A 113,389-nucleotide genomic window follows, 5' to 3' on the forward strand; every position below is an offset into this window, starting at 1 on the left:
GGACCGGCTGCGCGAGTGGTCGTCCGGCTCCGGTGTCCGTCTCGTGCGCGAGCACGCCGGCGCCGGCGCCCGTGTGCAGGACCCGGCCGCCGAGGGTCTCACCGAGGCGGTGCTGGGGCTGCGCCGCGGCTCCGGGGCGACCGCGGCGACCAGCGCCTTCCGCAACGAGCCCGACACCGACCCGGCACTGCCGGGCAACCGCCGCTGGGCCCGGCTGATCACCGACCGCATCGCGCGATCGACCATCGGCACCCTCGCGGCCGACCGCGCCCGGATCACCGACGCGGCGGAGCTGCAGGAGCTGCTGCGCCGGGTCGCGCTCCGGGCGGAGCGCTGGGGCGAGCGCCTCGGCTACGACCGCGCCGCGATCCTCGACCGCGCGGGGCTCGCCCTTGCGGCCAACCGCGACCGGTTGATCGAGGTGATGGCCTCCGAGACCGGCAAGACGGTCGCCGAGGCCGACCCCGAGGTGTCCGAGGCGATCGACTTCGCGCACTACTACGCCACCCGCGCCCGCGAGCTGGACGCCGTCGGCGGCGCCACCTTCGTGCCCGAGCGGGTCACCGTGGTCGCGCCGCCGTGGAACTTCCCGGTCGCGATCCCGGCCGGGTCGATCCTCGCGGCGCTCGCCGCGGGCTCCGGCGTCGTCGTCAAGCCGGCCCCGCAGGCCCGGCGCTCGGCCGCGGTGCTCGTGGAGGCGCTCTGGGACGCCGGGATCCCGCAGGACCTCGTCGCGCTCGTCGACCTCGACGAGGAGACGCTCGGCCGCGCCCTGATCACCGACCCGCTGGTCGACCGGGTGCTGCTCACCGGCTCCTACGAGACCGCGAAGCTCTTCCGCTCCTGGCGCCCCGACCTGCCGCTGCTCGCCGAGACCAGCGGCAAGAACGCGATCGTCGTCACTCCGCACGCGGACTACGACCTCGCCGTCGCCGACATCGTGCGGAGCGCCTTCGGGCACGCCGGGCAGAAGTGCTCGGCCGCCTCGCTCGTGATCCTCGTCGGCTCGGTCGCCCGCTCGAAGCGGTTCCGCGCGCAGCTGGTCGACGCCGTGACCTCCCTCCGGGTCGGCTGGCCGAGCGACCCGGCCGCCGCGATGGGGCCGCTGATCGAGAAGCCGACCGGCAAGCTCGCGCACGCGCTGACGACGCTCGGTGCGGGGGAGTCCTGGCTCGTCGAGCCGAAGCGCCTCGACGACACCGGCCGGCTGTGGTCGCCGGGCGTGCGCGAGGGCGTGACCGAGGACAGCTACGCCCACCTGACCGAGTTCTTCGGCCCGGTGCTCGGCATCATGCACGCGGCGACCCTCGAGGACGCGATCCGCCTGCAGAACGCCACGGACTACGGCCTCACCGCCGGGCTGCACTCGCTGCACTCGGACGAGCTCGCGCTCTGGCTCGACTCGGTCGAGGCCGGCAACCTCTACGTGAACCGCGGCATCACCGGGGCGATCGTCCGCCGCCAGCCGTTCGGCGGCTGGAAGCGCTCCTCGGTCGGCGGCGGCGCGAAGGCCGGCGGCCCGAACCACCTGATCGGGCTCGGCTCGTGGAAGCCCTCGCCGGCCCGCCCGTCGACGACCCTGCACCTCCGGGGCCTCGACGACCGCGCCCGGCAGTTCATCGAGGCCGCGCAGTCCTCGCTGCAGTTCGAGCAGTTCGACCTGCTGCGCCGCTCCGCGCTCTCGGACCAGCTGGCCTGGGCGACCGAGTTCGGCGTCGTCACCGACATCTCGAAGGTCGGCGTGGAGCGCAACCTGTTCCGCTACCTCCGGGTGCCGGTCGCCGTGCGGCTGGCCGACGGCGGCGACCTCGGCGAGCTCCTCCGCGTCATCGCCGCCGCGCTGCTCGTGCGAGCGCGCCTGGACGTGTCGACGTCGATCCCGCTGCCGCCCAAGGTCGCCGGGATGCTCGCCGGCGACGAGCTGCTCGAGATGGCGGGCCTGGCCCCGAAGGTGGTCGTCGAGTCGGACGCGCAGTGGCTCGCCCGCGCCGCGGCCGGCCGGATCACCGCGTCGCGGATCCGGATCGTCGGCGACATCGTCTCGGACCGGGTCGACGAGTTCGGCGGACCCCAGGGCGGCACCGCGCCGTCGCTCGGCCCGGACTCCTCGATCGAGGCGCTGCAGAGCGTCCGCGACTCCACCCGCTCCTTCACCGACGTGGTCAGCGGGATGACCCGCGGCAGCACCGGCAAGCCCGTCCCGCTCGTGCGCGCGGACGGCTCGCGGGTGCCGCTGTCGACGGCGCTCGCCGAGGCGCTCGGCGGCTCGCCCGACGTCGCCATCTACGCCGACCCCGTCACTCCGGCCGGCCGCGTGGAGCTGCTGCCCTTCCTCCGGGAGCAGTCGATCTCGATCACCAACCACCGCTTCGGGGCGCCGATCGACCTGTCCGACGACGTCGTCTGAGTTGTTTTCCGAGCCGCCCCCTGTGCGGCTCGGCGCGGTCGGCTCGTGGGGTGGGCGCGTTTCGCGGAGCGGGGTGCGTTCGGCTTCGTGGATTCGCTGGCACGCGAATCCGCGGATCACCTTGAGAGTGGGCGCCGATCTCGGAGGCGGGACGTCGCACAGTCCTTCTCGCTTGCTTACTTGTCGCGGCAACAAAGCGGTAGGGTGGGGGGATGGATGACGGGGGAGCGGCGGGTGCCGACGGCACGCGCTGGCTCACGCAGGAGCAGCTGGCGGCGTGGCTGCGGTTCGTCGCGGTGGTCGAGCTGCTGCCCGGCGCGCTCGACACCCAGCTGCAGCGCGACGCGGGGCTGACGCACTTCGAGTACATGACCCTCGCGATGCTGTCGGAGGCGCCCGAGCGGGCCCTGCGGATGACGACGCTCGCGGCCCGCACGAACGCCACCCTCCCGCGGCTCTCGCACGTCGTCACCCGGCTCGTCGCCCGCGGCTACCTGGAGCGCCGGCCGTGCCCGACCGACGGGCGCGCGACCAACGCGGTGCTCACGGATGCCGGGCTGCAGAAGATCGTCGACACCGCCCCGGGTCACGTCGCGACGGTGCTCGCCGACGTCATCGACCCGCTCGACGCCGAGCAGATCCCGCAGCTCGCCGACATCATGACCCGGATGCTCACCCGCCTCGATCCAGAGGGCCGGATGACCGTCGACGCCGTGCGCTCGGCCCTCGGCGATCCCGGCCGGTAGGACGGCGAGGACCCGGCCGACCGCGACTGCTGAGCCCGCGGCGGGCGAGGGCGTCTGGCGAGTGGAACGGCCGCGTGCCATCCTCGTCCCGTGCGCTACACGACGACGCTCTTCCAGACGGGCACCAACACCGGCATCGAGGTGCCGCACGAGGTGCTCGACGCCCTCGGCGGCGGCAAGCGGCCCGCGGTGAGCGTCGTCGTCAACGGCTACGCCTTCCAGGGCACGGTCGGCGCGATGGGCGGCCGTGCGCTGATCTCCTTCTCGTCGGAGAAGCGCGCCGCGTCGGGTCTGGCCGGCGGGGACGCGATCGAGGTCGACCTCGAGCTCGACTCCGCCCCGCGCACGGTCGCCGTGCCGGAGGACCTCGCCGCCGCGCTGAACGCGTCCGGGGCCACCGCCGCCTTCGACGCCCTCTCGCCTAGTGCGCGGAAGGCCCACGTCACCGCCGTCGAGGGTGCCAAGGCCGCCGAGACTCGCGCCCGCCGCGTCACCGCGGTCGTCGCGAAGCTCGGCGCCTGACGCGCACCATTGCTGGTCGAGTAGCCCCGGAGGGGCGTATCGAGACCCGCCGTCCTCAGCAGGGCGGGTCTGCAGACTCGACTTCTGACGCCGGTGGATCTCGATACGCCCGCTGCGCGGGCTACTCGATCAGCATGAGGCGGAGGGGTGGGGCGTCCGCCCCCGGAGTAGTCACAGCGGCTGACGCGCGGTGCGTCACGCGGTCGGTAGGCTGCCGATCGGCGCGCCACGGGGGAGCGCCGCAGGGCGCACGGGCGCCGGAGTCGGGGGACAGACATGGGTGCGGTTCGGCGATGGGTGTTCCCGATCCTCTGGCTGGTGGTCATCGGGGCCGTCGCGGTCGCGCTGGTCAAGATCGCGTTCTTCCCGGACGGGTCCGCCGAGGCCGATCCCACCGTCCCCACCGGTGAGCTGACCGAGCCGACCGTCGTCGTCGGCCGCGGCACCGTCACCAACGACCTCACGCTCCAGGGCACCGTCGCCGCCGACCCGGCCGTGCCGGTCAAGGCGACCGCCGTCGGCACCGTCGACGACGTCTACATCACCCAGGGCGCCACCGTCGCCTCGGGCGACCTGATCTACGACATCCGCGTCGAGACCGTGCGCGATCCCGTCGAGACCACCGGCGCGGACGGCCTGGTCACCGTCACCCAGCCGCCGCCCTCCGTCCGCTTCGAGCGCGTCTACGCGCCGGCCGCCGGCGTGCTCAGCGCCCTCGGCGTCATCCACGACCAGGCCGTCGCGGTCGGCGAGGTCACCGGCCAGGTCGCCCCGCCGACCTACGCCGTCACCGGCTCGATCGACGCCGAGCAGCTCTACCGGATCCAGAACCGGCCGACCGAGGCGCAGATCGCCGTCACCGGCGGGCCGGCCGCCTTCACCTGCACCGGGCTCACCATCACCACCCCGCTCGCCGGCGAGGGCGAGACGCCCGCGGGTGAGACCGGCGGCACGGGCGCGACCGGCGGCTCCGGCACCAGCTTCCGCTGCCAGGTCCCCGGCGAGGTGACCGTGTTCCCCGGCCTCGCCGCCACCGTCACCCTCGCGGGCGGCCTCGCCGAGAACGTGCTCGTCGTGCCGACCACCGCCGTCGAGGGCACCGCCGAGTCGGGCGTCGTCTACCGCCTCGCCGAGGACGGCTCGACCGAGGAGGTCCCGGTCACCCTCGGCCTCACCGACGGGATCAGCATCGAGGTCACCGGCGGCGTGGACGAGGGCGCCGAGATCCTGCAGTTCGTGCCGGGGGCCGCCGCCGGCGAGGGCGAGCAGCTCGAGGGGAACTGCATGCAGAACGCCGACGGCTCGGTGTACTGCTCGTGACGGACGGGCTCGTGACCGACGGCAAGCGCACGATCCTGCGGCTCGAGGGGATCCGCAAGGTCGTCCCCCTGCCCGACGCGCCCCCGCTGACGATCCTCGACGGCGTCGACCTGGAGGTCGGCGAGGGCGACCACGTCTCGGTCGTCGGCCGCAGCGGCTCCGGCAAGTCGACGCTCCTGAACATCCTCGGCCTGATCGACGAGCCGACCGAGGGGCGGATGCTGCTCGAGGGCGAGCCCACCGAGACGCTCTCCTCGCGGGCCCGCGCACGGATCCGCGGCGGCAGCATCGGCTTCATCTTCCAGCAGTTCAATCTGCTCGAGGGCCGCACCGCCCGCGAGAACGTGATGACGCCGCTGCTCTACGCGACCGGCACCGAGTTCTGGCGGCGGGCGTCGCTGGCCGCCGAGATGCTGGAGCGGGTCGGGCTGGGGCACCGGGTCGACTCGATGCCCGGCCGGATGTCCGGCGGCGAGCAGCAGCGGATCGCCATCGCGCGGGCGCTGGTGCGCCGTCCGCGGCTGATCCTCGCGGACGAGCCGACCGGCGCGCTCGACACCGACACCGGCGAGAGCGTGATGAGCCTGCTCGACGAGATCGCCCAGGAGTCCGGCTCGGCCCTGGTCACCATCACCCACGACCCGGCCATCGCGGCGCGCGCCGAGCGGCACTACCGGCTCGACCACGGCAGGCTCAGTGCCTCGACGTCCGCGACCGGCGCCCCCGCGACGAGCTCGGGGCGGCACTGATGGGCGGCCTCACCGGCGTCGTCGGCGCGATCGTCGAGGCGTGGACCGAGCTGCGGATCCACCGCGGCCGCGTGCTGCTCTCGCTGATCGGCGTGGCGGTGGCCGTCGCGGCGCTCACCGGTGTCGTCGCCGCGGGCGGGATCGCCCGGCAGGCGAACATCGAGGTCTCGGAGCGCAGCGGCGGCCGGCCCGCGAGCCTGTACATCAGCGCCTACACGACCGGCCCCGAGGGCGTCGTCGACCCGGTCGTGATGCAGAACGCCTGGGAGAAGGTGCTCGAGCGCTACCGCATCGACTACGCGAGCCGCACGACCTACGGCGGCACCCGCGTCCAGTTCACCGATGGGGCGGTCGACGTCGGGATCACCGCGGTCGACCAGCCCTACGCGGAGATGCACCGGGTGGAGCTGACGAGCGGCAGCTGGTTCGTCGAGGGCGACGAGCGGCGGCTCGCTCCCGCGCTGGTCATCAACGAGGTCTTCTGGGACCGCCTCGGGCGCCCGGACCTGCGGACGCACCCGACCGCGACCCTCCTCGGCGGGGAGCACGACACGACCGCGGTCGTGATCGGGGTGACGCCCTCGAACCAGTACGACACCTCTCCGAGCGCGATGATGCTCGTCGACGCCTACTCGGCCGTCGCGCCCGAGGCGGACCCCGCGTTCGGCGGGCCGCAGCTGCCGAACTACGAGATGTGGGTGCCGCTCGAGATCGCGGACCCGCTGATCGAGGCCGTCAAGCGCGACGTCACCGCGGCGCTCGGCCCGGGCTTCGAGGCGGACGTCTACCGGCAGGACTACCTCAGCTACGACTCCGACCCGTTCGCGGTGCTCACCTGGGTGATCGGCGGTGTCGCCGGCCTCGTGCTGGCGCTCGGCGCGCTCGGGCTGCTCAACATCGCGCTCGTCACCGTGCGGCAGCGGATCCGCGAGATCGGCATCCGGCGCAGCTTCGGCGCCTCCTCGGGGCGGATCTTCTTCTCGATCATGATGGAGAGCGTCGTCGCGACGGTCGTCGCGGGCGTGGTCGGCGTGACGATCGCGGTGATCCTGGTGACGAATCCGTGGACGGTGGCGCTCGTCAAGGAGAACGGGATCAGCGACATCCCGCCGTTCCCGGTCGAGGCGGCGCTGCTGGGGCTCGGGGCGGCGACGCTCGTGGGCGCGCTGGCCGGGCTCGTGCCCGCGATCGTGGCGGTCCGGGTGAAGGTGATCGACGCGATCCGGTACTGAGCGCCGGAGGCGCGTGCCGGCTCAGGGCAGGGTGAGCACCAGCTCGTCGCCGTCGCGCTCGACGCCCGCGTCGGCGTAGTGCGGGATCCGCGGGAGCCCGCGGGTGGTCTCGGACTCGTGCGCGCCGACGACGACGACGCGCATGCCGGCGGCGAGTCCCGCGAGGATCCCGGCCTCGGCGTCCTCGAAGACGACCGCGTCGGCCGGGTCGACCCCGAGGAGTCCGGCGGCGGCGAGGTAGCCGTCGGGGGCGGGCTTGCCGTGCACGACGTCGTCGGCGGTGACGACGGCCGCGGGGGAGGGCACGCCGGCGGCGGCGAGGCGACCGGCGGCCAGCGCGGGGCTCGCCGAGGTGACCAGCGCGACGCGGTCGCGGGGGAGCGCGGCGAGGAAGGCGACGGCGCCGGGGATCTCGACCGTGCCCTCGGTGTGCTCGAGCTCGTAGGCGTTCAGCTCGTCGACGATCCCCGCGACGTCGCTGCCCGCGGGGGCGAAGCGGCGGACGCTGTCCTCCGCGCGGACCCCGTGCACGGCGCCCAGGACGACGGCGGGGTCGAGGGCGAAGCGCTCGGCGAAGGAGCGCCAGATCGTCTCCACGATCGCGGTGGAGTCGACGAGGGTGCCGTCCATGTCGAAGAGCAGGGCGCGGGCGCGGAGGAGGTGCGGCATCCGTCCATCCTGGCGGAGGCGGGCGCACGGCGTCCGCTCAGGCGCGGCAGAGGTCGTGGCAAGGCCGCGCCCAGGTGCGACCGGGGATCGCGGCGATACGCTCGTCTCCGATGGCGGGCAGAGCGCCCGAAGGGGAGCGGAGGACGCGATGACGGACGACCAGGGCGGCAACGAGCACGGCGACGACCGGAACGGCGAGCAGGAGCGGGGCGCTGCCTCGGCCTCCGGACCGCGCGCCGGCTGGTACCCGGATCCCGCGGGCTCGCCGCGCCAGCGCTGGTGGGACGGCCAGGGCTGGACCGACTCGCTGCGCGACGCTCCCGCCGCGGCTCCCGCCGCCCCGACCCCTCCCGCCGCGCAGAGCGCCCCGCAGCCTCCGGCGGCGCCGCAGCCGCCGATCGTGCCGCCCGTCTCCGGCCCCGCCTACGGCGAGACCTCGAGCGGCCAGGCCACGAGCTACGGTCAGTCGGCGTCCGGTCAGTCCGCGCCCGAGCGCGAGATCCCGCAGCAGCCGCGGTACGGCGAGCAGACGCCGCAGCAGCCGTACGCTCAGCAGCAGCCGTACAGCCAGCAGCCCCAGTACGGCCAGCAGCCGCCGCAGGAGTACAGCCAGCAGTACCCGCAGCAGTACGGCCAGCAGCCCGGCCAGCAGCCGGCCTACGCCGGCCGCCCCGCGCCGCAGCCGCGCGACCCGAGCATCGTCACCAGCACCCCGTGGATCTGGGTCGTCGTGCTCCTGCCGCTGCTGTCGGCGCTGTCGATCTTCCTGCTCTCCCCGGGGGCCATCGCCGACTCGGCGGTCTCGTCGACCTACGGTCCGCGCGCCTCGATGGGGATGTCGACCGCCTACCTCGTCGGGCTCGGGGCCGTCCAGGTCGTCGGCTTCCTGATCTACGCGGCCGAGGTCGTCTTCGCGTTCCTCGACTACCGGCAGCTGAAGAAGGCCGGTGTGCAGCGCCCGTTCCACTGGGCCTGGGCGTTCCTCGCCGCTCCCTACGTCTACGTGATCGGGCGCAGCGTCGTCGTGAAGCGCGTGACCGGCGGCGGCCTGCTCCCGCTGTGGATCTTCCTCGGCGTGGTGGCGGTCTCCTTCATCATCGCGATCGGCTGGACCGCGGCGCTGTTCTCGGAGATGATGCAGACGTTCCCGAGCTCGGGACTCTGATCCTTCGCGGGACTCTCGCCCGCTGAGATCCGCGAGACCGGGGGAGGCCCACTGTGATCAACGGCGACGTGTCGTTCTGGTGGGCCTCCCTCGGTCGTTCCACGCCCCGGGCCGCGCTGCCCGGTCCGCTCGACGTCGACGTCTGCATCGTCGGCGCCGGCTACACCGGTCTGTGGACGGCGTACTCGCTCGCGAAGGCCGACCCGTCGCTGCGGATCGCGATCCTCGAGCAGCGCTTCGCCGGCTTCGGCGCCTCGGGCCGCAACGGCGGCTGGCTGACCAACGAGATCACCGGCGGCGTCGCCTCGTACGCCCGGACGCACGGGAGCGAGGTGGTCGACCGCTTCCAGCTCGCGATGAACGAGACGGTCGACGAGGTGATCGCGGCCGCGGCCGCCGAGGGGATCGACGCCGACATCGTCAAGGGCGGCGAGTTCCAGGTGGCGCGCGGCGAGGCGCAGCGGGCCCGGCTCCTGGCCACCGCGGCGGCGGCCCGCGCCCGCGCCCACACCGATGTCGAGCTGCTCGACGCGCGGGAGACGACCGCGCGGATCGCGGTCAGCGGTGCGTCGGCCGGCCTCTGGCACCCGCACTGCGCGCGGCTGCACCCCGCGAAGCTCGCGGCCGGGCTCGCCCGCACGGTCGAGGCGCTCGGCGTGCGGATCTTCGAGGACACCCGGGTGGAGGAGATCCGGCCCGGCGCGGCCGTCACACCCCGCGGGGTCGTCCGCGCGCCGATCGTCCTGCGCGCGACCGAGGGCTTCACCGCCGGGCTCTCCGGGCACCACCGCGAGTGGCTGCCGATGAACTCGTCGCTGATCGCGACCGAGCCGCTCGCGCCCGAGGTCTGGGACGAGATCGGCTGGGCCGGTCGCGAGACCCTCGGCGATGCGGCGCACGCCTACCTGTACGCGCAGCGGACGGCCGACGACCGCATCGCGATCGGCGGGCGGGGCGTGCCCTACCGCTTCGGCTCCCGGATCGACCGGGACGGGGCGACCGATCCGCGCACGGTCGGCCGGCTGCGCGAGATCCTCGAGCGGTTCTTCCCGGTGCTGCGCGGCGTCGGCATCGAGCACGTCTGGTCGGGCGTGCTCGGCGTGCCCCGCGACTGGCACGCGACCGTCGGGCTCGATCGCGCCACCGGCCTCGGCTGGGCGGGCGGCTTCGTCGGCACCGGCGTCACGGCGACCAATCTCGCCGGGCGCACGCTCCGCGACCTCGTGCTCGGCGAGAGCACGCCGCTCACCGCGCTGCCGTGGGTGGGCCACCGGGTGCGGCCGTGGGAGCCGGAGCCGCTGCGCTGGCTCGCGGTCACGTCGCTCTACCGCGCCTACGGCCTGGCCGACGCGGCGGAGGCGAGGGGTCGAGCGACGACGTCACCGCTCGCGACGCTCGCCGACGTGGTCGCGGGCCGCTCGCACTGAGGCGGGAGCGCTCCCGCTACGCCTCGCCGCGCTGGATCAGGCGGGAGAGCACGATCGCGGAGCGGGTGTGGTCGACGTTCGGCGCGATGCGCACCTTCTCGAGCGCGAGCTCGAGGCTCGGGATGTCGCGCGAGCGGATGTGCACGATCGCGTCGGCCGAGCCGGTGACCGTGCCGGCATCGACGACCTCGGGGACGGCCGAGAGGATGCGGCGCAGCTCGTCGGGGGCGACGGTGCCGCGGCAGAACAGCTCGACGTAGGCCTCGGTGGCCATGCCGTCGACGGCGGGGTCGACCTTGATCGTGAAGCCGCGGATGACACCGTCGGCCACCAGCCGGTCGACGCGGCGCTTCACGGCGGACGCGGACAGCCCCACGACACCGCCGATGTCGCCGTAGCCCGCGCGGGCGTTCTGGCGCAGCAGATCGAGGATCTTCCGATCGATGTTGTCCATGCGTCGAGCCTAGGGGCGGGGTCGGAGCCTGGCCGGGCACCCGCGGGATCACGGCGGGTCCGCGCTTGATGACGGCGGGTCTCGATACGCGCTGCGCGCTGCTCGACCGGCAGGAGGCGCGGGGGAGGGAAGGGTAGCCTTGCCTTCTGTCGAGCGAGGAGAGGGAGGCGCCGCATGCCCGCCTTCCTCGACGAGCTGGGGTTCGTGGAGCTGCTCGCGGCGCTGTTCGTCATCGTGCTGGTGCGGGCGCAGGCGACGTACTGGGTCGCGCGGGCGGTCGTCACCGGGGCGGCCTCGCGGCGGTGGGGGCGGTGGCTGGAGTCGCCGGCGCTGAAGCGCGCGTCGGCACTGCTCGGTCGCTACGGCGCTCCCGCGGTCACCGTGAGCTTCCTCACCGTCGGACTCCAGACGATGATCAACGCGGCGGCCGGGGCGGCCCGGATGCGCTTCGGCGTCTACCTCCTCGCGATGCTGCCGGGCTGCGCGGCCTGGGCGCTGATCTACGCGACGGTCGGCTTCGCCGTGCTCTGGGCGGTGATCGGCGCCGCGGCCGGCTCGCCGCTGGGCGTCGCGGTCCTCGTCGCGCTCGCGGCCGCGGTCGTGACGGCGGTCGTGCTTCTCCGCCGGCGCGGCATCGCCCGCTGACAGCCCCGCGAAAGCACCCCGGCATGGCACTGGCGGAAACACCTCGCTCGGCTATATAGTTGCACTCGGTCAATAGTTGACCGCCGTCAACTAGTACCGCCGCACCGTCACCGGTGTCGCACCGTGAACAAGGAGCCGTATGTCCCGCGCAGAGCGCACGCGCACTCGAGAAGAGCGCACCACCCCCACCGGCCCCGACGGGGCCATGTCGCACCGCCAGGTGCTCGAATCCCTCAGCGGACTGCTGCTGGGCATGTTCGTCTCGATCCTCGCGGGCACGGTCGTGTCGACCTCGCTGCCGCTGATCATCTCCGACCTCAAGGGCGACCAGAACGCCTACACCTGGGTCGTCACCGCGACGCTGCTCGCGACCACCGTCTCCACCCCGCTCTGGGGCAAGTTCGCCGACCTCTTCAACCGCAAGCTGCTGATCCAGCTCGCGCTCGCGATCTTCGTGATCGGCTCGGCCGCGGCCGGGTTCTCGCAGGACACGAACATGCTGATCGTGTTCCGCGTCTTCCAGGGCCTCGGCGCCGGCGGACTCGCGGCGCTGAGCCAGATCATCATGGCCGACATCATCAGCCCCCGGGAGCGCGGCAAGTACGCCGGCCTCTTCGGCGGCGTGATGGCCATCGGCACCGTCGGCGGACCGCTGCTCGGCGGCGTCGTCACCGACGCGTTCGGCTGGCGCTGGAACTTCTTCATCGCGCTGCCCGTCGCGATCGTCGCGATCATCCTGCTCCAGGTGACGCTGCGCCTCCCCGCGCACCCCAAGCGCACGGTCAAGATCGACTACCTCGGCGCGGTCCTCATCGCCGGCGGCGTCTCGCTGCTGCTGATCTGGGTCTCGCTGGCCGGCAAGAACTTCGAGTGGGCCTCGTGGGAGACCGCGGTCATGGTCGGCGGCTCCGTCGTGCTGCTGGTCGCCGCGGTGATCACCGAGCTCACCGTCGCCGAGCCGATCATCCCGATGGGGATGTTCAAGAACCGCACCTTCAGCCTCGCCGTCGTGGCGAGCATCTCGGTCGGCGTCTCGATGTTCGGTGTCGCGGTCTTCCTCGCGCAGTACATGCAGCTCTCGCGCGGCGCCACGCCGACCCAGTCGGGTCTGCTGACGATCCCGATGATGGCCGGACTGCTGATCGCGTCCACCATCTTCGGCGGGATCATCTCGCGCACCGGCAAGTGGAAGGCGATCATGGTGACCGGCGGCGTGCTCGCGGTCGTCGGCACCTTCCTCCTCAGCACCCTGCGCTACGACACGAACCTCGTGCTGGTGGGCGTCTTCATGGCGATCCTCGGCGCGGGCCTGGGCATGCTGATGCAGAACCTGGTGCTCGTCGTGCAGAACTCGATCGACATCAAGAACCTCGGCGTCGCGACCAGTGCGGTCACCTTCTTCCGCAGCCTCGGCGGCACCGTGGGCGTCTCGGTTCTGGGCTCGATGCTCGGCACGGTGATCGCCGATCACATCAAGACCGGCATCGCCGGCCTCGCGCCGGCCGACCAGGCGATCGCCGCCCAGGCGCTCGGCAGCGGCACGATCCCGCAGGTCAACACGCTCCCGGACGCCGTGCGCGTCGTGGTCGAGAGCGCCTACGGCATCGGCGTCGGCGACGTCTTCCTCTACAGCATCCCGCTCGCGGTCATCACGCTGATCGCGGTCCTGCTGCTGCCGAACGCGCCGCTCGGCACGATGAACGCCGTGCAGCGCAAGACGGAGCCCTCGGGCGTCGTCGCCGGCGCGGAGGACGCGCTGATCGCGGCCTCCGACGGCCAGGCGGGCCTGCGCCCGGTCGGGCAGAGCGTCCGGAGCGACAGCGCGGTGCACGCGGAGGAGCGCACCCACGTCGACCGCGTCGTTGTCGACCGCGCTCACGACGACAGCGCGCACGGCCGCCACGCGGCTCCCGTCGCCCACGCCCGGCACGCCGCGACCACCACCGGCGCGATCGACGTGGCCGAGCGCCCCTGATGACCGCCGCACCGGCCGTCCCGACCGCCGCCCCGGCGAGCGCGCTGCTCCAGGTCGAGGAGCAGATCACCGCGCTCGCCGTGCAGGTCCGGACGGCCGTGCGCGACGCGGCGGCGAGCATCGACCCCGGGCTGCCGCCGTTCGGGCTGCGGCTGCTCCGGATGCTGGAGCGCTGCGGTCCCGTGCACTCGAGCGTCGCGGCGGAGCGCCTCGGCGTCGACCGCAGCGTGATCAGCCGGCAGATCCGCCAGCTCTGCGCGCTGGAGCTGGTCGGGACCGCCCCCGACCCGGCCGACGGCCGCGCCCGCTTCCTCACGCTGACCGAGCACGGCCGCGAGCGGATGGGCGACCTGGGCGGTCAGCAGCGCCAGCGGATGCAGGAGGCGCTGAGCAGCTGGCCCGAGGCCGATCTGCTCGCCTTCGCCGGCTACCTCGAGCGGCTCACGACCGCGGACTGACGCCGGCGGGCGAACCGACCAGGGTCGCCACGTGCACGACGAAGGCGCGGCGGCGCTCGCGACTCCCGCCGTCGCCCCCGCGCTGCGCGAACGGCGTCAGGTGCCAGATCTCGCAGAGCCCGAGCAGGGCGATGAAGAGGTCCTCCGCCGACCAGCTCGCGTCGACGATCCCCGCCTGCTGCCACTCGAGCACGCGGGCCTCCGGCGCGGGACGGCTGCCGAGGCGCTCGCCCGCCTCCTCCCAGACGCCGCCGCCCTCGAGCCGCGCCCAGGTGAGCAGGCGGAGGAACTCGGGGCGGTCCCAGACGTGGTCGAACATCCGGCCGGCCAGGTCCGGCAGGTCGGCGGCCTCGGCGAGCAGCGTCGCGTCGAGCGCCTCCAGGGCGCCGACCACGGTCGCGACGAACAGGCCGCGCTTGCCGCCGTAGTAGGCGTAGAGCCGCTCCTTGTTCAGGCCGGCCGCGGCGGCGACCCGGTCGACGCGGGCGCCGGCGAAGCCGTGCTCGGCGAACTCGGCCGTCGCGGCGCGGAGGATGCGCTCGCGGGCGGGGACCGCCGCGTCGTGCTCGATCTTCTTCTCGCTCACGCTTACACCTCCGGGCGCTCGAACTGTACACTCGTCGATGCCCAACCAACCAGTTGGGGTGGTTCAGCCCCAGAGACGCGGCTCGGATCCGGACCCGCCGGTCCCGCTCCCTCCGCTTCGAAAGGCTCCGCAATGCCCGCGCCCTCCTCCTCCCGCCGCTGGTGGGTCCTCGTGATCCTCGCGATGACCCAGCTCGTCGTCGTCCTCGACGGCACGATCGTCACCATCGCCCTCCCCGCCGCGCAGGCCGACCTCGGCCTCACCGACGTCGAGCGCCAGTGGGTCGTCACCGCCTACGCGCTCGCCTTCGGCGCGCTCCTCCTGCTCGGCGGCCGCATCGCCGACTACACCGGCCGCAAGCGCACCTACCTCATCGGCATGGTCGGCTTCGGCGCGGCCTCGGCCTGGGGCGGCGTCGCCTCCACCGGCACCGAGCTGATTGCCGCCCGCGGTCTGCAGGGCGCCTTCGCCGCGCTGCTCGCCCCGGCCGCCCTCGCGCTGCTCACCGTCTCCTTCCCCGGCGGGCGCGAGCGCAACACCGCCTTCGCCGTCTTCGGCGCGGTCGCCGGAGCGGGCGCCGCGGTCGGCCTCGTCCTCGGCGGTCTGCTCACCGAGTTCGCCGACTGGCGCTGGTGCCTCCTGGTCAACGTCCCCGTCGTGCTGATCGGCGTCGTCGCCGGCGCCCTGCTGGTGACCGAGAGCCGTGCCGAGGGCCGCAACCGCTTCGACATCGCCGGCACGATCACCGTCGCGCTCGGCCTCGCGAGCCTCGTCTACGGCTTCACGCTCGCCGAGCAGGGCTGGCTCCGCGTCGACACCCTCGGCTTCCTGCTCGCCGGTGTCCTGCTGCTCGCGGTCTTCGTCCGCATCCAGGCCCGCTCCGACCACCCCCTGCTGCCGCTGCGCATCGTCACCGACCGCATCCGCGGCGGCGCGTTCCTGATCCAGGCGATCGTCGGCAGCGTCATGATCGGCTCGACCCTCTACCTGACGCTGCACCTGCAGCTCGTGCTCGGCCTCGCGCCGCTCGAGGCCGGCCTCGCCAACCTGCCGATGACCGTCACGATCATGATCGTCGCGGGCATCGCCACCAAGCTGCTGCCGACCGTCGGCCCGCGCCTGCTGATGATCGTCGGCCCGCTGATCGCTGCCGCCGGCCTGCTCTACCTCAGCCGCATCACCGCGGACGGCTCCTACCTCGTGCAGGTGCTGCCCGGCCTGATCCTGCTCGGCGTCGGCATGGCGATGATCTTCGTGCCCGTGCAGAACGTGGCGCTGACCGGGATCGCCGGCCACGACGCCGGTGCCGCCGGCGCGACCGCCAACGCCGCGATGCAGATCGGCGGCTCGATCGGCCTCTCCGTCTTCACCACCATCTACGCCGGAGTCGCGGGGGAGCAGTCCTCGCCGGTCGCCTTCGTCGACGGCTACTCCGCGGTGTTCATCGCGGCGGCCGTCGGCCTGGTGCTCGCCGCGGTCATCGCGTTCACGATGATCCGGATCAAGAGGGAGCAGTTCCTCGCGCAGGCTCCGCGGGAGGCCGTCGCGCACCTCGGCTGACCCCCCCCGGCCGAGCCGCTCGGCTGATTAGGCTGGAGAGGACATGCGCGCCCTCACCGACCAGCAGATCCGCGACTCCTTCGTGAACGCCTCACGCAAGGAGGTCGCGGATCTCTCGCTCCCCGCCGGCTTCGACGACCTCGACTGGGAGTCGTTCGACCATCTCGGCTGGCGCGACAGGAAGATCGGCCGCCGCGCCTACGTCGTCGTGCCGCTCGAGGACCGGCTGGTGGGCGTCCTGCTCCGCCAGGCCGACGCGAACCCGCGCTCGCGGGCGCAGTGCTCCTGGTGCCGAGACATCCGGCTGCCCAACGACGTGGTCTTCTTCGGCGCGAAGAAGGCCGGCCCGGCCGGGCGCGCGGGCGACTCCCTCGGCACGCTGGTCTGCGCGGACTTCCAGTGCTCGGCGAACGTCCGCACCCGGCCCTCGGTCGCCTACGTCGGCTTCGACGTCGAGGCGGCGAAGGCCGAGCGGATCGCGACGCTGCGCGTGAAGACGACCGGCTTCGTCCGCGAGGTGCTCGGCGAGGGCTGAGCCGCCGCCGTCTCGGTGCCGCCGTCTCAGCGCCGGGTCGACGCGCGGACGTGCATCCGCTCGCCCTGGCGCCCGAACAGGCTGAGGAACTCGACCTGCTGCTCGTCGGCCCGGCCGAACCAGTGCGGCACCCGGGTGTCGAACTCGGCCGCCTCGCCCGCCGGCAGGACGATGTCGTGCTCGCCGAGGCGCAGTCGGAGCCGGCCGCTCAGCACGTAGAGCCACTCGAAGCCCTCGTGGGTGCGCTGCTGCTCCGGCGCGGGGATCGGACCGGCGGGGATCGTCGTCTTGAAGGCCTGCAGGGCGCCCGCGTCGCGGCTGAGCGGCTGGATCCGCATCCCGTGCCGGGTGAACGGCCGGCCGTGCACGCGCGGGTCCTCAGGTGCGGCGCCGACCAGCTCGTCGAGCGGAGTGCCGAGCGCGCGGGCGATCGGGAGCAGCAGCTCGAGCGTCGCGCGCCGGCCGCCGCTCTCCAGACGCGAGAGCGTGCTCGCCGAGATGCCGGTCTCGGCGGCGAGCGAGGCGATCGTGCGGTCGCGGCGCAGGCGGAGGCGCTTCAGGCGGGGTCCGACGGCGGCGACGATCTCGTCGTCGGAGGGAGTGTCGTGCTCGGAGTGCTCGGGCATGCGCCGATCCTGGCACGCGGGCCGCGCGGTCGTGCCGGAACGGCACGGATCCTCGACGGACCGCGGCCGCCACCGGATGCTCGGGACATGACCGCTTCAGACCTCCCCGACGTCCTCATCGCCGGCGCCTCCTTCGCCGGACTCGCCGCCGCCGCCGCCCTCGGCCGCAGCCTCCGCGACGTGCTCGTCGTCGACGGCGGGCCGCCCCGCAACGCGCCCTCACCCGGCGCCCACAACGTGCTCACCCGCGACGGCACCGCGCCCGTCGAGCTCGCCCGCCTCGCCCGGATCGAGGCCGAGGGCTACGGAGTGCGCGTCGTCCCGGGGCGGATCGTGTCGGCCTCGACCGCCGACGGCGGCGTCACCGCGACCCTCGCCGACGGCACCGTGCTCCGCGCCCGCCGCCTGCTGCTCGCCAGCGGCTCCACCGACCGGCTGCCCGGGATCCCGGGGCTCGCCGAGCGCTGGGGCCGCGACGTGCAACACTGCCCCTACTGCCACGGCTTCGAGGTGCGCGGGCGCCGGATCGCCGTGCTCGGCAGCGGCTTCTCGGGCCACCAGGCGCAGATGTTCCGCCAGCTCAGCGACCGGGTGTCGATCCTCACGAACGGCGTCTTCGCGCCGGGAGCGGAGGAGGCCGAGGGACTCGCCGCCCGCGGCATCGAGCTGATCGACGGGGCCGTCACCGAGGTCCTCGTCGAGGACGACCGCCTGGTCGGCGTCGTCGTCGACGGCCGCCGACTCGAGCTCGACGCGCTCGTCGTCGGCCCGCGGGTCGAGGGCAACCTGCCGGACGGCCTCGGCCTCGAGCTCGTCGACCACCCCTCCGGCGCCGCCCGGCACCTCACCGTCGACCCGATGGGCCGCACCACCGCGCCGCGGGTCTTCGCCGCCGGCTCGCTGGTGGAGCCGATGTCGCAGGTGATGGCGGCGGCCGCCGACGGCCTGCGCGTCGCCGCCGCGATCAACTTCGACCTGATCGAGGAGGAGATCGCCGCCGCGGTCCGCGCCACGAGGGGCTGACCGGCGCTCGGGGTCGTCGGCCGGTGAATACTGGACCGATGACCCCGCCGCGCCCCCTCGAGCAGTCCTCCAAGCTCCGCAACGTCCTCTACGAGATCCGCGGCAAGGCGCTCGTGGAGGCGTCGCGGCTGGAGAGCGAGGGGCACCGGATCCTCAAGCTGAACACCGGCAACCCGGCCGGCTTCGACTTCGAGGCGCCGCACCAGATCGTCCGCGACATGATCGCCGCGATGCCCAGCGCGCACGGCTACAGCGACAGCCGCGGGATCCTCTCGGCCCGCCTCGCGGTGACCTACCGCTACGAGGAGGTCCCCGGCTTCCCGCCGGTGGACCCGGAGTGGGTGTTCCTCGGCAACGGGGTGTCCGAGCTGATCACGATGACGCTGCAGGCGCTGCTCGACGACGGCGACGAGGTGCTCATCCCGGCGCCCGACTACCCGCTCTGGACGGCGATGACGAGCCTCGCCGGCGGCACCGCGGTGCACTACCGCTGCGCGGAGGACGACGGCTGGCAGCCCGACCTCGAGGACATCCGCTCGAAGATCACCGCGCGCACGAAGGCGATCGTCGTGATCAACCCGAACAACCCCACCGGCGCCGTCTACACCCGCGAGGTGCTCGAGGGGATCGTCGCGCTCGCCGAGGAGCACTCGCTGCTGCTGCTCGCCGACGAGATCTACGACCGGATCCTCTACGACGACGCCCAGCACATCCCGCTGGCGTCGCTCGCGCCGGACCAGCTCTGCCTCACCTTCAACGGCCTGTCGAAGACCTACCGCGTCGCCGGCTACCGCTCCGGCTGGCTCGCCATCACCGGGCCGCGCGAGCACGCGGCGGGGTTCCTCGAGGGGATCACCCTGCTCGCCTCGACCCGGCTCTGCCCCAATGTGCCGGGGCAGTACGCGGTGCAGGCGGCGCTCTCGGGCGTGCAGTCGATCGAGGCGCTGATCGCGCCGGGCGGGCGGCTGCGGCGCCAGCGCGACGCCGCGTCGAAGGGGCTGCAGGCGATCCCCGGCGTCTCCTGCGAGCTGCCGATGGGCGCGCTCTACGCGTTCCCGCGGCTCGACCCCGAGGTGCACGAGATCCGCGACGACGGGCGGCTCGTCTACGACCTGCTGCTCGCCGAGCACATCCTGCTGGTGCCCGGCACCGGCTTCAACTGGCCGACGCCCGACCACCTGCGGATCGTGACGCTGCCGGAGGAGCGGGTGATCTCCGAGGCGATCGAGCGGCTGGGGAACTTCCTGTCGTCGTACACGCAGTAGCCGCTCAGACCCTGCGGTACTCCAGCTCCGGCCGTCCCGGCGAGCCGTAGCGCGGGGCGCGCTCGGCGACTCCCGAGTCGGCGAGGTGCTCGAGGTAGCGCCGCGCGGTGACCCGCGAGACGTCGAGCCGGGCCGCGAGCTCGCCCGCGGAGAGGCCGACCGGGCCCAGCAGCGCGGTCACCGCGTCGAGCGTCTCGGCGGAGAGGCCCTTCGCCAGGCCCGGCGCGTTGGACGTCCGCAGTGCGGCGAAGGCGCCGTCGACCTCGTGCTGGCTCGCGACGTCGGCGCCGTGCATCCGCTCGCGGTACTGGCGGTAGCTGGCGAGCTTCGCCGCGAAGACGCTGAAGACGAACGGCTTGATCAGGTACTGCACGATCCCGGCGGCGACGGAGGCGCGCACCACGGCCGCGTCGCGCACGGCGGTGATCGCGATCACGTCGACGTCCAGGCCGGCGGTCCGCACGGCGCGGCAGAGGTCGAGCCCGCCCATGTCGGGCAGGTTCATGTCGAGCAGGATCAGCGCGATCGCGGGATCGGCGCGCAGGGCCCGGATCGCCTCCGCCCCGCTGCCGGCGACGGCGGCGACCTCGAAGCCCTCGACGCGGCGGACGTAGTCGGCGTGCGCGCTCGCGGTCAGCGGCTCGTCCTCGACGACGAGGACGCGGATCGGCGCGGTGCTCATCGCGTCGCCCCGGCCGGGTCCCGCAGCGGCAGCTGCACCGTGAACACCGCGCCGACGTGGCGCGTCACCTCGATGCTCCCGCCGAGCCGCTGCACCACCTGCTGCACCAGCGCGAGACCGATGCCGCGGCCGAACGCGTCGGACTCCTTCGTCGAGTAGCCGCGGGCGAAGACGTCGGCCGCCTCGGCGACGCCGGGTCCGCTGTCGGAGACCTGCAGCACCAGCTCGGCGCCCTCGGCTCCCGACGCCTCGGCCAGGCCGAGGTAGACCTCGACCCACGGCTCGCGGTCGGCGGCGGAGGAGGCGGCCGCGTCGAGCGCGTTGTCGATCAGGTTGCCGAGCACGGTCACCAGGTCGCCGGGCTCGAAGCCCTGCGCGCCCGGCTCGAGGTGCGTCTCGAGGTGCAGCTCGACCCCGCGCTCGCGGGCCTGGGCGGCCTTGCCGAGCAGCAGCGCGGCGATCACCGGCTCCTGCACCGAGCCGAGCACCCGGTCCGCGAGCCGCTGGCTGAGGTTCAGCTCGCCGGCCGCGAAGGCGAGTGCCTCCTCCGGCCGGCCGAGCTCGATCAGCGAGGCGATGGTGTGCAGGCGGTTGGAGAACTCGTGGGTCTGCGAGCGCAGCGCGTCCGAGAGGGTGCGCATCGATTCCAGCTCGCCGGACACCCGCTGCAGCTCGGTGCGGTCGCGGAGCGTCGTGACGGTGCCGAGCGGCCGGGCACCGGGGGAGGCGGCCGGTCGCTCGTTGACCACGAGGATCCGCTCGTGCGCGACGACCAGGCGGTCGGCGACCGGCTCGTCGGCGAGCAGCACCGCGCGCAGGGCGTCGGGGAGGTCGAGCTCGGCCACGGGCACGGGGATCGACACGCCCTCGAGCCCGAGCAGCTCGAGCGCGTGGTCGTTCGCGAGCACCAGCCGCCCGCGGTCGTCGACGAGGAGCAGCCCCTCGCGCACCGAGTGCAGCACCGACTCGTAGTAGGCGAAGACCTGGCTCATCTGCTCGGGCCCCCGGCCGCCCGTGACCCGGCGGAGGTAGCGGGCGAGCAGCCAGGAGCCGACGCCGCCGAGCGCCACCGCGCCGAGCACGCCTCCCGCGACTACCTGGAGCCGGGGGAGGAAGGAGGCGTCGACGCGGCTCAGGGTCACGCCGGCCGAGACCAGCGCGACGACGGTGCCGTCGGCGCTCTCGATCGGGGCGACGGCGCGCACCGAGGGGCCGAGGGTGCCGGTGTAGGTCTCGGTGAAGGTCCGGCCCTCGAGCGCCGGGGCGATGGTGCCGATGAACGGCAGGCCGATCTGCGCGCGGTCGCGGTGGGTGTACCGGGTGCGGTCGGGGTTCATGATCGTGAGGAAGTCGACGCCGGTGTCGGCCATGATCTCCTCCGCGTAGGGCTGGAGCGAGGCGGACGGGTCCGCGCCCTGCGCCGCGTCGAGGACGAACGGGTTGTCGGCGACCGTGCGCGCGACCACGAGGCTCCGCTGGGCCGCGTCGTCGCCGGCGCGCCCGCGGGCGTCGAAGGCGAGGACCAGCACCGCGATCGCGCCGATCACGAGGATGCAGATCAGCTGCACGGCGAACAGCCGCGCGGCGATGCTGCCGCGGGGGCTCGCTCCGGGCATCCGACCTCCTCGTCCGCGACCTGGACCTCGATGTCCGTGAACAGCTCGATGTCCGTGAACAGTATGAACGCAACATCGGACGGGCGACCCGCGGGGGCGAGCATCGTCTCACCCCCTCCCAGCTCGATGAAGAGACAGGACACGCTCATGGCGAAGACGCCCGGCAGCCCCGCCGACCGGCCCCGCACCGACAGGCTCAGCCCCGCGGCCACCCCCGCGAAGACCCGCCGGCGGATCGACCGCAACCACTGGCTCTACATCGCCGTGATCATCGCGGTCGTCGCCGGCGTGATCGTCGGCCTGGTCGCCCCCGCGTTCGCCGCGACGCTCGAGCCCGTCGGCAAGGCGTTCGTGGGACTGATCAAGATGATGATCGCGCCGATCATCTTCTGCACGATCGTGATCGGCATCGGCTCGATCGCCAAGGCTGCGACGGTCGGCAAGGTCGGCGGTCTCGCCCTCGGCTACTTCATCGTGATGTCGACCTTCGCGCTGGCCATCGGCCTGGTCGTCGGCAACATCCTGCACCCGGGTGAGGGCCTCGACATCTCGAGCGCCACCTACGACACCACCGACCTCAAGGCGGAGTCGACCAGCGACTTCATCCTCGGGATCATCCCGGTCTCGCTGTTCTCCTCGCTCGTGGACGGCAGCATCCTGCAGACGCTCTTCGTCGCCCTCCTGGTCGGCTTCGCGCTGCAGAAGATGGGCGCCAAGGGCCAGCCGATCCTCGGCGCGATCAAGCAGCTCCAGGTGCTGGTCTTCCGCATCCTCTCGATGGTGCTCTGGGTCGCGCCGATCGGCGCGTTCGGCGCGATCGCCGCGGTGGTCGGCAAGACCGGCTGGGGCGCGGTCGTCGCCCTCGCCACCCTGATGATCGGCTTCTACCTCACCTGCGCGATCTTCGTGGTCGTCATCCTCGGCCTGCTGCTGCGCCTGGTCACCGGCGTCAGCATCTTCTCGCTGATGAAGTACCTGGCCCGCGAGTACCTGCTCATCGTCGGCACCTCCTCCTCCGAGGCCGCTCTGCCCCGCCTGATCGCCAAGATGGAGCACCTGGGCGTCTCCAAGCCCGTCGTCGGCATCACCGTCCCGACCGGCTACTCCTTCAACCTCGACGGCACCGCGATCTACCTCACGATGGCCTCGCTCTTCATCGCCTCGGCGACCGGCGCCCCGATGTCGATCCCGGAGCAGATCGGGCTCCTGCTCTTCATGATGGTCGCCTCCAAGGGCGCCGCGGGCGTCACCGGCGCCGGCCTCGCCACGCTGGCCGGCGGTCTGCAGTCGTTCCGCCCCGACCTGGTCAACGGCGTCGGCGTCATCGTCGGCATCGACCGCTTCATGTCGGAGGCCCGCGCGGTCACCAACTTCACCGGCAACGCGGTCGCCACCCTGCTCGTCGGCACCTGGACCAAGCAGATCGACATGGTGCAGGTCCGCGAGGTGCTCGGCGGCCGCGCCCCCTTCGACGAGGCCACCCTCGGCGCGGACGAGCACGAGGCCCCCGCCTCGGGCACCTCGATCACCGAGGGCATCGCCTCCATCCAGGACTCGGACGAGGCCGAGCGCACCCGCGCGGAGCTGAGCGCGAAGCGCTAGGAGGAGCGCTGGGCGGCCACATGCTGGTCGAGTAGCCCCGCAGGGGCGTATCGAGACCCACCGTCTGCACCACGGTGGATCTCGATACGCCCGCTGCGCGGGCTACTCGATCAGCATGAAGGGAGCCCGCTGTGCGGGCTCCTCAGCATGAAGGGGGCTGCTCCCTCAGCGGAGGTCTGCCGTCTCATGCTGGTCGAGTAGCCGCGGAGCGGCGTATCGAGACCCACCGTTCTCAGCAGGGCGGTCTGCAGACTCGTCCTGCTGGCGGTGGTGGATCTCGATACGCCCGCTTCGCGGGCTACTCGATCAGCATGAAGGGGCCCGCTTTGCGGGCTACTCGATCAGCATGGTGTGCCGTCAGTGGCGGCGGACGCCCAGCAGTGGCAGGGTCACCGCGCAGAGGGGGCCGATCAGCAGGGCGAAGGCGAGGGTGCCGAGGCCGACGTCGCCGCCGAGGGCCCAGCCGATCAGGAGCACGGTGAGCTCGACGCCGCCGCGGGCCGCCCAGATCGGCAGCCCGAGGCGGTTGTGGAGGCCGGTCATCAGGCCGTCGCGCGGGCCGGCGCCGAGGCGGGCGCCGATGTAGATCCCGCTCGCGACGGCCAGCAGCACCAGGCCGCCGGCGAACAGCAGCGCCTTCCCCCACCACTCGGCGGGCACGGCGAGCAGCTCGATCCCGACGCCGATCGTCGTGCCGACCACCAGCACGTTCAGCACGGTGCCGAGGCCGGGTCGCTGCCGCAGCGGGATCCAGAGCAGCAGGACGAGCAGTCCGATCACGTTGGTGAGCAGTCCGATCCCCAGTCCGGTCTGGCGGGCGACGCCGAGGGCGAAGACGGTCCACGGGTCCACGCCGATCGACGCGCGGATCATCATCGCGTCGGCGAAGCCGTAGAGCACGAGCCCGACCAGCAGCCGCGGCACGGGTCGCAGCCGCCATTGGCTCACCGGGGGAGCGGGGACGGCGAGGGGCGCGGTGATAGTCATGCCGAGAATCCCATCGCAGGAGTGGCCTTCTCCGCGCGGTCCAATCCGGCTATCTTGGACGCATGGCTGATGTCCACTTCGGCGTTCGCGCCCTGCAGACCCTCCTCGGCGACTGGCGCGAGCAGCGCGGCACCCGCCCCGCGTACCTCGCCCTCGCCGACCGCATCCGCCTGCTCAGCATCGACGGCCGCATCCCGACGGACAGCCGGCTGCCTGCCGAGCGCGAGCTGTCGGCGCGGCTCGGTGTGAGCCGCACCACCGTGGCCGCCGCCTACCGCGAGCTGCGCGACAGCGGCTACCTCGTCAGCGTCCGCGGCTCCGGCAGCGCGACCCGCCTCCCCGGCGCCGCGGTGCACGCCGTGCCGACCCTCGCGCCCGACTTCGTCGACTTCACCAAGGCGGCGCTGCCCGCCGTGCCCGAGCTCGCCGAGGCCTACGCCCGCGCCGCGCGCCTCGCGCCGGAGTACTTCGAGGACGGCTCCTACGACACCGTCGGCCTGCCGCTGCTGCGCCGCGCGATCGCCGAGCGCTACACCCGCCGCGGGCTGCGTACCGAGCCCGGCCAGATCATGGTGACCATCGGCGCGCAGCACGCGATCGCGCTCGTCGCCCGCACCCTGCTCGCCCGCGGCGACCGCGCCCTGATCGAGGCGCCGACCTACCCGCACGCCTACGAGGCGCTCCGGCTCGCCGGCGCCCGCCTGGTGCCGGTCAACGTGGACGGCGCCGACGGCTGGGACGGCGAGGGCCTGATCGCGGCGATCCGCGGCACCAGCCCGACGCTCGCCTATCTGATGCCCGACTTCCACAACCCGACCGGCCGCTCGATGGCCGTGGATCTGCGCGAGCGTGCGATCGCGGCCGCCGCGCGCCAGGGCACGCTGATCATCGCCGACGAGACCACCGCCGAGCTCGACATCGACAGGCGGATGTCGCCGCTGCCCTTCGCCTCCTACGGGCCCGAGGGCACGGTGATCTCGATCGGCTCGGTCGGCAAGACGCTCTGGGGCGGCATCCGGATCGGCTGGATCCGCGCCGAGCGGAGCGTCATCCGGAAGCTCGTCGCCGCGCGATCGGCGGGCGACCTCGGCAGTCCGATCGTCGAGCAGCTCCTGGTCGCCGACATGCTCGGCCGGATGGACGGCGTGCTGGAGCTGCGCCGCGAGCAGCTGCGCGCCGGCCGCGACCACCTCGAGGCGGCGCTCGCCCGCGCGATCCCGGAGTGGAGCGTGCCGCGGGTCTCCGGCGGCCTCTCCACCTGGGTCGGCCTCGGCCGCCCGGCCAGCTCGCAGCTCGCTCTCGCCGCCCGCACCTCGGGCCTGCTGATCACGGCCGGCCCGCGCTTCGGGATCGACGGCGCCTTCGAGCGCTTCCTGCGCGTCCCGATCGGCTACTCGCCGGAGATCACCGACCGGGCCGTGGACGCGCTCGCCGTCGCGTGGAGCCAGGTGGCGCGCCACCCGGCGGCCGACACCGGCTACCTGGCCGACGTCGTCTGATCCTCCAGGTCCTCCCGGAGGGGGACGAATACTCAGCCAGCTGATGGAAGACTCACGGCGTGCATCTCCTCGCGGTCCTCAGCATGAAGAACCGGGCGCTCATCGCGCTCGTCACGGTCGTCATCGCCGTCTTCGGCGGCGTCGCCCTCACCGGGCTGAAGCAGGAGCTCGCGCCGTCGATCTCCTTCCCGCAGCTGGCGGTGATCTCGAGCTACCCGGGTGCCGCTCCGGAGGTGGTCAACGACGACGTCTCGACGCCGATCGAGACCGCCATCCAGGGGGTGCCGGGGCTCGAGACGACCAGCGCGACCTCGTCCACGAACTCGTCGCTGATCTCCGCCTCCTTCGCCTACGGCACCGACCTGGCGACCGCCGAGCAGAAGATCCTGCAGGCGATCAACCGGATCAAGAGCACGCTGCCCGACGGCGTCGACCCGCAGGTGGTGACCGGCTCGTTCGACGACCTGCCGGTGCTGCAGCTCGCCGTCTCCAGCGACGGTGACGCGAAGGCGCTCGCCGACCGCCTGCGCACGAGCGTCATCCCGGATCTGGAGAAGGTCGACGGCGTCCGCGAGATCGCCCTGGTCGGCGAGAGCGCGCAGCGCGTCACGATCACCCCGGACGACGCGGCGCTCGACGCCGCCGGTCTCTCGACCGCCGACATCCGCACCGCGCTGCAGCAGAACGGCGTGCTGGTCGCGGGCGGCGAGATCACCCAGGACGGCAGCACCTTCTCGGTGCAGTCCGGCGTCAAGCTCGACTCGACCGACGCGATCGCGGCGCTGCCGCTGATCCGGTCCGCCGGAGCCTCTGCGGCCGCCGGCATCCAGGTCGGCGGTGCCCTCGCGCCCACGCCCGCCCCCACCCTCGGATCCGTCGCCACTGTCGCCGTCACCGACGCCCCGATCACCTCGATCTCGCGGGTGAACGGCCAGCCGGCGCTGACCCTCTCGATCACCAAGCTCCCCGCGGCGAACACGGTCGAGGTCTCCACCGGCGTCACGGCGCTGCTGCCGGATCTCGAGGCGTCGCTCGGCGAGAACGCGACCTTCACCTCGGTCTTCGACCAGGCCCCCTACATCCAGGACTCGATCGAGTCGCTCGCGCAGGAAGGGGCGCTCGGCCTCGTCTTCGCGGTGCTCGTGATCCTGCTGTTCCTGCTCTCGGTGCGCTCGACGCTGGTCACCGCGATCTCGATCCCGACCTCGGTCCTGATCACCTTCATCGGCCTGCAGACCGCGGGCTACACGCTGAACATCCTCACCCTGGGCGCCCTGACGATCGCGATCGGCCGCGTGGTGGACGACTCCATCGTCGTGATCGAGAACATCAAGCGGCACCTCGACGCGGGGGAGGATCGCGCGGCCACCATCGCGGTCGCGGTGCGCGAGGTCGCGGGCGCGATCACCGCCTCCACGATCACCACGGTCGCGGTGTTCCTGCCGATCTCGTTCGTCGGCGGCACGACCGGCGAGCTGTTCCGGCCGTTCGCGCTGACGGTGTCGATCGCGCTGCTGGCGTCGCTGCTCGTCGCGCTGACGATCGTGCCGGTGCTGGCGTACTGGTTCCTCCGGCCCTCCAAGCGCCCCGGTGTCCGCGAGGCGGCGCAGGCGGCGCTCGCCGAGGAGCGCGGCGCAGCCGGCGAGACCGTGGTCCCGGCTCCCGAGGCCGAGCCCGAGCACGCCCGCCACAGCGCCCGTGCGACTCCCCGCCGCGCGGCCGGCCTGCAGCGGGTCTACGGCCCGGTGATCGCCTGGACCCTCCAGCACTCCGTCGCGACCGTCCTGCTCGCGCTCCTCGTGCTCGTCGGCACCGGCGCGCTCTACCCACTGATGAAGACCAACTTCCTCGGGGCGAGCGGTCAGAACACCTTCACCGTCACCCAGACCGTGCCCGACGGGCAGAGCCTGGACGCCCAGGACGCGACCGCGCAGCAGGCCAGCGCGGCGATCCTCGAGGTCGGCGGCGTGCAGACCGTGCAGCTCTCGATCGGCTCGGCGGGCGGCGGGCTGCAGAGCGCGTTCGGCGGCGGAGGCGGCGGCACCTCGATCCGCTACTCCGTCACCACCGACGAGTCGGCAGACCAGGAGACCGTGCAGGCCGACGTCCGCACGGCGCTCGGCTCGGTCGCCTCGGCCGACGACATCAGCGTCGCCGCGTCCTCCGGCTTCGGCGCCTCCTCGAACATCGAGGTGGACCTCTCCACCGCCTCGCAGAGCGACCTGCAGAGCGCGAACGACGCGCTGCTCACGGCGCTGCGCGGCACCGACGGCATCAGCCAGGCCGAGAGCAACCTCTCCTCCTCGCTGCCCTACATCGCCGTGCGGGTCGACCGCGCGGCGGCCGCCGACGCCGGGCTCACCGAGGTCGCGGTCGGCACGCTCGTCAGCCAGGCGCTGCAGCCGACGCAGACGGGCAGTGTCGTGATCGACGACCGCACCCTCTCCGTCTACCTCGCCGACGCGCAGCCGCCGGCCACCCTCGACGAGCTGTCGGCCCTCGAGATCCCGACGCGCACCGGCACGGTGCCGCTCTCCTCGCTCGCCGTCGTCGAGCGGACCGACGGGCCCGCGAGCATCACCACCGAGCGCGGACAGCGGACCGCCACCATCACGGTGACGCCGGAGGGCGACGATCTCGCCTCGGCGAACGTCGCGGTGCAGAGCGCGATCGACGACACCGAGCTGCCGGCCGGCGTCTCCGCCTCGCTCGGCGGCGTCACGGCCGATCAGAGCGACGCGTTCTCGCAGCTCGGGATCGCGCTGCTGGTGGCGATCCTGATCGTCTACGTCGTGATGGTCGCCACGTTCCGCTCGCTCCTGCAGCCGCTGCTGCTGCTGGTGTCGGTGCCGTTCGCGGCGACCGGCGCGATCCTGCTGCAGGTGCTCACCGGCGTCCCGCTGGGCGTGCCCTCGCTGATCGGCGTGCTGATGCTGATCGGCATCGTGGTCACCAACGCGATCGTGCTGATCGATCTGGTGAACCAGTACCGGGAGCGGGGGATGCCCGTGCGCGAGGCGCTGCTGCACGGCACCGAGCGGCGGCTCCGGCCGATCCTGATGACGGCGCTCGCGACGATCTTCGCGCTGCTGCCGATGGCGCTCGGCATCACCGGCCACGGCGGCTTCATCTCGCAGCCGCTCGCGATCGTCGTGATCGGCGGCCTGGTGTCCTCGACCGTGCTCACCCTGGTCGTGCTGCCGGTCGTCTACAACCTGGTCGAGGGGTATCGTGAGCGGCGGCGTGCCGCCCGCGCCGGAGAGGCGTCGGCATGAGCGACACAGGATTCAGCACCCCGGCAGTGGAGACCACGGCAGCGGAGGTCGTCGCCGCGGCCCCCGAGACGATCGGCTCCCGCTGGACGAGCGGCCCCGACCGCGCCGCCCGCGCGATCGCCGAGGTCGGCCCCGAGCGCTTCGTCGCCGCGGACTACCGCCCGGGGACCATCCGGCACATCGTCCTGTTCCGCTTCCGGCCGACGGCGCTCGTCGCCGAGGTGGACGGCGTGATCGCGTCCTTCCTCGCGCTCGGCGAGGAGTGCCTCCGCGACGGCCGCCCGTACATCGTCTCGATCGAGAACGGCCCGCAGCTCAGCACCGAGGGTGCGGGCGAGGGCTTCGACCGCGCGTTCCTGCTGACCTTCGCGTCGGAGGGCGACCTGAACTACTACATCGGTCGCCCCGCGGTCGACGGCCCCGGCCTGTTCGATCCGGCGCACGACGCCTTCAAGGGCCTGGTCGGCCCGCTGCTCGACACGGCCGGGGTGGTCGCCTTCGACTTCCGTCCCGAGCCGTTCGACGCCGGCGCGCTCGCGGGCTAGGGCTCGGGAGCCGGACGACGTGGCGACCCCCGACTTCATCCTCCGCCTGCGCGAGCGGGTGGGCACCGAGCTGCTCTGGCTGACCGGTGTCACGGCGGTGATCGTCCGCGAGGAGCCGGTCCGCCAGGTCCTCCTGGTCCGCCGCGCGGACACCGGCGCCTGGACCGCGGTCACCGGCGTGATCGACCCGGGCGAGACGGTCGCCGGCACTGCCCGCCGCGAGGCGCTGGAGGAGGCGGGCGTCGAGATCGAGGTCGAGCGCGTCGTCTGGCTGCACACCCTGCCGCCGATGGAGTACCCGAACGGCGACCGGGCGCAGTACCTCGACCACGTGCTGCGCGCCCGCTACCTCTCGGGCGAGGCGCACGTCGCCGACGACGAGTCGAGCGAGGTCGGCTGGTTCGCGCCGGACGCGCTGCCGCCGATGAGCGCCGATCACCGCGAGCGGATCAGCCGCGCGCTGTCCGACGAGACGGCCTGCGCCTTCGACTGAGCGCCGGCGCCTTCGACTGAGGGCCAGCGCCTTCTCAGACCTGCTCCGAGACGAGCACGGCGCTCGTCCCCGGCTCGAGGGCGTCGAAGACGTGCGGCTCGTCGCCCGGGTAGGACAGGCAGTCGCCGGGCGCGAGCTCGACCGGGGCGTCGGCCGGACCGGCCAGGGCGCGTCCGGTGGAGAGGATCAGGTGCTCGACGGTGCCGCGGGCGTGCGGCTCCGAGTTCCGTGCGGCTCCGGGCTCGGCGGTGAGGCGGTAGACGTCGCGGCGGGCTCCCGGCGGGCAGACGCTGAGCAGGGTGGCGGCGTAGTCGGCGGTCGCCGAGGTGACGCGCGGCCCCTCCCCGGCGCGGATCAGCTGCACGGACCGCCGCGGCGGCTCGACCAGATGCGAGAACGGCACCCCGAGCGCGCCGCCGAGCGCCCAGAGCGTCTCGAGGCTCGGGTTGCCCTCGCCGGCCTCGAGCTGCGAGAGCGTCGACTTCGCGATCCCGGCGCGGCGGGCGATCTCGGAGATGCTCAGGCCGAGGCGCCCGCGCTCGCGGCGGAGTGCGGAGGCGACCAGGTCGCGGGGTGAGACGGCGTCGGTCATCGCACCGAGCGCGCGAAGCAGACGCCCGAGTCGTCGCCCACGTGCGCGCCGAAGCCGTCGATCTCGGTGAAGCCGAGCGCGCGGGCGGCGGCGAGGGCCGCCTCCGCCTCGACCGGTACGCGGAAGCGGAGCGTGCGGATGCGCTGCACGCTCGCGTAGGAGAGCGCGGCGGCGACGAGCCGGCGGGCGACTCCGCTCCGGCGCGACTCCGGTGCGACCTCGAGGGCGAGCAGCTCGGCGAAGTCGTCGGGACCGGGCGTCAGCGCCAGCACGCCGATCGGCTGCTGCGTGGCGCCGTCGCGGGCGACGAGGAGCCGGGCATGCGGCGGAAGGTCGGCCGTGAGCAGCGAGGCGAGTGCCTCCGTCCCCGGCCGCTCCAGCCGGACGACGACCCCGGCGGTCACGACGCGGGCGCCGCGGCCGGCTCGGTCTGCGCGGCGGGCTCGAGCGAGAGCGTCTGCTCGGCCGGCGCGTCGAGCTGCTCGTGCAGGAAGTCGACGACGGTGCGGCGGAGCGAGTCGTCGAGCATCGCGATCGAGTGCCGGGTGCCGGGCACGAGGACGAAGTCGACGCTCGCCCCGGCCGCGTCGAGCGCCTCGGCGAAGTCCTGCGACTGGCTGAGCGCCACGCGCTCGCCGGCCGAGTGGGCGATGAGGAAGGGCGGCTCGGTGCCGTCGACGTGCGCGATCGGCGAGGCCTGGCCCGCGACGGCGCAGTCCTCGAGGTCGGCGCAGTCGAGGTAGCCGCGGACGGCCGCGCCGACTCCGACGATCGGGTCGTCGTCCGCCAGGCCCGCCGCCGTGAGATCCGCGGGGCCGCTGAGGTCGACGACCGCGGCGAGGCGCGAGGTGCCGGCGTCGTCGGCCGTCAGCGCGTCGTCGGTGCCGAGCAGCGAGACGAGGTTGCCGCCGGCCGAGCCGCCGAACGCGGCGACCCGGGACGGATCGATCCCGAAGCGCTCGGTCTGCGCCGGCTCGAGGATCCAGTCGAGGGCGGCCGAGACGTCCTCGATCTGCGCGGGGAAGACGTCGGCCGGGGCGAGGCGGTAGTTCACCGAGACGGCGACGAAGCCCTCGGACGCGAGCCACTGGCAGAGCGGGCGCCAGTTCGGGTCGGACTTGTCGCCGCGGGTCCAGCTGCCGCCGTGCACGACGAGCACCGCGGGGAGGGCGGCGCCGGCGGCCGCGTCGACGGGCGAGCAGACGTCGAGCGCCTGGCCCGTCGCCTGGTCGTAGACGAGGTCGGCGGTGACGGGCACGTCGTCGTAGGCGGTGACCGCGGCGACGCCGGCCGCCTGAGCGATCGGCCGCGAGACGGGGGCGGTCGAGCAGCCGGCGAGGCCGACCGCGAGCAGCGTCAGGATCGCCGACGAGAGGGCGATCGGTCGCGTGGGTCGGCTGGGCTCGCGCATGGGTGAGGCGAGCATAAGGGAGAAGGCGGCGCCCGCCTAGAGCGACCCCGCGATCAGGGGGTGGACAGCGGGACCGGCGGCCGTTCGTCGCTCTCCCGCCGCTCCTCGGCGACCTCTCCGGGCGCCTCCGCCTGCAGCCGCACGAGCACCACGCCGACCAGGATCAGCGCCCCGCCGCCGAACTGGATCGGCGCCGGCAGCTCGCCGAGCAGGGCCCAGGCGGCGACGATCGAGAACAGCACCTCGGTCAGGCCGACGAAGGAGGCGATCCGGGTGCCGAGCCGCGAGCCGCCTTCGATCCCGAGCAGGTAGGCGAGCACCGTGGACATGCCGAGGATGACCGCGGCGGGCAGGAACCAGGGCACGTCGTTCCCGACGAAGACGACGTCGCCGAAGGTCGCCCGCAGCGGGACGAGCCCGGTGACGCCGAGGATCAGCAGGAGCCCGGCGCCGACCGTCATCGCCCCGGCGGTGAGCGCGATCGGCGGCAGCTCGGGGTCGATCCGGCCGGCGATCACGTAGTAGACGCAGAGCCCGAGCGAGGCGGTCAGCGCCCAGGCGACGCCGACGAGCTCGGGCGTGGACTCGCCCGAGAGGTCGAGCACCAGTACCAGGCCCGCCAGTGCCAGCGCCGAGCCGGCGAGCGTGAAGCGGCCGGGGTGCCGGCGGGTGCGCGCCCAGGCGAAGAGGACGAGGAACACCGGAGCGAGGTACTCGATCAGGAGCGCGACGCCGACCGACATGTGCTCGATCGCGCTGTAGAAGCAGAGCTGCGCGGCGATCACGGCGAAGACGCCGTAGAGGCCGACCGTGCCGAGGTTGCGGCGCAGCACGTGCCAGCGGCCGCGCAGCGACAGCGCGGCCGGGATCGCGAGGATCAGCGCCGCACCGCCGGCCCGCCAGAGCACGGCGGCGGAGGGACTCCAGCCCGCCTCGAGCAGCGGCTTCACGAAGGGCCCGCCCAGGCCGAACGCGGCGGCGGCGGCGAGGGCCAGGAGCAGGCCGGAGCCGAGCTGCCGCGGTGGCGCAGTGGGAGTCACGTCAGCCTCTTTCAGGAGTCAAAGTCGTTATGCTCGTGACAGTACTGAGCGAACGTGTCAGGAGTCAACATGGTCTTCGCCTATGACGTGGAAGCGGCCCTCACCTCGACGGCGGTCCTGGTCAACACCCTCCCCGAGCTGTCGCAGTCCGGCGAGGACGAGATGGCGTCGATCGAGCAGCTCGACGAGTTCCTGCTGGAGAACCGCTACACCGGCAGCCGCGACGGCTCGACCGCCGAGCTGGAGGCGGTGCGCTCGGTGCGTGCGCCGCTCCGCTCGCTCTGGCGCAGCCGCGCCGAGGAGGACCTGGTCGCCGTCGTCAACGGGATGCTCGAGGACGGCCGCGCGCTGCCGCAGCTGGTGCGGCACGGCATCTTCGGCTGGCACCTGCACGCGACCCGCGACGAGAGCCCGCTGGCCACCCGCATCGTGGTGGAGGCGGCGATGGGCTTCGTCGACGTGATCCGCGGCGACGAGCGCGACCGGATCCGGATCTGCGCGGCGGACGACTGCGAGGCGGTGCTCGTCGACTTCTCCCGCAACCGCTCGAAGCGCTACTGCGACACCGGCAACTGCGGCAACCGCGCGAACGTCGCGGCGTACCGGGCGCGGCGCGCGTCGAGCTGAGGGGGCGGGCTGCCGGTGCCCTAGCCAGCGCCCGGGGTCGCGTGTAAACTCCCTGGGTCGGCTCTTGACTCCGTGCGTCGCCGCGCGGATGGGTTTGTCAGTCAAGCGGGCCGGATCTCCGACAGTCGTCGCGAGATGAATCACATGTGTGAATCGGCCCCGGTCAGCGTCTCAGAGCAGCGACTCACCCGGGTTCCCGCAGCGCCCTGTCCGTTCGCACCCCACGAGGGTGATCGATCGGCGTGTGCCTGCTCGCGCAAGACCTGAACCCAGGAAGCAGCCATGCCCAAGAACAAGAAGCCCGCCGGCGGACGCCCCGCCAAGAACTTCGAGCCCAACCGCTTCGGCGCCTCGAGCGGCAAGTCCCAGCTCGGCGGTCGCCCGCGCTTCGCCGCGCCGAAGTCCGGCTCCCGCAGCGAGGGCCACCGCGGCTACCGCCCCGTCGACGAGAACGCGCCCAAGAAGGCGCGCTGGAACGCCGAGGAGCGCGCCGCCAAGCTGACGGAGCGGGGAGAGAACCGTGGAGAGTCCCGCAGCTACGACCGCGACGACCGCCCCGCCCGCTCGTTCGACCGGACCGACCGCCCCGCGCGCTCGAACGACCGCGACGACCGTCCGGCGCGTTTTTACGACCGCAGCGACCGTCCCGCGCGCAGCTTCGACCGCGACGCGCGTCCGGCCCGCTCCTACGACCGGACCGACCGTCCGGCCCGCTCGAACGACCGCGACGACCGTCCGGCCCGCTCGTACGACCGCTCCGACCGCCCTGCGCGCAGCTTCGACCGCACGGACCGCCCGGCGCGCTCCTTCGATCGCGATGCCCGTCCGGCCCGCTCGAACGACCGCGACGACCGTCCGGCGCGTTCCTACGACCGCAGCGACCGTCCCGCCCGCACCTTCGACCGCACGGACCGCCCCGCGCGCTCCTTCGACCGCGACGCCCGCCCGGCCCGCACGAACGACCGCGACGCCCGCCCGGCCCGCTCGTTCGACCGCACTGACCGCGCCGACCGCCCCGCCCGCAGCTCCGACCGGACCGAGCGCCCGGCGCGGGGCTTCGACCGCGGCACCGAGCGCCCCGCCCGCGGCGGCTACGACCGCACCGACCGTGGCCCGCGCCGCGACTCCGGCTCGGACTTCTACCCCAAGCGCGACGGCCGCGCCTCGCACCAGGCCGACGACGTCGTGCTCGAGCGCCTCGAGGCGACCGCGACGCTCGCCGTCGATGTCGAGGGCGTCAGCTTCGGCGACCTCGGTCTCGGCGCGAACATCGTCCGCCAGCTGACCCAGATGGGTGCGGCCTCGCCGTTCCCGATCCAGGCCGCGACGATCCCCGAGGTCCTCGCCGGCAAGGACGTCCTCGGGCGCGGCAAGACGGGCTCCGGCAAGACGATCGCGTTCGGCGCCCCCGTCGTCGAGCGCCTGATGGAGAACGACGGAGCCAAGGGCCGCAAGCCCGGCCGCGCCCCGCGTGCCCTCATCCTGGCGCCGACCCGCGAGCTGGCGATGCAGATCGACCGCACCATCCAGCCGATCGCGCGCTCCGTGGGCCTGTTCACCGCGACGATCTTCGGCGGCGTGCCGCAGTACAAGCAGGTCGGCGCCCTCCAGCGCGGCGTGGACATCATCATCGCCACGCCGGGCCGCCTCGAGGACCTGATCGAGCAGGGTCGCCTCGACCTCTCGACCATCACGGTGACCGTCCTCGACGAGGCCGACCACATGTGCGACCTGGGCTTCCTCGAGCCGGTGCAGCGCATCCTCCGCCAGACCAAGCGCGGCGGCCAGCGCCTGCTCTTCTCGGCCACCCTGGACAAGGGCGTCGCGACGCTCGTCGACGAGTTCCTCGTCGAGCCGAGCGTGCACGAGGTCGCGGGCGAGGACCAGGCGTCCTCGAGCATCGACCACCGCGTCCTGCTGATCGAGCACCGCGACAAGGGCGCGATCATCGAGGAGCTCGCGGCGCGCGCCGGCAAGACGCTGATCTTCGCCCGCACCCGCGCGTTCGCGGAGCAGCTCGCCGAGCAGCTCGAGCACGCCGACATCCCGGCGACCAGCCTGCACGGCGACCTCAACCAGTCGCGCCGCACGCGCAACCTCGCGCTGCTGACCAGCGGCCGGGTCGACGTCCTCGTCGCGACCGACGTCGCCGCGCGCGGCATCCACGTCGACGACATCGACCTGGTGATCCAGGCCGACGCCCCCGACGAGTACAAGACCTACCTGCACCGCTCCGGCCGCACCGGCCGCGCGGGCAAGAAGGGCACGGTCGTCACGCTGATCACGCGCAACCGCCGTCACCGCATGGAGGAGCTGCTCGAGCGCGCCGAGATCCGCGCCGACATGATCCAGGCGTACCCGGGCGACCGGGTGCTGGCCGAGATCAGCGCCGGCGAGTAGTCGCCGTCTCCCTGCTCGCGCAGGAACGCCGAAGGGCGGACACCCGGTGGGTGCCCGCCCTTCGGCGTTTCAGGGGTGCGATCCGAGGATCGCGCCGACTCAGGAGGCCGGGGGGGTCAGAACGGTGTCGATGAGGTACACGGTCGCGTTAGCGGTCTGGACGCCGCCGCAGATGACCTTGGAGTCGTTGACCATGATGTCGTCGCCGGAACCGGTGACGGTGACGTCGCCGCCCTGGACGGTGGCGTGCGTGCCGTCGATGTCGTCAGGGGCGATCTGGCCGGGGACGACGTGGTAGGTCAGGATCGAGGAGAGCGTGGCCGCTCCCTCGGGGGTCTTCAGCGTCTCGAGCGTCGCGGCGTCGAGCTTGGCGAACGCGTCGTCGACGGGGGCGAAGACGGTGAACTCGGCGCTGTTCAGCGTGTCGACGAGGTTGACGTCGGGGTTGAGCTGACCCGAGACCGCAGCGGTCAGGGTGGTGAGCAGCGGGTTGTTCGACGCGGCGGTGGCCACCGGGTCGAGGGCCATTCCGCCGACCGAGCCGGCGCCGTCCGGGACCTGCTCGGCGTACGCGGCGCAGCCGGAGCCGACGAGGTTGGCGGCCGGGTCCATGGTCGCCATGGGGGTGGCGGACTCGGTCATCATCGGGGTCGACATCTCGGAAGCGGTGTCGCTGGCGGCGTCGGTGGTGCCGGCGCCGGACGAGCAGGCGGTGAGGCCGAGGGCGGCGGTGCCGAGCAGGGCGAACGCGGCGAGGGTGGTGCGCTTGGTGGATCGCATGGGGATGCTCCTTCGTGATACGGCCCCCACGGGATGCGGAGGACCTGGCTGTGTGTGGACCGTTTCGCGGCCGTTGAACAGTCTTCGGAGCCCTCCCCGAGGGGGTTTGGAATCGATCGGAGCAATCGGGTCACGGGTTCATAACGGCGGAGGCAGGGCGATTACCCTGGATGTCGGTCCGCGCACGCTGTGCGGCACGAGAGACCAGCGACACGAGAGACCAGGAGTCGAGCAGGTGCAGACGCGCAGGGCACGAACGGCACGCGGAGTCGTCGCCGCCGTCGCCGCGACTGCGACCGCCGCCGCCTCGCACACCCTCGCCGGCGCCGAGGCCCCCGCTCCGGCGATCCTCGCGCTCGCCACCGCCTTCGCGGCCGTCGTCTGCGTCCTGCTCGCCGGTCGCACGCTCTCGCTCGCGCGCCTCGCGGTCGCGGTGCTGCTCAGCCAGCTGGCCTACCACTCCCTCTTCCTGGTGACCGGCGGTGGCGGCGACGTCAGCGTCGTGGGCGCCACCGCCGGCGGCCACTTCCACGGCGGCGGCACCGTCGAGCTGATCGCGGGGGCGTCGGGTCACGCCGCGCACACCCCGCTGATGCTCCTCTCGCACCTGGTGGCCGCCGTCGTCACCGTCGCGGCGCTCCGCCACGGCGAGCGCGTCTTCTGGACCCTCGGCACCGCCGTGCTGCGCGTCGTCGTGCGCCTGGTCGCGCGAGCGTCCGCCCTGCTGGCGCCGCTCGGCGCCTCGGTGGCCGTCCTCGGCGCCGTCGAGCCGAGCGCGCCCCGCGCCCTCGACGCGGTCCTGCGGGTCCTGCGGCACCGCGGCCCGCCCGCGCGCGCCCTGCTCGCCGTCTGACGTCCTGCCCTCTCGAGTGGGCCGTGTCCGCCGGTGAGCCCGCGCGCACCGCGATCCCGCGCTGCGCCCTCACCCTTCTCGGTGCCGCCCTCTCGCGGCTGCGCCGACTCCCGCTAGGACTCCTCACGATCATGACCACCACCCGCACCTCCTCCTCCTCTGCCTCCGCCTTCTCCTCCCGCGTCCGCCTCGTCGGCGGCGGTGCTCTCGTCGCCGCGGGCTCCGTCGCCCTCGCGCTGGCCGCTCCGACGGCTGCCAGCGCGCACGTCACCGCCGCGGCGTCGAGCACGGCCGCCGGCTCGTACACGGTCGTCACCTTCTCGCTCGCCCACGGCTGCGAGGGCTCGCCGACGACCGGGCTCAGCATCACCATCCCCGAGGGGATCAACTCGGTCAGCCCGACCGTGAACCCCAACTGGGACGTCGTGAAGAACGAGGTCGAGATCGCCGACCCGGTGACCGACTCGCACGGCAACACCGCGACCCAGCGCGTCTCCGACGTCGTCTACACCGCGAAGACCGCCCTCGCCGACGGCTACCGCGACACCGTCTCGCTGCAGCTGCAGCTGCCGGAGGACGCGGCCGGCTCGACCCTCGAGTTCCCGGTGCTGCAGACCTGCGAGACCGGCTCGACCGCCTGGGACCAGCCCACCGTCGAGGGCGAGGACGAGCCGGAGCTGCCCGCGCCGACCGTCGCCGTGACCGCGGCGATGGAGGGCTCCGGCCACCACGACGCCGGGGCCGCTGACGACGACGGCGACGGTGACGACGCGGTCGCGACGACCGCCTCCGCCACCACGGCCGCCGGCCAGAGCGACGACGTGCTCGCGCGCGTCCTCGGCGTCGGCGGACTCGTCCTGGGTGCCGTCGGCGTCGCCTTCGGTCTCGCCTCGCGTCGCCGCAGCCCGAAGGCGTCCGCGTGACGCTCGATCACCGGAAGGGCGGACGCCTCGTCCTCGCCGCCGCCGCGATCGGGCTGATCGGCTCGGTCACGGTGGCGGTGCCCGCCAGCGCGCACAACTACCTCGTCTCGACGACACCCGCCGTCGACTCGACGGTGACCGAGCAGCCCGGCACCCTCGCTCTGACGACCAACGACGACCTGCTGGTCCTCGGCAACGACGGCGCAGCGGCGGCCCTGCGCGTCGTCGGGCCGGACGGCCTCTACTACGGCGACGGCTGCGTCAGTGTCGTCGGACCGGAGGCCTCGATGCCGCTCGAGCTGGGCGCGGCCGGTGCCTACGAGGTGACCTGGCAGGTCGTCTCCACCGACGGGCACCCCGTCTCCGGGCAGTACGGCTTCGACTGGCAGCCGGGGGCGGACGTCGCCCTCGCCGAGGGATCGGAGTCGGTCCCCGACTGCAACGGCACCGTCGCGGTGTCCGACGCCTCGGCGCCGTCCGCGGACGAGGCGGAGGCGGCGACGGGGTCGGACCCGGCGCTGCTGGGTGACGTGCTGTGGATCGGCGGCGCGCTCGTGGCCGTCGTCGCGGCGATCGGCATCACGCTGCTCGTGCTGCGGAGGCGTCCGCAGAGCTGACCGCGGGGCGGGCCTCCTGCCCTCCTCCCGGGGTCAGCGCAGGAGGCTCGCCAGCGGTCCGCCCTCCAGGTCCGCGAGGATCGCCGCGGCGTCCTCGTAGACCGCGACGGCCCCGGCCTCGCGCAGCTCGTGCTCGCCGGTGCCGCCGGACTGCACCGCGACCGTCGCGAGGCCGGCCCGCTCGGCGGCGAGGACGTCCCAGGTCGCGTCGCCGATCATGATCGCGCGGTCGGTCGAGACGCCGGCGCGCTCGAGCGCGATGCTGATCACATCGGGCGACGGCTTCGCGGTCTCGACGTCCTCGCCGCTCGTCACCGCGTGCACCGCGTCGCCGAGGTCGAGGACGTCGAGCAGGATCTCCAGCTCGTTCTGCGGCGCGGACGTCGCCAGCACGATGCGGACGCCCCGCCCGGCGAGCGCCCGGATCAGCTCGCGCGCTCCGGGCAGGAGCGCGATCCGGGTGGACGCCTCGGCGTAGTTCTTCGCGTGCAGGCCCTTCACCAGGGTGCGCGCGTCGTCGTCGACGTCGTCCTCGAGGAGCAGGTCGAGCAGCTCCGACGAGTCGGCGCCGATCGCCCGCTGGATCCGCCAGGTCGCGACGTCGAGGTCCGCCTGCCAGAACGCGCGCGACCAGGCCTCCACGTGCAGGAAGTTGGTGTCGGCGAGCGTGCCGTCGATGTCGAAGAGCACGGCGGTCGGTGTCGTGGGCATGTGGTTCGTCCTCTGCTGGTCGTGGTAGCCGAGTGCGGGAGCCGGTTCTCACCAGGCCGAAGTGGGAACCCTACGCCTGCGCGCGGGCATCAGCAGGACCCCTTGACTCGTGATCGGCGGGTCCTGACGGACGACGCCGCGGGCGACCTCGTCGGCGAGGACCTCGAGCCGGGCGGCGCCCTCGAGATCGCCGGGCAGGATCACGCGGTCGTAGCCCAGGTTCACGACGAGGTGCTCGGGTCCGAGTGCCCAGTGCAGTTCGCCGGCGCCCGCGGTGTGCGGGACGATGCTCGCCTTCCTGCCGCGGTCGGCGGACCGGATGCCGATCCGGCCGCGCCACGCGTCGTGGAGGCGGACGAGCAGCGCGTGCAGAGCGGCGACGACCTCCGGGTCCGGCGTCCGAGTGTCGGGGGTGGACTCCGGCGGCTCCCACGGCGGCGGGAGCTCGGCGTCCGCGTCGATCTCGAGGGCGACGCGGAGGGTCGCGCCGCCGGTGGAGCGGTCCCAGGACGCGGGTCGCTGCAGCCTCCGTCGGGAGGGGTCGGGGACGAGGACACCACCCTCGCCGATCGCCGGGATTCTGCCGAGCACCGTCTCGCCGACGATCCCGCGCACGACTCCGGACACCGTGAGTGCGTCGGGCAGGGCCTGGTGGTGCTCCTCCGCGTAGCGGGCCGGACCCGTCGGTCGAGCCGGGTAGCTCAGAAGCGACCACGTGACCCGGTCCCCGACCGCGAAGGGCGCGCCGCAGCAGTCCATCTCCCAGCCCACTCGGACGACTTCGATCAGGCGCGGCGAAGCATCGATCATCCCTGGCTCCCGCTCCCGTTCTCTCGCTGAACACGATCCCTCTCCGATCCTCGCACCGCCACCTCGTGACCTCAGAACGGCGGTGGCTCGTCCTTCACGGCGCCCGGTTCCCTGCCCGGTTCCCTGCCCGGTGCCGCGCGGCCTCTCGGCGGCCCGGTGCGCGCCGGGCGGGTGACGTGCCGCCTGCCGGTCGGGCTCGTCCAGTGCAGGACTCCGGCGGGCCGGTGCTCGACCTGCCAGGTGCTGGTGTGCCGGAGCCGGTGGTGGTGGCGGCAGAGGTGGGCGAGGTTGTCGGCGTCGGTGCGGCCGCCGTGCTGCCACTCGACGCCGTGGTCGACGTCACCCGCGGAGGCCGCGCGGGTGCAGCCGGGGAAGCGGCAGGTCTCGTCGCGGTGCAGCAGGTGGCGCCGCAGATCGGCGGGCACCCGGTACGACGTCCGGCCCACGGAGAGCACGGCGCCGGTCTCCGGATGGGTGAGGATCCGCGTGAAGGAGGGCGCATCGGCGGCGAGCCGGCGCGCGGTCTCGGGGTCGATCGGCCCGTAGCCGTCGAGGGTGCCGGGCTCGTCGGAGCGGCCGAGGAGCGTGAGAACGGGGACGGTGACCGTGACCCGCGGCCGGATCCCGACGGGGACGGCGGTGCCGGTCGAGCGCCGCTCCACGCCGTCGGTCTCGCCGTCGATCAGGAGCGCCGCTCCGACGTCGGCCCGCAGCTGCCCGATCGTCCGCTTCTCGCCGGGCAGCTCGCGCAGGGAGTGCGCCGCGCGGTCGATGCGGTCGAAGGCGCCCTGCGCCTGGGGAGCGGGAAGGTGCAGGAGCAGGGTGGCCATGCCGTCGCTCCCGCCGTCGAGCCAGACCGCGCGCCGCGCGGCGCAGCGGCGGTGGCGCTCGGTCGTCGACTCGGGATGCAGTCGCTCCCGCAGGGCCCGGAGGCGGCGCTGCAGCTGCGGGGGAGTGCGGTCGGCCGCGACCACGGCGGCCTCCTCGTCGAGGCGCCCGCGCACCTCGGGCGGCAGCTCGGCGGCCGCGCGGAGGATCACCCGCGCGTGCTCGGGTGAGATCCGCCCCTCACGGAGCGCGGCGAGGGTCTGCGGGAGCTCGTTGACGAGCAGCCGGCTCTCCTCGATCAGCTCGGAGACGTGCGCTTCCGACATCCGCAGCGCGGTGGCGAGCTCGGCGACGAGCGCCCGCTGCGCCGCCTCCCGCCGCTCCGCGCGGCTGCGCACCAGCGGATCGACCAGCACGTCGTACGAGGCCTCCGCCGCGAGCCGGGCGCGCTCGACCAGCTCGGCACGCTGCGCCTCCGCTCGCGCCCGGAGCGGATCGGCCGCGCACACCGCATCGACCGCCGAGGCGAGCGCGGCATTGGCGCCCGCGCGCCCTTCGCGGGATCGCTCCCCGTCCTCGTTCTGAACCATACGAGAATGGTTCCAGAGACCACTGACGCGCGGTCGCCTCCTCCGACGGATCGTGAGAGAACTCGCCGAAGTCGTCCCTGTGGAGGAGCCATCACCTCAGCTCTGGCGGACCGTGGGTGTCACACCCGCCGCGGCACCGTGAACACCGTCTCCACGCCCGGGGAGTACAGCACCGAGTCCGGAGCCCGCGTCGCCAGCCCCGGGAAGCCCGCGACCTCGAGCAGCCCGTCGTCGAGCGCGAGCAGCTCCGCGCGCTGCAGCGGCCACGGCCGGTGCAGGTTGCGGCCGTACCAGGTGGAGCCCAGGTGTCGCTCGTGGTAGGCCCAGCGCGAGGTCAGGAAGCCGGCGAGCGGGTCCTCGGAGGCGTCGGTGCCCGGGGTCGGCCGCACCACGATCCGCGAGCGCGCAGCGGGATCGCCGATCCGCTCGGTCGTGTAGATGACCGCGCCGTGGCGGTGCTCGATCCCCATCCGCGCCCAGCGGTAGGGCAGTCCGAAGACGGCCTGCGCCGTGAGCACCGGGAGCAGGTGCGAGGCCTCGAGTGAGACGAACACGACTCCGCGTCGCCCGTACCGGTCGATCGAGTAGAGCCGCACGTTCACCTCGGGGAAGGTCCCCAGCCACGGCACGCGCGGCCCGCCGAGGAACGCCGTCCGCGACAGCCGGAACGGGATGAGGCCCACCCAGGAGGCGCCGTCGTGCTCGTCCGGGCGCACGCCGGGCGGCAGGTGCGGGGCGACCAGCGCCGGGTCGACCCGCCAGTGCAGGAAGGCGGCCTCGGTCCAGCGCTGGCGGAGGATGCGCGGCCCGCCGAGCGCGGGCGCGGAGCGGGTCACGGATTCGACGGAGGTCACGCCGCCATCGTGCTCCCCGCTGCTGCGAACCGGCCTGTGCAGCGCAGTATCGGCGCGCCCCGCGGCATCCGCGGCGCTATTCACCGCCCGGAGCCGGCTCCCGCGAGCTCCACCAGCGCCGAGACGGCGACCCGCACCGGCGCCGACGACGCCACCGACCCGCGCACCGCCGCGTGGATCGACCGCAGCGGGCGCGGCCGCACCAGCGGCACCGCCACGAGCCCGGCCGGCAGGGGCTGGGCGGCCAGCGCCGGCAGCACCGTCAGTCCCATCCCCGCGGCGACGAACGCCACCGCCGTCACGTGATCGTTCGCCTGCACGTGGAAGCGCGGCGTGAACCCCGCCGCCGCGCAGGCGTCCACGAGGGTCCGGCGGCACCAGCCGGTCGGCAGGTCGTTGTCGATCCAGCGGTCGCCCGCGATCTCGGCCAGCTCGATCTCGGCGCGCCCGGCGAGCGGGTGCGACCGGTCCAGCACGGCGAGGTACGGATCGTCGATCAGATGGTGCGCCGTGAAGCCGGGTGAGTCCGCCGTCCCACCCGGCTCCGCGACCAGCAGCTGCACGTCCGGCCGCGCCGCCGGGTCCTCCGCCACCTCCTCGCCCAGGCGCAGATCGAGTGCCAGCTGCGGGAAGCCGGCGATCAGCCGCCGCGCGACCTCGGGCATCCACGCGCTGCCGACGGAGGCGAAGTAGGTCATCGAGAGCCGCCCGGCCCGCCCCGCGCGCAGGTCGGCGACGACCGCCTCCGCCTCGCCGAGCCGCTCCAGCACCCGGTCGGCCTGCTCGGCGAGGGTGCGGCCCGCGGCGGTCGGCCGGACCCCGCGCCCGACCCGCTCGAGCAGGGTCAGCCCGGTCTCGCGCTGCAGCGCGGCGAGGTGCTGGCTGATCGCCGAGGGCGTGTAGCCGAGCGACGACGCGGCTCCGACGATCGAGCCGGCCGCGACGACGGCGCGGAGGACGCGGAGGCGCTGGACGTCGAGCATGCGCCGACCCTAGCGATCATGAAGCCGCACTGCACGATCCGGTAGAACCGTGGACTGGTGCTGACGCCCGCCGCCCCGCCACGATGAGTCCATGACCAGCACCGCGCCCTCCCGCACCACCGCCGCCCCGAGCCGCCGCGACGCGGTCCTGCTCTGGTCGGCGATCGCGGTGACGGTGCTGCTCTGGGCCTCGGCCTTCGTCGGTATCCGCTTCGCCGCGGACGACTTCGGCCCGGGCGCCCTCACCCTGGGCCGCATCGTGGTCGGCTCGATCGCCCTGACGGTCGTGCGCCTGGTGATCACGGCGCGCCGCCGCGGTGATCGTCCGGAGCGCAGCCGGGTGCCGCGCGGCCGGATCCTCCTGCTCGTGCTCGTCTGGGGCGTCGCCTGGTTCGGCGTCTACAACCTCGCGCTCAACGCGGCCGAGCGGCACGTCGACGCCGGCACCGCGGCGCTCCTGGTCAACATCGCGCCGATGATCACCGCGGTCCTCGCGGGCCTCCTCCTCGGCGAGGGCTTCCCGCGGCGGCTGCTCGGCGGCATGGCGGTGGCGCTCGCCGGAGTCGCGGTCATCGCCTTCTCGACCTCCTCGGGGCAGTTCGACGTGATCGGCGTCGTCCTCGGCCTCGCCGCCGCGGTCCTCTACGGCAGCGCCGCGACGCTGCAGAAGCGGCTGCTCGGGCACGTCGACGCGATGACGATGACCTGGATCGGCTGCCTGGCGGCGACCGTCGCCTGCCTGCCGTTCGCCCCGGAGCTGGTCGCCTCGCTGCAGGCCGCGCCCACCTCCTCGATCGCCGCCGTCGTCTACCTCGGCGTCTTCCCGACGGCCGTCGCCTTCACCACCTGGGGCTACGTCCTCTCCCGCTCCAGTGCCGGCCGCACGGCCGCCACCACCTACGCGGTCCCGGCCGTCGTGGTGCTGCTGTCCTGGCTCCTGCTCGCCGAGACCCCGCCGGCCGCCGCGCTGATCGGTGGCGCGATCGCGCTGGCCGGAGTCGCGGTCGCCACGCTCCGGCGGCGGCCCGCGGGAGTCTGAGGGAGCGCTCACTCCCCGGCGATATGCTGGGGCCACGTTCGTCCAGTCGGCGCCGAGCGCCGGTCACGGTGCGCGCCCGTTACGGTGAGGATCCCCCGATGACCGAGGCCCTGCAGCCGCCCCAGAACGCCCTCTCGCTCACGCCGCCCGAGCCCGTCGCCGCCGTCGCGACCACCTCGGCGCCGTCGATCGCGCCGAAGGTGCCCGAGCAGGCGCTGCCAGGGCTCGAGGCGAAGGTCGACGGCTACCTCGCGTCGCTGATGTCCGCGGAGGCGCGCAGCCCCGAGTTCGCGGCGAAGGCCAACGACATCCGCACGATGGGCGACGCCGACATCCGCTCGGCGGCCGACTCCTCGAACCGGCTGCTGAAGACGCCCGTCCGGGCGCTGCAGGAGGGCGGGCTCTCCGAGGGCTCGACCATCGGCAAGACGCTGCTGGAGCTGCGCCGCACGGTCGAGGACCTCGACCCCTCCGAGGACAACATCCAGAAGAAGATCCTCGGCTTCATCCCGTTCGGCAACAAGATCACGGACTACTTCCGCCGCTACGAGAGCGCGCAGTCGCACCTCAACGCGATCATCCAGGCGCTCTACGACGGCCAGGACGAGCTGCGGAAGGACAATGCGGCGCTGAACCTGGAGAAGCAGAACCTCTGGGACACGATGACGCGCCTCAACGAGTACATCTACGTCGCCGAGCGCCTCGACGTGAAGCTGTCGGCGAAGATCGCCGAGCTCGACGCGACCGACCCGGACCGCGCCCGCGCGCTGCGCGAGGACGTCCTCTTCTACGCGCGGCAGAAGCACCAGGACCTGCTGACCCAGCTGGCCGTCTCGATCCAGGGCTACCTGGCGATCGACGTCGTGATCAAGAACAACGTCGAGCTGATCAAGGGCGTCGACCGCGCCACCACGACGACCGTGTCGGCGCTGCGCACGGCGGTCATCGTCGCGCAGGCGCTCGCCAACCAGCGCCTCGTGCTCGACCAGATCACCGCGCTCAACACGACGACCTCGAACATGATCGAGGCCACCTCGCGGATGCTCGCCGAGCAGTCCGCGAGCATCCAGTCGCAGGCGGCGTCGGCGACGGTCGGGCTCCCGCAGCTGCAGGCCGCGTTCGCGAACATCTACCAGACCATGGACTCGATCTCGGACTTCAAGATCAAGGCGCTCGACAGCATGGCGCAGACCGTCGGCGTGCTGCAGGTCGAGACCGCGAAGGCCGGCGAGTACGTCGAGCGGGCCCGCCGCAGCAACTCCGACATCGACGCGGCCTCCTCGCTCGATCTCGGCCGCTAGCCGATGGGCTGGCTCTCCCGCCTGTTCGGCGGCACCGACTCGGTGCCGGAGGAGACCGCGCCCGCACTCCCGCGCGTGCCGTCCAGCGACGACATCCTCGCGGCGCTCGACCGGGTCGCGGCGGAGACCGCGGGCAAGGTCCCGGCGATCGTCGCGGCCCGCATCCGCCGGGTCGACGAGACCGTGCGCGAGATGGTGCCGCGCCTGGACCGCCTCGGCGGGATGAGCCGGCAGGGCCACACCGTCGTCGCGACGGCCACCAGCTACCTGCCCGAGGCGGTCGAGGGCTACCTGCGCCTGCCGCGCGACTTCGCCGACCGCCGCGCCGTCTACAAGGGGAAGACCTCGCTGATGATCCTCTGCGACCAGCTCGACCTGCTCGGGGGCACCCTCGACCGGATCTCCGACGCCGTCTCGCGGCAGGACGCCTCGGCGCTGATCGCGCACGGGCAGTTCCTCGCCGAGAAGTTCACGGAGTCGTCGCTGTCGAGCGGGCTCGACGCGCCGGCCGCTCCGACGACGCCCACCGCCCCCGGCTCGCTGACCCCGCCGAGCGCCTCGTGACCGCGCTGTCGGCGTCGCTCGACGCGCTCGTCCTGGTCGGAGCCGCGGCCGGGCTCGACGGCGCCGCCGTGCGCGCCGAGGGCGCCCGGCTCGCGGCGGCGGTCGCGGAGTCGATCACCGGGGCGGGGCAGGACTGGCTCGCCGAGACCGGGACGACCGGCGGCCTCGAGGCGTTCTTCACCGCGGCGTCGAGCGCCCGGCGCTGGCGCAGCTCGCCGACCGATCTGCTCGCCGGGCTGGTCGCGGCGCACTCGGAGCAGGCGGGCGCGTACGCGCGGGCGCTGACCGAGGTCGTGTCCGCGGCGAGCTCGCTCGGGCAGCCGGGGATCGGCGGGATCGCGGCGGCGTCGGCGACGGCGGCGGCGCAGCTGGGGGCTGTGCAGGCTCCTTCGCCTTCCGTGCCCACCGCACCGCGCGACCTTCCCGCCGGAGTTCCCGGGGTCGACGAGATCCTCGCGCGGCTGCGGCGGACCGAGCACGACGGGCCGCAGGACGAGCCGGGACCGGTCGCCGCCGCGCCGCCCGCCTCTCCCGCGCCGGAACCCGAGCCCGAGCCGCTCGAGCCGCCCGAGGCGATCGAGGACCTGCTCGCCGAGCTCGACGCGCTGATCGGCCTCGACCGGGTGAAGAGCGAGATCAAGCGGCAGACCCAGCTGCTCCGGATCGACACCCTGCGCCAGGCCGCGGGACTGACCACGCCGACGCTCACCCGGCACCTCGTCTTCACCGGCAACCCCGGCACCGGCAAGACCACCGTCGCCCGGCTCGTCTCGCGGATCTACCGCTCGCTCGGCATCCTCTCGAAGGGCGTGCTCGTCGAGGTCGACCGCTCGGAGCTGGTCGCCGGCTACCTCGGCCAGACCTCGATGAAGACCGCCGAGGTGATCGCCTCGGCCCGCGGCGGCGTGCTCTTCATCGACGAGGCCTACGCGCTCGCGCTCGACCAGTACGGGGCGGAGGCGGTGACCACCCTGGTCAAGGACATGGAGGACCACCGCGGCGACCTGGTCGTCATCGTGGCGGGCTACTCCGGGCCGATGCAGGGCTTCCTCGACACCAACCCCGGGCTCGCGAGCCGCTTCTCCACCACCATCGACTTCACGGACTACAGCGACGAGGAGCTCTCCGCGATCTTCGCGCGCCTCGCCGCCGCCGCCGACTTCACTCCCACGGAGGAGGCGGTCGCCGCCTTCGCCGACGTCGCCGCCGCGCAGGAGCGCACCGAGGCGTTCGGCAACGGGCGCTGGGTGCGCAACGTGCTCGACGCGGCCATCGCGCGCCACGCCTGGCGCCTGCGCGACACCGAGGAGCCGACGCTCGACGAGCTGCGGACCCTGGAGGCGGAGGACGTCGTGGAGGCGGAGCTGCCGGAGGCGGAGTCCGAGACCGACGTATCGACCGGGGAGAGCTCATGAGCATCGCTACCGCCGCACCGCCGGCTCCGCCCGCACCCGCGCAGGCTGCGCCTGCCGCTCGGCGGCCGAACCTGCTCTCCCGCGCGACCTCGACCACCCCGCGCACCCTCAGGCTGCTGCTCGTGCTCACCGCGCTCGCCGCCGTGCTGTTCGGCGTCTTCGCCCAGCAGGCCGCGTCGCTGCAGGCGCGCGCCGCCGAGGAGGCGCGCCAGCAGGCGGCGCAGCTCGTCGGCGTGCAGGACGTGCGGAACCTGCTCGTCGACGCCAACGCGATCGCCGCGAACACCTTCCTGGTCGGCGGTCTCGAGCCCGCGGAGCAGCGGCAGACGTACGTCGACAACCTCGCGGGCGCGTCCTCGCGGATCGCCGAGCTCGCCGCGACGCAGCCCGACGACGCCGCGACCCTCGCGAAGGTCGCCACCAAGCTGACCACCTACAGCGGACTGATCGAGCAAGCGCGCGCCAACAACCGTCAGGGCTTCCCGGTCGGCTCGGCGTACCTCGACCAGGCCTCGGCGCAGCTGACCGATTCCGAGAAGGGGATCCTCACCGATCTCAACGGGCTCGTCACCCGCGGGGCCGACCGCGTCGCCGCCGCCTACGACACCGTGCGCTTCAGCGTGCTGCTGCTGATCGGCTCGCTCGCGATGCTGCTCCTGCTGATCGCGGCGCAGGTCTGGCTGGCGCGGCGGACGCACCGCTACCTCAACCGCCCGCTCGCCACCGCCACCGGGCTGCTGCTGCTGGTCGGGATCGGCGGCGCGCTCCTGCTCGGCTCGATCGCGGGGCGTGCGGCGGCGGTCCGCGCCGAGCCGTACCAGGCGACCCTCGTCGTCTCGCAGGCGCTCACCGCGGCGAGCGACGCGAAGTCGCTGGAGAGCTTCACGCTGATCAAGCGCGGCTCGGGAGCGGCCCTCGAGGCGGAGTTCCAGGCGGCGGCGAAGGACGCGGGGGACCGGCTGCAGGCCGGGGTCGACGACGGCATCGTCGACGGGGCGCTGCTGACGGAGCTGAACGCGTGGCTGGACCTGCATGCGGCGATCCGCGATCAGGACGACGGCGGGAACTGGGACGACGCGGTGGACCTCGCCACCGCCACCGGGGACGGCACCGCCAACGGCGCGTTCACCGCCTTCGCGAACGATGCGCGCACGGCGATCGTCGACGACACGAACGCGACCCGCACCGAGCTCGACGACGGGAGCGCGACCGCCTCGATCGCCTCCTGGATCCTGCTCGCCGCCGGCCTGGTGGGCGCCCTGCTCGCCTGGCGCGGCGTCGCGCAGCGACTGGAGGAGTACCGATGACCCGCCTCAGCATCCTGCGCACGGGCGCCGTCGCGCTCCTGCTCGGCACCGTGCTCGCCGTCTCCGGCTGCACCAGCGGCGCGAGCGACCTCGGCACCATCACCGAGGCGACCACGCCGACCCCCACGGCGTCCGCGCCGTCGACCGCCGCTCCGGCCACGGCCGAGTGCTCGCCCTCGGCGGTAACCTCCTACGCGCCGACCGGCGTCACCGACAGCCCCCGGCTCGCCCAGATCCGCGACTACGGGAAGCTCCGCGTCGGCGTGTCGGCCGACACCCTGCTGATGTCCTCCCGCAACCCGCTGACCGGCACGATCGAGGGCTTCGACATCGACATCGCCCGCGAGATCGCCGGCGCGATCCTCGGGAACCCCGACGAGATCGAGTTCGTCGTGATCACCTCGGCCCAGCGCCTGCCCGCCCTCAGCGGCGACGCCGCGACGCCGCAGGTCGACCTGGTCGCCCGCACGCTGACGATGACCTGCGACCGCTGGAGCAGCATCGCCTTCTCCTCCGAGTACTACGCCGCGGGGCTGAAGGTGCTCGTCTCCGAGAGCAACGAGGCCGACGGCATCGACGAGCTGGCCGGCGCGAGGGTCTGCGCACCGCGGAGCACCACCACGCTCAGCCGGCTCGAGAGCGACTACCCCGACGTCGAGGCGGTCGCCGCCGACACGCACACCCAGTGCCTCGCGCAGTTCCAGGAGGGCTCCGTCGACGCGATCGCCGGCGACGACACGATCCTCGCCGGCTTCGTCGCGCAGGACCCGTACGCCAAGGTCATCGGCGACCAGCTCAGCTCCGAGCCCTACGGCCTCGGGATGCCCGCCGGTGACACCGACTACGTGCGCTTCGTCAACGCGGCGCTCGAGAGCATCCGCGCCGACGGCCGCTGGCAGAGCATCTACCAGCGCTGGCTCGGCGACCTCGGCACGGCGACGCCGCCCGCCGCCGTGTACGGGCGCTGATGGTGGCAGTGACGGGAGCGCAGGCGGGCGTCTCGGAGGGGACGCCCGTCGCTCCGGGGCGCCTGGGCGAGGCGATCCCGCAGCGGGCGCTCTTCGACTACCTCGCGCAGATCGGCCGCTGGCTGGAGCGGACGACCCGCGAGCTCTCGCGGCTCGACGCCGCGGCGCTCGCCTCGCCGCAGGCCGACAGCTACACCGCCGACGTCGTGCTCGCGCAGTCGCTGCGCGAGTCCGTCACCCGTCGGCTGGCCGAGCTCGAGGTCGTCTGGGACTCCGGCCGGGTGGACACCGTGGCCCGCGAGCGGATGTCGCAGCTGATCTGGGGGCGGCTGGACTCCTCCGGCTCGGGCGGCAGCGCCGCCGTCTCGCTGGTCGAGGCCGTGCGGCTCTGCGACGCCGTCATCGGCCAGCTGAAGTCGCGCCTCGAGCTCGACCCGAGCGGCACCGACGTTGCCGGCCGGATCGTCGGGGTGCGCGCCGAGATCGAGCGCTGCCGCGACCTCACCCGCGATGCGCGCGGCACCGTCGACCAGGCCGCCGCCCAGCGCGTCGCCGTGCTCCGCTCGCGGCTCGACGCCCTCGCCGAGAAGGCCGGCCGCGGCGCCGACGTCTCCGGGCCGCTCGGCCAGCTCGAGAGCGACTCCGCCCGGCTCGAGCGCGACCTGATCATCGCCGCCTCCGAGCGCCGCGGCCTCGAGCACGACCGGGTCCGCGCCCGCGAGCTGGCCGCTGCGGCGGAGCTGCGCGAGGCGCCACTGCGCGAGCTGGTCGCCCGCTGCCGCCGCGAGATCGCGGATCCGCCCCGCCTCGCGGTGCCCGACGTCTCGCGTCTCGGCGAGCCGCCGACCGGTCGGGAGGCGCTCGACGCGCACCTCGCCCGCCTCACCGCCGTCGGCCGGGCGTTCGACGCCGTCGAGGCCGCGTACACCTCGCCGCTGCGCGAGCGGGCCGCACTCGGCTTCCGGCTGCGGGCCCTGCGCGAGCGCGCCGCCGCCAACGGCCGGGCCGCCTCCGCCGTCGGCGTCGCAGCCGACGCCGAGGTCCGCGCCGCGCTCGACGCGGTGCCCTGCTCGGTGCCGCTCGCCCGCCACCTGGTGGAGCAGTACGACGTGGTCACCCGCGACCTGCCCACCGCCCCGTCTCCCTCGCACCACCGGAAGGCCAGCTCATGAACGGCGACCCCTGCATCTCGACCCCGGGCTGCACCGGCGTGATCGAGGACGGCTACTGCAACGTGTGCGGGCTGCCGGCGGAGGCGCCGGCGGCTACGGCCTCCGCTCCCACCGCGCGCCGCCCCGCTCCCGCGGCCGGCCCCGCGCCCGCCACCGCCTCCGCCGCCTTCGGCACAGGCTTCGCCGAGGGCGCGCCGAACGCGCAGGTCCCCGTCGGCTCCAGCACCGAGGAGGCGGCGACCGCCCGCAGCGGCCGCACCTCCTCCGCCCGCCTCGCGACCGCCGCGCTCGGCTCGGCCCGCACCGCGCAGACCGGCTCGAAGACCACCCGCCGCGTCGGCACCACCTCCACCCGCCTGCGCGGACCGCGGCTCGGCGCCGGACTGACGACCGTCCCCTCCCGCCCCGCCGCCGACCCGATGGCCGCGCTGATGAAGGAGGCGGTGCTCCCCGAGCGCAAGCGCTTCTGCTCCAACTGCGGCACCGCGGTCGGCCGCGGCCGCGACGGCAAGCCCGGCCGCACCGAGGGCTTCTGCCCCAACTGCCGCACCCCGTTCAGCTTCACGCCGCAGCTCGCGAAGGGCGACGTCGTCGGCGGGCAGTACGAGGTGGTCGGCTGCCTCGCCTACGGCGGACTCGGCTGGATCTACCTCGCCCGCGACCGCAACGTCTCCGGTCGCTGGGTCGTGCTCAAGGGCCTGCTGAACTCCGGCGACCCGGACGCCTACGCCGCGGCGGTGACGGAGCGGCAGTACCTCGCCGAGGTCGAGCACCCGCTGATCGTCGAGATCTACAACTTCGTCCTGCACGAGGGCGCCGGCTACATCGTGATGGAGTACGTCGGCGGTCCGAGCCTCAAGCAGATCCTTCAGGAGCGCCGCGACGCGAACGGCGGCTCCGCGGATCCGCTGCCCGTCGACCAGGCGCTCGCCTTCGTCCTCGAGGTGATGCCCGCCTTCGCCTACCTGCACGACCACGGGCTGCTCTACTGCGACTTCAAGCCGGACAACATGATCCAGGTCGGCGACCAGGTCAAGCTGATCGACCTCGGCGGGGTGCGCCGGGCCGACGACGAGGAGTCGGCGATCTACGGCACCGTCGGGTACCAGGCGCCCGAGGTGCCCGAGCTGGGGCCGTCGATCGCCTCCGACGTCTACACGATCGGGCGGACGATCGCCTCGCTCGTCCTCGACTTCCGCGGCAACCAGACCACCTACGTCGCCTCGTTGCCGCCGGTGTCCGAGACGCCGCTGTTCCAGAAGTACGACTCGTTCTACCGCCTGGTCGCGAAGGCCTGCGCGCCCGACCCTCAGGACCGCTTCGCCACCGTCGACGAGATGCGCGGGCAGCTGCTCGGCGTGCTGCGCGAGGTCGTCGCGACCGACCGCGGACCGGGTCACCCCGCACTGCACTCGACCGAGTCGGCGCTCTTCGAGGCGCCCGTCGCCGACGTGGTCGACCGTCCGCTGCCCTGGGACGCGCTGCCCGGGCTGAAGACCGACGAGTCCGACCCGGCGCGCGCCTGGCTCGCGGGTGTCAACGTCGCCGACCCGATCGTGCGGCTGCGCGCCCTCGCGCTCGCGCCGACCGTCACCGTCGAGGTGCGGCTCGCCCGCGCCCGCGCGGCGATCGAGGCCGAGCGCTGGGAGGACGTCGCCCGCGCGACCGGCGAGATCCTCACCGAGGACCCCTGGGAGTGGCGCGCGGTCTGGATGAGCGGGCTGGCCCAGCTCGCCCGCCACGACGACATCGGCGCCCGCGCCTCGTTCAACACCGTCTACGGCCAGGTGCCGGGCGAGCTCGCGCCGAAGCTCGCGCTCGCCGCGGCCTGCGAGTCGAGCGGCGAGCCCGAGGTGGCGGAGTCGCTCTACGTGATCTGCGCCCGCGCCGACGCCAACTACACCGCGCCGGCCGCCTTCGGTCTCGCCCGAGTCCGGCAGCACCGGGCCGACCTGGACGGCGCGCTCGACGCGCTCGACATCGTCACGCCGACCCGCTCCTCCTACGTCGACGCCCGCCGCCGCCGCGCCGAGCTGCTGGCCGGCTCCGGGCGCGGACTTCCGTCGCTCTCCGCCGCGCTCGCCAGTGTCGACACGGTGGCGATCGACTCGCGGACCCGGCTCGAGCTGACGACGGGGGTGCTGGAGTCGGCGCTCGAGCTGGTTCGCCGCGACGGGCCCGCCGAAGGCGCGACGATCGGCGGGATCGACGCCACCGAGCCCGCCCTCCGGGACGGCCTCGAGACCTCCTACCGCTCGCTCGCGGCCGCCACCCGCGAGAAGGAGGAGCGCCTGCGCCTCGTCGACCGGGCGAACGCCGTGCGCCGCTGGACGCTGACGTGAGCGGGGAGAGCGCCGTGAGCGGGGAGAGTTCCGTGAGCCCCGCGCTGTCGACGCCCTGCCCGAACTGCGGCGAGCCGGTCTCGACCGGCGACGCCTTCTGCGAGGCCTGCGGGACGACGCTGATCGTCCCGGCCGCCGCGGCCGCCCCGCCCGCCGCCGGCTCGGAGGGCCCGACCGCCTGCCTGCACTGCGGGGGAGCGATCGCCGACGACGGCTACTGCGAGCAGTGCGGTCAGCGCGCGCCGACCGAGCGCGAGCACTGGGCGGAGGCGCCGCACCCGCTGGTCGGCGGGGTCTGCGACCGCGGGATCCGGCACGCGGCCAACGAGGACGCGATGGCGCTCGGCGCGACCGCCGGCGAGGACGGCGGCCTGCGGACCGCCCTGCTGGTGGTCTGCGACGGCGTCTCCTCGACCCCCGACTCCGACACCGCCTCCCTCGCCGCGGCCCGAGCCGCGCTGAGCGCCCTGCGCAGCGAGGTCGGCGGCGAGGTGCACGGCGCCGAGCGCTGGGGCGCGCTGCTGCAGATGGCGGTCGCGCGCGCCTCCGGAGCGATCGACGCCGCGGTGCCCGAGAAGCGCGACAACCCGCCCTCCTGCACCTTCACCGCCGCGATCCTCGACGGCGCGCTGCTGGTCACCGGCAACGTCGGCGACAGCCGCAGCTACTGGATCCCCGACGCGGGCCCCGCCCGGCAGCTCACGGTCGACGACTCCTGGGCGCAGGAGCAGATCGCCTCGGGCGTGCCCCGCGCCGAGGCCGAGTCCGCGCCCGACGCGCACGCCATCACCAAGTGGCTGGGCGCCGACGCGCACGACGAGTCGCCCACCCTCGCCTCGACCGTGCTCGACGAGCCCGGCTGGGTGCTCGTCTGCTCCGACGGCCTCTGGAACTACGCCTCGCCCGCGGACGACCTCGCGGCCGTGCTGCACGACGCCGTCGCCCGCGTCGGCGACGACCCCGTCGCGCTGGCGGAGGCGCTCGTCGCCTGGGCGAACGAGCGCGGCGGCCAGGACAACATCACGGCGGCCCTGGCGCGCTTCGCCCCGGCGGCGGAGGCCGCGCCGCCTCCCGAGTAGGCCGCGCCGGCGGCGCCCCATGCTGATCGAGGAGGCCGCGCCTGCGGCGCCCCATGTTGATCGAGGAGGCCGCGCCTGCGGCGCCTCATGTTGATCGAGTAGGCCGCGGAGCGGCCGTATCGAGATCCACCACCCTGCAGTAACCCATGTCTCGATACGCCGCTGCGCGGCTACTCGACCAGCATGTGCGCGCTCCCTGTTGATCGAGGAAGCTGCGCTGCCCCCTTCCATGCTGATCGAGTAGGCCGCGCAGCGGCCGTATCGAGATCCGCCACCCTGCAGAGGGCCGGGTCCCGATACGCCGCTGCGCGGCTACTCGACCAGCATGTGCGCGCTCCCTGTTGATCGAGGAAGCTGCGCCGCCCCCATTCATGCTGATCGAGTAGGCCGCGCAGCGGCCGTATCGAGATCCCCCCGCCGTGCCGCTCCGTCCATCCGCGGCACCGGTGCCTGGACACATCCGCTCCCCGCGTCCGCGCCGTCGCCGCCTACCCTCGTCCCCATGAGCATCGCCGAGTCGCCCGCCACCTCGCTGTCCACCGTCGGCCACTGGATCGACGGCGCAGCCTCGCCCTCGTCGTCCGGCCGCACCGCGCCGGTCTACGACCCGGCGCTCGGCGTCGCGACCAAGGAGGTCGCGCTGGCCGACGCCGCCGAGATCGATGCGGCCGTCGCCTCCGCCAAGGCCGCGTTCCCCGCTTGGCGCGACACCTCGCTCGCCAAGCGCCAGCAGATCGTGTTCAAGTTCCGCGAGCTGCTCGAGGCGAAGAAGGGCGAGCTGGCCGAGATCATCACCTCCGAGCACGGCAAGGTCCTCTCCGACGCGATGGGCGAGATCACCCGCGGCCAGGAGGTCGTCGAGTTCGCGACCGGCCTCGCGCACCACCTCAAGGGCGAGTACTCGGAGCAGGTGTCGACCGGCGTCGACGTCTACTCCGTGAAGCAGCCGCTCGGCGTCGTGGGCATCATCAGCCCCTTCAACTTCCCCGCGATGGTGCCGATGTGGTTCTTCCCCATCGCGATCGCCGCCGGCAACACGGTGGTCGTGAAGCCGTCCGAGAAGGACCCGTCGTCGGCGATCTGGCTCGGTGCCCTCTGGAAGGAGGCCGGTCTCCCCGACGGCGTCTTCACCGTCCTGAACGGCGACAAGGTCGCGGTCGACGGCCTCCTCGAACACCCCGACGTCAAGTCGATCTCCTTCGTCGGCTCCACCCCGATCGCCCAGTACGTCTACGAGACCGGCACCCGCCACGGCAAGCGCGTCCAGGCGCTCGGCGGCGCGAAGAACCACATGCTGGTGCTCCCCGACGCCGACCTCGACCTCGTCGCCGACTCCGCCATCAACGCGGGCTTCGGCTCCGCGGGCGAGCGCTGCATGGCCATCTCGGTCGTCGTCGCGGTCGAGCCGGTCGCGGACGAGCTGATCGCGAAGATCCAGGAGCGCGCCGCGACCCTGCGCATCGGCGACGGCCGCCGCGGCTGCGACATGGGACCGCTGGTCACCGAGGCGCACCGCGACAAGGTCGCCTCCTACATCGCGATCGCGGAGGAGGACGGCGCGAAGGTCGTCGTCGACGGCCGCGGCATCGAGGTCGACGGCGACGAGAACGGCTTCTGGCTCGGCCCGACGCTGCTGGACGACGTCCCGATCACCTCGAAGGCCTACACCGAGGAGATCTTCGGACCGGTCCTCTCCATCGTCCGGGTGCAGTCCTACGAGGAGGGCGTCGCCCTGATCAACAACGGCGCCTTCGGCAACGGCACGGCGATCTTCACCAACGACGGCGGAGCGGCCCGCCGCTTCCAGAACGAGGTCGAGGTCGGGATGATCGGCATCAACGTGCCGATCCCCGTGCCCGTCGCGACGTTCTCCTTCGGCGGCTGGAAGTCCTCGCTGTTCGGCGACACCAAGGCCCACGGCGCGGAGGGCGTCCGCTTCTTCACGCAGCAGAAGGCGATCACGTCGCGCTGGCTGGACCCCTCGCACGGCGGCATCAACCTCGGCTTCCCCCAGAACTGAGCCGGGCCGCGAGATGCCACTTATGAGCGACTTCTACGGCGTGTCCTGCTCATAAGTGGCATCTCGCGGGGCCACGGCACACCGACCATCGCAAGGTCGAGCGCAACCGGCGAATCGCGTGTCAGCGATTCGTCGTGGGCGGACGTGCGTCGCTCTGTGGGGCGTCCCCCTCTCGCTCGGCCGACCGCGGCCGATCGACGACGGAGGAGGAGACCGGCGCCGAGAAGCACAGCGCCAGCCACAGCTCCGTGCGCGCGTCCACGTCGTCCAGGTCGACACCCAGCGCCCGCTCGACCGCCGTGACGCGGTTCCGCAGCGTGTGCCGGTGCACGCCGAGCTCTCGGGCGGCCGGCTCCCACGCGCCGTTGCAGCGGAGCCAGACGCGGGCGCTCTCGAGCAGCACGCCGCCCTCGGGCGTGAGCAGCGGCGCGAGCAGCCGTCGGGCGAGCGGCTCGGCGCCGGCCGCGGTGAGCAGGCCGCGCATCCCCTGCGCCGTCACGTCCTCGAAGCGGAGCAGCGGATGCTCCGCCGTCGCCCGGTCGGCCGCGCGCCGCGCCTCCACCAGCCCCCGGTCCAGCTCGGCCCAGGCGACCGGCGCCGAGGACCCCGCCTGCGCACCGTGCCGCTCCAGCACTCCCGCGATCAGCTCCAGGTCCTCGGCACCCGTGATCACCACGAGCGCCCCGTCGCGCTCGGCGAAGAACAGCCGCGCCCCGTCCTCCTCCGCGAAGACCTCCAGCTCGTCGAGCAGCGAGTCGCCGCGCACCGGCTCGCTCAGCACGCTCACGCGGACCGGCTCGGCGGGCAGCGTGCCCCACAGCTGTCGCGCGGTGCGGGACGCGACGTCGAAGGCCCCGGCGACGAGCAGCTCGAGCAGACCCGAGCGCAGCTGCCGCCGCGAGGTGTCGAGGGCGCGCCGCTGCTCGAGCGCGATGCTCGCGAGCCCGATGACGCTCGCCACCAGGTCGTTGCCGGCCGGATCCAGGGGAGTGCCGGTGCCGACCGCGAGCACCCCGCGCAGGTGGTCGCGCTGCCCGAGCGTCTGCAGGGTGACGCCGCCGCCGTCGTCGAGCCGGAGCCCCGCGCGGCTGCCCCGGGCGAGCGCCTGGCGCACGGCCGCCGCGACCGAGCGCTCCGCCGCCTCCGGCACGTCGAGCCGGGTCGGCAGGTGCACCCGCTGGCCGACCGCGTCGTAGAGCGCGACCCAGCAGTCCAGCTGGCGCTCCAGCTCCGAGAGGATCGCCGCGAGGCCGTCCGGTCGCAGCGCCGCCCGCGCGACCCGGCGCTGCGCCTCCAGCGACCACTCCAGTCGCTCGCGCTGCTCGCGCGAGATGACGTCGGCGACGAAGCGGATGATCCCCATGAACGGCGTCAGATCGGCGACCTCGAGCAGGGGAAGCCCCTGCCGGGCGCAGGCCGCGATGAGCGGAGCGGGCACCTCGTCGTGAACGATGCCGGTCGCGAAGCCGAGGGCGCGGATGCCCCGGCCGCGCAGGCGGGCCACGTACGCCTCCGAGAAGTCGGCGCCCTGCGTCCCGGGAGCCTGCTCGAAGTGCACCCCGTCGGTGAGCAGCAGCTGCCCCGATTCGAGCCACGGCGTCGGATCGACGAGGTCGGAGGAGTGCGCCCAGACCAGCGGGGCGTCGAGGGCCGCCTCGTCGTGCACGCCCGCGAGGACATGGAGGCGGAAGGCCGGCTCGGCGAGCAGATCGCGGACGGTCGCGGGCACGGGCGGCTCCACTCGGGATCGGATTCGACGTTCTGTCCATCGTAGGACCGACGCTTCGACAAAGCGGGCCGCCCGCGAGTGGCCCCCGCGCGGCACGATGGAGGCATGACGCTCTCGGACACGACTCCTACCGGCAGCACCAACGCCTCCGTCACCGCCGCTGACCGCTCACGGGTCTTCCACTCCTGGTCCGCGCAGGGCGCGCTCAACCCGCTGCCGATCGCCGGCGGCCTCGGCGCCGAGGTCTGGGACGTCGACGGCACCCGCTACCTCGACTTCTCCAGCCAGCTCGTGAACGTCAACATCGGCTACCAGCACCCCAAGGTCGTCGCCGCGATCCAGGCGCAGGCCGCCGTGCTCACCACCGTCGGCCCGGCCTTCGCGAACGAGACCCGGGCCGAGGCGGCGCGTCTGATCACCGAGCGCGCGCCCGAGGGCTTCGAGAAGGTCTTCTTCACCAACGGCGGCGCGGACGCCAACGAGAACGCGATCCGGATGGCGCGCCTCTACTCCGGCCGCGACAAGATCGTCTCCTTCTACCGCTCGTACCACGGCAACACCGGCGCCGCGATCGTCTCGACCGGCGACTGGCGCCGCATCCCCAACGAGTACGCCCGCGGGCACGTCCACGCCTTCGGCCCCTACCTCTACCGCTCCGAGTTCTGGGCCGAGACGCCCGAGCAGGAGTGCGAGCGCGCGCTGCACCACCTCGAGCGCGTCGTGCAGGCCGAGGGCCCCGAGTCGATCGCGGCGCTGCTGCTGGAGACCATCCCCGGCACGGCCGGCATCCTGACGCCGCCGCCCGGCTACCTCGCCGGCGTGCGGGCGCTCGCCGACCGCTACGGCATCCTGCTGATCCTCGACGAGGTGATGGCCGGCTTCGGCCGCACCGGTGAGTGGTTCGCCTTCGACGCGTTCGACGTCCGGCCCGACCTGATCACCTTCGCCAAGGGGGTCAACTCGGGCTACGTGCCGATCGGCGGCGTCCTCATCGACGACCCGATCGCACACCACTTCGACGAGCGCGTCTTCCCCGGCGGGCTCACCTACTCCGGTCACCCGCTCGCCGCGGCGAGCGTCGTCGCGACCCTCGAGGCCATGGCGGAGGAGGGCATCGTCGACAACGCGAAGACCATCGGCTCCGAGCACCTCGCCCCCGGCCTGGCCGCCCTCGAGGCGAAGCACGACCTGATCGGCGAGGTCCGCGGCTCCGGCGTCTTCTGGGCGCTCGAGCTCGTCACCGACCGCGCCACCCGCGAGCCGCTGCCCGCCGCCGCCGTCGGCCGCCTCAAGGCCGACCTGCTCTCCCGCGGCCTGCTGCCCTTCACCGCCGACAACCGCATCCACGTCGTCCCGCCCGCCGTGGTCACCCCCGCCGAGGTCGCCCGCGGCCTCGCGATCGTCGACGACGCCCTGACCGCCTTCAGCGGCTGACCCGTTCCCTCTGCTGATCGAGCGACCCGTGGAGTGGGCGCCTCACATGCTGATCGAGTAGCCCGCGGAGCGGGCGTATCGAGATCCACCGTCCTGCTGACGCCGGGTCTCGATACGCCCCTCCGGGGCTACTCGACCACCATGCTGCGGTCGTGCTGATCACCAGCCCGGGTGGGACATGCTGATCGAGCCGCACGCGCGGCGGGCCTCCCCATGCTGATCACGCCGCACGCGCGGCGGGCTTCCCCATGCTGATCGAGTAGCCCGCGGAGCGGGCGTATCGAGATCCGCCGTCCTGCAGAGGCCGGGTCTCGATACGCCCCTCCGGGGCTGCTCGACCACCATTCATCTCTCCCCGACCATCGGCCGGCGGTCCTCCGAGCCACCCGGCCACGCACGAGCCGTATCCGGGAATCCGCGTGCCAGCGGATTCCCGTCGGCGAACGCACCGGGCTCTGCGAAACGCACTCCGCGCAGTGCCGACCGCGAGACGCCGCCCCGCGGCGTCTCAGGAAACGGAATGCAGCGCGAACGCCGTCACGAACCCGAGGACGGCGTACAGCCCGGTCAGCACGTCGTCCCGGTCGAACGCCTCCGGGATCATCGTGTTCGAGATCATTGCGAGGATCGCGCCCGCCGCGACCGTCGTCACGAACGCCACGACCGCTCCGGGCGCGCTCGCGAAGACGAGGAAGCCGACGAGCGCGGCGATCGCGGAGAGTGCGGCGATGCCGCCCCAGACGGTGAAGACGTAGCGCGCGGAACGACCGTCGGCCTTCATCCCGACGGTGGAGGAGAGCCCCTCGGGCAGATTCGAGATCGCCACCGCGGCCACGATCGGCACGCTGATCGCCGCTCCCGCGCCGCCCTGCGCCACCGAGAGGCCGAGCACGATCGACTCGGGGATCCCGTCGATCAGCGCGCCCGCGGCGATGGCGGTGCCGCCGCCCGCGGAGCCGGAGCCCTTCGCGCTCTTGCGGTTCCCCGCGCCGGCGCGGGTGAGCAGCGCGTCCGCGCCGACGAAGACCACGGCGCCCGCGAGCGTGCCGAGGATCGTCGGCAGGAGTCCGCCGTCGTCGGCCGCCTCCTGCACCAGCTCGTAGGCGAGCGCCGAGATGAGCACCCCCGCGCCGAACGCCGAGATCGCGGCGGTCAGCTTGGGTGGGACGCGGACGAACCAGGCGAGCGCCGCTCCGACGAGGAGGGTCGCTCCGCCGATGGCGCCGCTGAGCAGCGCGAGGGACCAGGGAGGCACGGCGCCCAGCCTGTCAGGCGGACGCGGGCCGCGAACCGGGGTTGACGGACCTCGGGCACGCGCGACTGAGCGCGCTCATGCTGGTCGAGCGCGACTGAGCGCGCTCATGCTGGTCGAGCGCGACTGTGCGCGCTCATGCTGGTCGAGCGCGCGACTCTGCGCGCTCATGCTGGTCGAGTAGCCCCGGAGGGGCGTATCGAGACCCACCGTCGCCAGCACGGTGGGTCCAGGGACTCGTCCTCCGACATGGCCTCCTCAGCACCGCTCCGAGACGTACCCCTCGTCGCCGGGCGTCAGCAGGTCGCGGTCGCGCAGCAGCACGCCGACGCCGTCGCCGCGCGCGCAGGCCCGCGCGAACACCGCGGCCGCGTCGTCGACGTCCGTGTACTCCACCTCGTACACGCGCTCGCCGTAGACGTCGGTGTAGGCGTCGCACTCCGTGAACACCTCGCACTCCTCGGTGATCGCGAAGTCGAAGCCGAGCTCGCGCATCTCCTCCGCCCGCTCCGCGGCGTTCTTCTGGCCGATCGCGAGCCCGGCCCGGTGTGCGGCGTCGACGAGGTCCTGCGCGAAGGCGGCGGTGTCGGAGTCGGTGAGCAGCCCCTCCGAGCGGGTGGCGGAGTCGAGGTTGTCGGCCTCGACGGCGTCGAAGCCGCTCTCGGCGCAGCCCTCCAGCCACGGCCCGACCACGCCGAGCAGCGCGTCCCGCTTCGCCTCCGTCGACACGTCGAGGAGCGTCTCGTCCGGCCAGTCCGGATCGGTGACCGGCTCGCCCGCGGCGTCCCGCAGCAGCAGCTCCGGGCGCGACTCCCACTTCGCCTCCTCGCCGGGCTGCGTCTGGAAGGCGTTGACGTAGCAGACCGAGTACACGCCGGGCGCGGGCTCGGCCTCGCGGTCGCGGACGACGAGGTCGACGCCGTCGGCCGGCGGGTAGCTGCCGCCGAGTTGGTAGTCGAAGCCCGCGCCCGCCGGGGGAGGGGCCGGCTGTCCGACGGTTGCTGCGCATCCGGCGAGGAGGAGGGCCGTCGCGGCCAGGCAGCACAATAAACTGGCCGAATGGCGGAGTTCAGCGCGAGTGTCTTTCAGAACGAGTTCCTCTCGGACGGCGCGACGGATGTGCACGCGATCGTGACGGTGACCGCCTCGGGCACCGGCGCGGCCGGCAGCGACGGAGCGGCCGCCGAGATCATCATCGTCGACTGCTCGGGGTCGATGACCGGCGAGAACATGACCGCGGCCAAGCGCGCCGCCGCCGTGGCGGTCGATCAGATCCTCGACGGCACCTTCTTCGCCGTCGTCGCCGGCTCCGAGCGCGCCGACCGCGCCTTCCCGTACCCCAACGCCTCCGTGTCGATGGTGCGGATGGAGCCGGGCGCCCGCGCGGCCGCGAAGGAGGCCATCGGCTACCTCCAGGCCGACGGCGGCACCGCGATGGGCACCTGGCTGACCCTCGCCCGACAGCTCTTCTCCAGCGTCCCCGAGGCGAAGCAGCGGCACGCCATCCTGCTCACCGACGGCAAGAACGAGCACGAGTCGCGGATGCAGCTCGACGCGGCGATCCGCGCGGCCGGCGGCGTCTTCCAGTGCGACGTCCGCGGCGTCGGCTCCCGCTGGGTCGTCGAGGAGGCGCGCACCATCGCCAGCGCGCTGCTCGGCACCGTCGGACTGATCGCGAACCCGGCCGACATGGCCGCCGACTTCGAGCAGCTGATCCAGGCGTCGATGGGCCGCGGCGTCGCCGACGGCGAGCTGCGCGTCTGGACCCCGCAGGGCTCCCAGCTGCTCTTCGTCCGCCAGGTCGCGCCGAACCTCGAGGACCTCAGCTCGCGCCGCACCTCGGTGAACCCGCTGACCGGCTCCTACCCGACCGGCGCCTGGGGCGACGAGTCGCGGGAGTACCACGTGGCCGTCCGCGTCGCGTCGAAGCCGGTCGGCGCCGAGCAGCTCGCCGCCCGCGTGCAGCTCAGCGTGCGCGACGAGGTCGTCGCCTCCGCGCTGGTGAAGGCCCGCTGGACCGACGACTCGGCGCTCACCGCGCGGATCGATCCCGCCGTCGCGCACTACACCGGCCAGACCGAGCTCGCCTCGGCGATCCAGGACGGCCTCGCCGCGAAGGCCGTCGGCGACGACGCCACCGCGACCGTCAAGCTCGGCCGCGCCGTGCAGCTCGCCGCCGCGACGGGCAACGACGAGGCGACCGCGAAGCTGCGCAAGGTCGTCGAGATCGACGACCCCAACGAGGGGACGGTGCGGCTGAAGCGCGGCGTCGCCCGCCTCGACGAGATGGCGCTCGACACCGCGTCGACGAAGACCACGCGGGTGCGCAAGTGAGCTACCGCTGCCCGGAGGGGCACACCTCCCAGTCCGGCGACTACTGCGACGTCTGCGGTGCGCCGATCGCGCCCGCCGCGCCGTCCGCTCCCGCGCCCCGCGCCGCAGACCCGACCACGGCGATCCCGACCGGTCCCGCCGTCTGCCCGAACTGCTCCTACCCCAACGAGGCCGGCGCGCTGTTCTGCGAGAACTGCGGCTACGACTTCACCACCGGCTCGCTGCCCGAGGCCGACCCGTTCACCGAGTCGGGCGCGGTTCGAGCGCCGGGCGAGGTCGGCGGCTCCGCCACGCCGGCCGGCGATCCGGCCGCCCACCTGGGCGAGGCGCCCGCACCGGCCGCTCCCGGTGCGCCGCCCCCGCTCGTCCCGGAGGAGGAGGCCGGCTTCGACGTGCCCGTCGCCACCGCGCCGCCCGCCGCGCCTGCCACGGAGGTCCTCGCCGAGGTCACCGGGAGCACGCCGACGGCCGCGCCCGCCGTGCCCGCGACCGCGGAGGAGGACGACCCCTGGATCGCCGAGATCTGGGTCGACCCCGACTGGTACGCCGAGCAGCGGGCCGAGGACCCGATGCCCTCCGCCGGCCCGCCGACGATCGTCGTGCTGCGCGAGCGCTCCGTGCTCGTCGGCCGGCCCTCTGTCTCGCGCGGCATCTCGCCGCAGATCGACTGCGGCACCGACTCCGGCGTCTCCCGCCGCCACTGCCAGCTCAACACCGACGGCTACCGCTGGTGGGTCGAGGACCTGCAGTCCGCGAACGGCACCTACCTCGCCGCGGCCGGCGCCCCGCTCCCGCAGACGCCGATCCCCACCGGCCAGCGCCGCGAGATCGAGGAGGGCGACCGCGTCTACGTCGGCGCCTGGACCCGCATCGTCCTCCGCCAGGCCCTCCCCGGCGAGGCCTGACCCGCTCGCATGCTGATCGAGTTGCCCGCGCAGCGGGCCCCTTCATGCTGATCGAGTAGCCCGCGGAGCGGGCGTATCGAGCGGAGGGGGCGCCTTCTGCGCCAGCGCAGGGCGGGGAAGAGACCGACGTCCATGCGGTGGTGGGTCTCGATACGCCCCTGCGGGGCTACTCGACCAGCATGTCAGCGGGCGTCTCTTCCAAGTAGATCCACCGTTGTCGGGAGCTGAGCCGTAGGGCCTCGGTTCTGGAGGGCTGGGTCTCGATCCGCCGCTGCGCAGCTACTCGACCAGCATCTGTCACCGGGCGCGGAGCGCGAGTGCCGGGTCCTGGCGGCTCGCCGTCCACGCGGGGATCGTCGAGGCGGCGAGCCCCGTCAGGAGTCCGACGCCGAGTCCCGCCGCCGGCAGCCAGGGTTCGAGGACCGGCGTCCAGCCCTGGAGCCCGGCGATGACGAGCGTCGCGGCACTCCCGACGGCCACGCCCACCGCTCCGCCGAGCAGGCCGATGAGGAGGCCCTCGGCGAGGAAGAGGCGTCCGACCGCGGTCCTGCTGGCGCCGACGGCCCGGCGCAGTGCGATCTCGTGCGCCCTGGCCTGCACGGAGAGGTGGAGGGTCGTCGCGGCGCTGATGGTGGCGAGGACGAGCAGGATGAGGGAGATCAGCGCGATCAGGGCGCCGAGGTCGCTGCCGATGCCCGTCCGGAGATCGCGGAGGTCGGCGACGGTCTCGACGCCGAACCGCCCGGGGTTCGCGGGATCGAGCCGAAGGGGGACCGCCTCCGCGACGGCGGCGGGGTACCCGGGCTCGGTGCGGATCAGGAGCGCCGTCGTGACATCGGCCGAGCCCTGCAGGACATCGGAGGAGACGATCACCGAGTCGGCGAGGTCGGCCTGCCGAGGCCCGGCGTCGAGGACGCCGATGACGTCGACCGTGCGGCCGTTCACCCAGAGCCGGCAGCCGGGTCCTGGAGGAGGGAGCTCGAGCGTCGCCGCCGCGTCATGGCCGACGATCGCGATCCCCTGCAGCGACCGGTCGTCGAGGAGTCCGAAGGTGTCCGGACCCACGGGCGATGCGCCTGTGAGCCGCAGGTAGTCCGAGGAGGCGGACATCAGCCTCAGCGGCGATCCCCTCTCCGGCTCGGTCGGCGAGAGGCGCTGGATCGAGGCGGCGCCTCCCGACGCCACGGAGGCGGAGCCGACTCCGGCGACTCGCGGCAGAGACCTCGCGGCGTCGATCCACTCGTCCAGACGGTCGTCGTCGTCGCGCAGGAGTCCCGTGCCGCCGGGGACCGAGACGCGCACCTCGTCGAGGGCGGCAGCGCTCAGCCGGTCCGCGACGCTGCCGGAGGCGCTCTCGCTGACCCCGATCGAGGAGACCAGACCGCCGATCCCCAGCGCGAAGGCGAGCAGCAGGAACAGGGTGCGCGCCAGCCGGGTGGTGACGACGTCGACGGCGTCGCCGAGGTCGTCGGCGAGCGCCGTGATCCAGCGGTGAGGACTCCTGCGCGACGGTTCCGCCTCCTCGGCACCCGCCTCCGCCTCGGCCCTCTGCGCTCGCGCTGGGGGAGAGGTGGCCGTCGACGGTTCGACGGTGCCGTCGACGATCCGGATCGTGCGGTCCGCGGCCGCCGCGATCGTCTCGTCGTGGGTGATCAGGACGACGGTGACTCCGCCGGCGTGGAGGTCGCGAAGGTAGTCGAGCACCGCCGTCCCGTTGGCCCGGTCGAGATTGCCGGTCGGCTCGTCGGCGAGGACGATCCGCGGCCGGGTGGCGATGGCGCGCGCGAGGGCGAGACGCTGCTGCTCACCGCCGGAGAGGACCCGCCCGGCGGCGTGCGCCCTCGCCTCCACGCCGAGCCGGGCGAGGGCGTCCAGCGCCCGGGTGCCGCGCTCCGCGAGTGGGACGCGCTGCGTGCGCAGGCCGAGGGCCGCGTTGTGCAGCGCGGAGACGTCGCCGAGGACGAACGACTGCTGGAACACGAATCCGAAGACCCGGGACCGGAGGCGGTCGCGCTCGCGCTCGCGCAGGGAGGCGACCTCCGTCCCGAAGACGCGATAGCTGCCCGCCGTCGGAGTGTCGAGCAGGCCGAGGACGTTGAGCAGCGTGCTCTTGCCCGAGCCGGACGGACCGACGATCGCGACGAACTCCCCCTGCCGCACGGTGATGCCGATGTCCCGGATGCCGGTCGCGGGGTCGGCGCCGAAGGTCCGGGTGATCCCGGTCAGCTCGAGGGCGGCCGGCGCGGGAGGCGTGCCGACGGTCACTGCAGGATCACCTCGCTCCCGGGTGCGAGGACGTCGCCGGCGATCGCGGTCCAGCCGTTCCCCGAGTAGTCGACGGTGACGGGCACGCGCCGGGGCTCCGGCTGCTCGGCTCCGGCGTCCGCCTCGGCGTTGGCCGGCACGAGGACGAAGGTCCCCTCGGCGTCCTGCCGGAGGGCGACCGTCGGCACTGCGAGGGACTCCTCGTGCACGGCCTCCGGAAGGACGGTGACGCTCAGTCCCGGCGAGAGTCCGGCGAAGGCGGGATCGGCCGAGACGACCGTGACGTCCCGGCCCGGTGCCTTGCCGTCCGAGGCCTCGACGAACTCCCCGATCGCCGTGATCGTGCCCGCGAGCTGCCGGGTGTCGGCCTGAATGCTCACCTCCTGCCCGTCGGTCAGCGTCGCAGCGTTCACCGCGTCGGCCCGGAACGAGACGGTGTTCGGCGAGGTGCGGACCCGGACCAGCGGGACCTCAGCCGTGACCGTCGCGCCGAGCGGGAGGGCGCTGGTGACCGTCGCCTCAGCCGCCGCCAGCGCGACGAAGCTCGCGGAGGGGATGAGCGGACCCGGGGGCCGGACGACGCGGGGCTGCTGTACCTCGGTCGTTGGGGAGGAACTGGGCTCCGACGGGTCAGGATCGGTCGGCGACGGTTCCACCGGCTCGGGGGCGGCGGCGGTCGGCGCGGGGAAGCCGTTGTCGACGAAGAGCTCCGTCACTGCGGCGGTGGTCCGCCAGTCCACCCAGCCCGTCACCTCGATGTCCGCCCCGGTCTCGCGGAGCGCGCGCTGGAGGGAGGAGACGTCGTCGCCCTCGTCCTCGGTGCGCAGATCGCGGTAGAGCGCCAGCGGGCCTGGCACGGCGAAGACGGGTCGTCCCGAGACGGCGCCGACGAGACTCCCCGGTCGGACCACGTCGCCGAGGTCGACTGTCCGTCTGGTGACGACGGCTGGGACTCCCGACGGGATCGTGCTGAGCGCCTGCTCGCTCCCGGCGACGACGCTGCCGGCGAACGCCGTGCGGGAGTCGACGACTCGTCGCTCCACAGGCGCGGTGACCTGGATCGACTGCTGCGCCTGCTCTCCGGGTCCGTGGTCCGGCGCCTGCACCAGGAGCCCGGTCAGGAAGGAGGCCGTGATCGAGCCGAGCAGGACCAGGGTCGCGACGACCGCCCGCAAAGGGTGCTCGACGCGCCGGAGCCGCATGCTGCTCGGCTCTGCACCCCCGCCGTCAACCATGCGCGGCGATGTACTCGCGCGCGGCCACGAGGAGCTGCTGCTTGCGCTCCTTCTCCTCGTTCAACGCCGCTTGATTCGCGTCGATCAGTGGCTGCTGGTACGCGGCTTCGAGGTCGGCGAGCGTCTGTGTCAGTCGGCTCTCGGTGTTGCACCGGGCCTCGATCGAGGCGAGCCGGATCCCTTCCTCGCTGCTGCTCCCCCCGTACGACTCCGGCAGGGCGTTCGACTGCTTCGACATGTAGTGCTCCCCGGATTCGGGAGTGAGCCCGGCCTCCTTCAGGCACTGCTCCCACGGTTCGCGGGCGCGCTGCCAGCGTTCGTCTTTCTGCGCTCTCGTCAGCGCCTCGCTCTCCAGGCGGGAGGCGAGACTGTTCAGACGCTCGTCTTGCGGCGGAGTGACGGCATCCATCGTGTCGATCACGGATTCGTCGCCCTGGTTGCAGGCGTCATACGCTGCGGACCACTGCACGCCACCGGCCGCTCGAGCGTTCTCCAGCGCGACGTCCATGGGCGACGCCGCGAAAGCGAAGCCGTAGCGCGCTGCGCGCTGCTCCTCCCAGAGTCCGAATGTCCGATCGTCGAGGTCTGTCGCCGGGTCGGGCTGTGTGCGGGCGGGAGAGGTGGTGAACCCTTTCGACTTCACGCACTCGACGATCACCGCCCGCGCGGCTGCCTTGAAGACCTGGTGGTCGGCATGCCTCCCGTAGAACGCGTACTCGTCCAGCGGCATCACGATCTCGCCGCTGACCGAGTCCAGGTAGGCGTGCGCGGAGTCGTCGGGTCTGATCGCGTCGGCCGTGCACCCGCTGAGACTCGCGACCGCGATGAGACCGCCCACGACACCGCCGAGAACCAGGGTGCGATGGCGCTGCCATCGCTTGGTCGTCTCAACCCCTTCGCCGCCGTCAGCCATGCGCGGCGATGTACGCGCGCGCGGCCTCGAGGAGTTGCTGCTTGCGCTCCTTCTCCTCGTTCAACGCCGCCTGGTTCGCGTCGATCAGCGGCTGCTGGTACGCGGCTTCGAGGTCGGCGAGCGTCTGCGTCAGTCGGGTCTCGGTGTTGCACCGGGCCTCGATCGAGGCGAGCCGGATCCCTTCTTCACTACTCCCCGCTCCTTCGTTCCCCAGCAGCGCGTAGGACTGCTCCGTCAGGTAGTACTCGCCTGTCTGGGGGGTGAGCCCGGCGTCCTTCAGGCACTTCTCCCACGGCTCGCGGGCCCGGTGCCAGCGCTCGTCCTTGCGCGCCTTCGTCAGCGCCTCGCTCTCCAGACGGGAGACGAGAGTGTTCAGGTACTCGTCCTGCGGCGGGTTGACGGTATCGATCGCCGTCCTCACAGATTCGTCGTCTTCGTAGCAGGCGTCCCGCGCCGCGGACCACTGCATCCCGCCGACCGCGCGTGCCTGCCCCAGCGCGACGTCCAGTGGGGAGTCCGCGGAGCCGAAGCCGTAGCGTGCCGCGCGCTTCTCGTCCCACATCCCGAAGGTCCGGTCGTCGAGGTCGGTCGTCGGGTCGGCCGGAGTGTGAGCGACGGAGTAGATGAAGCCCTTCTTCTTCATGCACTCTCCGACGACGGCTTCCGCCGCCGTATCGAAGACCTGCTCGTCGGCGTGCCGCCCGTAGAACGCGTACTCGCTCAGCGGCATGACGATCTCCCCGCTGACCGAGTCCAGGTAGGCGTGCGCGGAGTCGTCGGGTTCGGTCGTGCCGCCAGCGCAGCCGCTCAGAACTGCTAGAGAGGCGAAGGCGCCCAGGGCGCCCCGGAGGATCCGTCCGCCGGGGCGCCGTCGTCGACCGCTCATCAGTCGTAGCTCTGGATCCGGTCGTTCCAGGTCTCCAGCCAGTTCAGGCCTGACGTGAGACTCGACAGGGCTGACACATCTCCCTGCAGACGGATTGAACGCCCCTCATACCCGCGGTTCTCGTAGAAGGTCTTCCGTTCCGGCGTCTTCAACGAAGACGCCTTTCGATTGACCGTGCCTAGACCATCCTTCTTCGCCCATGTCGCCTGGTAGACGTATCCGCGGAAGTCTGCGTCCTCGTAGACCTGGAAGGCCGCCGCGGTTGGCGCGCCTGCGAAGGCGAGTGCCGCGGTGACGGCACCTGAAACGAGAATCGCCCCGTACTTCTTCTTCATGTTCTATCTCCATTGATCGAATCGTGACCCTGCGGTCATCGAACTCTCGAAGCGCGACGGGACGTCACGGTACGTGAGGCTTCGTCGACTCACAAGGTCGTGTCGTCTCCTGCGCGCTCGCTGGCGCTCAGCGAAGGCCCGCACACCAGGCGCCCCGAGATCCGTGCTCTCTCGTGCACGGTGGGCGGGACTGTGCGCTGGAGTCGCGTGGGTCTCGATACGCCGCTACGCGGCTACTCGACCACCATGAGAGGCGGCCGCTGCGTGGCTGCTCGACCAGCATGCAAGGCGGCCGTTGCGCGGCTGCTCCACCGGCATGTGCGGTGGCCGCTGCTCGGCCGGCGGGGGTGCGGCTCAGCGGCCGGCGAGCATCCCGAGCATCCAGGAGAGGGCGGCGACGGCGCCGACGCCGACGACGCTCGAGCCGATGATGACGGCGCGGCGGAGGCGGACGGCGCGGCCGTCGGGAGCGGACGCCACATCCAGCCCGGAGGCGGACGACACGGTCATGCCCGCGCGCAGCCGGTGCGCGACCTGGTCGGCGGTGGGCCGCTTCGCCGGGTCGCGCTCGGTCATCGAGGTGAGCAGCGCGCGCCAGGGCGCGGGCAGCGTAGCCGGGACGACGGGGGAGCGGTTGAGGCGCGCGATGGCCGCCTCGAGGACGGTCCCGGAGTACTCGCGGTGCCCGGTGATCGCCTCCAGCAGCACGAGGCCGAGCGAGAAGACGTCGCTGGCGCCGCTGATCGGCTCGCCGGCGACCTGCTCGGGGCTGACGAAGCTGGCGGTGCCGATCACGATGCCGTCGCTGGTGAGGCGCGAGCCGTCCATGAAGTGGGCGACGCCGAAGTCGGTGAGCTTGGCGGTGCGGGCGTAGCCGCTGGAGGCGACCTCGCTGACCAGGATGTTCGCGGGCTTCACGTCGCGGTGGACGACGCCGCGCTCGTGCAGGTACGCGAGCGCCTCGGCCAGCTGAGTGCCGATCGCGGCGACCTCGTCCGGTGCCATCGGGCCGGGCTCGAGCCGCGCCTCGAGGGTCGGGTCGGCGACGAGCTCCATCACGACGTAGCGGCGCACCTCGCCGCCGAAGTTGTGCAGGCCGGCGTCGAAGAGGTTGACGATCCCGGGGTGCGCGAAGGAGCTGAGCATCCGCACCTCGCGCTCCTGGCGGGCGACGTCCTCGGGGTTGGAGGCCTCGGCGCGGAAGACCTTCACGGCCACTTCGCGCTGCACGGTCTCGTCGCGGGCCCGGTACACCGAGCCCATCCCGCCGGAGCCGATCCGCTCGATCAGGTAGTAGCGACCGGCCACCCGCTGCTGGGCGGCATTGGCGGCGATGGTGCTCACGACGACCCGCCTTCCGCTGGAGCGGAGTGCTCCGTGGCGCTCAGGACGAGCACCTGGGTAGACGGTACCGCGGTGCCGCGACAACGGGGAGCGCAATAGCCGGGATTGACATACGGCCGTGATAGAAGCAGTCGATCCGGCACCGAGCGGGACCGCTCAGCGCAGCCCGCTGCGGGCGAAGCCCTGCACGAAGTAGCGCTGGAAGATCAGGAAGAGCACGACCATCGGCAGCACGTTCACCAGCGCGAAGGCCATCGTTCCGCCGTAGTCGCTGCCGAACTGCCCCTGCAGGTAGAGCAGACCGATCGGGAGGGTGAAGAGGACGTTCTCCTTGAGCGCGATCAGCGGCCAGGCGAAGTCGTTCCAGGAGCCGAGGAGCGACATGAAGAACAGCACGGCGATCAGCGGCTTCGAGAGCGGGAGCACGATCCGGGTGAAGACGCGGAAGTGACCGGCCCCGTCGATCCGGGCCGCCTCGATCAGGTCGCGCGGGATCGCGAGGATGAACTGCCGTGCCAGGAAGAGCCCGAAGGCCGAGGCCGCCGTCGGCAGGATCACCGCCCAGTAGCTGCCGTAGAGGCCGAGGTCGGTGACGAGCCGGAAGAGCGACACCATGATCACCTGCACGGGCAGCGTCAGCGTCGACAGCGCCAGCAGGAAGAGCACCCCCGAGCCGCGGAAGCGCAGCTGCGCGAAGGCGTAGCCGCCGAGCAGGTTGATCGCCACGGTGATCAGCGCGGTGGTGAGGCTGATCGCGACCGAGTTGCCGAACCAGGTCGCGACCGGGAACGAGTCGAAGACGCGCTCGAAGTTGGCCAGGGTGAACTCGCGCGGCCACAGGCGCAGCGTGCCGCCGAGCAGCTCGGCGCGCGAGGAGAACGCGACGACGAGCATCCAGTAGAGCGGGAACAGGATGACGAGGGAGACGAGGATCGCCAGGACGAGCCGGAGCGCGGTCGTCGAGCGGGAGACGCGGTTCATTCGACGAGGTCCCTCGAGCGGTTCGTGCGCCACTGCACGGCGGTGAAGATCATCGTCAGGATCAGCAGCACGATGCCGATCGCCGCCGCGTAGCCCTGATCGCGGGTGACGAAGCCGGTGTCGTAGGCGTAGGTCACCAGCACCGAGGTGGAGTTCTGCGGCCCGCCGCCGGTGAGGACGAAGACGATGTCGAAGACCTGGAACGAGTAGATGACGTTGAGGATGAGCAGGAAGAACGTCGACGGGCCGACCAGCGGCACCGTCACGTGCCGGAACTGCTGCCAGCCGTTCGCGCCGTCCAGCCGCGCCGCCTCGTAGAGCGCGGGGTTCACGCCCTGCAGCCCGGCCAGGTAGATCAGCATGTTGAAGCCGACCCGCCACCACAGGGTGACGAGGATCACGGAGGCGAAGGCCGCCGCGCCGCCGGACTGCCAGGCGATGCGCGGCAGGCCGATCGTCTGCAGCAGGCCGTCGAGCACGCCGTTGTTCTCGTCGAAGATCAGCACGCCCATCAGCGCCGTCGCGACGCCCGAGACGGCCATCGGCAGGATCAGGATCGAGCGGAACACGGGCCGGGCCGGCAGCACCGAGTTCAGCAGCACCGCGGCGCCCAGGCCGAGCGCCATCGAGAGCGGCGTGACGATGAGCGTGAACAGCGCGGTATTGAGGGTCGAGCGCCAGAACAGCGGGTCGCTGAGCAGCCGCGCGTAGTTGTCCAGGCCGATGAAGACGCCGTCGCCGAAGCCGTTGGTGCGCTGGAAGCTGAGCAGGAACGCGCCGACCAGCGGCACGAAGACGAACAGCGCCAGCATCAGCAGGTTCGGCGCGAGGAACCCGTAGGCGGCGACGGTCTCGCGGGCGGCGGGCGCCCGGGAGGTGCGGCGCGGTCGCGCCGTCACCTCCTCGGGCGCGGGGAGGGTGCGGGTCACCGGATCCTGCCGCTCACTGCACGGCGGTGGCGATGCCGGAGCTGAGCTTCGCGATCGTGTCCTCGGTGCTCTGACCGCCGACGAACGCCTGCTCGAGCTGGTCCTTCAGCACCGCGATGATCGCGGCCATGTCCGGCGAGGCGACCTGCGCCGCGTCCTCGGCCTGCACGGTGCCGGCCTGGCCGAGGAAGACCTCGGCGAGCTCGGGGCGCACCTCGAACTCGATGCCCGACTCGGTCAGGTCGCGGCGGGTGGGCAGGAGCGAGGCGCCGGCGCAGAAGTCGCGCATCGACTCCTCCTCGGTCACGAAGGCGAGGAACGCCGCCGCGAGCTCGGGGTTCGCGGTCGCCTTGGTCGCGACGAGCGCGTTGCCGCCGAAGTCGCCGCCGCCGCGCACGTTCCGCGGCGAGTAGGTCGCGCCCCACTCGAAGTCGAGCGTCGACTCCGCGTCCGGGATGAGGAACGCCCCGCCGAAGGTCATCGCGGTCGTCTGCGAGTACCAGAGGTCGCTCGCGTAGGTCGTCGCCTGGATCGAGCTGCTCGGCGGCACGAGGCCGTCGGTGAAGAAGCTGCGGCTGAAGTCGATCGCCGCGCGACCCGCGTCGGAGTCGATGGCCGGGGCGGAGAGGTCCTCGGTGAGGAAGCGGCCGTCGGCCTGGAAGAGCAGGCTCAGCCAGCGGGTGACGCCGTTGCCCTGCCAGTTGTAGGCGAAGGGGTAGCGCTCGGCGGGGAGCGAGGCGCGCAGCGTCCGGCCGACCTCGGTGAACTCCTCCCAGGTCCAGGCCTCCTCCGGCGAGGCCGGGAAGTCGGTGATGCCCGCGGTGGCGAGGGCCTCGGTGTTGTAGAGGATCAGCGAGGTGTCGGTGTGGTGCGGCACGCCGAAGGGGCTGCCATTGCTCTGCACAGCGGCCCAGGCCGGGTCGGTGAAGCGGTCGGCGACGTCCGCCTCGAGGTGCGGGGTGAGGTCGAGCAACTGGTCGCGACCGGCGTAGCTGCCGAAGGTGTAGTACGGCACGCGGAAGACGTCCGGCGGGTTGCCCGCCTGCAGCTGCGCGTCGATGTTGGTGAACATCTGCTCGTACGGGACCGAGTTCAGCGCCACGGTCGAGCCTGGGTTCGCCTCCTGGAAGCGGTCGATCGCGCGCTGGAAGCCGGCCAGCTCCGCGTCCGTGCCCCAGGTGGTGAAGGTCAAGGTGCCGCTGTCGGCGCTCGCCGCGGGGCGGGCCGGTGCGAAGCCGCAGCCGGCCAGCACGGGCACCGAGGCGGCGACGCCCAGCGCGCTGAGGAAGCGGCGGCGGTCCAGCGTCACCCGATCGAAGGCGCTCCTGCGGAGCGAAGTCGTGTCCAGAGCCATCATGGCCTCCCCTCGGGGGCCACCGGCGGGCCCTCCGAGGGGAGGCTAGCTGCGGGCATCGGCGTGCGCCGCTACTGGACGGATCCGCGCTCCTGTGAGAGAAGCGGTGCTCAGCTGCGGCGGCCGAGCATCCCCTCGAACGAGCCGTCGAGCGCCCACGGGTCCGCGGGAGCGCGCGAGGTGCGCGCCGCCTCGGTCGCGAGCTCGCGGCCCGCCCGCTCGATCCGCGAGGGCAGCGCGCGGCCGTCCTCGGTGGCTCCGCCCCAGTCCTCGGTCGCGGCGAAGACCGTCGTCGACAGCGGAGCGGCGTGCAGGTAGCTGAAGAGCGGGCGCATGGCGTAGTCGACCGCGAGCGAGTGGCGAGGCGAGCCGCCGGTCGCCGCGAGCAGCACGGGCAGCCCGCGCAGCGCCTCGGTGTCGAGCACGTCGACGAACGACTTGAAGAGCCCGCTGTAGCTCGTCGTGAAGATCGGCGTCACGGCGATCAGGCCGTCCGCGCCGGCCACCGCGTCGAGCGCGGTCTGCAGCGCCGGGCTCGCGAAGCCGGTGAGCAGGTTGTTCGTGACGTCGTGCGCGAGGTCGCGCAGCTCGACGACGCTGCGCTCGACGGCGAAGCCCTGCTCGGTGAGCGAGGACTCGGCCGCGTCGGCCAGGCGGTCGGCGAGCAGGCGGGTGGAGGACGGCGTGCTGAGGCCGGCCGAGAGGACGGTGATCCTGCGGGTGTCCATGGGCGGGGCCTCCTAGGCGCTGACGGGGACGGGGCTGACGGGGACGGGCTGCTCGGCGCGGGCGGCGACGAGCGAGGAGTGGGTGGGCGCGTCCGGCACGTGTGCCGGGCGGCCCTCGGCGAAGCCGGCGCGCAGAGCGGGCAGGATCTCGCCGAGCATGTCCATCTGCTCGAGGACGGTCTTCAGCGGCAGGCCCGCGTGGTCCATCAGGAACAGCTGGCGCTGGTAGTCGCCGACGTACTCGCGGAAGCCGAGGGTGCGGTCGATGATCTCCTGCGGCGAGCCCACGGTGAGCGGGGTCTGCTCGGTGAAGTCCTCCAGCGAGGGGCCGTGGCCGTAGACCGGGGCGTTGTCGAAGTAGGGGCGGAACTGCGAGACCGCGTCCTGCGAGTTCTTCGCGAGGAAGATCTGGCCGCCGAGTCCGACGATCGCCTGGTCGGCGCTACCGTGGCCGTAGTGCTCGAAGCGCTGGCGGTAGAGCTGCACCATCTTCGCGGTGTGCGAGGCGGGCCAGAAGATGTGGTTCGCGAAGAAGCCGTCACCGTAGTAGGCGGCCTGCTCGGCGATCTGCGGCGAGCGGATGGAGCCGTGCCAGACGAACGGGGCGACGCCGTCGAGCGGGCGCGGGGTCGACTGGAAGCCCTGGAGGGGCGTGCGGAACTGGCCCTCCCAGTCGACGAACTCCTCGGTCCAGAGGCGGTGCAGCAGGTCGTAGTTCTCGATGGTGAGCTCGATGCCGCGGCGGATGTCCTTGCCGAACCACGGGTAGACCGGGCCGGTGTTGCCGCGGCCGAGCATCAGGTCGACGCGGCCGCCGGCGAGGTGCTGGAGCATCGCGTAGTCCTCGGCGAGCTTCACCGGGTCGTTCGTGGTGATCAGCGCCATCGCGGTGCTGAGCTGGAGCCGCTCGGTCTTCGCGGCGATGTAGGCGAGGGTCGTCGTGGGGGAGGAGGACCAGAACGGCGGGTTGTGGTGCTCGCCGAGCGCGAAGACGTCGAGGCCGATCTCCTCCGCCTTCTGGGCGATCGCGACGGTGGCCGCGATCTTCTCGGACTCGGTCGGGGTGCGGCCGGTCGTGGGGTCGGTGGTGATGTCGCTGACCGTGAAGATGCCGAACTGCATCGGGCGCTCCTTCTCTCCGTGGCCCCGTCCTGACGAGACCTGATCCATGCATTTGCATGTACATCCTCATCCAACCACGTGCGGCTGGGGATATTCCCACGGATTCGGCCGGACGAGCGGAGGAAGCCCGCTGAACGCTGAACCTGCCATTCAGCGATAGTCTGTTACTTACAGAGATCAGGAGTCTTCGCATGGTCGCACGACGGTCGCCTCGCCGCTCCCTCCAGCTGGCCGAGATCGGCGCCAACATCCGGCGCTGGCGAGCCGTGAACGGGATGACCGCGTCCTCGCTCGCCGAGCGGGCGGGCGTCACCCGCGAGACGCTGCGCCGCCTCGAGGCCGGAGACGGCTCGGCCCGCCTCGACTCGGTCGTCGCGGTCCTCGGGGCGCTCGGCATCGCGGACTCCCTCGTCCAGGCGACCGATCCCTACCGCAGCGAGACGGCACGGGCCCGCATCGACGCGATCCTCGGCGCCGGCGGCTCCCTGTGACAGCCGGGCCGGTCGAGGTCCACCTCGACGACGAGTCGCGGGGACTCGTGCGGGTCGGCACCCTCCATCCGTCGTTCGCGGGGCGCGTCCTGGCCTCCTCCTCCTTCCAGTACGACGCCGACTACCTGTCCTCTCCCGGCGCCTTCGCGATCTCCCCCGATCTGCCCCTCGTCAGCGGCAGGATCTGGACGCCCGAGTCGCACTCGCTCCCCGGTGCGTTCGAGGACGCGTCGCCGGACGAGTGGGGCCGCCGTCTGATCGAGGCGAACCACGGCGCCCTCCGACGGAAGGATCCGGCTGCGCCTGCTCTGCGTGGGGCGTGGGACCACCTGCTGGGCGTCTCCGACGCCGCCCGCATGGGCGCGCTCCGGTTCCGGCTGCCCGGTGCGGCGGAGTGGTCCTCCTCGGACACCGGGGTGGCGAACGTCCACGAGATCGAGCGGATCCTCCACGTGGCGGCGCGCTACGAGGCGGACGACGCCTCCGAGGAGGACGTCGCCTACCTCTCCGGGATCGCGACCTCGCCCGGCGGAGCTCGCCCCAAGGCCAACGTCCTCCGCGCCGACGGCCGCCTCGCTCTCGCGAAGCTCCCGCACTCGAAGGACGAGGGGCTCGACGTCGAGCGCTGGGAGGCGGTGGTGCTCGTCCTGGCCGAGCGGATCGGCCTCCGGACTCCCACGTGGACGCTGCTGCGCGCCTCGGCGGAGAAGAGCGTGCTGCTGCTCGACCGGTTCGACCGCACTGCCGCGGGCGGTCGTCGCGCCTACCTCTCGGCCGCCTCCGCCCTGGAGATCGGCGCGAACGATCTCGGCCGCTACTCGTACGAGCAGTTCTCGGACGTGCTGGCGGACCTCAGCGCCGATCCGCGCACGGATCTGCGGGAGATGTTCACCCGGATCGCTCTGACGGTCCTCGTGAACAACGTCGACGACCACTGGCGCAACCACGGCTTCCTCCGGCAGGACGGAGGCTGGCGTCTCGCCCCGCTCTTCGACGTGAACGCGAGCACGAGCACCGGAGTCGTGCACTCGCGGCCGATCAGCGACCGCGACGACCCCCGCCACCGCGACCTCGGCGAGCTCCTGGCGACGGCCGACGCCTACCGGCTCACCCGCCCCGCCGCCGCGCGGATCGTGCGGGAGACCGCCGAGCAGGTCCAGGCCTGGGAGGGAGTCGCCCTCGAGCTCGGCCTCCCGGACGGGGAGCGGCGGCGGATGGCCCGCGCCTTCGACGCCGACCGGATCGCGCGGGCGCTCACGATCGAGTGATGGGCGGTCTCCTCGCCCTCCGGCCGCCCGAAACATCCCCGCAATCTGCCCCGCACTAGAGTCGTGCCATGGGTGACCTCTTCGACGGATACGGGTCCCAGAAGGTCGAGCGGCCCCGCACGGGCGCCTCACCCTGGGACGAGATGTTCGCCGATGTCGCGGCGACGAGCGGCCCCGCCGGCGTCCGCGACTCCTACCGCGACATCTACTCCTCGCTCGCGCGGATGACGCAGGAGGAGCTGCGCGGTCGCACCGATGCGCTCGCCTCCTCCTACCTCGCGCAGGGCGTGACCTTCGACTTCGCGGGCGAGGAGCGGCCCTTCCCGCTCGACGCCGTCCCGCGCGTGATCGAGAGCGCCGAGTGGAACGAGGTGCAGAGCGGCATCAAGCAGCGCGTCCGCGCGCTCGAGGCCTTCCTCGCCGACGTCTACGGCCCGCAGAACGCGGTGAAGGACGGCGTGATCCCCGCCGCCCTGCTCTCCAGCTCCAGCCACTTCCACCGCCAGGCCGCCGGCATCGAGCCGGCCAACGGCGTGCGGATCCAGGTCTCCGGCATCGACCTCATCCGCGACGAGGTCGGCGACTGGCGGGTGCTCGAGGACAACGTCCGCGTCCCCTCCGGCGTCTCCTACGTCATCTCGAACCGCCGAGTGATGGCGCAGACGCTGCCCGAGCTGTTCGTCTCGATGCGGGTGCGCCCGGTCGGCGACTATCCCAACCGCCTGCTCCAGGCCCTGCGCGCCTCCGCGCCGGAGGGCGTCGACGACCCCACCGTCGTCGTGCTCACGCCGGGCGTCTACAACTCGGCCTACTTCGAGCACACCCTGCTCGCCCGCCTGATGGGCGTCGAGCTGGTCGAGGGCCGCGACCTCTTCTGCACCGGCGGCAAGGTGTTCATGCGCACGACCTCCGGGCCCACCCGCGTCGACGTGATCTACCGCCGCGTCGACGACGAGTTCCTCGACCCGCTGCAGTTCCGCGCCGACTCGATGCTCGGCTCGCCCGGTCTGATGCTCGCCGCGCGCCTCGGCAACGTCACGATCGCGAACGCGGTCGGCAACGGCGTCGCCGACGACAAGCTCGTCTACACCTACCTGCCCGACCTGATCCGCTACTACCTCTCGGAGGAGCCGGTGATCAAGAACGTCGACACCTGGCGCCTGGAGGATCCGGGCGCGCTCGAGGAGGTGCTCGACCGCCTCGACGAGCTCGTCGTGAAGCCGGTCGACGGCTCCGGCGGCAAGGGCCTCGTCGTCGGGCCGGCCGCCTCGGCGAAGGAGCTGGCCGAGCTGCGCTCGCGGCTGCAGGCCGACCCGCGCGGCTGGATCGCCCAGCCGGTGGTGCAGCTCTCGACCATCCCGACCCTGGTCGACGACGGGATGCGGCCGCGGCACGCGGACCTCCGTCCCTTCGCGGTCAACGACGGCAAGGACATCTGGGTCCTGCCCGGCGGTCTCACCCGGGTGGCGCTGCCCGAGGGCCAGCTCGTCGTCAACTCGTCGCAGGGCGGCGGCTCGAAGGACACCTGGGTCGTCGGCCTCGAGGGCGCGCCGCTCACCGAGCCGGACGCCCACGACATCTCCGGGCTCGTCGAGGACCAGGCCGCGGTGACCACCTCGATCCCGATCGTCTATCCGCTGAACCACACGCCCGACCAGTCGCCGCAGGACGCGGCCAACCACGACCAGGACCAGCAGCAGCAGCAGCAGACGCTCGCCGCAGGGGAGGACGCCTGATGCTCTCCCGGATCGCCGAGTCGCTGTTCTGGATCGGCCGCTACATCGAGCGGTCCGACGGCACCGCCCGCATCCTCGACGTCCACCTGCAGCTCCTGCTCGAGGACCCGTGGATCGACGAGGACACCGCCTGCCGCTCGCTGCTGTCGGTGATGGGGTCCACCGCCCCGGACGACATGAAGGAGGTCACCCGCGCGGATGTTCTGACCATCCTCGCGATCGACCGCACGAACCCCGCCTCGATCGCCTACTCGCTCGGTGCCGCCCGCGAGAACGCCCGCCGTGCCCGCGAGATCGTCTCGACCGAGCTGTGGGAGTGCCTGAACACCACGCGCACCCGGATGCCCCGCCGGGTCACGGGGGAGCGGGTGTCGGAGTTCTTCGGCTGGGTGCGCGAGCGCTCGGCGCTCGCCGTCGGCATCATCGAGTCGGCCACCTCGCGCGACGAGGCCTGGCAGTTCTTCACCCTCGGCCGCTCGATCGAGCGGGCCGACATGACGGCCCGGCTGCTGGCCACGCGGTCGCTGACCGAGGCGAGCGGCCCGTCCTGGACCACGATCCTGCGCTCCTGCGGCGCGTACGAGGCGTACCTCCGCACCTATCGCGGCGTGCCGAGCGCCCGCAACGCGGCGGAGTTCCTGCTGCTCGACCGCCTCTTCCCGCGCTCGATCCTCTTCTCGGTCTCGCGTGCGGAGATGTGCATGCGCGACATCGAGCCGCGCACCGGCCGCGTCGGCCACACCGGCGACGCCCAGCGTGTGCTCGGCCAGATCCGCAGCGAGCTGGAGTACCGGCCGATCGCCGAGATCCTCGAGGACCTGCCCCGGCACATGGACAGCGTGCAGGAGGCGACGTCGTCGGCCTCCGAGGCGATCCGCCAGCGCTACTTCCCCACCAACGTCATGCCGAGCTGGATCGGGGAGGCGCTGTGAGCAGGCTGCGCATCACGCACACGACAGGGTTCACCTACCGGGGCGACGTCGTCGCCTCCTACAACGAGGCGAGGATGCTCCCGGCGTCCTCGGACGGGCAGCTCGTGCTCTCGTCGAACCTCGTCATCCGCCCGGTCACCTCCGCGCACACCTACACCGACTACTGGGGCACCCGGGTCTCGTCGTTCGACGTGCTCGATCCGCACCAGGAGCTCTCGCTCACCGCGACCTCGCTCGTCGAGATCCGGCCGAAGGCGCACCCCGACCACCCCGTCGGCTGGGAGCAGCTGGACGACCAGGTCCAGACGCTCACCGAGTACGTCGAGCAGCTCAAGCAGACCAACCGCACGGCGCCGCCCGAGGACCTGGTCGAGCTCGCCCGCCGGCTGGCCGACGCGGCGGAGGGTCCGTGCGACGCGGCCCTGTCGATCGCCGAGACCATAGGCCGGGAGATGACCTACCGCCAGGGCGTCACCGGCGTGCACTCGACGGCGACCGAGTCGTGGACCGCCCGCGAGGGCGTCTGCCAGGACATCACCCACATCGTCCTGGGCGCGCTGCGCTCGACGGGCATCCCCGCGCGCTACGTCTCCGGCTACCTGCACCCCAAGCCGAACGCGGCGATCGGCGAGACCGTCGTCGGCGAGTCGCACGCCTGGGTCGAGTGGTTCTGCGGCGGCGCCTGGCGCGGCTACGACCCGACCAACCTGATCGACATCGGCGACCGCCACGTGATCGTCGGCCGCGGCCGCGACTACAACGACATCGCGCCTCTCCGCGGCGTCTACGCCGGCCCGCACTCCTCGAAGCTGTTCGTCCGGGTGGAGATCACGCGCGAGGCGTGAGGGCGGGGTGCTCGGAGGCTGTGTTCCGCGCCAGTACGGATGGGCTGCGAGAGCGGCGATGCGCCCCGATGGCGATGCGCGAAACGCGGGTGCTAGCGTGATCACCGGTAGCGGGGGATGAAAGAGTTCCTCAGAGCGCCAATTCGAGAAACCCACGCCTTGCGCGTGGGTTTCTGCGTTGGCGGATACTCGTCGGATGCTGCTGGCCTACATCGATGAGATCGGCGAGACCGGTGCGTTCGTCTCGAAGACGGACCCTCGGTTCAGGACCAGTCCTGCGTTCGGGTATGCCGGCTTCATCGTGCCGGACGGTGCCGCGCGCCGCTTCGGACAGCTCTTCGATCGCGAGAAGCGGACCGTCTTCGCTCCGGACATCGCGCGCGCGGAGCATCCGGGGCGGTGGGAGAAGAAGGGCTCGGAGATCTTCCACTCCTTCACCGCCCAGCACCATCCGGAGCAGATCCGAGTCTTCAACGGCCTGGTCCGTCACCTCTGCGAGAGGTTCGGTGGGGCCTTGTTCTTCTACGCCGACGAGAAGCCGATCGGGACGCCGAAGCAGACGCATCTCGACAAGGACGATCGCGAGACCAGGGCCATGCGGGAGGCCCTCAACCGGCTCTGCACCTACTCCGATCGCAGAGATCAGCAGCTCCTCGTCATGATCGACCAGATCAACGAGAAGGACCGCGCGAAGCGATTGCCGCTCATGTACGGACACATCCTCGGACGAGCGGGCGAGCACCCCGAGATGAGGCGGATCGTGGAGCCCCCCATGCACGTCGACAGCGCGCTCAGCGCGAACGTCCAGTTCGCCGACTGGGTCGCCGCGGCGGTGACTCGCGGGATCGAGCGCCAGCTCCTGGTGACCGAGGTCGAACGGAACGCCTGGGTCCCGCTGACCCTGTCGCCGACCCTCAGGCGCGCGTTCACCGGGGAATCGAAGCTCCATCTGCAGCACCGTGCTCACGAGGACCTGCACGGTGCGGCCGTCTTCGCTGCCGTGAGGCCGCTCGCGGGACGAGACGGTGTGCGCCGGATCCTGGAGTCGGTCCCGCCCGAGCAGTATCAGCGGATGCGAGACGCAGCGGAACGCGCCTAGGGACGAGGGAGGCCCTCGTCGCGAGCCGAGTAGCACGCCTCGAAGCTGTTCGTCCGGGTGGAGATCACGCGCGAGGCGTGAGGGCGGGGGTCGTCACGAGGGCGACCTCCTCCTGGGCGGCGGGCTCGCCGGCGCGGGCGCGGCGGCGGGTGCGCAGGTACCAGCCGACGCCGACACCGGCGGCGAGCGCTCCGGAGGCGGCGCCGACCAGCATCGCCCAGCGCGGGCCGTAGGCGTTCGCGACCCAGCCGATCAGCGGGGCGCCGATCGGGGTGCCGCCCATGAAGATCGCCATGTAGAGCGCCATCACCCGGCCGCGCATCTCCGGCGTGGTCGAGAGCTGGACGTAGCCGTTGGCCGAGGTCATCAGCGTCTGCGCGGCGATGCCGACGAAGGGCAGCAGGATCGCGAAGGCCCAGACGGTCGGCATCAGGCCGGCGAGGGCGAGCGCGACACCGAAGGCAGCGGCGGCGCCGACGATCAGGCGCAGTCGCGGGCGGTCGCGACGGGCCGAGAGCAGGGCGCCGACGACCGAGCCGACGGCGATGGCGGAGGAGAGCAGGCCGAACTCGCTGGCACCCATGTCGAACTCGACCGTCGCCATCGTCGACGCGAAGATCGGGAAGTTGAGGCCGAAGGTGCCGATCAGGAAGACGATCGAGAGCACGACCAGGATGTCCGGCCGCCGCGAGACGTAGCGGAAGCCCTCGAGCAGCGCGCCGGGGCCGCGGGTCGCGCGCGGGGCGGAGCGCAGCTGCTCCCGGTGCAGGAAGCGCAGCGAGACCAGCACCGCGATGAAGCTCGCCGCGTTGAGGAGGAAGACCCAGCCGGAGCCGACCGCCGCGATCAGCACGCCCGCGAGGGCCGGGCCGATCATCCGCGCGGAGTTGAAGGAGGCCGAGTTCAGCGACACCGCGTTGGAGAGGTCGCGCTCCTCGACCAGCGCGGAGACGAAGGTCTGGCGCACCGGAGCGTCGATCGCGGCGGCGAAGCCCAGGAGCAGCGCGAAGACGTAGACCATCCAGAGCTGGACGATCCCGGTCACGACGATCAGGCCGAGCGCGAGGCCGAGGACGGCCATCGCGGCCTGCGTCGCCATCAGGAGCTTCCGGCGGTCGAAGCGGTCGGCGATGAAGCCGGAGAAGGGGACCATCAGCAGCTGCGGGCCGAACTGCAGTGCCATCGTCACGCCGAGCGCGGTCGCGTCGTGGTCGGTCAGATCGTTGATGACGATCCAGTCCTGGGACGTGCGCTGCATCCAGGTGCCGATGTTGGAGACCATCGCCCCGGCGAACCAGATGCGGTAGTTCGGCACCGCGAGCGAGCGGAACATCGCGCTCATCGGTCCGCCACCTCGCGCAGGAGCGCGGCGGCGTCGTGCAGCAGCCGGCGCTGGGCGGGATCGAGCTCGCGGAGGCGGGCGATGAGCCAGGCGTCGCGGCTGCGCCGGACGTCGAGGACCAGCTCGGAGCCGCGCGCGGTCGCGCGGATGCGGGTGACGCGGCCGTCGGCCGGATCGGCGAGGCGCTCGACGAGTCCGTCGTCGGCGAGGCAGCCGACGGTGCGGGTCATCGAGGGCGGACGGACGCGCTCCGCCTCGGCCAGCTCGCCGAGGGTGCGCGGTCCCTCCCGGTGCAGGAGGGCGAGGACGCCGAACTGCGCGTCGCTGAGCTCGTGCTCCGCCTTCTCCTGGCGCAGGCGGCGGCCGAGCCGGCCCACGGCGATGCGCGTCTCGCCGGCGAGGGCGGGGAGATCGGTGTCGGCAGGAGTCACATAGTTAGCCTAACAAAAGAGTTGGCCCGCTGCATGCTGATCGAGCAGCCCGCGCAGCGGGCGCCCTCATGGTGATGGAGTGGACCGGAAGCGGGCGCTCCCCATGCTGATCGAGTAGCCCGCGCAGCGGGCGTATCGAGATCCACCATCGTCAGAACGCGGGTCTGCAGACCCGCCCTGCTGGTGACGGTGGGTCTCGATACGCCCCTCCGGGGCTACTCGACCAGCATGAATGCGCGCGCCGGGATCGACCGGAATAAGTGCGTGCAGCCGGGATCGACCGGGCATGAGTGCCTGCAGTCGTTGAGGAGCATGCTGGTCGAGTAGCCGCGCAGCGGCGTATCGAGACCCCGGTCCGCCGATCCCCCCCCCGTTGTGGCCACACCGTTCGCGACAGCTTGGCGGGACGGGCGGCGCTCAGTACCGTCGGAGGCAGACCAGGCCGGGGACACGACGCGTACGGTGACCTGGTCCGATCGGCCGCCCGACCCGAAAGGGCGGCTCCCGCGCCCCGGCCTGGCCTCCGCCTCCCGTCGTTCCGCGACGGCAGCGGGACGGGCGTGTCAGGTCCGACGGGCGGTGCGCACCGCGCCGACGCTCGCCGCGACGACGAGGGCGATGCCGACCGCCTCGATCGCGGTCAGCCGCTGGCCCAGCACCAGGAACCCCGAGAGCGCGGCGGCGCCGGGCGCCAGCGCCATGAGGATCGAGAAGGTCGACGAGCGCAGGCGCCGCAGCGCCAGCAGCTCCAGCGCGTAGGGCAGTGCGGACGACAGCACGGCGACCGCGAGTCCGAGCAGCAGCACCGGCGGCAGCACGAGCGCGGGCCCGGCGGTGGCGATGCCGAACGGCAGCGACACGATCGCGCCGGCGGTCAGCGCGAGTGCGAGGCCGTCGAGTCGCGGGAAGCGCCCGCCGGTGCGCCCGGCGAAGACGATGTAGGTGGCCCAGAGCGCCGCCGCGCCGAGCGCGAAGGCGACGCCGACGGGGTCGAGCGAGGAGAAGCCGCCCTGCGAGAGCACGACCACGCCGCCGAGGGCGAGGGCCGCCCAGAGCAGGCTGACGAGGCTCCGCCCGGCGATCACCGACAGCACCAGCGGACCGAGCACCTCGAGCGTCACCGCCGCGCCCTGCGGGATCCGGGCGATCGCCTCGTAGTAGCAGGCGTTCATCCCGCCGAGCGCGAGGCCGTAGGCGCCGACGGTGGCCCAGTCCGAGCGCGAGTAGCCGCGGATCCGCGGCCGGCAGACGACGAGCAGCACCAGCGCGGAGAAGACCAGGCGCAGGGTCACCGTGCCGATCGGCCCGGCGGCGGGGAAGAGCAGGACGGCGAAGGACGCGCCGAGCTGCACGCTCGCGATCGAGCCGAGCACGAGTCCGATCGATCCCGCGCTCGCCCGGGCGGGCGGGACGGCGTTCAGCTCGAGCGCCGCTGCTTCTGCACGGGAGGGACGTTGTAGCCGAGCAGGCCGACGCCGGTCTCGTCCCAGAGCAGGGTCGTCAGCGAGACGTTGTCGACCGAGGGGAAGGTGTGCCGGTAGGTCTCGGGATTGATGCCGAGGTAGGCGCAGAGCAGCAGCCGGATGAGGGTGCCGTGCGCGACGACGAGCACGCGGCCGTCCGGGTGGTCGCGGTGGATGCGGGCGAGCGCCGTGTTGGCGCGGGCGACGGCGTCGAGGCCGGACTCGCCGCCGGGCATCGGCTGGATCGCGGGCGCGGCCACCCAGGCGCGGTACTCGTCGGGGAAGCGCTTCTCCATCTCGGCGTTCGTCAGCCCCTCGCCCTGGCCGAAGTCGACCTCGACGAGGGCCGGGTCGAGCTGGACCTCGAGGTGGGCGGCCCGGGCGGCGGGCACGGCGGTGCGCACGGCGCGGACGAGGGTGGAGGAGTACACCGCGTCGAGCTCGGCGTCGACGGCCCAGGAGGCGAGCGTCGCCGCCTGGTCCTGGCCGAGCGGGGTCAGCGCGATGTCGGAGGAGCCCGCGTAGCGGTTCTCGGCGTGCCAGACGGTCTCTCCGTGCCGGGCGAGGATCAGGGTCGTCACTCGACGAGCCTACCGAGGCGGCCCCTGGGAGCCCGACCGGTCATGCGGCGCGCACGTCGTAGTGCGCGTCGACCAGCACCGGGAGGTGGTCCGAGACGCCCTGCGGCAGGGTCGAGACCCGCTCGATCCGCACCGAGTCGCTGATCGCGAAGTCGAAGTGCCCGCTGAAGTAGCGGTAGCGCGCGTAGGTCGGAGAATCACTGCGCGACACGAGGTAGCCGTTCCGCGTCATCTTGCGGTCGAGTCCGCGGAAGAACCAGGGGTAGTTGTAGTCGCCGACCATCAGCGACGGGGTGTCCGGGGCGTAGTCGCGGAGGCGGTCGAGCGCCTCGCCGATCTGCTTCCGGCGCAGCGCGTTGCCGGCCGAGAGCGGGGCCGCGTGGAAGGACGAGACGGCGATCGATCCGCCCTCGCGGTCCTCGAGCCGGACGGCGAGCAGACGCTCGTGAGCGGGGGACATCACCCGGTCGTGCATCGACTTGCTGAGCTCGAACGCGGCGCTGCCGAGGAGCTCGAAGCGGGCGTGCGAATAGTAGACGGCGAGCCCGAGGCGGTTGCGCGCGGTCACCGAGGCGAGCCGCAGATCGCCGAGCTCCTGGGGGAGCTTCGTGGTGTCGCACTCCTGGAGGCAGAGGACGTCGACGTCGTGCCGGGCGGCGAGAGGGGCGATCTCGCCGTGCGCCCGGTGCTCCCGGAGGTTGTAGGAGATCACGCGGAGAGCGCGTTCGTTCGGCTGCATTGCGCCAGTGTAGGGCCGCCGGCGTGGGCCTCCGGCGACGTTCCGGCGAACACGGAGGGACGGCGCAGGGCCCCCGCGCTTCCCGGCCGGCGCGGTGCCGGAGGGGAGGTGCGAGGGCCCTGCGGAGGGGCGGTCAGTGACCGGCGGTGCCTGACGCGTCGGTGCCGTCGGCGGTCTCCGCGTCGGTGCCGTGGACGCCGTCGGTGGGTCCCCAGTCGGGCAAGGGCGGGTTCTGCTCCTCGCCCGCGGCATCGACGCCGTCGGGTCCATCGGGGGACGGGCTGCCGACCTCGTCGAGTCCGGCGGGGTTCCCGGTGCCGGCCGTGCCGGTGGTCTCCTCGGGGTCGACGGGGGTGGTCTCGATGTCGTTCTCGGAGCTGCTCATGGGTCAACGCTAGGACGCCTCCTCCGCGCCCGGAAGCCCCTTGCGTCTCGCCCGGAAGCGGCTGCCGACCGGACGCCGTCCCACTGACGGGGGACAGGCTCCGGGCGCTGGCGCCGTCCTGCGCCTCTCGCGAGCATCGAGCCGGACCACCCGTCACCGTCGCCGGTGTGGCGCCGAAGTCCGCGCACCTCCGACCGGAAGGCCACACCGTGACCCACGACTCCTCGCCCCGCTCCGATTCCGACCGCCTGGTCACCCGCCGCTCCGTCACCGCCGCCGCCGCGTGGACCGTGCCGGTCGTCGCCGTCGCCGTCGCCACCCCGTCCGCTGCGGCGTCGATCGTCGATCTCGGCGCGTACGCGCTCCGCGGCACCTGCGGCACCCTCGGTCTGCTCGGCCCCGGCTTCCTGCTGCAGGCGGGCCCCACGGAGCCGCTGCCGACCGGCACGACCATCATCATCACCGGCTCCGGGGTCGCCAACATCGGCGTCTTCTCGGTCTCGGGAGGCACGGCCTCCGTGGCCGTGCTGAGCAACACGTCCCGTCAGATCACCCTGACCGCCCCGCTGGCAGCGGGAGCGACCATCGCCGTCCGCACGACGCTCTCGATCAGCGTCGCCTTCCAGCTGAACGCCGTCTCGACGCTGCCCTCCGGCTACAGCGGGACCGGCTCGAAGACGGCGGCGAACGTGTCGAGCACGCTGATCCTCTGCTCCGCGAACTGACGAGCGGAACGGCGAAGGCCCTCCTCCTCCTTCTCGGAGGGGAGGGCCTTCGTCGTTCGTGCAGTGCGGAGCGGCGGCTCAGCGCCCGTAGGCGCCCGCGGCGGGGCAGTCGAACGGGTCGCCGCCGGCCGAGAGGCCCACGCGGTTGAGGTAGCGGACGACGATGCCGTACGACTCGAGCAGCGAGGTCTCGGTGTAGGGGATCTGGTGCGTCGCGCAGTACTCCTTGGCGATGACCTGGGCCTCGCGCAGGGCGGGGCGGGGCATGTTCGGGAAGAGGTGGTGCTCGACCTGGTAGTTCAGGCCGCCCATGAAGTAGTCGTTGAACCAGTTGCCGCGGATGCTGCGCGAGGTGAGGACCTGGCGGCGCAGGAAGTCGACGCGCGCCTCCTTGGGCAGGATCGGCATGCCCTTGTGGTTCGGGGCGAACGAGGCACCCATGTAGAGGCCGAAGACGGCCATCTGCACGCCGACGAAGGCGAAGGCCATGCCGAGCGGCAGCGCCCAGAAGACGACGGCGAGGTACAGGCCGACGCGAGCGACGAGCATCGAGATCTCGACCCAGCGCTTGTCGACCTTGCCCTTGCCGAAGACGGTGCGGAAGCCGTGCAGATGCAGGTTGATGCCCTCGAGCAGCAGCAGCGGGAAGAAGGCGTAGCCCTGACGGCGGGTGAGCCAGGCGTAGGCGCCGCGCGAGCGGGCCGCGTCCTCCGGGGTGAACGACACGACGTCGCGGACGATGTCCGGGTCCTTGCCGAGCACGTTCGGATTGGCGTGGTGGCGGCTGTGCTTGTTCATCCACCAGGAGTAGCTGATGCCGACGACGAGGTTCGCGAGCGTGCGGCCGGCGACGTCGTTGGCCTTGCCGGACTCGAACACCTGGCGGTGCGAGGCCTCGTGCGCGAGGAAGGCGAACTGGGTGAGGACGATGCCCAGCGCGGCGGCGAGCAGCAGCTGGAACCAGGAGTCGCCCAGCAGGACGAAGCCGGTGACGATGCCGCCGAGGGCGAGCGTCAGCACGGAGAAGAGGATGTAGTAGAAGCCGCGGCGGCGGCGGAGGAGCCCGGCGTCGCGCACGGTGCTCAGCAGACCGGAGTACTCGGTCGTCGGGTTCGTGTTGCCCTCGCCGCGGGGGCGGGTGCGGATCACGCGGGGGGAGGCCTGGACCCGGGGGGAGGTCTCGACCCGGGGGGCGGTGGGGACGTTTCCGTCGGTCAGTGCGGTGGGGGTGCTCATCGGCGCCTCGCTCGTTCGGGGTGGCCGTCCTCGTCGACGGCCGCTCGGTGAGCGATCCCCGGGAGGTCCGGGTCCGCTCATGGTGTTCACCGCGTCGGTAGGGGCCGGACGAGGCTGCGGCCAACCGGGTTCCGGGGCGACCGAGGTCAACACTATGGGGTGCCGCGCAGCCCCGCATCAGGGCGATTGCCAGTCTTCGAGAGGCATGCCGGAGGGGGTATGCGATGAGGAGAACTCCGGGCCGACCAGGCGATCGTCGGCCCGGAGCTCTCCGCCCGGTCAGGAGCCGATCGAGTCCTGCGGACGGCCCGACTTGAGGGCGGCGAGGCGCGCCTCGACCTCGGTCATCTCGCCGAGGTCCTCGAGCGATTCGAACTGCGCGTCCAGGCTCGAGGAGGCGAGCTCCTCGGCGCCGCGGACGCGGGCCTCCTCACGGCGGATCTTCTGCTCGAACCGGCTGACCTCGCTGGTCGGGTCCATGATGTCGATGCTCTTGATCGCGTCCTGGACCTGCGACTGGGCCTCGACGGTCTTCGAGCGCGCGATCAGCTCGTCGCGCTTGGACGAGAGCTGGTTGAGCTTCTCGCGCATCTGGTTGAGGCCCGACTTGAGCTTGTCGACGACCTCGGTCTGCGAGGCGATGGTCGGCTCGGCGTCCTTCGCCTCCTTCTCCGACTGGATCTGGCGGGTCAGGGCGACCTTGGCGAGCGCGTCGAACTTGTCGGCGTCGCCGGCGTTGCCGGAGGTGCGCAGCTCGTCGGCCTTGCGGCTCGCGGCGAGCGCCTTGCCACCCCACTCGTCGGCGTTCTGGACGTCCTCGCGGTAGTCGTCCTCGAGCAGGCGCAGGTTGCCGATCGTCTGCGCGATGGCGGCCTCGGCGTCGCGGATGCTGTCGGTGTAGTCGCGGACCATCTGATCGAGCATCTTCTGCGGGTCCTCGGCCTGATCGAGGAGCGCGTTGATGTTGGCCTTCGCGAGCTGCGCGATGCGGCCGAAGATCGACTGTTTCTGGGCCATGCTGTCTCTCCTTGGGTGAGGTGCTTGCGGGCGGGGGCCGAGCGGATGCGGGCCCGGGGTCTGTGCGCGGGGTCGTCGGGTCGAGCGAGTGGTCCGGAGCGGGTCAGAAGCGTCCGCCGCCGCCGCGACGGCCTCCACCGCCACCGCCGCCGAAGCCGCCCCCGGAGGAGCGACGGGAGCCGCCGCCGCCGAAGCCGCCACCGCCCCCGAAGCCGCCGCCGCCGAAGCCGCCGGAACGGTAGCCGGAGCGCCGGCCGCCGCCGCCGAGGAGCGACTCGACGAGGATGCCGCCGAGGAAGGCGCCGGTCGTGTTGCCGCCGTAGCCGCCGCTGAGGCCGGGGGCGGAGTAGGCGCTCGCGTCGGAGCGGGCGGCCTGGAGTGCCTGCTGCGCGAGGGCGGAGGCGCGCTGGGCGGAGGCGAGCGCCTCGGCCGGGTCGGTGGCCGCGATCTGCGCGGCGTACTCGGCCGAGCGCGCGGCCTCGGCGACACGGGTGCGCGCCTGGGAGCCGACGGCTCCGCGCCGGGCGGCGATGAAGTCCTCCGCGGCGGAGACGCGGCTGCGGGCGGCGCCGATCTCGGCGGCGAGGGCGGCCCGCTGGCGCTCGCGCTGCGCCTGCGCGTCTCGGTAGCCGCCGACCGCGGCGTCGATGGTGGCGTCGGCTGCGGTGAGGCGCTCCAGGAGCGCGAGCGGGTCGCGCGGGCTCGCGGCGGCGTCGCGCTCCACCGAGTCGAGGGCGGCCTCCGTCGTGGCGACCGCGGACTGCACGTTCGCGACGAGGGGTGCGCTCGCGGCGTCGGCGGAGTCGCCCGCCGCCACGATCGTGCGGCCCTGGGCGACGTCGGCGCGGATCTCGGCGACCCGCCCGGCGAGGGTGCGCTCGGCCTCCTGCAGATCGGTGGAGCGGGTGGCGACGGCGTCGAGGAGGCCCGAGGCCTGCTCGGCCGCCTGCTGGCCGGCGCGCAGGAGCACGGCCGCGCGGCCCGAGTCGTCGGCGGTGAGCGCCGTCCGCGCCTCGGTCACCTGGTCGTCGGCGAAGCGGAGGCGGTCCTCGGCCTGGTCGGCGTCGTCCTCCACGTCGTCGATCGCGGTCGGGGCGTAGCGGGTGGACAGGACGGCGAGCAGGGCGCGGGTGGGGGAGAGGCGGGCCCGGACCTCCGCGGTGCGCGTGGTCAGCCGGGCGGCCACCTCCGGGGCGTTCTTCTCGAGGGCGCGGAGCTCCTCGAAGGCCTCGGCCTTCTCGTCGAGCACCTGCTCGGCGTCGGCGCAGAGCTGCAGGATGCGGCCGTAGCCGTCGCGGCGCTCCTGGTCGGTCTCCGGCTCCGCGTCGTCGAGCCGCTGCTGGAGGGCGAAGGCCTCGCCGAGCAGCCGCTTCGCGGTCGTGAGCGCCTCGCGGAAGGGGCCGGTCGCGTCCGAGCCGAACTGCGCCTCCGCGAAGCCGACCTCCTGCTCGCTGGTGCGCACGGCGTCGTCCGCGTGCACGAGGGCGGAGCCGGCGCGGGTGGCGAGCTCGTCGATCGACGCCTCCACGGCCTCGGCGGCCTTCCGGCGGCGCGCGCGGCGGACGAGGAGCCACACGATCACGCCGACGACGACCAGCCCGGCGAGCACGGCGAGGACGACCAGGAGGCCGGAGCCGAGCGACTCGCCCGCGCTCGGGGCGTCGAGGCGGGTGCCGATGCCCTGGGCGGCGGCGACCGCGGCCCCCGCCCAGTCGCCGTCGACGAGCTGGGGCTCGATGTCGTCGGTCTCCAGTGCGGACACCTGGCCGGCGTCGAGGGCGAAGCCGTTGTCGACGGACACCTGGTACTGCCGGGACTCGACCGCGACGGCGAGGAGGACGTCGTTCGTGCCGAGTCCGTTGAGCTCCGCGGTCGCGTCCGACCAGCGCTCGTCGCCGGTCGTGCCGGTGAAGGTGTCGACGTAGGCGACGAAGAGCTGGACGCTGTGCTCCTGGTAGAGCTGGGCGGAGGCGGTCTCGATGTCGCCGATGTCCGCTGAGCTGAGGACTCCGGCCGAGTCGAGGACGACGGAGGAGCCGAGCGTCGCGGGCGGCTCGGCCGCGGCGCCGGCGGCAGGGACGAGCGCGAGTGCGGCGGCGGCGAGCAGGGCGAGGAGCGCTGCGATCGGCGATCGGCGGGCGCCCCGGCGGGCCGCGGCCCTCGTCGGGGATGAATCGTTCGGCATCGCGCACTCCCTCGTCGTTCGCCTCCCGAGTGTAGACAGCCCGGGTGTCACCCGAGCGAGGGCTGTCCGCGAGGGGGAGAGCGGGGGAGTGCGTGACGGAGCGTCCGTGCTGATCGAGTAGCCCGCGCAGCGGGCGCATCGAGATCCACCGGCGCCAGCAGGCGGGTCTGCAGGCCACCCTGCTGAGGACGGCGGGTCTCGATACGCCGCTCCGCGGCTACTCGACCGGCATGACTCGCGCGATCACTCGATTCGAGCGGGGGCCGTCCGTGTCGGCGGCTCCGACCGCCGCCTCGACGAGCAGGTGACCCTACCGGCCGCGCAGGTCCGGATCGGGCGAGACGGAGAACGTCCAGGGCAGGTCGCGGAACTCGCCGTTCTCGAGTACCGCGAGCAGAGCGAGACGCATCCTCTCGACGGTCTCGTCATCGGCCAGGACGCCGATCGTGAACTCGGTGAGCTCTGCGGACATCTGCTCGTCTCCTTCATCCGGCGCAGGGAACAGCAGGACTGTAGGCCGGGCGACGAGCGGCCGTCCCGGATGGCGTGAGGTGCTGTCGCGTCGTGCTCCTCTGCATGCTGATCGAGTAGCCCGCGCAGCGGGCGTATCGAGATCCGCCGGTGTCAGCGGGCCGGTCTGCAGGCTTCTCTGCTGACGGCGTCGGGTCTCGATACGCCGCTCCGCGGCTACTCGACCAGCATGTTCGCGCCCGTCCCGGCGCACCGTGGGTGGGAGAACGCCGGGAGGCGGAATGCGCGCGGCGCGGGCGTCGTTGCCTCCGGGGTGCGTCCCGGGAACGGTGACGCGCCCTCCCCCCGCTCTCCGATCGAAAGGCGATCCGTGGATCCCTTCTCCCCCCTCTCCGCCGGCGACCTCGAGCTGCCGAACCGCCTCGTGATGGCGCCGATGACGCGCCTGCGCGCCGACGAGCAGGGCGTCCCCGGCGCCCTCATCGCCGAGCACTACGCCCAGCGCGCCTCCCTCGGCCTGATCATCAGCGAGGGCGTCTTCCCGAGCGCCGAGTCGAAGGCGTACCCGGGCCAGCCCGGCATCGTCACCGCCGAGCAGGCCGAGGGCTGGAAGGGCGTCGCCGACGCCGTGCACGCCGCCGGCGGCCGCATCGTCATGCAGGTCATGAACGGCGGGCGCGTCACGCACACCGACGTCACCGGCACCGACCGCATCGTCGCGCCGAGCGCCGTCGCGATCGACGGCGAGGTCCGCGTCCCGAGCGGCGAGAAGAAGCCGTTCCCGGTCCCGCACGCGCTGACCACCGAGGAGCTCGCCACCGTCCGCGACGAGTTCGTCGCCGGTGCCCGCCGCGCCGTCGACGCCGGCTTCGACGGCGTCGAGGTGCACGGAGCCAACGGCTACCTGCTGCACGAGTTCCTCTCGCCGGTCTCGAACGTCCGCACCGACGCCTACGGCGGAAGCCCCGCCGCCCGTGCCGCGTTCGTGGTCGAGGTCACCCGCGCGGTCGCCGAGGAGATCGGCGCCGGCCGCGTCGGCATCCGCCTCTCGCCCGCGCACAACATCCAGGACGTCGTCGAGACCGACGAGGCCGACGTGCGCGCCACCTACGAGGCGGTCGTCGACGGCCTCGCGCCGCTGGGCCTCGCCTATCTCAGCGTCCTGCACGCCGAGCCCGCCGGCGAGCTGGTCCAGGACCTGCGCACCCGCTTCGGCGGCGTCTTCGTCGCGAACAGCGGCTTCGGCAGCCCGACCTCCCGCGAGGAGGCGACCGCGCTGATCAGCGACGGCCACGCCGACGCCGTCGCGGTGGGCCGTCCGGTCATGGCCAACCCCGACCTCGTCGAGCGCTGGCAGGGCGGCCACCCCGAGAACGAGCTCGTCCAGGAGACCGTCTACGGCGGCGGCGCCGAGGGCTACACCGACTACGAGCGCCTCTCGGCGTAGTCACCCGCACACGCAGGAAGGCCCCCTCCCTCACCGGGGAGCGGGCCTTCCTGCGTTCTCGTCGCCGGCGCGAATCGCGCCCAGCGCGGGGTTCGCCTTTACAAGCCGCGTTTCGCGACAGCACTCGAAGGAACCATACGCAGATGGTATTCCTTTTCGAGCGGGAGCTTTCTCCCGTGGTGGGGGAGGACTCGAACCCGCCGGCTGCTGACCAGGATCGGGCAAAGATGTCATTCCGTTCACCGCTCAAGAAGACCGTCCTCGCCGCGATCATCGCCGTGGCAGTCCCCGTCGGTGCAGGCACACCTGCGGAAGCGGCGCCGTCGGTCTGCAATCGTCAACTTCCGAGGACGTCGACGGAATCCGATGGCGTCCCCGGAACGAACTTCTGGAAGCTCCTCCAGTGCTACGCCGCCGATGGCGGCTACAGCGGCCCGATCGATGGAGACCTCGGGCGCAATAGCTGGGTCGGCGTGGAGAGGCATCTCAAAGGCCAGCTCTTCTACTCCTCCGGGTCCTTCCCCGGCGTCCTGGATCAGGAGACGACCCGGGGGCTCGAGCGTTTCGGCGGTCACTACGGCAGCGGCCGCGCGACGGTCAACGGCTCGCTCGGCCCGGAGGACTACCGGGACATCGCTCAGGCACTCAACAACAAGTACGGAGCATGAGGCAGAAGTACCCGGACGGCTGGGCCCTCGTTCGAGTTCCGGCTTCTGACGCAGATGCGGTCGAGTGGCGGTCGCGCGGAAGCGCTCGGAAGCGACGGAGTCGCCGCCTGTGAGGCGCTCGAGTGCGGTGCCGGTCCGGCACGGCCGGCTGCGCCGAAGGTCCGCGGCGCGGGATGTGGTGAGGGTCGCGGTCTCCGTGGTCGCCGTGCTCGTCGTGGGCTGCGGGTCCGTGGGCGCCATCGCGGCGGCGAGCATCGGCCGCACCGTCGCGGAGAACGCCGTCGATCTCGACGTCGGAGCGGCACTGTCCGCGTCGGCGACGCCGCGTCCGATCGGCGAGGTGGAGGGCGGCTTCAACCTGCTCGTCGTCGGGGCGGACAACGATGCGGCGCAGGGCGACGAGTATGGCGGCAGGGACGCGACGCTGAACGACGTCAACATCCTCCTGCACGTCGCGCGCGACCACCGGAGCGCGGTCGTCGTCTCGCTGCCCCGCGACCTCCTCGTCAACCGGCCCGACTGCACCGATCCGGAGACGGGGGTCGTCACGGCGGGGGAGGGCGACGTGCCGCTGAACTCCACGTTCTCGGCCGGCGGGCTCGCCTGCGTCAACCGCTCGGTGGAGCAGCTGACCGGACTGGACATCCCCTACGCCGGCTGGATCTCCTTCCAGGGTGTCATCGAGATGAGCGACGCGGTGGGCGGCGTCGACATCTGCCTGACGGGAGCCGTGCGGGACACGGATTCGGGGCTCGATCTCCCCGCCGGGACGAGCACGGTCTCCGGTGCGACAGCGCTCGCGTTCCTGCGGACGCGGCATGGCGTCGGGGACGGCAGCGACCTGGCCCGGATCTCGTCGCAGCAGCAGTTCCTGTCCTCGCTGATGAGGAAGGTGAAGTCGTCCGGCACGCTCTCGGACGCCGGCGCCCTGTACGGACTGGCGCATGCGGCGTCGCACGCGATGCACCTGTCGACGTCGATGACCGAGCCCCGGACATTGATCGGGCTCGCCCTCACGCTGAAGGACGTGGAACTCGATCGGCTGGTCTTCGTGCAGTACCCGGGCAGCACCGGCGACCCCGAGTTCCCCGGGAAGGTCGTGCCGGACCCGTCGCTCGGCCCTGATCTGATGGCGAAGGTGCGCGACGACGTCCCGTTCACCCCGGCGGCGCCGCAGGGAGTCGAGGGGGCGGAGGGCGGCGCCGAAGAATCGCCCGCGGTGCCGGAAGCAGCCCCGCCCGTCGCGACCGGCGCCGTCGCGCCGGACGCCGATCCGCTCCCTGGCGTCACCGGTCAGAAGGCGTCGGACCGCACGTGCGCTGTACCGGCGGAGTGAACTTCGTCGTCGGCTCGGCACGCAGGAAGGCCCGCGCCCTGGAGGGGAGCGGGCCTTCTGCGTTCTGAGTCCGGTCAGTCGAGGTCGAGGCCGCCCTTGAGCTCCTGCTCGACCTGCTCGACGGTCTGCGGGTCGCCGTGCTCGACGTCCGACTCGTCGGCGGCGTCGCCGCGGCGGCCCTCGCCGACGGCGCGGATCGAGGCCAGCTCGTCGGCGAGCGCCGGGTCCACGGCTCGGCCGGTGTCGCCGTCGTCGGCGCTCACGACTCGATCTCTCCCGCGGAGACAGCCTCGGCGTACTTGCGGAGGTCCGGGCCGGGCTCGAAGTCGATGAACTGATCTTTCAGTCGTGCGTTGAGCTCGGCGAAGACGTCCTCCCAGGGCTCGCCCTTCTTGGTCTTCGCGAGGTCGAGCACCGCCTCCCGGAGGACCCTGTCCGAGTCCTCGAGGATCTTGTCGCGGGCTTCGTCGTTCCAGCGGATGTCCTGTGCGTCCATGCCTCGACCGTAGGCGGGCGGCCCGCCCCGACGCAGGGACTTGCGGACCGCGCGGGCGAGGCGTAGGCGCGCTGATCTTCGCGGGTGAAGAGCCGGATCAGCCGCGTGCGCAGGTGGAGACAGGCGTTCTGCGCCCGACCTCGACCGTGCTCGGCGTGACATCTACCATGGGAGTCATGTCCGCCTCGTCTCCTCTGGTCCGCCCCGCCTCAGGTGAGTCCGTCGAGCGAGGAAACGACGGCCTCACGGACCGCGAGCGCGAGACGCTGGCGGCACGCCATCGTTCGGGCGCCGGCTCACCCGTCCTGAGCAGCGCGGAGAAGCGCGCTCTCGCGAAGTGGCGTGAGGCCCGCTGACGACGTCCCGCTCGTCGAGGCGCATCGCGGGCACTCGGGCGCCCTGCAGAGCTTCGTCTGCGCGACCCCGTCGCGTCCCCAGTACAGAGGAGGGCGCGGCACCTTCCATCCGTGCCCCTGGGAACTCGAGGTGCAGTCCCACCTCCGGTCGCTGCGGGTTCCGCTTCCCGCCTCCGAGGCACTGATCGTCGGCATCGATGACGGAGCCCTCGCAGCCGCGTGCCACTTCGGCTACGACCGCGACGGGGAGAACGTGATCGTCTTCGCGATCGGGGTCGCTCCGACCCACCAGCGCCGGGGGCTGGGCACTCGCCTGATCGAGTACGTGCTCCGCTCGGTCGAGTCGGACGACCTCGACGTCCTCGCCAGGATCGACGAGCGGAACGCGCCGAGCATCCGCCTCTTCTCCGCTGCGGGCTTCGTCGACACCGGAATCCGGACCTCGACGCTCTCGGTCTGGGCGCGTCCTTCCGCCGCGGGTCCCGGTTGACCAGCGGCGGGAGGACGGGTCAGGACAGGTGCGGGACGACGTCGCGCTCGAAGAGCGCGAGGCCGGAGCGGTCGTAGGCGGCGTCGGGGAAGTACGTGATCGCGTAGTCCATGCCGCGCTCGCGCATGTCGCCGAGGCGGTCGACGATCTGCGCGGGGGTGCCGACCGCGAGGGCGTCGGGACTGCGGTACTCGGCGACGAACGCCGCGGCCGCCTCGGCGCCGAGCGCGGGGGTGACGCGCTCCTCCAGGCGCTGCAGGCCCTTCGCGACCTCCGCCTCCGTCTCGGCGATCATCACGTTGTAGTTGGAGCTGCGGGTGATCGCGGAGTAGTCGGTGCCGAGTCGCTCGCAGTGGCCGCGGAGGACGGCGCTCTTGTGCTCGAACGCCTCCGGAGCGCCCGCGAAGTTGGTGTACTGCGCGTACTGCGCCGCGATGCGCAGCGTCACCTTCTCGCCGCCGCCGGCCACCCAGAGCGGGATCCCGCCGTCCTGCAGGGGGAGCGGGCGGTTCACCGCGCCGTCGACCTGGTAGTAGCGGCCGTCGAGCGTGGAGACGCCCTCGGTCCAGGCCTGGCGCATGATCTGCACGCCCTCGTCGAGCCGACCGAGGCGCTCGGCGATCGGCGGGAAGCCGTAGCCGTAGGCGCGCCACTCGTGCTCGTACCAGCCGCCGCCGATGCCCATCTCGACCCGGCCGCCGGAGACGATGTCGACGGTGGTGGCGATCTTGGCGAGGTGCGCAGGGTTGCGGTAGCTCATGCAGGTGCACATCTGGCCGAGCCGCACCCGCGAGGTGGCGGCGGCGAACGCGGCCATCAGCGTCCAGGCCTCGTGGGTCGCCTCCTCCGTCACCACCGGGACGGTGTGGAAGTGGTCGTAGACCCACACCGACTCCCACGGGCCGGCGTCGGCGTGCTGGGCGAGGTCGCGCATGGTGCGCCACTGGTCGGCGGGATCGATGCCGACGAGGTCGTGGCGCCAGCCCTGGGGGATGAAGAGTCCGAATCGCATGCCGCCGACCCTAGGGTGGCGCGACGCCCGGGTCGAGGGGGTGGCGGCGGCCGGATACGCTTCCGACCGATGCTGACGTTCACCGAGGACCTCGCCCTCCCCGTCATCCTGCTGATGATCCTGGCCGCGTTCGCCGCGGGCTGGATCGACGCGGTGGTGGGCGGCGGCGGCCTGCTCCAACTCCCCGCCCTGCTGCTCGTGCCGGGCATCTCACCCGTGCAGGCGCTCGCGACCAACAAGCTCGCCTCGATCTTCGGGACCACGACGAGCGCGATCACCTTCTACCGGCGGGCGAGGCCGGACCTGCGGACGGCGCTGCCCATGGCGGCAGTGGCGCTGGCCGGCAGCTACGGGGGAGCGAACCTCGCGGGGCTCCTGCCCGCCTCGGTGTTCAAGCCGATCATCGTCGTCGCGCTGATCGTCGTGGCCGTGGTGACGATCGCACGGCCCGCGATGGGCGCTGTCACCGCGCTCAAGCACGCCGGGCGCCGGCACCTGGTGACCGCGGGGGTGCTCGGGCTCGTCATCGGCTTCTACGACGGGCTGATCGGACCGGGGACGGGGACGTTCCTGATCATCGCGCTGATCACGGCGCTGGGCTACGACTTCCTGCTCGCGAGCGCGAAGGCGAAGATCGTCAACGTCGCGACGAACCTCGGCGCGCTGCTGTACTTCGTGCCGGGCGGCCACGTGATCTGGGTGCTCGGGCTGTTCATGGGGCTGGCGAACGTGGCGGGCGCCTACCTCGGCTCGCGGATGGCGGTGGCGAAGGGCAGCCGGTTCATCCGGATCGCGTTCCTCGTGGTCGTCGGGGCGCTGATCGTGAAGCTCGGCTTCGACGTCTGGACGGAGAACCTGGCGCCGCTGCTGGGCTGACCGGGGGCGGGGCGGACGCAGAACATCAGCCAGGAGGGGCCGTCATCGCTGATCGCGGATGACGGCCCCTCCCGGCTGACGTTCTGCGGGCGGATCAGCCGAACGGGATCGCTCCGACCAGGACGCCGACCGCCAGCATCACCAGCGACACGATCACCGCGCGCCAGAGAACCTTGCGATGGTGGTCGCCCAGGTTGACCGCGGCGAGCGAGACCAGCAGCAGGATCGCCGGCACGAGCGGGCTCTGCAGGTGGACGGGCTGGCCGGTGATCGAGGCGCGGGCCATCTCGACGGGGTCGATGCCGTACTGCGCGGCGCTCTCGGAGAGCACCGGGAGGATGCCGTAGTAGAAGGCGTCGTTCGACATGAAGAAGGTCATCGGGATGCTCAGCACGCCCGTGATCACGGCGAGGAACGGTCCGAGCGCCGGCGGGATGACGTCGACGACCCACTCGGCCATCGCGTCGACCATGCCGGTGCCATTGAGGACGCCGATCAGCACGCCGGCCGCGAGGACCATCGAGACGACGCCGACGATGCTCGGCGCGTGCTTGACGATCTCGGACGCCTGGTCCTTCATCTTCGGGAAGTTGATCAGCAGCGCGACCGCGGAGCCGACCATGAAGACGTAGGGGAGCGGGAGGACGTCGGCGACCAGCAGGGTCATCACGGCGAGGGTCAGCACGAGGTTGACCCAGATCAGCTTCGGGCGGAGGGTCTCGCGCTCGGGGTCGAGCATGGTGTCGGCCATCGCGGTGTCCGCGTCGTCGGCCTGGACGCGGGCGGCGACGGCGACCTGGGCGCCGCGCAGCGACTCCGGGCCGCGCAGGAAGGAGAAGCGCTCGCGGGCGACGGTGCGGATGCCGCCGGTGAGGGCGGCGAGGCCGCCGGTGCGCGAGGAGCCGGAGCGGGCCGCGCCGCCGCGGGACGAGCCGGCGCCGACGAGCTCCTGCTCGAGCATCGGCTCGGCGAGGGCGAGCGAACCGAGGCGGCGGCGCTCGCCGAGTCCGAGGAACCAGGCGAAGACGAGGGTGACGGCGAGGCCGACGGCGAGCGAGGGCAGCATCGGCACGAAGATCTCGCTCGGCGAGACCTGCAGCGCCGCGGCGGCGCGCACCGTGGGGCCGCCCCAGGGGACGATGTTGAGCGTGCCGTTGGCGAGGCCGGCGACGCAGGTGAGGACCACGGGATTCATCCCGAGGCGGAGGTAGATCGGCAGCATCGCGGCGGTGGTCACGATGAAGGTGGTCGAGCCGTCACCGTCGAGCGAGACCGCGCCGGCCAGCAGGGCCGTGCCGAGGACGACCTTGGCCGGGTCGTCGCCGAGCGCGCGGACGATGAAGCGGATCAGCGGGTCGAAGAGGCCGACGTCGATCATGATGCCGAAGTACATGATCGCGAACATCAGCAGGGCGGCCGTGGGGGCGAGGCTGCCGATCGCCTCGAGGACCATGTCGCCGATGCCGAGACCGGCGCCGGCGAAGAGCCCGAAGATCGTCGGGACGACGATCAGGGCGACCATGGGCGTGAGCCGCTTGGTCATGATCAGGGCCATGAAGGCCAGGATCATCGTGAATCCGAGTACTACCAACACTGCTGACTCCTTCGTCGTCGTGCGTCCGGGATCCCGCGGCGGGCTCTCCAGGTCGTGGACACACTAGGCAGCCACCGGCGCCCGGCCCGGGTATCGCTCATAAGCGCGGGATCTGCGCATAGTGTGGGTTCTGCGCATTCTGCGCAGCCCGACCGGCCCGAAGGTCCCCACCGGCCCGACCGTCTCGACGACGAGGAGTTCGATGCGCTTCGCGACCCACGTGCTCGTGCTGCAGCTCGCGACGGTCACGGCGGCCGTCCTGGTCTGCGCGGGCCTCGTCACCGCGCTGAGCGTGCAGCAGCTGCAGGGCGAGGCGGAGGAGACGGCGCTCGCCATCGCCCGCACCGTCGCCGAGGACGCCGACGTGCGCGACGCGGTCGCCGCGTCCTCCGCCGACCCGGCCGTGCCCTCCCGGGCCGAGCTGGAGGGCGGGACACTCGAGACCGCCGCCGAGGCGATCGAGGAGCGCACGGGCGCCCTCTTCGTGGTGATCACCGACGACCGCGGCATCCGGCTGGCCCACCCCGACCCCGAGCGGCTCGGCGAGGTGGTCTCGACGAGTGCGGAGGAGGCGCTCGCCGGCCGGGAGTCGGTGTCCTGGGGCACCGGCACGCTCGGGGAGTCCGCGCGGGCGAAGGTGCCGGTCTACGGGCCGGACGGCGCGCGCGTGGTCGGCGAGGTGAGCATCGGCTTCGCCCGCTCCAGCGTCTTCGACGACCTGCCGACCGCGCTGCTGGGCGTGCTGGCGGCGGCGCTCGCCGGGCTCGTGCTCGCGGCCGTCGCCTCCGTCTTCATCCGGCGCCGGCTGCTGCGGCTCACCCTCGGGCTCGCTCCGGAGGAGCTCACCGCTCTGGTGCAGGACCAGGCCGCGGTGCTCGACGGGGTCGACGAGGGGGTGCTCGCCCTCGACCGCGACGGACGGGTCGGCGTCTGCAACGCCCGCGCCGCGGCGATCCTCGGCTCGGAGGACCCGACCGGGCGGGCGCTGCACGGCCGCGCGCTCGGCGACCTCGGGCTGCCGCAGCCGCTGGCCGACGCGATCGCCGCGGCCCTCGCCTCGACGGAGCCCTCCCGCGGGACCGGCGAGGAGGGCTTCGTCGTGCGCTCCCGCATCGTCTACGTCGACATCCGGAGGGTCACCCGCGGCGACCGCGATCTCGGCGTCGTGGTGGTGCTGCGCGACCGTACGGCGCTCGCCGCGCTCAGCCGGCGGCTCGACGCGGTCGGCGCGATGACCAACGCGCTGCGGGTGCAGCGGCACGAATTCGCCAACCGGCTGCACGTGGTGGCCGGGCTGCTCGACGCCGGCCGGACCGGCTCGGCGCGCGAGTACCTCGACGAGGTGCTGACCCGCGGGCCGCTGAAGTACCCGGTGCAGCACGCCGACCGGCTGCAGGAGCCCTACCTCCAGGCGCTGGTCGGCGCGAAGGGGATCGAGGCGGCCGAGCGCGGCGTGCTGCTGACTCTCGGCGAGGAGACGCTGGTGCGCGGGACCGTGATCGAGCCGGAGGACGTCGCGACGGTGGTCGGCAACCTGGTCGACAACGCGGTGCGCGCGGCGGTCGAGGGGAGCCGGGACGTCCGGTTCGTCGAGGTCGAGCTGCTGGACGACGGGGACGCGCTGTTCGTGACGGTCGCGGACTCGGGAGACGGCGTCGCGGATCCGGAGTCGCTCTTCGCGCGCGGGCCGGGCGCGGTGGACGAGGAAGACGACCGCGTGCACGGCCGCGGCTTCGGGCTGCCGCTCTGCCGCGAGGTCGCGGCGCGGCGCGGCGGCGAGGTCTGGCTGGCGGACGCCGGTGGCGAGTCCTCCGGGGCGGTGCTCTGCGCGCGGCTGCCGGGCGCGGTCCTGCCGCCGGAGGAGCTGCCCGACGAGTCGCCGCTCGAGGAGGAGGACCGATGACCCCGGATCAGCAGGAGCGCACCGTGCTCGTCGTCGACGACGACTTCCGGGTGGCGCAGCTGCACGCCGACCTGGTCGACACCCGGCAGGGCCTGCGGGCGCTGCCGCCGGTGCACACCGCCCGGGCGGCGCGGGCGGCGGTGCTCGAGCACGCGCCGGACCTGCTGCTGCTCGACGTGCACCTGCCGGACCAGAGCGGGATCGCGCTGCTGCGCGAGCTGGAGACGGACGCGTTCGTGGTGAGTGCCGCCTCGGACGGGGCGACGGTGCGGAAGGCCCTGCACGCGGGGGCCCTCGGCTACCTGATCAAGCCGTTCGACGCGCGCCTGCTCGGCGAGCGCCTCGACGCCTACGTGCGCTTCCGCAACGTGCTGCGCGAGGACCGGGTCGCCGACCAGGAGGCGGTGGAGCGGGCGCTGCGCATCCTGCACTCGGGCGATGCGGCGGCGACCCAGCCGTCCCGCTCCGCGACGGAGCAGCTGGTGCTGGCGCGCTTGTCCGAGTCCGGCGCCGAGCTCTCGGCCCTGGAGGTCGCGGAGCGCGCCGGCATCTCCCGCGCGACGGCGCAGCGCTACCTCTCGGGCCTCGCGGGCCGCGGCCTGGTGGAGATGACCCTCAGCTACGGGACCACCGGCCGCCCGGAGCACCGGTACCGAGCGAAGTAGCCGCACGACGAAGGCTGGGACGCACGATCCGGGGGATTCCTCCCCGGATCGGCGTCCCAGCCTCAGTTCTGCAGGTCAGTGCCCGGCTTCGACGTCCGCTCCGGCCTCGGCGGCCACGCGCTTGCGCTCCGCGGCCTCCGCGGCCATGCGGCGGCCCTTCGGGCTGACCAGTGAGGCGATGACCGTGACGGCCAGCACTCCGATGATCACGGTGAGCGAGAGGCCGGTGCCGATCTCGAAGACCTCGACGTGCTCGCCGCCGTTGATGAACGGCAGGTTGTTCTCGTGCAGCGCGTGCAGGATCAGCTTCACGCCGATGAAGGCGAGGATGGCGGCGAGGCCGTAGCTGAGGTAGACGAGGCGGTCGAGCAGGCCGTCGATCAGGAAGTAGAGCTGGCGCAGGCCGAGCAGCGAGAACGCGGTGGCGGTGAAGACCAGGAAGACGTCGCTGGTGAGACCGAAGATCGCGGGGACGCTGTCGAGGGCGAACAGGATGTCCGTGCCGCCGATCGCCGCCATCACCAGGATCATCGGCGTGAGGACCTTCTTGCCGTCGATGTGCGTGTAGAACTTGTCGCCGTCGTACTGGTCGCTCGTCTTGAAGACGCGCTTGGCGAGGCGGACCATCACGTTGTCGCCGGCGTGCTCGTCGCCGGGCTTCACCAGGTTGAAGGCGGTCAGCAGCAGGATCAGGCCGAAGAGGTAGAAGATCCAGGCGAAGGAGTTGATCAGCGCGGCGCCGAGGAAGATGAAGCCGGTGCGGGCGATCAGCGCGAAGACGATGCCGAAGAGCAGCACCTTCTGCTGGTCGGCGCGCGGCACCTTGAAGCTCGCCATGATGATGAGGAAGACGAAGAGGTTGTCGACCGACAGCGCCTTCTCCGTGATGTAGCCGGCGAAGTACTCGGAGCCCGGGGTCGGTCCGCCGAAGACGAGGACGCCGACGCCGAAGAGCACGGCGATGCCGACGTAGAGGGCCGACCAGAGCGCCGACTCCTTGAGGGTCGGCTCGTGCGCCTTGCGCACGTGGAAGAAGAAGTCGAAGAGCAGGAGCAGGACGATGAAGACGATCGTCAGGGTCCAGATCAGGGGCGACACGGTCATGTGGGGGCTGGCCTCGCTCGAGAAGGGGGATGGGGACGGTCGTGGGGGCTCCGCACGGCGGTAGAACGCTAGCGATCAGGCGGGCGGGTGAGACCGTTGTCCGACGGATCGTGAGTATCTTCTCAGTTCTTCCGCTCGTCTTCGCGCTCAGCGGCCGGAGGGCCACACTGGTCCCATGCCCGGCACCGCGGTCGACAGGACCTTCCAGGACGCCTACGGCGTGACGATCCACTGGCGCTGGTGGTCGCACCCGCGCCCGAGGGCGATCGTGCAGATCGCGCACGGCGTCGGCGAGCACTCCGGCCGCTACGTCGAGCTCGCCGAGGCGCTCGTCGCCGCGGGCTACGCCGTCGCCGCCGACGACCACCGCGGGCACGGGCGCACCGGCCTCGAGCAGCACGGCGGCGACGTCGCCGAGCTCGGCCGGCTCGGGCCGGGCGGTCTGCGCGCGGCGGAGGAGGCGATCAACCGGCTCACCCGCGAGCTCGCCGGCGAGAACTGCGGCGTCCCGATCGTCCTGCTCGGCCACTCCTGGGGCTCGCTGATGGCGCAGCGGATCGTCGACCACCGCTCCGCCGACTACGCGGCCCTCATCCTGAGCGGCACGGCCTACCGGCTGCCCGGCTACATGAACGCGGGCGATCTGGCGCGCCGGCACCGGGTGCCCGGCGGGCTCGGGCTCGAGTGGCTCTCGCGCGACCCGGCGGTCTGGCAGCTCTTCCACGACGACCCGCTGACCTTCACCACTCCGCTCGCGAAGCGGATCGGGCTGCGCGAGACGCTCCGCCTGATCGGCCGGCCCGCCCGGCGGCCCGAGCACCCGCTGCCGCTGCTGCTGGTGGTCGGCGCCGACGACACCCTCGGCGGCGAGCGCTCGGTACGGGCACTGGCGCAGGCCTACCGGCGTCGCGCGGGCTACAGAGACGTCAGCGTGCGGGTGTATCCGGAGGCGCGGCACGAGCTGTTCCAGGAGCTCAACCGCGTCGAGGTCACGGCCGACCTGGTCGGCTGGCTCGACGACCGGTTCCCGGCCGCAGGGGAGGACGTCGCTCCTCCGGCCTAGGCTGACGTCATGCATGGCGAGTACAAGGTCCCCGGTGGAAAGCTCGTGGTCGTCGACCTCGACGTGGTCGACGGGAGGTTCGCCGACTTCCGGCTCGCGGGCGACTTCTTCCTCGAGCCCGACACGGCGCTCGACGACATCGACCGCGCGGTGGTCGGGCTGCCGGCCGAGAGCGACGCGAAGACGATCGCCGCGGCCATCCGGCAGGCGCTCCCCGCCGACGCCGTGCTGCTCGGCTTCACGCCCGAGGCCGTCGCGGTGGCGATCCGGCGCTCGCTGCAGCAGGCGACCAGCTGGCGCGACTACGACTGGCGGATCGTGCACGCGAAGGCGGTCTCGCCGTCGATGCACCTCGCGCTCGACGAGGTGCTCACCGCCGCCGTGGGCGAGGGGCGCCGCGAGCCGACGCTGCGGATCTGGGAGTGGGACCAGCCCGCCGTGGTGATCGGCAGCTTCCAGTCGCTGCGCAACGAGGTCGACCTCGAGAACGCGGCGAAGTACGGCGTCGAGGTCGTCCGCCGGATCTCCGGCGGCGGCGCGATGTTCATGGAGGCCGGCAGCGTCGTCACCTACTCGCTCTACGTGCCCGGCGACCTGGTGCAGGGCCTCACCTTCGCCGACTCCTACGCCTTCCTCGACGAGTGGGCCGTCAGCGCGCTGCAGTCGCTCGGCATCGACGCGGTCTACCAGCCGCTCAACGACATCACCTCGCCCTCCGGCAAGATCGGCGGAGCGGCGCAGAAGCGGCTCGGCTCCGGCGCCGTCCTGCACCACGTGACGATGAGCTACGACATCGACGCCGAGAAGATGGTGCAGGTGCTGAGGATCGGGCGCGAGAAGCTCTCCGACAAGGGCATCGCCTCCGCGGTCAAGCGCGTCGATCCGCTGCGCAGCCAGACCGGGCTCAGCCGCGCCGAGATCATCGAGCGGATGAAGGCGACGTTCGTCCAGCTGCACGGCGGGACCGCGGGCGACCTGACGGCCGAGGAGTACGCGGAGGCCGAGGAGCTCGTGGCGTCGAAGTACTCGACGCCGGAGTGGCTGCGCCGGGTGCCGTGAGGCGGGGCGCCCTCGGGGGCGCCGGCTCCGCTCCGCTCAGCTCGCGAGGAGCTCCTGGTAGTCCGGGTGCTCGGCGATGAAGTCGGCGACGAAGGGGCAGAGTGGGACGACGTGCGCTCCCCGCTCGTGCGCGTCGTCCAGGGCCGCCTCGACCAGGCGGTCGCCGAGGCCCTCGTGCCGGTGCTCGGGCGCGATCTCGGTGTGCAGGAAGACCACGTCCTCGCCGCGGACCGCGTAGTCGGCGAGGCCGACGTTCTCGCCGTCGACCCACAGCGTGTACTGGGACCGGTCCTCGTCGTGGCGCACCTCGGAGATCATCGCGTCACTCTACGCCGGGGCCCACGGCGGCCCGGGCACCCGCCCGCCGAGGCGTGTCGGAGGGGCCGGCGCCGTGTCGGAGGGGCCCGCGCCCCCGTGACACCATTGCGGAGTGCCCAGGACGATCCAGATCGCGGACGGCGTCCCGGAGACCCGGAGCGCGGTGATCCACGCCGAGAACCTCGAGGTCCTGCCGCTGCTCGCGGACGGGTCCTTCACCGTGGTGTACCTCGATCCGCCGTTCAACACCGGCCGCGCGCAGGTGCGGACGTCGACCACCTCCGTCCGCTCGGCGACCGGGACCATCTCCGGCTTCAAGGGCCGCAGCTACGAGCGGATCCGCGGCGACCTCCTCCGCTACGACGACCGCTTCGACGACTACTGGTCCTTCCTCGAGCCGCGCCTCGCCGAGGCCTGGCGCCTGCTCGCCGACGACGGGACCCTCTACCTGCACCTCGACTACCGCGAGGCGCACTACGCGAAGGTGCTGCTGGACGCTCTGTTCGGCCGCGAGTGCTTCCTCAACGAGATCATCTGGGCCTACGACTACGGCGCCAAGGCCACCAAGCGCTGGCCCACCAAGCACGACACGATCCTCGTCTACGTGAAGGACCCGCGCGGCTACCACTTCGACTCCGCCGCCGTCGACCGCGAGCCGTACATGGCGCCCGGCCTCGTCACCCCCGAGAAGGCCGAGCGCGGCAAGCGCCCCACCGATGTCTGGTGGCACACCATCGTCTCGCCCACCGGCCGCGAGAAGACCGGCTACCCCACCCAGAAGCCCGAGGGCGTGCTCCGTCGCATCGTCCAGGCCTCCAGCCGCGAGGGCGACGCCGTCCTCGACTTCTTCGCCGGCTCCGGCACCACCGGCGCCGTCGCCCACGCCCTCGGCCGCCGCTTCGTCCTCGTCGACGAGCACGCCGACGCCATCGCCGTGATGCGCCGCCGCTTCGCCGCCCACGACCCGGAGCCGCTGTACCTCTGACGCCCGCCTCGCCACGTGGCACGGGCCCGAGCTCCCCCTCCCATAACTCAAAAGTTGCGGTAGTGGCGCGCGACTACCGCAACTTTCGAGGAGTGGGCGGCGGATCCGGCGCGGGAGGCTCCTCCACAGGGGAGTCGCGGGGGAGCGGGGCTGTGGAGAACCGGTGGGGGTGCGGAGGGCCGTGCACCATCGGGGGATGAGCGAAGCAGTCGGTCCCCTCGGAGCCTTCACCCGCGGTGCCGCGATCAAGGCCGGCTGGACGGAGGATCGGGTGCGGAGCCGCGCTCTCGCCCGTCCGTTCCACGGGGTGCGGACGCTCGTCGAGCCGCGGACCCACCTCCAGCGGGCGCAGGCGTACGTGCCGAGACTGCGTGCCGGGCAGTTCTACTCGCATCTCACCGCGGCTGTCGTCTTCGGGATCCCCGTGCCGCCGCGTGCTGCCGAGGACGATCCGGTGCACGTGTCCGTCTTCGATCCGGCTCGTCCGCCCCGGTGCCGCGGGGTGATCGGGCACGTGATCTCGGCGACCAGGGTGAGCGTGGTCGAGCGACTCGGGCTCCCCGTCACCGATGCCGCCTCGACCTGGCTGCTCCTCGGAGCGGAGCTGCCGCACAAGGAGCTGGTCACGGCGACCGATCATCTCCTGTTCGTCCCGCGGACAGCCTCGGTCGATCGTCCCTTCGCGACGAAGGAGCAGCTCGCGCTCGCGCTCGACGCCTACCACGGGCGAGGGTCACGGGCACTTCGAGCGGCGCTGGCCGTCGCGTCGGACGCCGCCGCCTCGCGACCCGAGACCGACCTGCGTCTCGCCGTCGTCGAAGCAGGTCTCCCCGCGCCGCGGGCGAACGCCCCGATCAGGGCGGGCGGTCGCCTCATCGCGATCGGCGACCTCGTCTTCGAGGAGTGGAAGGTGCTGGCCGAGTACGACGGAGCTCATCACCGCACCGGAGACGCCCAGTTCGCCCGCGACCGGCAGCGCCTGCTCGACCTCCAGCTCGCGGGCTGGATCACCGTCCCCGTCCGCGCCGAGGGCCTGACCCGCGGACGCGCGCGCACGATCGCCGAGATCCGCGCCGCCCTCCGCGCCCACGGCTGGATCGGCTGACGCCGCGCCCACCCTCCAGAAGTTGCGGTAGTCACGCGCCACTACCGCAACCTTTGAGGAGTGGCGTCGGCTGATCGCCGCTCCCGACTCGGTCACTCTCCAGAAGTTGCGGTAGTCGCGCGCCGCTACCGCAACTTCTGTGGAGTCGGGGAGGCCTCAGCCCGCCGCGCCACCGCCCCCTCCCGCCGCACGCCCCGCACCGGTTCGGCCGGTCGCCGCTCCAGACTCGGTCATCCTCCAGAAGTTGCGGTAGTCGCGCGCCACTACCGCAACTTTTGAGGAGTGGGGAGGCGCGGCCACGCGCACCCCACGGCCGGGCCGGCTGCTCGCGGCTCCCGGCTCGGCGACTCCTCGAAAGTTGCGGTAGTCATGTGCGACTACCGCAATTTTTGAGGAATGGGAGGGGGCGGGCGGGAGGGCGGGGGCTCGCGGCGCGGGGAGGTGCGCCGTCCGCGGTCAGGAGCTCGCGCGGACGATCAGCTCGGTGGGCATCAAGGTGCGGTGCTCGACGTCGGCGCCCTCGATGCGGGCGGTCAGCAGCTCGGCCATGCGGGCGCCGAGCTCGACGGGGACCTGGCGGACGGTGCTGAGGGCGGGCACGGCGGAGCGGGCGAAGATGTCGTCGTCGAAGCCGACGACGGCGACGTCCTCGGGGACGCGCCGGCCGGCCTCGCGCAGCGCGGCGTAGGCGCCGACGGCCATCTGGTCGTTCGCGGCGAAGAGCCCGTCGATCGCGGGCTCGCGCTCGAGGAGGCGGCGCATCGCCTCCGTCCCGCTCTCGGGCGAGAAGTCGCCCCACTCGACCAGGGAGTCGTCGAGCCCCGCGTCGGTGAGGGCGCTGCGCCAGCCGATCAGGCGGTCGACGCCCGGCGGCATGTCGGCGGGGCCGGCGATGGTCGCGATGCGGCGGCGGCCGCCCGCGATCAGGTGCGCGGTCGCGACGGCGGCCCCGTCGGCGTTGTCGACGTCGACGAAGTAGGAGTCGCGCTCGTCCGGCGAGAGCGGCCGGCCGCCGAAGACGATCGGCAGCGAGTTCGACAGCGCGGCGTAGGAGTGGTCGCCGGAGTGGTGCGAGACGACCAGGGCGCCGTCGACGTTGCCGCCGAGGAGGTAGCGCCGGGTCTTCTCGCCGCTGGTCTCCGAGGCGATCAGCATCGAGAGCGTGTAGTCGGTGTCGGCGAGGCGCATCGCGGCGCCCTGCACGATCGCGGCGAAGAACGGGTCGGCGAAGACGCGCGCGGTCGACTCCGGCACGATCAGCGCGATCGACTGCGTGCGGCGGGAGGCGAGCATCCGCGCAGCCCGGTTGGGCACGTAGTCGAGCTCGGCGATGGCCTTCTGCACGGCGGCGACGATCTCGGCGGCGACCTGCGGCGCGTTGTTGACCACCCGCGAGACCGTGGCGCGCGAGACCCCGGCCCGCGCGGCGACGGCCTCGAGCGTCGGCGAGCGCCCGCCTCCCCTGATCCCCTCGGACACGGTCTAGTCCAGCGCCTCGGCCGCGGTGCCGCCGATGAGCCGCGAGTAGACGAGTCCCGAGTCCTTGATCAGCCGCTCCTGGCTCGAGTAGTCGACGCGGACGATGCCGAAGCGCTTCTCGTAGCCCCAGGCCCACTCGTAGTTGTCGAGCAGCGACCAGACGAAGTAGCCGCGGACGTCGGCGCCCTGGTCGATCGCGTCGGCGACCTTCTCGACGTGGTCGAGCACGTACTGCGTGCGGTCGACGTCGTGCACGCGGCCGTCCTCGACGACGTCGTCGTAGGCGGCGCCGTTCTCGGTGACGTAGAGCGGCGGCAGGTTCTCGTACTCCAGGCCCAGCCGGGTGAGCAGGTAGCGCAGCCCGTCGGGGTGCACCTCCCAGTCCATCGCGGTCCGGGGGAGGCCGCGCGAGGGGAAGGTGATCGACTCCGAGCCGACCCACGGCGAGCCGACCTCGCGCTCGGTGGCCTGGGCGAAGTCCTCGGCGCCGGCCGGCAGCGGGTGCCCGGAGACGTTGTCGTCGTGGTAGTGGTTCACGCCGAGGAAGTCGAGCGGCTGCGCGATCGTCGCCAGGTCACCGTCCTGGATCAGCTCGTCCAGGCCCAGGCCCGCGACGTCCTCGAGCAGGTCCTCGGGGTACTCGCCGAGCAGCAGCGGGTCGAGGAAGATGCGGTTCTGCAGCGCGTCGAAGCGGCGCGCGGCGTCGAGGTCGACCTCGTCCTCCGGGTCGTCGGGCACCGCATTGGAGAGGTTCAGCGTGATGCCGAGGTTCTGCGCGCCGAGCTCGCGCAGGGCCGAGACGGCGAGGCCGTGCGCGAGGTGGGTGTGGTGCACGGCGGCGAGGGCGGCCTGCTGCGAGATGACACCCGGCGCGTGGATCCCGGCGCCGTAGGAGAGCAGGGTCGAGCAGAACGGCTCGTTGAAGGTGGTCCAGTGCGCCACCCGGTCGCCGAGGCGCGCGTGCACGGCCTCGGCGTAGTCCCGGAAGCGCTCGGCGGTGTCGCGGTTCGTCCAGCCGCCCGTCTCCTCGAGGGCCTGCGGGAGGTCCCAGTGGTAGAGGGTCAGCCAGGGCAGGACGCCGGCTCCGAGCAGCTCGTCGACGAGGCGCGAGTAGAAGTCGAGTCCCTCGTCGTTCACGGCGCGGTCGCCGGGCTTCACCCGCGACCAGCTGACCGAGAAGCGGTAGGAGTCGAGGCCGAGGCGCTTCATCAGCTGCACGTCGGCGGGCATGCGGTGGTAGTGGTCGACGGCGACCTCGGGGGTGTCACCGTTCGCGACGGCACCGGGGACGCGGGAGAAGGCGTCCCAGATGCTGTCCTCCTTGCCGCCCTCGTGGCCGGCGCCCTCGATCTGCGCGGCGGCGGTGGCGGAGCCCCAGAGGAATCCGGCGGGCCAGTCGCGCGCGGCGAGGCGCTCGGCCAGGGCGATCTGCTCCGGCAGGGTCGGCGAGGC

General features: G+C 72.8%; 105 protein-coding genes (1 of these 105 only partly in view). 56 read left to right on the top strand and 49 right to left on the bottom strand.

The genetic code is table 11. From position 1 onward, the window contains the following. The 6 genes from EDF17_RS01725 to EDF17_RS01750 form a co-directional block, all read left to right on the top strand. A protein-coding gene (locus tag EDF17_RS01725) for a bifunctional proline dehydrogenase/L-glutamate gamma-semialdehyde dehydrogenase (protein WP_243732762.1) crosses the window boundary here: on the top strand, positions 1-2,407 show its 3' portion. It extends 1,568 nt beyond the left edge of the window; the window shows 2,407 of its 3,975 coding nt (coding positions 1,569-3,975); the start codon falls outside the window, past its left edge; its stop codon occupies positions 2,405-2,407. A 212-nt stretch (positions 2,408-2,619) separates the two neighbouring features. Continuing rightward, the gene (locus EDF17_RS01730; protein ID WP_123444888.1) at positions 2,620-3,153 is read left to right on the top strand and encodes a MarR family transcriptional regulator; all 534 of its coding nucleotides are present in this window, start codon (positions 2,620-2,622) and stop codon (positions 3,151-3,153) included. Positions 3,154-3,243: 90 nt separating this feature from the next. After that, the gene (locus EDF17_RS01735) at positions 3,244-3,675 is read left to right on the top strand and encodes a YdeI/OmpD-associated family protein (protein WP_123444889.1); all 432 of its coding nucleotides are present in this window, start codon (positions 3,244-3,246) and stop codon (positions 3,673-3,675) included. A gap of 297 nt (positions 3,676-3,972) precedes the next feature. Next, the gene (locus EDF17_RS01740; protein WP_123444890.1) at positions 3,973-4,995 is read left to right on the top strand and encodes an efflux RND transporter periplasmic adaptor subunit; all 1,023 of its coding nucleotides are present in this window, start codon (positions 3,973-3,975) and stop codon (positions 4,993-4,995) included. Next, on the top strand, positions 4,992-5,744 hold the full coding sequence (locus tag EDF17_RS01745) for an ABC transporter ATP-binding protein (protein WP_243732763.1): 753 nt from the start codon (positions 4,992-4,994) through the stop codon (positions 5,742-5,744). The genes EDF17_RS01740 and EDF17_RS01745 overlap by 4 nt, the downstream gene beginning before the upstream one ends. Then, positions 5,744-6,976 carry an ABC transporter permease gene (locus tag EDF17_RS01750; RefSeq protein WP_123444891.1) on the top strand — a complete coding sequence of 411 codons (1,233 nt, stop codon included), beginning with the start codon at positions 5,744-5,746 and terminating at the stop codon, positions 6,974-6,976. The genes EDF17_RS01745 and EDF17_RS01750 overlap by 1 nt, the downstream gene beginning before the upstream one ends. 21 nt (positions 6,977-6,997) lie before the next feature. Here EDF17_RS01750 and EDF17_RS01755 read toward each other — a convergent pair whose 3' ends face one another. Continuing rightward, complete coding sequence (locus EDF17_RS01755; protein ID WP_123444892.1) at positions 6,998-7,645, bottom strand: HAD-IA family hydrolase; 648 nt, start codon at positions 7,643-7,645, stop codon at positions 6,998-7,000. 148 nt (positions 7,646-7,793) lie between these two features. Between EDF17_RS01755 and EDF17_RS01760 the strand changes: the two genes are divergently transcribed. Further along, complete coding sequence (locus EDF17_RS01760) at positions 7,794-8,810, top strand: DUF2510 domain-containing protein (protein WP_166649574.1); 1,017 nt, start codon at positions 7,794-7,796, stop codon at positions 8,808-8,810. Between the two features lie 53 nt (positions 8,811-8,863). Beyond that, positions 8,864-10,237, top strand: a complete 1,374-nt coding sequence (locus tag EDF17_RS01765; RefSeq protein WP_123444894.1) for an FAD-binding oxidoreductase — start codon at positions 8,864-8,866, stop codon at positions 10,235-10,237. Positions 10,238-10,253: 16 nt separating this feature from the next. Here EDF17_RS01765 and EDF17_RS01770 read toward each other — a convergent pair whose 3' ends face one another. Further along, the gene (locus EDF17_RS01770) at positions 10,254-10,691 is read right to left on the bottom strand and encodes an Lrp/AsnC family transcriptional regulator (protein ID WP_055786568.1); all 438 of its coding nucleotides are present in this window, start codon (positions 10,689-10,691) and stop codon (positions 10,254-10,256) included. Between the two features lie 174 nt (positions 10,692-10,865). Between EDF17_RS01770 and EDF17_RS01775 the strand changes: the two genes are divergently transcribed. The 3 genes from EDF17_RS01775 (at position 10,866) to EDF17_RS01785 (ending at position 13,769) form a co-directional block, all read left to right on the top strand. After that, entirely contained in the window at positions 10,866-11,336 is a 471-nt protein-coding gene (locus tag EDF17_RS01775) for a VTT domain-containing protein (RefSeq protein ID WP_123444895.1), read from the top strand. A gap of 205 nt (positions 11,337-11,541) precedes the next feature. After that, the gene (locus EDF17_RS01780; protein ID WP_123444896.1) at positions 11,542-13,311 is read left to right on the top strand and encodes an MDR family MFS transporter; all 1,770 of its coding nucleotides are present in this window, start codon (positions 11,542-11,544) and stop codon (positions 13,309-13,311) included. Continuing rightward, entirely contained in the window at positions 13,311-13,769 is a 459-nt protein-coding gene (locus tag EDF17_RS01785) for a MarR family winged helix-turn-helix transcriptional regulator (RefSeq protein ID WP_123444897.1), read from the top strand. The genes EDF17_RS01780 and EDF17_RS01785 overlap by 1 nt, the downstream gene beginning before the upstream one ends. Here the strand turns inward: EDF17_RS01785 and EDF17_RS01790 are convergent. After that, entirely contained in the window at positions 13,753-14,355 is a 603-nt protein-coding gene (locus EDF17_RS01790) for a TetR family transcriptional regulator (RefSeq protein ID WP_166649575.1), read from the bottom strand. The genes EDF17_RS01785 and EDF17_RS01790 overlap by 17 nt on opposite strands. Positions 14,356-14,487: 132 nt before the next feature. On the opposite strand from EDF17_RS01790, the gene EDF17_RS01795 reads away from it, so the two are divergent. Beyond that, a complete protein-coding gene (locus EDF17_RS01795; RefSeq protein ID WP_166649576.1) occupies positions 14,488-15,915 on the top strand; it encodes an MFS transporter in 1,428 nt (475 codons plus the stop codon). Between the two features lie 43 nt (positions 15,916-15,958). Next, entirely contained in the window at positions 15,959-16,450 is a 492-nt protein-coding gene (locus EDF17_RS01800; RefSeq protein ID WP_123444899.1) for an FBP domain-containing protein, read from the top strand. 26 nt (positions 16,451-16,476) lie between these two features. Here EDF17_RS01800 and EDF17_RS01805 read toward each other — a convergent pair whose 3' ends face one another. Next, positions 16,477-17,076, bottom strand: a complete 600-nt coding sequence (locus EDF17_RS01805; protein ID WP_123444900.1) for an XRE family transcriptional regulator — start codon at positions 17,074-17,076, stop codon at positions 16,477-16,479. An 87-nt stretch (positions 17,077-17,163) separates the two neighbouring features. On the opposite strand from EDF17_RS01805, the gene EDF17_RS01810 reads away from it, so the two are divergent. Continuing rightward, positions 17,164-18,099: an NAD(P)/FAD-dependent oxidoreductase gene (locus EDF17_RS01810; RefSeq protein WP_123444901.1), complete on the top strand. Its 936-nt coding sequence runs from the start codon at positions 17,164-17,166 to the stop codon at positions 18,097-18,099. A gap of 38 nt (positions 18,100-18,137) precedes the next feature. Further along, a complete protein-coding gene (locus EDF17_RS01815; RefSeq protein ID WP_123444902.1) occupies positions 18,138-19,364 on the top strand; it encodes a pyridoxal phosphate-dependent aminotransferase in 1,227 nt (408 codons plus the stop codon). A gap of 4 nt (positions 19,365-19,368) precedes the next feature. Here the strand turns inward: EDF17_RS01815 and EDF17_RS01820 are convergent, their stop codons facing one another. Next, entirely contained in the window at positions 19,369-20,046 is a 678-nt protein-coding gene (locus EDF17_RS01820; RefSeq protein WP_123444903.1) for a response regulator, read from the bottom strand. After that, positions 20,043-21,662 carry a sensor histidine kinase gene (locus EDF17_RS01825; RefSeq protein WP_133671828.1) on the bottom strand — a complete coding sequence of 540 codons (1,620 nt, stop codon included), beginning with the start codon at positions 21,660-21,662 and terminating at the stop codon, positions 20,043-20,045. Before EDF17_RS01825 ends, EDF17_RS01820 begins: the two co-directional genes overlap by 4 nt. Before the next feature lie 147 nt (positions 21,663-21,809). Between EDF17_RS01825 and EDF17_RS01830 the strand changes: the two genes are divergently transcribed. Next, complete coding sequence (locus EDF17_RS01830) at positions 21,810-23,264, top strand: cation:dicarboxylase symporter family transporter (RefSeq protein ID WP_123444906.1); 1,455 nt, start codon at positions 21,810-21,812, stop codon at positions 23,262-23,264. 357 nt (positions 23,265-23,621) lie between these two features. Here the strand turns inward: EDF17_RS01830 and EDF17_RS01835 are convergent, their stop codons facing one another. Then, a complete protein-coding gene (locus tag EDF17_RS01835) occupies positions 23,622-24,251 on the bottom strand; it encodes a hypothetical protein (RefSeq protein ID WP_308197635.1) in 630 nt (209 codons plus the stop codon). 62 nt (positions 24,252-24,313) lie between these two features. Between EDF17_RS01835 and EDF17_RS01840 the strand changes: the two genes are divergently transcribed. The 4 genes from EDF17_RS01840 to EDF17_RS01855 are packed head-to-tail and all read left to right on the top strand — an operon-like array spanning position 24,314 to position 30,063. Continuing rightward, positions 24,314-25,750: a PLP-dependent aminotransferase family protein gene (locus EDF17_RS01840; protein ID WP_123444907.1), complete on the top strand. Its 1,437-nt coding sequence runs from the start codon at positions 24,314-24,316 to the stop codon at positions 25,748-25,750. Between the two features lie 59 nt (positions 25,751-25,809). Next, complete coding sequence (locus tag EDF17_RS01845; RefSeq protein ID WP_123444908.1) at positions 25,810-29,025, top strand: efflux RND transporter permease subunit; 3,216 nt, start codon at positions 25,810-25,812, stop codon at positions 29,023-29,025. Next, positions 29,022-29,570, top strand: coding sequence for a Dabb family protein (locus EDF17_RS01850; protein ID WP_123444909.1), 549 nt, complete (start codon positions 29,022-29,024; stop codon positions 29,568-29,570). The genes EDF17_RS01845 and EDF17_RS01850 overlap by 4 nt, the downstream gene beginning before the upstream one ends. Before the next feature lie 19 nt (positions 29,571-29,589). Then, complete coding sequence (locus tag EDF17_RS01855) at positions 29,590-30,063, top strand: NUDIX domain-containing protein (RefSeq protein ID WP_123444910.1); 474 nt, start codon at positions 29,590-29,592, stop codon at positions 30,061-30,063. A gap of 34 nt (positions 30,064-30,097) precedes the next feature. Here the strand turns inward: EDF17_RS01855 and EDF17_RS01860 are convergent, their stop codons facing one another. Genes EDF17_RS01860 through EDF17_RS01875 form a run of 4 tightly spaced genes read right to left on the bottom strand, consistent with a single transcriptional unit; the run spans position 30,098 to position 33,106 of the window. Then, positions 30,098-30,655, bottom strand: coding sequence for an XRE family transcriptional regulator (locus EDF17_RS01860; RefSeq protein WP_123444911.1), 558 nt, complete (start codon positions 30,653-30,655; stop codon positions 30,098-30,100). Next, positions 30,652-31,059: a GNAT family N-acetyltransferase gene (locus EDF17_RS01865; RefSeq protein WP_123444912.1), complete on the bottom strand. Its 408-nt coding sequence runs from the start codon at positions 31,057-31,059 to the stop codon at positions 30,652-30,654. The genes EDF17_RS01860 and EDF17_RS01865 overlap by 4 nt, the downstream gene beginning before the upstream one ends. Next, positions 31,056-32,066, bottom strand: a complete 1,011-nt coding sequence (locus EDF17_RS01870; protein WP_166649577.1) for an alpha/beta hydrolase — start codon at positions 32,064-32,066, stop codon at positions 31,056-31,058. The genes EDF17_RS01865 and EDF17_RS01870 overlap by 4 nt, the downstream gene beginning before the upstream one ends. A gap of 53 nt (positions 32,067-32,119) precedes the next feature. Then, positions 32,120-33,106 (bottom strand): DMT family transporter, encoded by a 987-nt coding sequence (locus tag EDF17_RS01875; RefSeq protein ID WP_123444914.1) that lies wholly within the window; start codon positions 33,104-33,106, stop codon positions 32,120-32,122. Between the two features lie 69 nt (positions 33,107-33,175). Between EDF17_RS01875 and EDF17_RS01880 the strand changes: the two genes are divergently transcribed. Both EDF17_RS01880 and EDF17_RS01885 read left to right on the top strand, forming a co-directional pair. After that, positions 33,176-33,733 (top strand): CGNR zinc finger domain-containing protein, encoded by a 558-nt coding sequence (locus EDF17_RS01880; protein WP_123444915.1) that lies wholly within the window; start codon positions 33,176-33,178, stop codon positions 33,731-33,733. Positions 33,734-34,015: 282 nt separating this feature from the next. Continuing rightward, positions 34,016-36,133, top strand: coding sequence for a DEAD/DEAH box helicase (locus tag EDF17_RS01885; RefSeq protein WP_123444916.1), 2,118 nt, complete (start codon positions 34,016-34,018; stop codon positions 36,131-36,133). A 99-nt stretch (positions 36,134-36,232) separates the two neighbouring features. Here EDF17_RS01885 and EDF17_RS01890 read toward each other — a convergent pair whose 3' ends face one another. Further along, positions 36,233-36,913 carry a fasciclin domain-containing protein gene (locus tag EDF17_RS01890; protein ID WP_123444917.1) on the bottom strand — a complete coding sequence of 227 codons (681 nt, stop codon included), beginning with the start codon at positions 36,911-36,913 and terminating at the stop codon, positions 36,233-36,235. A gap of 235 nt (positions 36,914-37,148) precedes the next feature. Between EDF17_RS01890 and EDF17_RS01895 the strand changes: the two genes are divergently transcribed. From EDF17_RS01895 to EDF17_RS01905, 3 genes are all read left to right on the top strand, one after another. Continuing rightward, entirely contained in the window at positions 37,149-37,766 is a 618-nt protein-coding gene (locus EDF17_RS01895; RefSeq protein ID WP_123444918.1) for a hypothetical protein, read from the top strand. A gap of 131 nt (positions 37,767-37,897) precedes the next feature. Then, positions 37,898-38,689 (top strand): YcnI family protein, encoded by a 792-nt coding sequence (locus EDF17_RS01900; RefSeq protein ID WP_133671830.1) that lies wholly within the window; start codon positions 37,898-37,900, stop codon positions 38,687-38,689. After that, positions 38,686-39,306, top strand: coding sequence for a copper resistance CopC family protein (locus EDF17_RS01905; protein ID WP_123444920.1), 621 nt, complete (start codon positions 38,686-38,688; stop codon positions 39,304-39,306). Before EDF17_RS01900 ends, EDF17_RS01905 begins: the two co-directional genes overlap by 4 nt. Positions 39,307-39,339: 33 nt before the next feature. Here EDF17_RS01905 and EDF17_RS01910 read toward each other — a convergent pair whose 3' ends face one another. The 5 genes from EDF17_RS01910 to EDF17_RS01930 form a co-directional block, all read right to left on the bottom strand. Continuing rightward, positions 39,340-40,017: an HAD family hydrolase gene (locus EDF17_RS01910; RefSeq protein ID WP_123444921.1), complete on the bottom strand. Its 678-nt coding sequence runs from the start codon at positions 40,015-40,017 to the stop codon at positions 39,340-39,342. A 48-nt stretch (positions 40,018-40,065) separates the two neighbouring features. Further along, on the bottom strand, positions 40,066-40,827 hold the full coding sequence (locus EDF17_RS01915; protein WP_123444922.1) for a DUF6578 domain-containing protein: 762 nt from the start codon (positions 40,825-40,827) through the stop codon (positions 40,066-40,068). Positions 40,828-40,898: 71 nt separating this feature from the next. Beyond that, positions 40,899-42,245, bottom strand: coding sequence for an HNH endonuclease signature motif containing protein (locus EDF17_RS01920; protein ID WP_123444923.1), 1,347 nt, complete (start codon positions 42,243-42,245; stop codon positions 40,899-40,901). Between the two features lie 119 nt (positions 42,246-42,364). After that, positions 42,365-43,099, bottom strand: a complete 735-nt coding sequence (locus tag EDF17_RS01925; RefSeq protein ID WP_208110561.1) for a DUF2071 domain-containing protein — start codon at positions 43,097-43,099, stop codon at positions 42,365-42,367. Positions 43,100-43,179: 80 nt separating this feature from the next. Continuing rightward, positions 43,180-44,082 carry a LysR family transcriptional regulator gene (locus EDF17_RS01930; protein WP_123444924.1) on the bottom strand — a complete coding sequence of 301 codons (903 nt, stop codon included), beginning with the start codon at positions 44,080-44,082 and terminating at the stop codon, positions 43,180-43,182. Between the two features lie 91 nt (positions 44,083-44,173). On the opposite strand from EDF17_RS01930, the gene EDF17_RS01935 reads away from it, so the two are divergent. The 10 genes from EDF17_RS01935 to EDF17_RS01980 all read left to right on the top strand — a co-directional run bounded on the left by EDF17_RS01935 (position 44,174) and on the right by EDF17_RS01980 (position 57,289). Continuing rightward, complete coding sequence (locus EDF17_RS01935; protein ID WP_123444925.1) at positions 44,174-45,121, top strand: DMT family transporter; 948 nt, start codon at positions 44,174-44,176, stop codon at positions 45,119-45,121. Between the two features lie 98 nt (positions 45,122-45,219). Further along, positions 45,220-46,422, top strand: coding sequence for a toxic anion resistance protein (locus tag EDF17_RS01940; protein WP_123444926.1), 1,203 nt, complete (start codon positions 45,220-45,222; stop codon positions 46,420-46,422). A gap of 3 nt (positions 46,423-46,425) precedes the next feature. Next, positions 46,426-46,986, top strand: coding sequence for a hypothetical protein (locus EDF17_RS20095; protein ID WP_185019940.1), 561 nt, complete (start codon positions 46,426-46,428; stop codon positions 46,984-46,986). Continuing rightward, the gene (locus tag EDF17_RS01950; protein ID WP_123444927.1) at positions 46,983-48,401 is read left to right on the top strand and encodes an AAA family ATPase; all 1,419 of its coding nucleotides are present in this window, start codon (positions 46,983-46,985) and stop codon (positions 48,399-48,401) included. Before EDF17_RS20095 ends, EDF17_RS01950 begins: the two co-directional genes overlap by 4 nt. Beyond that, positions 48,398-49,708, top strand: coding sequence for a hypothetical protein (locus EDF17_RS01955; protein ID WP_123444928.1), 1,311 nt, complete (start codon positions 48,398-48,400; stop codon positions 49,706-49,708). Before EDF17_RS01950 ends, EDF17_RS01955 begins: the two co-directional genes overlap by 4 nt. After that, positions 49,705-50,676 (top strand): glutamate ABC transporter substrate-binding protein, encoded by a 972-nt coding sequence (locus tag EDF17_RS01960; RefSeq protein ID WP_123444929.1) that lies wholly within the window; start codon positions 49,705-49,707, stop codon positions 50,674-50,676. Before EDF17_RS01955 ends, EDF17_RS01960 begins: the two co-directional genes overlap by 4 nt. After that, entirely contained in the window at positions 50,676-51,848 is a 1,173-nt protein-coding gene (locus tag EDF17_RS01965) for a hypothetical protein (RefSeq protein WP_133671832.1), read from the top strand. Before EDF17_RS01960 ends, EDF17_RS01965 begins: the two co-directional genes overlap by 1 nt. Beyond that, complete coding sequence (locus tag EDF17_RS01970; RefSeq protein WP_123444931.1) at positions 51,845-54,190, top strand: serine/threonine-protein kinase; 2,346 nt, start codon at positions 51,845-51,847, stop codon at positions 54,188-54,190. The genes EDF17_RS01965 and EDF17_RS01970 overlap by 4 nt, the downstream gene beginning before the upstream one ends. A 32-nt stretch (positions 54,191-54,222) precedes the next feature. Further along, the gene (locus EDF17_RS01975; protein ID WP_243732764.1) at positions 54,223-55,269 is read left to right on the top strand and encodes a protein phosphatase 2C domain-containing protein; all 1,047 of its coding nucleotides are present in this window, start codon (positions 54,223-54,225) and stop codon (positions 55,267-55,269) included. 502 nt (positions 55,270-55,771) lie between these two features. Beyond that, entirely contained in the window at positions 55,772-57,289 is a 1,518-nt protein-coding gene (locus EDF17_RS01980) for a CoA-acylating methylmalonate-semialdehyde dehydrogenase (protein WP_123444932.1), read from the top strand. Positions 57,290-57,410: 121 nt separating this feature from the next. Here EDF17_RS01980 and EDF17_RS01985 read toward each other — a convergent pair whose 3' ends face one another. Continuing rightward, positions 57,411-59,018, bottom strand: a complete 1,608-nt coding sequence (locus EDF17_RS01985) for a PucR family transcriptional regulator (protein WP_133671834.1) — start codon at positions 59,016-59,018, stop codon at positions 57,411-57,413. Positions 59,019-59,123: 105 nt separating this feature from the next. On the opposite strand from EDF17_RS01985, the gene EDF17_RS01990 reads away from it, so the two are divergent. Then, complete coding sequence (locus EDF17_RS01990) at positions 59,124-60,452, top strand: aspartate aminotransferase family protein (RefSeq protein ID WP_123444934.1); 1,329 nt, start codon at positions 59,124-59,126, stop codon at positions 60,450-60,452. Between the two features lie 508 nt (positions 60,453-60,960). On the opposite strand, the gene EDF17_RS01995 is transcribed toward EDF17_RS01990, so the two are convergent. Then, positions 60,961-61,707 (bottom strand): ZIP family zinc transporter, encoded by a 747-nt coding sequence (locus tag EDF17_RS01995; RefSeq protein ID WP_123444935.1) that lies wholly within the window; start codon positions 61,705-61,707, stop codon positions 60,961-60,963. A gap of 255 nt (positions 61,708-61,962) precedes the next feature. Further along, the gene (locus EDF17_RS02000; RefSeq protein ID WP_123444936.1) at positions 61,963-62,751 is read right to left on the bottom strand and encodes an endo alpha-1,4 polygalactosaminidase; all 789 of its coding nucleotides are present in this window, start codon (positions 62,749-62,751) and stop codon (positions 61,963-61,965) included. A gap of 12 nt (positions 62,752-62,763) precedes the next feature. Between EDF17_RS02000 and EDF17_RS02005 the strand changes: the two genes are divergently transcribed. Both EDF17_RS02005 and EDF17_RS02010 read left to right on the top strand, forming a co-directional pair. Beyond that, complete coding sequence (locus EDF17_RS02005) at positions 62,764-64,038, top strand: VWA domain-containing protein (RefSeq protein ID WP_123444937.1); 1,275 nt, start codon at positions 62,764-62,766, stop codon at positions 64,036-64,038. Further along, the gene (locus EDF17_RS02010) at positions 64,035-64,943 is read left to right on the top strand and encodes an FHA domain-containing protein (RefSeq protein WP_123444938.1); all 909 of its coding nucleotides are present in this window, start codon (positions 64,035-64,037) and stop codon (positions 64,941-64,943) included. The genes EDF17_RS02005 and EDF17_RS02010 overlap by 4 nt, the downstream gene beginning before the upstream one ends. 297 nt (positions 64,944-65,240) lie before the next feature. On the opposite strand, the gene EDF17_RS02015 is transcribed toward EDF17_RS02010, so the two are convergent. The 11 genes from EDF17_RS02015 to EDF17_RS02065 all read right to left on the bottom strand — a co-directional run bounded on the left by EDF17_RS02015 (position 65,241) and on the right by EDF17_RS02065 (position 77,035). Next, positions 65,241-67,208: an ATP-binding cassette domain-containing protein gene (locus tag EDF17_RS02015; protein ID WP_123444939.1), complete on the bottom strand. Its 1,968-nt coding sequence runs from the start codon at positions 67,206-67,208 to the stop codon at positions 65,241-65,243. Then, on the bottom strand, positions 67,205-68,410 hold the full coding sequence (locus EDF17_RS02020; protein ID WP_133671836.1) for a hypothetical protein: 1,206 nt from the start codon (positions 68,408-68,410) through the stop codon (positions 67,205-67,207). Before EDF17_RS02020 ends, EDF17_RS02015 begins: the two co-directional genes overlap by 4 nt. A 25-nt stretch (positions 68,411-68,435) precedes the next feature. Next, the gene (locus tag EDF17_RS02025) at positions 68,436-69,356 is read right to left on the bottom strand and encodes a hypothetical protein (RefSeq protein ID WP_123444941.1); all 921 of its coding nucleotides are present in this window, start codon (positions 69,354-69,356) and stop codon (positions 68,436-68,438) included. Continuing rightward, the gene (locus tag EDF17_RS02030; protein WP_133671838.1) at positions 69,349-70,086 is read right to left on the bottom strand and encodes a hypothetical protein; all 738 of its coding nucleotides are present in this window, start codon (positions 70,084-70,086) and stop codon (positions 69,349-69,351) included. The genes EDF17_RS02025 and EDF17_RS02030 overlap by 8 nt, the downstream gene beginning before the upstream one ends. A 155-nt stretch (positions 70,087-70,241) precedes the next feature. Further along, a complete protein-coding gene (locus EDF17_RS02035; RefSeq protein WP_123444943.1) occupies positions 70,242-70,577 on the bottom strand; it encodes a hypothetical protein in 336 nt (111 codons plus the stop codon). Positions 70,578-70,931: 354 nt separating this feature from the next. Continuing rightward, a complete protein-coding gene (locus EDF17_RS02040; protein ID WP_123444944.1) occupies positions 70,932-71,921 on the bottom strand; it encodes a serine/threonine-protein kinase in 990 nt (329 codons plus the stop codon). 156 nt (positions 71,922-72,077) lie between these two features. After that, a complete protein-coding gene (locus EDF17_RS02045) occupies positions 72,078-72,902 on the bottom strand; it encodes a carbohydrate ABC transporter permease (protein WP_123444945.1) in 825 nt (274 codons plus the stop codon). Then, entirely contained in the window at positions 72,899-73,831 is a 933-nt protein-coding gene (locus tag EDF17_RS02050; RefSeq protein ID WP_243732765.1) for a sugar ABC transporter permease, read from the bottom strand. Before EDF17_RS02050 ends, EDF17_RS02045 begins: the two co-directional genes overlap by 4 nt. Before the next feature lie 13 nt (positions 73,832-73,844). Next, complete coding sequence (locus EDF17_RS02055) at positions 73,845-75,188, bottom strand: sugar ABC transporter substrate-binding protein (protein WP_243732766.1); 1,344 nt, start codon at positions 75,186-75,188, stop codon at positions 73,845-73,847. 107 nt (positions 75,189-75,295) lie between these two features. Then, complete coding sequence (locus EDF17_RS02060; protein ID WP_123444946.1) at positions 75,296-75,913, bottom strand: FMN reductase; 618 nt, start codon at positions 75,911-75,913, stop codon at positions 75,296-75,298. Between the two features lie 12 nt (positions 75,914-75,925). Further along, the gene (locus EDF17_RS02065; RefSeq protein WP_123444947.1) at positions 75,926-77,035 is read right to left on the bottom strand and encodes an LLM class flavin-dependent oxidoreductase; all 1,110 of its coding nucleotides are present in this window, start codon (positions 77,033-77,035) and stop codon (positions 75,926-75,928) included. Positions 77,036-77,226: 191 nt separating this feature from the next. Between EDF17_RS02065 and EDF17_RS02070 the strand changes: the two genes are divergently transcribed. The 6 genes from EDF17_RS02070 (at position 77,227) to EDF17_RS02095 (ending at position 83,406) form a co-directional block, all read left to right on the top strand. Beyond that, positions 77,227-77,526 carry a helix-turn-helix transcriptional regulator gene (locus EDF17_RS02070; protein WP_123444948.1) on the top strand — a complete coding sequence of 100 codons (300 nt, stop codon included), beginning with the start codon at positions 77,227-77,229 and terminating at the stop codon, positions 77,524-77,526. After that, the gene (locus EDF17_RS02075) at positions 77,523-78,794 is read left to right on the top strand and encodes a type II toxin-antitoxin system HipA family toxin (RefSeq protein WP_123444949.1); all 1,272 of its coding nucleotides are present in this window, start codon (positions 77,523-77,525) and stop codon (positions 78,792-78,794) included. Before EDF17_RS02070 ends, EDF17_RS02075 begins: the two co-directional genes overlap by 4 nt. Positions 78,795-78,862: 68 nt before the next feature. Continuing rightward, positions 78,863-80,530 (top strand): circularly permuted type 2 ATP-grasp protein, encoded by a 1,668-nt coding sequence (locus tag EDF17_RS02080; RefSeq protein WP_123444950.1) that lies wholly within the window; start codon positions 78,863-78,865, stop codon positions 80,528-80,530. Continuing rightward, positions 80,530-81,462: an alpha-E domain-containing protein gene (locus tag EDF17_RS02085; protein ID WP_123444951.1), complete on the top strand. Its 933-nt coding sequence runs from the start codon at positions 80,530-80,532 to the stop codon at positions 81,460-81,462. Before EDF17_RS02080 ends, EDF17_RS02085 begins: the two co-directional genes overlap by 1 nt. Beyond that, positions 81,459-82,307, top strand: coding sequence for a transglutaminase family protein (locus EDF17_RS02090; protein WP_123444952.1), 849 nt, complete (start codon positions 81,459-81,461; stop codon positions 82,305-82,307). Before EDF17_RS02085 ends, EDF17_RS02090 begins: the two co-directional genes overlap by 4 nt. Before the next feature lie 196 nt (positions 82,308-82,503). Next, positions 82,504-83,406, top strand: coding sequence for a DUF3800 domain-containing protein (locus EDF17_RS02095; protein ID WP_123444953.1), 903 nt, complete (start codon positions 82,504-82,506; stop codon positions 83,404-83,406). 64 nt (positions 83,407-83,470) lie between these two features. On the opposite strand, the gene EDF17_RS02100 is transcribed toward EDF17_RS02095, so the two are convergent. From EDF17_RS02100 to EDF17_RS02125, 6 genes are all read right to left on the bottom strand, one after another. After that, entirely contained in the window at positions 83,471-84,748 is a 1,278-nt protein-coding gene (locus EDF17_RS02100) for an MFS transporter (protein WP_123444954.1), read from the bottom strand. Continuing rightward, the gene (locus EDF17_RS02105) at positions 84,745-85,179 is read right to left on the bottom strand and encodes a MarR family transcriptional regulator (RefSeq protein WP_123444955.1); all 435 of its coding nucleotides are present in this window, start codon (positions 85,177-85,179) and stop codon (positions 84,745-84,747) included. The genes EDF17_RS02100 and EDF17_RS02105 overlap by 4 nt, the downstream gene beginning before the upstream one ends. A 563-nt stretch (positions 85,180-85,742) precedes the next feature. Continuing rightward, complete coding sequence (locus EDF17_RS02110; RefSeq protein WP_243580972.1) at positions 85,743-86,552, bottom strand: EamA family transporter; 810 nt, start codon at positions 86,550-86,552, stop codon at positions 85,743-85,745. Between the two features lie 44 nt (positions 86,553-86,596). Beyond that, a complete protein-coding gene (locus EDF17_RS02115; protein WP_123444957.1) occupies positions 86,597-87,223 on the bottom strand; it encodes a histidine phosphatase family protein in 627 nt (208 codons plus the stop codon). A gap of 40 nt (positions 87,224-87,263) precedes the next feature. Beyond that, the gene (locus EDF17_RS02120) at positions 87,264-87,962 is read right to left on the bottom strand and encodes an endonuclease/exonuclease/phosphatase family protein (protein ID WP_123444958.1); all 699 of its coding nucleotides are present in this window, start codon (positions 87,960-87,962) and stop codon (positions 87,264-87,266) included. Between the two features lie 133 nt (positions 87,963-88,095). Beyond that, positions 88,096-88,347, bottom strand: coding sequence for a hypothetical protein (locus EDF17_RS02125; protein WP_123444959.1), 252 nt, complete (start codon positions 88,345-88,347; stop codon positions 88,096-88,098). 209 nt (positions 88,348-88,556) lie between these two features. Between EDF17_RS02125 and EDF17_RS02130 the strand changes: the two genes are divergently transcribed. Next, positions 88,557-89,072 carry a hypothetical protein gene (locus EDF17_RS02130; RefSeq protein WP_148076880.1) on the top strand — a complete coding sequence of 172 codons (516 nt, stop codon included), beginning with the start codon at positions 88,557-88,559 and terminating at the stop codon, positions 89,070-89,072. Between the two features lie 78 nt (positions 89,073-89,150). On the opposite strand, the gene EDF17_RS02135 is transcribed toward EDF17_RS02130, so the two are convergent. The 4 genes from EDF17_RS02135 to EDF17_RS19695 form a co-directional block, all read right to left on the bottom strand. Then, positions 89,151-90,308, bottom strand: a complete 1,158-nt coding sequence (locus EDF17_RS02135; RefSeq protein ID WP_123444960.1) for an acyl-CoA desaturase — start codon at positions 90,306-90,308, stop codon at positions 89,151-89,153. A gap of 279 nt (positions 90,309-90,587) precedes the next feature. Then, positions 90,588-91,325, bottom strand: a complete 738-nt coding sequence (locus tag EDF17_RS02140; RefSeq protein ID WP_123444961.1) for a PspA/IM30 family protein — start codon at positions 91,323-91,325, stop codon at positions 90,588-90,590. Positions 91,326-91,428: 103 nt separating this feature from the next. Next, entirely contained in the window at positions 91,429-93,510 is a 2,082-nt protein-coding gene (locus EDF17_RS02145; protein WP_123444962.1) for a TPM domain-containing protein, read from the bottom strand. Between the two features lie 310 nt (positions 93,511-93,820). Beyond that, positions 93,821-93,982, bottom strand: a complete 162-nt coding sequence (locus tag EDF17_RS19695; RefSeq protein WP_166649578.1) for a hypothetical protein — start codon at positions 93,980-93,982, stop codon at positions 93,821-93,823. A gap of 369 nt (positions 93,983-94,351) precedes the next feature. Between EDF17_RS19695 and EDF17_RS02150 the strand changes: the two genes are divergently transcribed. From EDF17_RS02150 to EDF17_RS02160, 3 genes are all read left to right on the top strand, one after another. Beyond that, positions 94,352-95,428 carry an alkene reductase gene (locus EDF17_RS02150; protein ID WP_123444963.1) on the top strand — a complete coding sequence of 359 codons (1,077 nt, stop codon included), beginning with the start codon at positions 94,352-94,354 and terminating at the stop codon, positions 95,426-95,428. Positions 95,429-95,571: 143 nt separating this feature from the next. Beyond that, on the top strand, positions 95,572-96,096 hold the full coding sequence (locus EDF17_RS02155; RefSeq protein ID WP_123444964.1) for a hypothetical protein: 525 nt from the start codon (positions 95,572-95,574) through the stop codon (positions 96,094-96,096). A 196-nt stretch (positions 96,097-96,292) separates the two neighbouring features. Further along, positions 96,293-97,432: an LCP family protein gene (locus tag EDF17_RS02160; protein WP_133671840.1), complete on the top strand. Its 1,140-nt coding sequence runs from the start codon at positions 96,293-96,295 to the stop codon at positions 97,430-97,432. Between the two features lie 74 nt (positions 97,433-97,506). Here EDF17_RS02160 and EDF17_RS02165 read toward each other — a convergent pair whose 3' ends face one another. Together EDF17_RS02165 and EDF17_RS02170 are read right to left on the bottom strand one after the other, a co-directional pair. After that, positions 97,507-97,695, bottom strand: coding sequence for a hypothetical protein (locus EDF17_RS02165; protein ID WP_123444966.1), 189 nt, complete (start codon positions 97,693-97,695; stop codon positions 97,507-97,509). After that, entirely contained in the window at positions 97,692-97,928 is a 237-nt protein-coding gene (locus EDF17_RS02170; RefSeq protein ID WP_123444967.1) for a hypothetical protein, read from the bottom strand. Before EDF17_RS02170 ends, EDF17_RS02165 begins: the two co-directional genes overlap by 4 nt. 486 nt (positions 97,929-98,414) lie before the next feature. On the opposite strand from EDF17_RS02170, the gene EDF17_RS02175 reads away from it, so the two are divergent. After that, positions 98,415-98,774: a GNAT family N-acetyltransferase gene (locus EDF17_RS02175; protein WP_166649579.1), complete on the top strand. Its 360-nt coding sequence runs from the start codon at positions 98,415-98,417 to the stop codon at positions 98,772-98,774. A 19-nt stretch (positions 98,775-98,793) separates the two neighbouring features. Here the strand turns inward: EDF17_RS02175 and EDF17_RS02180 are convergent, their stop codons facing one another. Next, positions 98,794-99,786, bottom strand: coding sequence for an LLM class F420-dependent oxidoreductase (locus EDF17_RS02180; RefSeq protein WP_123444969.1), 993 nt, complete (start codon positions 99,784-99,786; stop codon positions 98,794-98,796). Positions 99,787-99,855: 69 nt separating this feature from the next. Here EDF17_RS02180 and EDF17_RS02185 point away from each other — a divergent pair, with 69 nt between their 5' ends. Further along, positions 99,856-100,662, top strand: coding sequence for a TSUP family transporter (locus EDF17_RS02185; RefSeq protein WP_123444970.1), 807 nt, complete (start codon positions 99,856-99,858; stop codon positions 100,660-100,662). A 94-nt stretch (positions 100,663-100,756) separates the two neighbouring features. Here the strand turns inward: EDF17_RS02185 and EDF17_RS02190 are convergent, their stop codons facing one another. Further along, entirely contained in the window at positions 100,757-102,232 is a 1,476-nt protein-coding gene (locus EDF17_RS02190) for a CitMHS family transporter (RefSeq protein WP_123444971.1), read from the bottom strand. Between the two features lie 226 nt (positions 102,233-102,458). Here EDF17_RS02190 and EDF17_RS02195 point away from each other — a divergent pair, with 226 nt between their 5' ends. Both EDF17_RS02195 and EDF17_RS02200 read left to right on the top strand, forming a co-directional pair. Beyond that, positions 102,459-104,159: a sensor histidine kinase gene (locus tag EDF17_RS02195; protein ID WP_123444972.1), complete on the top strand. Its 1,701-nt coding sequence runs from the start codon at positions 102,459-102,461 to the stop codon at positions 104,157-104,159. Beyond that, positions 104,156-104,824, top strand: coding sequence for a response regulator (locus EDF17_RS02200; RefSeq protein WP_123444973.1), 669 nt, complete (start codon positions 104,156-104,158; stop codon positions 104,822-104,824). The genes EDF17_RS02195 and EDF17_RS02200 overlap by 4 nt, the downstream gene beginning before the upstream one ends. Positions 104,825-104,899: 75 nt before the next feature. On the opposite strand, the gene EDF17_RS02205 is transcribed toward EDF17_RS02200, so the two are convergent. Continuing rightward, entirely contained in the window at positions 104,900-105,928 is a 1,029-nt protein-coding gene (locus EDF17_RS02205; protein WP_123444974.1) for a TerC family protein, read from the bottom strand. Positions 105,929-106,103: 175 nt separating this feature from the next. On the opposite strand from EDF17_RS02205, the gene EDF17_RS02210 reads away from it, so the two are divergent. Together EDF17_RS02210 and EDF17_RS02215 are read left to right on the top strand one after the other, a co-directional pair. Further along, positions 106,104-106,991 carry an alpha/beta fold hydrolase gene (locus tag EDF17_RS02210; protein WP_123444975.1) on the top strand — a complete coding sequence of 296 codons (888 nt, stop codon included), beginning with the start codon at positions 106,104-106,106 and terminating at the stop codon, positions 106,989-106,991. 9 nt (positions 106,992-107,000) lie between these two features. Continuing rightward, positions 107,001-108,050 carry a biotin/lipoate A/B protein ligase family protein gene (locus EDF17_RS02215; protein WP_123444976.1) on the top strand — a complete coding sequence of 350 codons (1,050 nt, stop codon included), beginning with the start codon at positions 107,001-107,003 and terminating at the stop codon, positions 108,048-108,050. A 36-nt stretch (positions 108,051-108,086) separates the two neighbouring features. Here EDF17_RS02215 and EDF17_RS02220 read toward each other — a convergent pair whose 3' ends face one another. Then, on the bottom strand, positions 108,087-108,368 hold the full coding sequence (locus tag EDF17_RS02220; protein ID WP_123444977.1) for a GNAT family N-acetyltransferase: 282 nt from the start codon (positions 108,366-108,368) through the stop codon (positions 108,087-108,089). A 112-nt stretch (positions 108,369-108,480) separates the two neighbouring features. Between EDF17_RS02220 and EDF17_RS02225 the strand changes: the two genes are divergently transcribed. Beyond that, positions 108,481-109,353: a site-specific DNA-methyltransferase gene (locus tag EDF17_RS02225; protein ID WP_123444978.1), complete on the top strand. Its 873-nt coding sequence runs from the start codon at positions 108,481-108,483 to the stop codon at positions 109,351-109,353. Positions 109,354-109,549: 196 nt separating this feature from the next. Beyond that, positions 109,550-110,458 carry a hypothetical protein gene (locus tag EDF17_RS02230; RefSeq protein WP_123444979.1) on the top strand — a complete coding sequence of 303 codons (909 nt, stop codon included), beginning with the start codon at positions 109,550-109,552 and terminating at the stop codon, positions 110,456-110,458. A 456-nt stretch (positions 110,459-110,914) separates the two neighbouring features. Here the strand turns inward: EDF17_RS02230 and EDF17_RS02235 are convergent, their stop codons facing one another. Together EDF17_RS02235 and EDF17_RS02240 are read right to left on the bottom strand one after the other, a co-directional pair. Then, positions 110,915-111,937, bottom strand: coding sequence for a LacI family DNA-binding transcriptional regulator (locus EDF17_RS02235; protein ID WP_123444980.1), 1,023 nt, complete (start codon positions 111,935-111,937; stop codon positions 110,915-110,917). A 3-nt stretch (positions 111,938-111,940) separates the two neighbouring features. Continuing rightward, positions 111,941-113,359, bottom strand: coding sequence for a GH1 family beta-glucosidase (locus EDF17_RS02240; protein WP_243732779.1), 1,419 nt, complete (start codon positions 113,357-113,359; stop codon positions 111,941-111,943). Positions 113,360-113,389: the final 30 nt, after the last annotated feature.

Origin of the sequence: Rathayibacter sp. PhB1 (genome assembly GCF_004362935.1) — a bacterium.
GTDB lineage: Bacteria > Actinomycetota > Actinomycetes > Actinomycetales > Microbacteriaceae > Rathayibacter > Rathayibacter festucae.

Coding starts and splice junctions, on each gene's coding strand:
- EDF17_RS02045 (WP_123444945.1), bottom strand. CDS start 72,902: ATGAACCGCGTCTCCCGCTCGACGACCGCGCTCCGGCTCGTCCTGGCG.
- EDF17_RS01965 (WP_133671832.1), top strand. CDS start 50,676: ATGGTGGCAGTGACGGGAGCGCAGGCGGGCGTCTCGGAGGGGACGCCC.
- EDF17_RS02100 (WP_123444954.1), bottom strand. CDS start 84,748: ATGAGCGCGATGTTCCGCTCGCTCGCGGTGCCGAACTACCGCATCTGG.
- EDF17_RS01990 (WP_123444934.1), top strand. CDS start 59,124: ATGACGCTCTCGGACACGACTCCTACCGGCAGCACCAACGCCTCCGTC.
- EDF17_RS01940 (WP_123444926.1), top strand. CDS start 45,220: ATGACCGAGGCCCTGCAGCCGCCCCAGAACGCCCTCTCGCTCACGCCG.
- EDF17_RS01775 (WP_123444895.1), top strand. CDS start 10,866: ATGCCCGCCTTCCTCGACGAGCTGGGGTTCGTGGAGCTGCTCGCGGCG.
- EDF17_RS02070 (WP_123444948.1), top strand. CDS start 77,227: ATGGTCGCACGACGGTCGCCTCGCCGCTCCCTCCAGCTGGCCGAGATC.
- EDF17_RS01810 (WP_123444901.1), top strand. CDS start 17,164: ATGACCGCTTCAGACCTCCCCGACGTCCTCATCGCCGGCGCCTCCTTC.
- EDF17_RS01830 (WP_123444906.1), top strand. CDS start 21,810: ATGGCGAAGACGCCCGGCAGCCCCGCCGACCGGCCCCGCACCGACAGG.
- EDF17_RS02190 (WP_123444971.1), bottom strand. CDS start 102,232: ATGATCCTGGCCTTCATGGCCCTGATCATGACCAAGCGGCTCACGCCC.
- EDF17_RS02030 (WP_133671838.1), bottom strand. CDS start 70,086: ATGCCGCTGAGCGAGTACGCGTTCTACGGGCGGCACGCCGACGAGCAG.
- EDF17_RS02145 (WP_123444962.1), bottom strand. CDS start 93,510: ATGCCGAACGATTCATCCCCGACGAGGGCCGCGGCCCGCCGGGGCGCC.
- EDF17_RS01890 (WP_123444917.1), bottom strand. CDS start 36,913: ATGCGATCCACCAAGCGCACCACCCTCGCCGCGTTCGCCCTGCTCGGC.
- EDF17_RS02020 (WP_133671836.1), bottom strand. CDS start 68,410: ATGCGGCTCCGGCGCGTCGAGCACCCTTTGCGGGCGGTCGTCGCGACC.
- EDF17_RS01750 (WP_123444891.1), top strand. CDS start 5,744: ATGGGCGGCCTCACCGGCGTCGTCGGCGCGATCGTCGAGGCGTGGACC.
- EDF17_RS01815 (WP_123444902.1), top strand. CDS start 18,138: ATGACCCCGCCGCGCCCCCTCGAGCAGTCCTCCAAGCTCCGCAACGTC.
- EDF17_RS02025 (WP_123444941.1), bottom strand. CDS start 69,356: ATGGCTGACGGCGGCGAAGGGGTTGAGACGACCAAGCGATGGCAGCGC.
- EDF17_RS01760 (WP_166649574.1), top strand. CDS start 7,794: ATGACGGACGACCAGGGCGGCAACGAGCACGGCGACGACCGGAACGGC.
- EDF17_RS02085 (WP_123444951.1), top strand. CDS start 80,530: ATGCTCTCCCGGATCGCCGAGTCGCTGTTCTGGATCGGCCGCTACATC.
- EDF17_RS01770 (WP_055786568.1), bottom strand. CDS start 10,691: ATGGACAACATCGATCGGAAGATCCTCGATCTGCTGCGCCAGAACGCC.
- EDF17_RS01755 (WP_123444892.1), bottom strand. CDS start 7,645: ATGCCGCACCTCCTCCGCGCCCGCGCCCTGCTCTTCGACATGGACGGC.
- EDF17_RS01930 (WP_123444924.1), bottom strand. CDS start 44,082: ATGCTCGACGTCCAGCGCCTCCGCGTCCTCCGCGCCGTCGTCGCGGCC.
- EDF17_RS01785 (WP_123444897.1), top strand. CDS start 13,311: ATGACCGCCGCACCGGCCGTCCCGACCGCCGCCCCGGCGAGCGCGCTG.
- EDF17_RS01970 (WP_123444931.1), top strand. CDS start 51,845: ATGAACGGCGACCCCTGCATCTCGACCCCGGGCTGCACCGGCGTGATC.
- EDF17_RS01885 (WP_123444916.1), top strand. CDS start 34,016: ATGCCCAAGAACAAGAAGCCCGCCGGCGGACGCCCCGCCAAGAACTTC.
- EDF17_RS01860 (WP_123444911.1), bottom strand. CDS start 30,655: ATGACCGACGCCGTCTCACCCCGCGACCTGGTCGCCTCCGCACTCCGC.
- EDF17_RS02185 (WP_123444970.1), top strand. CDS start 99,856: ATGCTGACGTTCACCGAGGACCTCGCCCTCCCCGTCATCCTGCTGATG.
- EDF17_RS02055 (WP_243732766.1), bottom strand. CDS start 75,188: ATGATGGCTCTGGACACGACTTCGCTCCGCAGGAGCGCCTTCGATCGG.
- EDF17_RS01850 (WP_123444909.1), top strand. CDS start 29,022: ATGAGCGACACAGGATTCAGCACCCCGGCAGTGGAGACCACGGCAGCG.
- EDF17_RS01800 (WP_123444899.1), top strand. CDS start 15,959: ATGCGCGCCCTCACCGACCAGCAGATCCGCGACTCCTTCGTGAACGCC.
- EDF17_RS01960 (WP_123444929.1), top strand. CDS start 49,705: ATGACCCGCCTCAGCATCCTGCGCACGGGCGCCGTCGCGCTCCTGCTC.
- EDF17_RS02220 (WP_123444977.1), bottom strand. CDS start 108,368: ATGATCTCCGAGGTGCGCCACGACGAGGACCGGTCCCAGTACACGCTG.
- EDF17_RS01820 (WP_123444903.1), bottom strand. CDS start 20,046: ATGAGCACCGCGCCGATCCGCGTCCTCGTCGTCGAGGACGAGCCGCTG.
- EDF17_RS02205 (WP_123444974.1), bottom strand. CDS start 105,928: ATGACCGTGTCGCCCCTGATCTGGACCCTGACGATCGTCTTCATCGTC.
- EDF17_RS02155 (WP_123444964.1), top strand. CDS start 95,572: ATGGTATTCCTTTTCGAGCGGGAGCTTTCTCCCGTGGTGGGGGAGGAC.
- EDF17_RS02210 (WP_123444975.1), top strand. CDS start 106,104: ATGCCCGGCACCGCGGTCGACAGGACCTTCCAGGACGCCTACGGCGTG.
- EDF17_RS02215 (WP_123444976.1), top strand. CDS start 107,001: ATGCATGGCGAGTACAAGGTCCCCGGTGGAAAGCTCGTGGTCGTCGAC.
- EDF17_RS01980 (WP_123444932.1), top strand. CDS start 55,772: ATGAGCATCGCCGAGTCGCCCGCCACCTCGCTGTCCACCGTCGGCCAC.
- EDF17_RS02095 (WP_123444953.1), top strand. CDS start 82,504: ATGCTGCTGGCCTACATCGATGAGATCGGCGAGACCGGTGCGTTCGTC.
- EDF17_RS02230 (WP_123444979.1), top strand. CDS start 109,550: ATGAGCGAAGCAGTCGGTCCCCTCGGAGCCTTCACCCGCGGTGCCGCG.
- EDF17_RS02125 (WP_123444959.1), bottom strand. CDS start 88,347: ATGAGCAGCTCCGAGAACGACATCGAGACCACCCCCGTCGACCCCGAG.
- EDF17_RS01915 (WP_123444922.1), bottom strand. CDS start 40,827: ATGATCGATGCTTCGCCGCGCCTGATCGAAGTCGTCCGAGTGGGCTGG.
- EDF17_RS02035 (WP_123444943.1), bottom strand. CDS start 70,577: ATGAAGAAGAAGTACGGGGCGATTCTCGTTTCAGGTGCCGTCACCGCG.
- EDF17_RS01730 (WP_123444888.1), top strand. CDS start 2,620: ATGGATGACGGGGGAGCGGCGGGTGCCGACGGCACGCGCTGGCTCACG.
- EDF17_RS02120 (WP_123444958.1), bottom strand. CDS start 87,962: ATGCAGCCGAACGAACGCGCTCTCCGCGTGATCTCCTACAACCTCCGG.
- EDF17_RS19695 (WP_166649578.1), bottom strand. CDS start 93,982: ATGTCCGCAGAGCTCACCGAGTTCACGATCGGCGTCCTGGCCGATGAC.
- EDF17_RS01910 (WP_123444921.1), bottom strand. CDS start 40,017: ATGCCCACGACACCGACCGCCGTGCTCTTCGACATCGACGGCACGCTC.
- EDF17_RS01795 (WP_166649576.1), top strand. CDS start 14,488: ATGCCCGCGCCCTCCTCCTCCCGCCGCTGGTGGGTCCTCGTGATCCTC.
- EDF17_RS02080 (WP_123444950.1), top strand. CDS start 78,863: ATGGGTGACCTCTTCGACGGATACGGGTCCCAGAAGGTCGAGCGGCCC.
- EDF17_RS02065 (WP_123444947.1), bottom strand. CDS start 77,035: ATGCAGTTCGGCATCTTCACGGTCAGCGACATCACCACCGACCCCACG.
- EDF17_RS02200 (WP_123444973.1), top strand. CDS start 104,156: ATGACCCCGGATCAGCAGGAGCGCACCGTGCTCGTCGTCGACGACGAC.
- EDF17_RS02195 (WP_123444972.1), top strand. CDS start 102,459: ATGCGCTTCGCGACCCACGTGCTCGTGCTGCAGCTCGCGACGGTCACG.
- EDF17_RS02140 (WP_123444961.1), bottom strand. CDS start 91,325: ATGGCCCAGAAACAGTCGATCTTCGGCCGCATCGCGCAGCTCGCGAAG.
- EDF17_RS01805 (WP_123444900.1), bottom strand. CDS start 17,076: ATGCCCGAGCACTCCGAGCACGACACTCCCTCCGACGACGAGATCGTC.
- EDF17_RS01835 (WP_308197635.1), bottom strand. CDS start 24,251: ATGACTATCACCGCGCCCCTCGCCGTCCCCGCTCCCCCGGTGAGCCAA.
- EDF17_RS01935 (WP_123444925.1), top strand. CDS start 44,174: ATGACCAGCACCGCGCCCTCCCGCACCACCGCCGCCCCGAGCCGCCGC.
- EDF17_RS02180 (WP_123444969.1), bottom strand. CDS start 99,786: ATGCGATTCGGACTCTTCATCCCCCAGGGCTGGCGCCACGACCTCGTC.
- EDF17_RS01825 (WP_133671828.1), bottom strand. CDS start 21,662: ATGCCCGGAGCGAGCCCCCGCGGCAGCATCGCCGCGCGGCTGTTCGCC.
- EDF17_RS01920 (WP_123444923.1), bottom strand. CDS start 42,245: ATGGTTCAGAACGAGGACGGGGAGCGATCCCGCGAAGGGCGCGCGGGC.
- EDF17_RS02170 (WP_123444967.1), bottom strand. CDS start 97,928: ATGGACGCACAGGACATCCGCTGGAACGACGAAGCCCGCGACAAGATC.
- EDF17_RS01870 (WP_166649577.1), bottom strand. CDS start 32,066: ATGCGCGAGCCCAGCCGACCCACGCGACCGATCGCCCTCTCGTCGGCG.
- EDF17_RS01880 (WP_123444915.1), top strand. CDS start 33,176: ATGGTCTTCGCCTATGACGTGGAAGCGGCCCTCACCTCGACGGCGGTC.
- EDF17_RS01955 (WP_123444928.1), top strand. CDS start 48,398: ATGAGCATCGCTACCGCCGCACCGCCGGCTCCGCCCGCACCCGCGCAG.
- EDF17_RS01780 (WP_123444896.1), top strand. CDS start 11,542: ATGTCGCACCGCCAGGTGCTCGAATCCCTCAGCGGACTGCTGCTGGGC.
- EDF17_RS01840 (WP_123444907.1), top strand. CDS start 24,314: ATGGCTGATGTCCACTTCGGCGTTCGCGCCCTGCAGACCCTCCTCGGC.
- EDF17_RS02135 (WP_123444960.1), bottom strand. CDS start 90,308: ATGAGCACCCCCACCGCACTGACCGACGGAAACGTCCCCACCGCCCCC.
- EDF17_RS02005 (WP_123444937.1), top strand. CDS start 62,764: ATGGCGGAGTTCAGCGCGAGTGTCTTTCAGAACGAGTTCCTCTCGGAC.
- EDF17_RS02060 (WP_123444946.1), bottom strand. CDS start 75,913: ATGGACACCCGCAGGATCACCGTCCTCTCGGCCGGCCTCAGCACGCCG.
- EDF17_RS01900 (WP_133671830.1), top strand. CDS start 37,898: ATGACCACCACCCGCACCTCCTCCTCCTCTGCCTCCGCCTTCTCCTCC.
- EDF17_RS20095 (WP_185019940.1), top strand. CDS start 46,426: ATGGGCTGGCTCTCCCGCCTGTTCGGCGGCACCGACTCGGTGCCGGAG.